General features: G+C 42.2%; 88 protein-coding genes and 1 riboswitch (1 of these 89 only partly in view). Of the genes, 33 read left to right on the top strand and 55 right to left on the bottom strand.

What is annotated here, in order from left to right; all coding sequences use genetic code 11:
• Positions 1 to 67: 67 nt before the first annotated feature.
• On the top strand, positions 68 to 1,009 hold the full coding sequence (locus tag PULV_RS14325; protein WP_193332082.1) for a sodium-dependent bicarbonate transport family permease: 942 nt from the start codon (positions 68 to 70) through the stop codon (positions 1,007 to 1,009).
• Positions 1,010 to 1,083: 74 nt separating this feature from the next.
• Here the strand turns inward: PULV_RS14325 and PULV_RS14320 are convergent, their stop codons facing one another.
• The 4 genes from PULV_RS14320 to PULV_RS14305 form a co-directional block, all read right to left on the bottom strand.
• Positions 1,084 to 2,520: a hypothetical protein gene (locus tag PULV_RS14320; RefSeq protein ID WP_193332081.1), complete on the bottom strand. Its 1,437-nt coding sequence runs from the start codon at positions 2,518 to 2,520 to the stop codon at positions 1,084 to 1,086.
• Positions 2,521 to 2,734: 214 nt separating this feature from the next.
• Complete coding sequence (locus tag PULV_RS14315; protein ID WP_193332080.1) at positions 2,735 to 3,241, bottom strand: Sbal_3080 family lipoprotein; 507 nt, start codon at positions 3,239 to 3,241, stop codon at positions 2,735 to 2,737.
• A 250-nt stretch (positions 3,242 to 3,491) separates the two neighbouring features.
• Positions 3,492 to 5,498 (bottom strand): S9 family peptidase, encoded by a 2,007-nt coding sequence (locus PULV_RS14310; RefSeq protein WP_193332148.1) that lies wholly within the window; start codon positions 5,496 to 5,498, stop codon positions 3,492 to 3,494.
• Between the two features lie 214 nt (positions 5,499 to 5,712).
• Complete coding sequence (locus tag PULV_RS14305) at positions 5,713 to 6,291, bottom strand: hypothetical protein (RefSeq protein ID WP_086745714.1); 579 nt, start codon at positions 6,289 to 6,291, stop codon at positions 5,713 to 5,715.
• 143 nt (positions 6,292 to 6,434) lie between these two features.
• Positions 6,435 to 6,525: riboswitch (cyclic di-GMP riboswitch) on the bottom strand.
• 155 nt (positions 6,526 to 6,680) lie between these two features.
• Here PULV_RS14305 and ygjK point away from each other — a divergent pair.
• Positions 6,681 to 9,095, top strand: a complete 2,415-nt coding sequence (gene ygjK, locus PULV_RS14300) for an alpha-glucosidase (protein WP_086745715.1) — start codon at positions 6,681 to 6,683, stop codon at positions 9,093 to 9,095.
• Positions 9,096 to 9,357: 262 nt separating this feature from the next.
• Complete coding sequence (locus PULV_RS14295) at positions 9,358 to 10,158, top strand: hypothetical protein (protein ID WP_193332079.1); 801 nt, start codon at positions 9,358 to 9,360, stop codon at positions 10,156 to 10,158.
• Positions 10,159 to 10,216: 58 nt separating this feature from the next.
• On the opposite strand, the gene PULV_RS14290 is transcribed toward PULV_RS14295, so the two are convergent.
• The gene (locus PULV_RS14290) at positions 10,217 to 11,119 is read right to left on the bottom strand and encodes an AraC family transcriptional regulator (protein ID WP_086745717.1); all 903 of its coding nucleotides are present in this window, start codon (positions 11,117 to 11,119) and stop codon (positions 10,217 to 10,219) included.
• Positions 11,120 to 11,257: 138 nt separating this feature from the next.
• On the opposite strand from PULV_RS14290, the gene exaC reads away from it, so the two are divergent.
• Positions 11,258 to 12,778, top strand: a complete 1,521-nt coding sequence (gene exaC, locus PULV_RS14285) for an acetaldehyde dehydrogenase ExaC (RefSeq protein WP_086745718.1) — start codon at positions 11,258 to 11,260, stop codon at positions 12,776 to 12,778.
• 295 nt (positions 12,779 to 13,073) lie between these two features.
• Here the strand turns inward: exaC and PULV_RS14280 are convergent, their stop codons facing one another.
• Both PULV_RS14280 and PULV_RS14275 read right to left on the bottom strand, forming a co-directional pair.
• A complete protein-coding gene (locus PULV_RS14280; RefSeq protein ID WP_193332078.1) occupies positions 13,074 to 16,217 on the bottom strand; it encodes an efflux RND transporter permease subunit in 3,144 nt (1,047 codons plus the stop codon).
• A gap of 11 nt (positions 16,218 to 16,228) precedes the next feature.
• Positions 16,229 to 17,389, bottom strand: coding sequence for an efflux RND transporter periplasmic adaptor subunit (locus PULV_RS14275; RefSeq protein WP_193332077.1), 1,161 nt, complete (start codon positions 17,387 to 17,389; stop codon positions 16,229 to 16,231).
• A 355-nt stretch (positions 17,390 to 17,744) separates the two neighbouring features.
• Here PULV_RS14275 and PULV_RS14270 point away from each other — a divergent pair, with 355 nt between their 5' ends.
• On the top strand, positions 17,745 to 18,914 hold the full coding sequence (locus PULV_RS14270) for a tetratricopeptide repeat protein (RefSeq protein ID WP_193332076.1): 1,170 nt from the start codon (positions 17,745 to 17,747) through the stop codon (positions 18,912 to 18,914).
• Between the two features lie 98 nt (positions 18,915 to 19,012).
• On the opposite strand, the gene PULV_RS14265 is transcribed toward PULV_RS14270, so the two are convergent.
• Positions 19,013 to 19,732 (bottom strand): helix-turn-helix domain-containing protein, encoded by a 720-nt coding sequence (locus tag PULV_RS14265; protein ID WP_193332075.1) that lies wholly within the window; start codon positions 19,730 to 19,732, stop codon positions 19,013 to 19,015.
• A 636-nt stretch (positions 19,733 to 20,368) separates the two neighbouring features.
• Between PULV_RS14265 and PULV_RS14260 the strand changes: the two genes are divergently transcribed.
• The 8 genes from PULV_RS14260 to PULV_RS14225 all read left to right on the top strand — a co-directional run bounded on the left by PULV_RS14260 (position 20,369) and on the right by PULV_RS14225 (position 31,588).
• Positions 20,369 to 21,019 carry a hypothetical protein gene (locus PULV_RS14260; RefSeq protein WP_193332074.1) on the top strand — a complete coding sequence of 217 codons (651 nt, stop codon included), beginning with the start codon at positions 20,369 to 20,371 and terminating at the stop codon, positions 21,017 to 21,019.
• 159 nt (positions 21,020 to 21,178) lie between these two features.
• Positions 21,179 to 21,622 (top strand): hypothetical protein, encoded by a 444-nt coding sequence (locus PULV_RS14255; protein ID WP_086745725.1) that lies wholly within the window; start codon positions 21,179 to 21,181, stop codon positions 21,620 to 21,622.
• Between the two features lie 224 nt (positions 21,623 to 21,846).
• On the top strand, positions 21,847 to 23,085 hold the full coding sequence (locus PULV_RS14250; RefSeq protein ID WP_176365245.1) for an efflux RND transporter periplasmic adaptor subunit: 1,239 nt from the start codon (positions 21,847 to 21,849) through the stop codon (positions 23,083 to 23,085).
• Positions 23,086 to 23,114: 29 nt separating this feature from the next.
• Complete coding sequence (locus PULV_RS14245) at positions 23,115 to 23,852, top strand: ABC transporter ATP-binding protein (protein ID WP_086745727.1); 738 nt, start codon at positions 23,115 to 23,117, stop codon at positions 23,850 to 23,852.
• Positions 23,849 to 26,248, top strand: a complete 2,400-nt coding sequence (locus PULV_RS14240) for an ABC transporter permease (protein WP_086745728.1) — start codon at positions 23,849 to 23,851, stop codon at positions 26,246 to 26,248. The genes PULV_RS14245 and PULV_RS14240 overlap by 4 nt, the downstream gene beginning before the upstream one ends.
• Positions 26,249 to 26,278: 30 nt before the next feature.
• Entirely contained in the window at positions 26,279 to 27,676 is a 1,398-nt protein-coding gene (locus PULV_RS14235; protein ID WP_193332073.1) for a sigma-54-dependent transcriptional regulator, read from the top strand.
• On the top strand, positions 27,677 to 28,903 hold the full coding sequence (locus tag PULV_RS14230; protein ID WP_193332072.1) for a sensor histidine kinase: 1,227 nt from the start codon (positions 27,677 to 27,679) through the stop codon (positions 28,901 to 28,903). It begins immediately after the preceding gene.
• A gap of 159 nt (positions 28,904 to 29,062) precedes the next feature.
• Positions 29,063 to 31,588 (top strand): zinc-dependent metalloprotease, encoded by a 2,526-nt coding sequence (locus PULV_RS14225; protein ID WP_086745731.1) that lies wholly within the window; start codon positions 29,063 to 29,065, stop codon positions 31,586 to 31,588.
• Between the two features lie 102 nt (positions 31,589 to 31,690).
• Here the strand turns inward: PULV_RS14225 and PULV_RS14220 are convergent, their stop codons facing one another.
• From PULV_RS14220 to PULV_RS14205, 4 genes are all read right to left on the bottom strand, one after another.
• Complete coding sequence (locus PULV_RS14220; RefSeq protein ID WP_193332071.1) at positions 31,691 to 32,209, bottom strand: DUF6622 family protein; 519 nt, start codon at positions 32,207 to 32,209, stop codon at positions 31,691 to 31,693.
• 156 nt (positions 32,210 to 32,365) lie between these two features.
• A complete protein-coding gene (gene gss / locus PULV_RS14215; RefSeq protein ID WP_193332070.1) occupies positions 32,366 to 34,261 on the bottom strand; it encodes a bifunctional glutathionylspermidine amidase/synthase in 1,896 nt (631 codons plus the stop codon).
• A gap of 240 nt (positions 34,262 to 34,501) precedes the next feature.
• On the bottom strand, positions 34,502 to 35,431 hold the full coding sequence (locus PULV_RS14210; RefSeq protein ID WP_086745734.1) for a hypothetical protein: 930 nt from the start codon (positions 35,429 to 35,431) through the stop codon (positions 34,502 to 34,504).
• 128 nt (positions 35,432 to 35,559) lie between these two features.
• Complete coding sequence (locus PULV_RS14205) at positions 35,560 to 36,378, bottom strand: arylamine N-acetyltransferase family protein (RefSeq protein ID WP_193332069.1); 819 nt, start codon at positions 36,376 to 36,378, stop codon at positions 35,560 to 35,562.
• A 328-nt stretch (positions 36,379 to 36,706) separates the two neighbouring features.
• Between PULV_RS14205 and soxR the strand changes: the two genes are divergently transcribed.
• On the top strand, positions 36,707 to 37,168 hold the full coding sequence (gene soxR / locus PULV_RS14200) for a redox-sensitive transcriptional activator SoxR (protein ID WP_086745736.1): 462 nt from the start codon (positions 36,707 to 36,709) through the stop codon (positions 37,166 to 37,168).
• 19 nt (positions 37,169 to 37,187) lie between these two features.
• Here the strand turns inward: soxR and PULV_RS14195 are convergent, their stop codons facing one another.
• Positions 37,188 to 37,700: a TIGR00645 family protein gene (locus tag PULV_RS14195; protein ID WP_086745737.1), complete on the bottom strand. Its 513-nt coding sequence runs from the start codon at positions 37,698 to 37,700 to the stop codon at positions 37,188 to 37,190.
• Between the two features lie 202 nt (positions 37,701 to 37,902).
• On the opposite strand from PULV_RS14195, the gene PULV_RS14190 reads away from it, so the two are divergent.
• Entirely contained in the window at positions 37,903 to 40,635 is a 2,733-nt protein-coding gene (locus PULV_RS14190; protein WP_193332068.1) for a tetratricopeptide repeat protein, read from the top strand.
• On the opposite strand, the gene PULV_RS14185 is transcribed toward PULV_RS14190, so the two are convergent.
• Positions 40,632 to 41,222: a GNAT family N-acetyltransferase gene (locus tag PULV_RS14185; protein WP_086745739.1), complete on the bottom strand. Its 591-nt coding sequence runs from the start codon at positions 41,220 to 41,222 to the stop codon at positions 40,632 to 40,634. The genes PULV_RS14190 and PULV_RS14185 overlap by 4 nt on opposite strands.
• A 19-nt stretch (positions 41,223 to 41,241) precedes the next feature.
• A complete protein-coding gene (locus PULV_RS14180; protein ID WP_193332067.1) occupies positions 41,242 to 41,964 on the bottom strand; it encodes an SIMPL domain-containing protein in 723 nt (240 codons plus the stop codon).
• Positions 41,965 to 42,123: 159 nt separating this feature from the next.
• On the opposite strand from PULV_RS14180, the gene argA reads away from it, so the two are divergent.
• A complete protein-coding gene (gene argA / locus PULV_RS14175; RefSeq protein ID WP_193332066.1) occupies positions 42,124 to 43,461 on the top strand; it encodes an amino-acid N-acetyltransferase in 1,338 nt (445 codons plus the stop codon).
• A 66-nt stretch (positions 43,462 to 43,527) separates the two neighbouring features.
• On the opposite strand, the gene PULV_RS14170 is transcribed toward argA, so the two are convergent.
• Both PULV_RS14170 and PULV_RS14165 read right to left on the bottom strand, forming a co-directional pair.
• Positions 43,528 to 46,350: a TolB family protein gene (locus PULV_RS14170; protein WP_193332065.1), complete on the bottom strand. Its 2,823-nt coding sequence runs from the start codon at positions 46,348 to 46,350 to the stop codon at positions 43,528 to 43,530.
• A 142-nt stretch (positions 46,351 to 46,492) separates the two neighbouring features.
• On the bottom strand, positions 46,493 to 48,712 hold the full coding sequence (locus PULV_RS14165) for a DUF5916 domain-containing protein (RefSeq protein ID WP_193332064.1): 2,220 nt from the start codon (positions 48,710 to 48,712) through the stop codon (positions 46,493 to 46,495).
• Positions 48,713 to 48,866: 154 nt separating this feature from the next.
• On the opposite strand from PULV_RS14165, the gene PULV_RS14160 reads away from it, so the two are divergent.
• On the top strand, positions 48,867 to 50,897 hold the full coding sequence (locus tag PULV_RS14160; protein ID WP_193332063.1) for a winged helix-turn-helix domain-containing protein: 2,031 nt from the start codon (positions 48,867 to 48,869) through the stop codon (positions 50,895 to 50,897).
• A gap of 52 nt (positions 50,898 to 50,949) precedes the next feature.
• On the opposite strand, the gene PULV_RS14155 is transcribed toward PULV_RS14160, so the two are convergent.
• The 12 genes from PULV_RS14155 to PULV_RS14100 all read right to left on the bottom strand — a co-directional run bounded on the left by PULV_RS14155 (position 50,950) and on the right by PULV_RS14100 (position 64,588).
• A complete protein-coding gene (locus PULV_RS14155) occupies positions 50,950 to 51,801 on the bottom strand; it encodes a D-hexose-6-phosphate mutarotase (protein ID WP_086745745.1) in 852 nt (283 codons plus the stop codon).
• Between the two features lie 120 nt (positions 51,802 to 51,921).
• Positions 51,922 to 52,839 (bottom strand): glutaminase B, encoded by a 918-nt coding sequence (gene glsB, locus PULV_RS14150; RefSeq protein WP_086745746.1) that lies wholly within the window; start codon positions 52,837 to 52,839, stop codon positions 51,922 to 51,924.
• Positions 52,840 to 52,919: 80 nt separating this feature from the next.
• The gene (locus PULV_RS14145; RefSeq protein WP_140372892.1) at positions 52,920 to 56,585 is read right to left on the bottom strand and encodes a sensor histidine kinase; all 3,666 of its coding nucleotides are present in this window, start codon (positions 56,583 to 56,585) and stop codon (positions 52,920 to 52,922) included.
• A gap of 364 nt (positions 56,586 to 56,949) precedes the next feature.
• On the bottom strand, positions 56,950 to 57,153 hold the full coding sequence (locus PULV_RS14140) for a hypothetical protein (RefSeq protein WP_193332062.1): 204 nt from the start codon (positions 57,151 to 57,153) through the stop codon (positions 56,950 to 56,952).
• Positions 57,154 to 57,487: 334 nt separating this feature from the next.
• Positions 57,488 to 58,033, bottom strand: a complete 546-nt coding sequence (locus PULV_RS14135; protein WP_193332061.1) for a carbohydrate binding domain-containing protein — start codon at positions 58,031 to 58,033, stop codon at positions 57,488 to 57,490.
• 131 nt (positions 58,034 to 58,164) lie between these two features.
• A complete protein-coding gene (locus PULV_RS14130) occupies positions 58,165 to 58,482 on the bottom strand; it encodes a DUF3718 domain-containing protein (RefSeq protein ID WP_176365247.1) in 318 nt (105 codons plus the stop codon).
• 211 nt (positions 58,483 to 58,693) lie between these two features.
• Positions 58,694 to 59,452: an SDR family oxidoreductase gene (locus tag PULV_RS14125; RefSeq protein ID WP_193332060.1), complete on the bottom strand. Its 759-nt coding sequence runs from the start codon at positions 59,450 to 59,452 to the stop codon at positions 58,694 to 58,696.
• Positions 59,453 to 59,478: 26 nt separating this feature from the next.
• Positions 59,479 to 61,020, bottom strand: a complete 1,542-nt coding sequence (locus tag PULV_RS14120) for a PH domain-containing protein (RefSeq protein WP_193332059.1) — start codon at positions 61,018 to 61,020, stop codon at positions 59,479 to 59,481.
• Positions 61,013 to 61,531 (bottom strand): PH domain-containing protein, encoded by a 519-nt coding sequence (locus PULV_RS14115; RefSeq protein ID WP_086745753.1) that lies wholly within the window; start codon positions 61,529 to 61,531, stop codon positions 61,013 to 61,015. The genes PULV_RS14120 and PULV_RS14115 overlap by 8 nt, the downstream gene beginning before the upstream one ends.
• A 102-nt stretch (positions 61,532 to 61,633) precedes the next feature.
• Positions 61,634 to 62,560, bottom strand: a complete 927-nt coding sequence (locus tag PULV_RS14110) for a polysaccharide deacetylase family protein (protein ID WP_193332058.1) — start codon at positions 62,558 to 62,560, stop codon at positions 61,634 to 61,636.
• A 207-nt stretch (positions 62,561 to 62,767) separates the two neighbouring features.
• Positions 62,768 to 63,532, bottom strand: a complete 765-nt coding sequence (locus tag PULV_RS14105) for an EAL domain-containing protein (RefSeq protein ID WP_193332057.1) — start codon at positions 63,530 to 63,532, stop codon at positions 62,768 to 62,770.
• Positions 63,533 to 63,619: 87 nt separating this feature from the next.
• A complete protein-coding gene (locus PULV_RS14100) occupies positions 63,620 to 64,588 on the bottom strand; it encodes an extracellular solute-binding protein (RefSeq protein ID WP_193332056.1) in 969 nt (322 codons plus the stop codon).
• A 62-nt stretch (positions 64,589 to 64,650) separates the two neighbouring features.
• Here PULV_RS14100 and PULV_RS14095 point away from each other — a divergent pair, with 62 nt between their 5' ends.
• The 3 genes from PULV_RS14095 to PULV_RS14085 all read left to right on the top strand — a co-directional run bounded on the left by PULV_RS14095 (position 64,651) and on the right by PULV_RS14085 (position 69,367).
• A complete protein-coding gene (locus PULV_RS14095) occupies positions 64,651 to 67,368 on the top strand; it encodes a putative bifunctional diguanylate cyclase/phosphodiesterase (RefSeq protein ID WP_193332055.1) in 2,718 nt (905 codons plus the stop codon).
• Positions 67,369 to 67,596: 228 nt separating this feature from the next.
• Positions 67,597 to 68,913 (top strand): mechanosensitive ion channel family protein, encoded by a 1,317-nt coding sequence (locus tag PULV_RS14090; protein WP_086745758.1) that lies wholly within the window; start codon positions 67,597 to 67,599, stop codon positions 68,911 to 68,913.
• A gap of 208 nt (positions 68,914 to 69,121) precedes the next feature.
• Positions 69,122 to 69,367, top strand: coding sequence for a DUF3297 family protein (locus PULV_RS14085; RefSeq protein ID WP_086745759.1), 246 nt, complete (start codon positions 69,122 to 69,124; stop codon positions 69,365 to 69,367).
• A 144-nt stretch (positions 69,368 to 69,511) separates the two neighbouring features.
• Here PULV_RS14085 and PULV_RS14080 read toward each other — a convergent pair whose 3' ends face one another.
• The 9 genes from PULV_RS14080 to PULV_RS14040 form a co-directional block, all read right to left on the bottom strand.
• Positions 69,512 to 70,459, bottom strand: coding sequence for an endonuclease/exonuclease/phosphatase family protein (locus PULV_RS14080; RefSeq protein WP_193332054.1), 948 nt, complete (start codon positions 70,457 to 70,459; stop codon positions 69,512 to 69,514).
• Positions 70,460 to 70,696: 237 nt separating this feature from the next.
• Positions 70,697 to 71,998, bottom strand: coding sequence for a DEAD/DEAH box helicase (locus PULV_RS14075; protein WP_193332053.1), 1,302 nt, complete (start codon positions 71,996 to 71,998; stop codon positions 70,697 to 70,699).
• Positions 71,999 to 72,150: 152 nt separating this feature from the next.
• Positions 72,151 to 72,459 carry a helix-turn-helix domain-containing protein gene (locus PULV_RS14070; protein WP_227009415.1) on the bottom strand — a complete coding sequence of 103 codons (309 nt, stop codon included), beginning with the start codon at positions 72,457 to 72,459 and terminating at the stop codon, positions 72,151 to 72,153.
• A gap of 240 nt (positions 72,460 to 72,699) precedes the next feature.
• Positions 72,700 to 73,428, bottom strand: a complete 729-nt coding sequence (locus PULV_RS14065) for a substrate-binding periplasmic protein (protein ID WP_193332051.1) — start codon at positions 73,426 to 73,428, stop codon at positions 72,700 to 72,702.
• Between the two features lie 88 nt (positions 73,429 to 73,516).
• Positions 73,517 to 74,707, bottom strand: coding sequence for an alpha/beta hydrolase-fold protein (locus PULV_RS14060; RefSeq protein ID WP_193332050.1), 1,191 nt, complete (start codon positions 74,705 to 74,707; stop codon positions 73,517 to 73,519).
• A gap of 110 nt (positions 74,708 to 74,817) precedes the next feature.
• Positions 74,818 to 76,665, bottom strand: coding sequence for a glutamine--fructose-6-phosphate transaminase (isomerizing) (glmS, locus tag PULV_RS14055; protein ID WP_193332049.1), 1,848 nt, complete (start codon positions 76,663 to 76,665; stop codon positions 74,818 to 74,820).
• Between the two features lie 127 nt (positions 76,666 to 76,792).
• Complete coding sequence (locus tag PULV_RS14050; protein WP_193332048.1) at positions 76,793 to 77,566, bottom strand: DeoR/GlpR family DNA-binding transcription regulator; 774 nt, start codon at positions 77,564 to 77,566, stop codon at positions 76,793 to 76,795.
• Between the two features lie 441 nt (positions 77,567 to 78,007).
• On the bottom strand, positions 78,008 to 78,172 hold the full coding sequence (locus PULV_RS14045; RefSeq protein ID WP_176365248.1) for a hypothetical protein: 165 nt from the start codon (positions 78,170 to 78,172) through the stop codon (positions 78,008 to 78,010).
• Between the two features lie 136 nt (positions 78,173 to 78,308).
• Positions 78,309 to 80,438, bottom strand: coding sequence for a winged helix-turn-helix domain-containing protein (locus tag PULV_RS14040; protein WP_193332047.1), 2,130 nt, complete (start codon positions 80,436 to 80,438; stop codon positions 78,309 to 78,311).
• A 414-nt stretch (positions 80,439 to 80,852) separates the two neighbouring features.
• Between PULV_RS14040 and PULV_RS14035 the strand changes: the two genes are divergently transcribed.
• Positions 80,853 to 81,533: a hypothetical protein gene (locus PULV_RS14035; RefSeq protein ID WP_193332046.1), complete on the top strand. Its 681-nt coding sequence runs from the start codon at positions 80,853 to 80,855 to the stop codon at positions 81,531 to 81,533.
• A gap of 237 nt (positions 81,534 to 81,770) precedes the next feature.
• Positions 81,771 to 82,298, top strand: a complete 528-nt coding sequence (locus PULV_RS14030) for a sugar O-acetyltransferase (protein ID WP_193332147.1) — start codon at positions 81,771 to 81,773, stop codon at positions 82,296 to 82,298.
• Positions 82,299 to 82,409: 111 nt separating this feature from the next.
• On the opposite strand, the gene PULV_RS14025 is transcribed toward PULV_RS14030, so the two are convergent.
• From PULV_RS14025 to PULV_RS14005, 5 genes are all read right to left on the bottom strand, one after another.
• The gene (locus tag PULV_RS14025; protein WP_193332045.1) at positions 82,410 to 84,827 is read right to left on the bottom strand and encodes an ABC transporter permease; all 2,418 of its coding nucleotides are present in this window, start codon (positions 84,825 to 84,827) and stop codon (positions 82,410 to 82,412) included.
• 91 nt (positions 84,828 to 84,918) lie between these two features.
• Positions 84,919 to 87,315, bottom strand: coding sequence for an ABC transporter permease (locus PULV_RS14020; RefSeq protein ID WP_193332044.1), 2,397 nt, complete (start codon positions 87,313 to 87,315; stop codon positions 84,919 to 84,921).
• A gap of 29 nt (positions 87,316 to 87,344) precedes the next feature.
• Positions 87,345 to 87,530, bottom strand: coding sequence for a hypothetical protein (locus PULV_RS14015; RefSeq protein WP_193332043.1), 186 nt, complete (start codon positions 87,528 to 87,530; stop codon positions 87,345 to 87,347).
• Complete coding sequence (locus tag PULV_RS14010) at positions 87,530 to 88,249, bottom strand: ABC transporter ATP-binding protein (RefSeq protein WP_086745771.1); 720 nt, start codon at positions 88,247 to 88,249, stop codon at positions 87,530 to 87,532. The genes PULV_RS14015 and PULV_RS14010 overlap by 1 nt, the downstream gene beginning before the upstream one ends.
• Before the next feature lie 65 nt (positions 88,250 to 88,314).
• On the bottom strand, positions 88,315 to 89,571 hold the full coding sequence (locus tag PULV_RS14005) for an efflux RND transporter periplasmic adaptor subunit (RefSeq protein WP_193332042.1): 1,257 nt from the start codon (positions 89,569 to 89,571) through the stop codon (positions 88,315 to 88,317).
• A gap of 231 nt (positions 89,572 to 89,802) precedes the next feature.
• On the opposite strand from PULV_RS14005, the gene PULV_RS14000 reads away from it, so the two are divergent.
• A complete protein-coding gene (locus PULV_RS14000; RefSeq protein ID WP_193332041.1) occupies positions 89,803 to 91,224 on the top strand; it encodes a sigma-54-dependent transcriptional regulator in 1,422 nt (473 codons plus the stop codon).
• Between the two features lie 3 nt (positions 91,225 to 91,227).
• Positions 91,228 to 92,550, top strand: a complete 1,323-nt coding sequence (locus PULV_RS13995; protein WP_193332040.1) for a sensor histidine kinase — start codon at positions 91,228 to 91,230, stop codon at positions 92,548 to 92,550.
• Between the two features lie 1,232 nt (positions 92,551 to 93,782).
• Here the strand turns inward: PULV_RS13995 and PULV_RS13990 are convergent.
• Both PULV_RS13990 and PULV_RS13985 read right to left on the bottom strand, forming a co-directional pair.
• Positions 93,783 to 94,229: an REP-associated tyrosine transposase gene (locus tag PULV_RS13990; protein ID WP_086745775.1), complete on the bottom strand. Its 447-nt coding sequence runs from the start codon at positions 94,227 to 94,229 to the stop codon at positions 93,783 to 93,785.
• 232 nt (positions 94,230 to 94,461) lie between these two features.
• On the bottom strand, positions 94,462 to 96,198 hold the full coding sequence (locus tag PULV_RS13985) for a tetratricopeptide repeat protein (protein ID WP_193332039.1): 1,737 nt from the start codon (positions 96,196 to 96,198) through the stop codon (positions 94,462 to 94,464).
• A 232-nt stretch (positions 96,199 to 96,430) separates the two neighbouring features.
• Here PULV_RS13985 and PULV_RS13980 point away from each other — a divergent pair, with 232 nt between their 5' ends.
• Positions 96,431 to 96,724 (top strand): hypothetical protein, encoded by a 294-nt coding sequence (locus tag PULV_RS13980; RefSeq protein ID WP_193332038.1) that lies wholly within the window; start codon positions 96,431 to 96,433, stop codon positions 96,722 to 96,724.
• 85 nt (positions 96,725 to 96,809) lie between these two features.
• Here the strand turns inward: PULV_RS13980 and PULV_RS13975 are convergent, their stop codons facing one another.
• Positions 96,810 to 98,087 carry an acyltransferase family protein gene (locus PULV_RS13975; protein ID WP_193332037.1) on the bottom strand — a complete coding sequence of 426 codons (1,278 nt, stop codon included), beginning with the start codon at positions 98,085 to 98,087 and terminating at the stop codon, positions 96,810 to 96,812.
• A gap of 194 nt (positions 98,088 to 98,281) precedes the next feature.
• Here PULV_RS13975 and PULV_RS13970 point away from each other — a divergent pair, with 194 nt between their 5' ends.
• From PULV_RS13970 to PULV_RS13940, 7 genes are all read left to right on the top strand, one after another.
• On the top strand, positions 98,282 to 99,145 hold the full coding sequence (locus PULV_RS13970) for a LytR/AlgR family response regulator transcription factor (protein ID WP_193332036.1): 864 nt from the start codon (positions 98,282 to 98,284) through the stop codon (positions 99,143 to 99,145).
• A gap of 120 nt (positions 99,146 to 99,265) precedes the next feature.
• Positions 99,266 to 101,641: a TonB-dependent receptor gene (locus PULV_RS13965; protein WP_193332035.1), complete on the top strand. Its 2,376-nt coding sequence runs from the start codon at positions 99,266 to 99,268 to the stop codon at positions 101,639 to 101,641.
• Between the two features lie 95 nt (positions 101,642 to 101,736).
• Complete coding sequence (locus tag PULV_RS13960) at positions 101,737 to 102,069, top strand: hypothetical protein (RefSeq protein WP_193332034.1); 333 nt, start codon at positions 101,737 to 101,739, stop codon at positions 102,067 to 102,069.
• Entirely contained in the window at positions 102,069 to 102,338 is a 270-nt protein-coding gene (locus tag PULV_RS13955) for a hypothetical protein (protein WP_193332033.1), read from the top strand. The genes PULV_RS13960 and PULV_RS13955 overlap by 1 nt, the downstream gene beginning before the upstream one ends.
• Positions 102,335 to 103,903, top strand: coding sequence for a PepSY-associated TM helix domain-containing protein (locus tag PULV_RS13950; RefSeq protein ID WP_193332032.1), 1,569 nt, complete (start codon positions 102,335 to 102,337; stop codon positions 103,901 to 103,903). Before PULV_RS13955 ends, PULV_RS13950 begins: the two co-directional genes overlap by 4 nt.
• Positions 103,904 to 104,082: 179 nt before the next feature.
• Complete coding sequence (locus tag PULV_RS13945) at positions 104,083 to 104,808, top strand: hypothetical protein (protein ID WP_193332031.1); 726 nt, start codon at positions 104,083 to 104,085, stop codon at positions 104,806 to 104,808.
• Complete coding sequence (locus PULV_RS13940) at positions 104,805 to 105,041, top strand: TonB-dependent receptor (RefSeq protein ID WP_227009408.1); 237 nt, start codon at positions 104,805 to 104,807, stop codon at positions 105,039 to 105,041. Before PULV_RS13945 ends, PULV_RS13940 begins: the two co-directional genes overlap by 4 nt.
• A 28-nt stretch (positions 105,042 to 105,069) precedes the next feature.
• On the opposite strand, the gene PULV_RS13935 is transcribed toward PULV_RS13940, so the two are convergent.
• Together PULV_RS13935 and PULV_RS13930 are read right to left on the bottom strand one after the other, a co-directional pair.
• On the bottom strand, positions 105,070 to 105,480 hold the full coding sequence (locus tag PULV_RS13935; protein WP_193332030.1) for a DUF3224 domain-containing protein: 411 nt from the start codon (positions 105,478 to 105,480) through the stop codon (positions 105,070 to 105,072).
• Positions 105,481 to 105,496: 16 nt separating this feature from the next.
• Positions 105,497 to 105,937: a hypothetical protein gene (locus PULV_RS13930; RefSeq protein WP_193332029.1), complete on the bottom strand. Its 441-nt coding sequence runs from the start codon at positions 105,935 to 105,937 to the stop codon at positions 105,497 to 105,499.
• Between the two features lie 148 nt (positions 105,938 to 106,085).
• Here PULV_RS13930 and PULV_RS13925 point away from each other — a divergent pair, with 148 nt between their 5' ends.
• The gene (locus tag PULV_RS13925) at positions 106,086 to 106,922 is read left to right on the top strand and encodes a pesticin C-terminus-like muramidase (RefSeq protein WP_086745786.1); all 837 of its coding nucleotides are present in this window, start codon (positions 106,086 to 106,088) and stop codon (positions 106,920 to 106,922) included.
• 157 nt (positions 106,923 to 107,079) lie between these two features.
• Here the strand turns inward: PULV_RS13925 and PULV_RS13920 are convergent, their stop codons facing one another.
• From PULV_RS13920 to atpA, 7 genes are all read right to left on the bottom strand, one after another.
• Positions 107,080 to 107,628, bottom strand: a complete 549-nt coding sequence (locus PULV_RS13920; RefSeq protein WP_405127493.1) for a hypothetical protein — start codon at positions 107,626 to 107,628, stop codon at positions 107,080 to 107,082.
• 93 nt (positions 107,629 to 107,721) lie between these two features.
• On the bottom strand, positions 107,722 to 109,080 hold the full coding sequence (glmU, locus tag PULV_RS13915) for a bifunctional UDP-N-acetylglucosamine diphosphorylase/glucosamine-1-phosphate N-acetyltransferase GlmU (RefSeq protein ID WP_193332027.1): 1,359 nt from the start codon (positions 109,078 to 109,080) through the stop codon (positions 107,722 to 107,724).
• A 308-nt stretch (positions 109,081 to 109,388) separates the two neighbouring features.
• Complete coding sequence (locus PULV_RS13910; RefSeq protein ID WP_193332026.1) at positions 109,389 to 111,695, bottom strand: methyl-accepting chemotaxis protein; 2,307 nt, start codon at positions 111,693 to 111,695, stop codon at positions 109,389 to 109,391.
• 172 nt (positions 111,696 to 111,867) lie between these two features.
• Entirely contained in the window at positions 111,868 to 112,287 is a 420-nt protein-coding gene (locus PULV_RS13905; RefSeq protein WP_086745789.1) for a F0F1 ATP synthase subunit epsilon, read from the bottom strand.
• A 14-nt stretch (positions 112,288 to 112,301) separates the two neighbouring features.
• Positions 112,302 to 113,687 carry a F0F1 ATP synthase subunit beta gene (gene atpD / locus PULV_RS13900; RefSeq protein ID WP_086745790.1) on the bottom strand — a complete coding sequence of 462 codons (1,386 nt, stop codon included), beginning with the start codon at positions 113,685 to 113,687 and terminating at the stop codon, positions 112,302 to 112,304.
• Positions 113,688 to 113,721: 34 nt separating this feature from the next.
• Entirely contained in the window at positions 113,722 to 114,582 is an 861-nt protein-coding gene (gene atpG, locus PULV_RS13895; protein WP_086745791.1) for a F0F1 ATP synthase subunit gamma, read from the bottom strand.
• 50 nt (positions 114,583 to 114,632) lie between these two features.
• Positions 114,633 to 115,343: the 3' end of a F0F1 ATP synthase subunit alpha gene (atpA, locus tag PULV_RS13890; protein ID WP_086745792.1), read on the bottom strand. Its footprint extends 831 nt past the window's final position; only the last 711 of its 1,542 coding nucleotides appear in the window; its start codon lies beyond the right edge, outside the window; the stop codon is at positions 114,633 to 114,635.

The raw sequence follows: 115,343 nt of genomic DNA, 5'->3' as shown, positions 1-115,343 counted from the left end.
TTAATTTTCATCAATTGATAAAAAATCATACACTGCGTCTAATTTCAATCTATTGCCCAGAGGTCGTATGCCAGATATTGTTGTGATGTTTTTTCTGTTAGGGTTGTTTGCCGGGATTGTTCGCTCAGACTTGAGCATTCCCAAAGCAACATATGATACGCTTAGCTTGCTATTAATGCTGACTATAGGCCTCAAAGGTGGCATGGCACTGCATGGCAACTTAAGCTGGGGCTTACTCCCAGAACTCATCACCGTGGTCATCCTCGGCGCCCTTATTCCACTGACTTTATTCCCTTTACTGAGAAAAGTAATAGGCTTAAACCTCGCCAATAGCGCCAGTATTGCAGCCCATTACGGCTCAGTGAGTGCCGGTACATTTGCCGTCGCGTTGGCCTATACGCAAACCAATAACTTAGTCATTAACCCTGAAATCACTCTTTATTTAGTGCTGATGGAGCTACCCGCTATTATTGTTGGCTTACTGTTATATCGCCGCTATAGCTCTGCGTTACCCAATGCCAAAACAGTCTCGATGGCTGAATTATGGCATGAAGCGCTCACCAACAAAGGGGTCATTTTGCTGGTTGGTGGTGTCATTATCGGCTTTATGTACGGTCCTCAACAAGGCGCACAAGTCACTGATCTTTTGATGGGCGGCTTCAAAGCAATACTTGCATTATTCTTACTTGAAATGGGCTTAACTGCCGCGCAAACCTTACGACCACTGCCACTGAAGCATTGGAAACTCATGGTCTTTGCGTTAGTCGCACCACTGTGTTTGGGCGTCATCGGCATTGGTGTTGGCACAGCGCTAGGCCTAGAGCAAGGCTCGATAGTCATTTTGGCAAGTTTAACAGCAAGCGCCTCCTACATTGCAGCACCGGCAGCAATTAAAGCCTCCATCCCTGAAGCGGATATTGGCTTAGCGATGCTGAGCTCCTTAGGTTTGACCTTCCCATTCAATGTGATAATTGGTATTGGTCTCTACCATCAAATCGTTCAGTGGTAAGACACCGCTAAACCAACACTGACCCTACTCACTCAAGCGGGCTGACAGCAAAAATGCTCTCAGCTCGCTTTGCTTTATGAGTCCTTTTTCTTCGCTAGGCCATCAATCATTTTCACTAAATTCAGCATGTGGTCAAACTCTACATCTACAGGCTCAGGAGCCTCCTCACTGCGCGCTTTCATTTCGGCTAAGCTTTGCTGTAAACGCAACATGCTATCGCGAAGGGCTGCGATCATCGGATTTTCGCTGTCATTACCAGATGAAACAAGCACATTAGGGTCGGCTTTAAGTTCAGACAAGCTCAATTCATTGACAGCATCAATCATCTGATTGAGTTGACCTAACGTTTTTTCATCATTCAGCCACTCACTAAAACCCGTGATAGACTCTTTTTCGAGACGTGTTAGCCGACTATTTTCTGGCGAAAATGAGGTCACTTGACCCGATGAAGTTACAGCGGATCGATCAGCTAAATCAACTTGCACCATCGATGCAGCTAGGCCATTATCGCGTAAATAGACACCGCTGCGCTGAATGATACCGAGTTCCTGATTATGTTGATCTTTTAGCGTATATTGGGCCGCTTCGTTACCTAAATACAGCGCACCTACTCCTGCATCTGCTAACTGAGTGAGGACTTTTTGCCCGTGGGGATCTAAATGCCAAACCTGTAACTGCTCAAATACTGCGTCATTTTCATCAATCCAACCGTTTCCGTCGTCATCAAAATGGGCCAACTCTTTAAATGCTTCACCAGTTAATCCCCCAAGCAGCTCTGAACCATTATTAATTTCACCGTCTTGGTTTTTATCCAACACCAAAAAGCCCGAACCAGCTGCAGCAAAAGCCAGTGTTTCGTCTTGCCCATCTAAGTTCATATCAAAATCAAAACTAACGGTACTTAACTGAGGGCCTTGACCTGATAAATCAAGTAACAAAGGGTCATAACGTAACGGCTGAGTATTTTGAGACAAACGCAGATTTTCTTGTTTGAAATAAGCCTGATCCATATGCAAACTCAAATTAAAGTCAATGTTCCGCCCATCCTCTAAGCTTACTTGACCCTGAGCCTGAAACTGCAAACTACTTTGCTCATACTCCACAAAGTAGGATTGCAAAGTAAAATCAGCTTGATGTGCCCCAGATTGCACATTCATATTTGCTGACCTGTTTGAGGCTAAAGCAGGCACACCACCCGCTCCTGCATTGATCCGCCAAACCGATATATTTTGTGAGACCATGTTTGAAAAAAGGCGACTGAGTTCATGCTCTTGGTTCAAACGTTGCTGGCCACTTGGGCCACTCACTCTGCTATCACTGGATAGGTATTGACGCTGAGCTGCTAATTCTCGTGCTGTATAAGTGTATTCGGTGCTGGTTTGGGTGCCTCTCTCTAATCCTTGTTGATTAATCAAGGGTGGCTTGTGGCTCTGAAGCTCGGTGTGAGTCGCTTGGTAAGTATGGGCATCCTTTGCTAACTGTGTAGAGAGCCGATAAGTATCGATTTTCATCTCTGGCATCCTAGTTTGATTGACTACTTAGGATATCGGCCTGAGTGGTTAAATGTTGAACAATATTTGACCGCTTATTTATCTTTTAGCTGGGATCAGAGTAAAACTAACCAGTGATTAACGCTATTGCTATTGAGGCGGGTTTTATGAATAAAAAGCAGCTGAATTGCTGCTTTTATAATTAACTTCAGCTCTGGTTATTTAATCTCAAACACTAAATCGCTTGCTTGGTCTTTTTTTCTAATTGTTGAGCTTCAACCTGTTGGAACATTGAATCAACTAACTCAATAATTTTAGACTTGGCATCAATAAATTTATCTAAACCACCGCCAGTACGGTAACTAGCCTGAGCAATCGTCTTTTCCTGATTGACATCAGTCACCCAAATGTTTGCATAAGACATGTATAATGCTAAATCCCAATGCCAATTCGCCACATAAAAGGCTACTGCATTACAACTCTCTGTATCAATTGGGTTTAAATCGGTTTGATACGCCTGATGCTTTAGTACATAGTTCGCAGTTATCACTTTGGTTTGAACATTGTGTTTAGAGAAAGCCTCTTCAAGAGCTGTAATGACTCCTTCCTTTACGTCTCTATGCTCTGCAATACATACTGTTTTTGGTACTTCCACTTCAAATCTAGATACATCTTGCTTAGCAGCACAACCAGCTAAAGTTACTACAGCCGCTACTGATAATGCTGTTTTAAATGCTTTCATTCATTTCCCTTTTTATTATTGCTTATTTCCTGTCGCTTCAAATTTGAGTTTGAATCGCACTGTATTATTCGTTGAAAATTTTATCTTAATAAATACAAAACGCTATTGTACCTAATAGACACTTTTACATCTAGATAAATACATGCTTATATCAGGAATAAGCTCCTCTGAAAAACACTTATAGTTACAACATTCAAAATGTTTCAGCGCACATAAGTAAGTTGCATTCTATGTTATTTAATCACTACTTTTATTTAAGCAAGCTGATAAAAAAGGCCATTTCGAGTGCTCGTTCACGCAAGCTTTTAAAACGCCCCGAAGCACCACCGTGCCCTGCATCCATATCAGTTTTAAACACTAACAAGTTAGAATCTGTTTTCATCTCGCGCATTTTCGCCACCCATTTCATTGGCTCCCAGTATTGCACTTGTGAGTCATGAAATCCGGTAGTGACCAATATATTTGGGTAGTCTTGTGCACTGATATTATCGTACGGTGAGTAAGCTAAAATCGTGTTATACGCGTCGAGTTCATTGGGGTTTCCCCACTCGTCATATTCATTGGTTGTCAGTGGGATGCTTTCATCGAGCATAGTCGTCAGCACATCTAAAAAGGGCACATGGCAGCCAATCCCTTTATAAAGCTGAGGCGCTTGATTAACAACTGCCCCCATTAATAAACCACCCGCACTGCCACCAGAGGCAAAGACTTGATCAGCATGGCCATAACCTTGTGCGACTAACGCTTGAGTGACATCAATAAAGTCACTGAAGGTATTTTGTTTGTGGGCTTTTTTGCCTTGTTCATACCAATCACGTCCTAGCATTTCAGAGCCGCGAACATGCGCAATGGCATAAACAAAACCTCTATCTAACAAGCTTAATGCATTACTAGAAAAGCTCGCATCAATGGTGATGCCATAAGCACCATATCCATATTGAAACAGTGGATTAGTGCCATCTTTTTTAAAGCTATCTTTACGATAAACCAACGAAACAGGTACCTGCGCACCATCTCTCGCTTCAATAAACAACCGTTCAGATTGGTAACGCCCAGCGTTAAAGTCGCCCAGCACTTGCTGCTGTTTGAGCACAGTTTGCTCGCCGGTCGCAAAATCAAACTCTAACAAAGAGCCTGGAGTGGTTAAGCTGGAATAATATAATCGGGCGCATGTTGTGCTCGGTTCAGGGTTTTCACCTAAGCCGGCAAAATAACACGGATCATTGAATTCCAGTGGGTAGTGTGTGCCATCTTCACGATACACAATAAATTTTAATTGCCCAGCTTCACGCTCAGTAACCACTTTATATTTATCAAATAACTCTACACATTCCAGCATGATGTCATCACGATGACCGATCATCTCCTGCCACTTAGATTGATCACCAATAACCGATTGATGTGCTGTCATTAAACGGAAGTTTTTCGCCTGCCAATTAGTGACAATATAATAAATGTCGCCTAATTTATCAGCGTCATATTCGTGGCCATGCGAGCGCGGGCATAATTGCGTGAACTGCCCTTGGGCATTATTCGCATCCAACACCCAAGTATCACTGGTTTCGGTTGACTCTAAATCAAGCATGATCAGAGATTCATCGCGGCTTTTGCCAAGTCCCATAAAAAAGCTGGCATCATGCTCTTCAAAAACCAAGACATCGTCAGCCTGCGCTGTACCTAGCAAATGACGATACACTTGATAACCTAATAATGTTTTGAGATCTTTTTTAACATAAAACACAGTTTGATTATCATTCGCCCACACCGCTTGCCCTTCGGTGTGTTCGAGCACATCTTCAAGCAAGGTATCAGTGACTAAATCTTTAAAACGAATGGTATAAATACGGCGGCTGTCGGTATCTTCAGAATAGGACATCAGACGGTCATTAGGGCTAATCGAAAATTCACCTAAGTCATAGTATTCATGCTGTTCAGCCAGTGCATTGGTATCGATAAGCAGTTGTTTGTTGAGCCCATGTGCATCCTCTGCACGAAAATATCGCGCAAACTCATCATCGCCACTTATTTCAGAATGATACCAATACGCGCCATCTTTCACAGGAACCGTGCTGTCATCTTTAACAATACGGTCTTTTAATTCCGTAAATATGGCGTCTTCTAGGTCCTGATGTTGCTTAAGCATCGCGTCACAATAGCGATTTTCCGCTTCCAAATGCGCAATAACCTCTGGGTTATTGCGTTCATCATCTCTCATCCAATAATAGTTATCGCAACGCGTATGTTGATGATGAGACATTTCAAACGGTTTTTTTATCGCTTTGGGTGCACAGTTACTCGGGTTAGCCACAAACAATTTCCAAACAGAAGATCAAATTGGCGCGTATTTTAACCCAATCCATAAAAAAAGTCCGAGTTAATCAAAACTCGGACTTTGGTGAAACCACTATCTATATAGCTAAATAAATGGTTACTCAAGGGAAGAAAAACGTCATGACAGATGAACGCATATTTTATTCTAGCCGCTGCCATGCCAGCGACCAATTTTTTCCAAGCCCGGGTTCATATTGCTCGTCCATGTGCTCGCCTAGACGACAAAACTCAGTGTACGGCCATGGCCTACACATATACACCGCATCAGTTTTACTATGATAAACCCGATCGCCAGCCCGGTAGTCGCTGCGATATTGAGGAAACACATAATCATACAGTTGCTGTAAAACAACCTGCCGCCCTCTACAGGTATCAGCATGCACAAAACGAACATCGACACTCACAATCCCACTCGCTTGCAAGGCAAAAATAGAATTTTGACCATAACTGGGCACGATGCCGATTTCGGGATAATGTCGTCCAGCCTGTAAAACTTTAAAATGCTTATTGATATGCTCACAGAGCAACTTAGGCCATACATGAGGCTCACCTTCACAGGCTTGAGCGACTTCATACTCAAACGATAGCTCTGGTAAATCACCTAACTGATCAAATAATGCAAAGTGAATTTTATCGCCTTTATTGAGCCGATAATCCGTCTCTAACGTGTGGATAATATGCCAATCACCAGGCAACAAACCTGCTAATACATTAACCATTTCGACACCTTATGAAGTCATCTTGTTTTATGCGACATGCCGCCAACATACCAATACACCTTCTAATCCTTTATTACGTATGAATTTATTTGGCAACAAAACAAAGCAGTACATGCACTGTAAAGACACAACGAAGATATCGTTGCAGCAACCCCGCTGTCGTAGCCTTTAATAGAAGACCGTAGACCGGAAGCTTTGCGTCCTAACCTTTCGGGTAGTTTGCCAAAATAAGCGCGGATCATAGCCTAAGCGCCATAAATATCAAACTAAAATACTATCAATAAAAATAAAACCATTCTTTATCACTAAAAACAAGTTTCACTCTATGCTACTAAACAAACAACAAATTGCATACAATAGACCAAAAATAATAACTGATTGAGCATCCTATGAGATTTTACCCGTTACTAATTTTGTGTCTGTTTATCGCACATTCTCATGCATCTGGAGCTGACTTAGCACTTGATCGCCAAGGCTCTCCAAACGCAATGCAACAGCTTGATCAGTATGGCAACCAACTGTTTAATCCTTTTTTTGACCTAGGAAGCTGGCACGGTTTTTTACAACCCGCCACAGGGAATGAATATGGTGGATTTACGGGCCCAATGATTATTGCGCAAGAGTACGGGGTATTCATCGCCAAGCAACTCGAACAGATTTCATTGCACCACCGTGATACTGAGCAACGTTTTGATCTGCAAAGCGCACAACATAGCCAGCAAACCTTACCCAGCCAACTTATTCAGCACTATCGATGGCCAACACTGCAGCTCACGCTTTCATTGCAATTTATCAATTCATCCACAGCGTTGATTGAAACAAAACTAACCAACCTCAGCGTGAAGACACTACCATTGGCAATACAATGGCAAGGAAGCCTGCTTGAGGCGTTCTCTTTGACACAAACCTACCAAGAACGTTTCCCTAATTGGCAGATGCGTTTTGACAACACACCCGATAAGCTAATGATCAAGTTTGCCCAACTTAGCGCACCATGGCAGATGATGCTATCTGGCCAAGAGCAGTATCACATTACTCGCTCGATCAGTACTGATACGACGCTCACGTCACACAAAAACAGTTATCTCAGCCATGCTGAATTGGAAATAAAACCTCAGCAAAGCACCACAATTTATACCCAGCAACGCTATGTCCAACGCCCAGAAGAGACATCGGCAGTCGCGTGGCAACACGTTATGAAATTAAGCCAACAGCAACAACAGCGCTGGGCCACTTATCAGCAAAGGCTTAATTCCGATTCCCCACTTCCTCTTGCGGTACAAACCAAAGCGGTGGCAACTTTAATAGGCAACTGGCGCAGCCCCCAAGGCGCGATTATGCACGATATCGTCAGCCCATCCACCACAGCCCGCTGGTTTAACGGCGCATGGGCATGGGATTCATGGAAACATGCATACGCCTTGGCAAACATTGCACCTGAATTGGCCAAACAGACTGTATTGGCGATGTTTGACTATCAAATCAGCGCAAACGATCCCATCAGACCCCACGATGAAGGCATGGTAATTGATGCTATTTTTTACAATAAAGATCCGCAACGTGGCGGCATAGGCGGTAATTGGAATGAGCGCAATACCAAACCACCGCTCGCCAGCTGGGCTGTTTGGCACATTTACCAACAGACGCAAGATCGCGACTTCATCGCGCTGATGTTTCCTAAACTGCTTGCGTATCATCAGTGGTGGTATCGCAATCGCGACCACAATCAAAATGGCTTAGTCGAATACGGTGCGACCTTGCATCCTGCACATACAAATGAACAAGGCGAGTTACTTTTTACTGTCGAGTATCCTACAACGGCACCACCCTTGGACTTATCAAGCTGTAAACGCTCGCCAGCTAACGAGAGTTTTAGCTACCAATGCAGCGGTAACGACTTGTATAAACAAGTGCTGGAGCAGGCGGATTACTTAGCATTAGATATTCCTGTGCAACATGGTGCAGGCTGGGAGTCAGGCATGGACAATGCTGCTCGCTTTGGTTTTATCAACCCCGAACAACTCGCGCGTTATGCAAAAAAACATCATCAAGGCCACTTAAAAAAAGCCCGCCTAGACTGGCAAGTGCAATTTTTGCCGAACCAATTTAATCAGCAGCTTGTCGGTTACTCAATTAATCAAGAATCTGTTGAACTCAATAGCTATCTAGCACAAGAGAAGCGCCTCCTCGCCAGCATGGCGTCCTTACTCGACAAAGACCGCCTAGCGCAACAACTCGATACGGACTCGCGCGCGCTCGCCGATAAAATCAACGCCTGTTTTTTTGATGCCCAAAGCGGCTTTTATTTCGACCGACAAATCAGTGCTTCGCCATCCGATACCCTATGCAATGGTCAGCTCCTAAGTCATCGCGGCAAAGGCCCTGAAGGATGGGCTCCGCTGTTTACTCGTGTCGCCAGCCCGCAACACGCGCAGCGCGTGGTCAAAAATATGCTCGACCCGAAAGAATTTAATACACACGTGCCTTTTCCAACGGCTGCACTCAGCAACCCAGCTTATGACCCGAATATTTATTGGCGCGGCAGAGTGTGGCTAGATCAAGTCTACTTTGGCTTAATCGCACTGCAAAACTATGGCTATTGGCAGCACGCTCAGCAACTTTTCAGCAAACTGATCCAGCACAGTGAAGGTTTACTCGCAGCACAACCCATACGAGAAAACTACCACCCACAGAGCGGCCAAATGCAAGGTGCGACGAATTTTAGCTGGAGTGCAGCTCATCTATTAATGCTGGCACAAGAAATAAAGCACCCGCCACCAGAAAAGGAAGTAAAACATCAGTAAGTACTTACAATTACTTACAGCATTTTCGGCTAGCTTTAGGCTATAATCCTAAGTTAATTATTTTTATAATCGTTCACTGAGTACAGTTTTCACAATGAAATTTTACCTCTCACTTTTTGTTAGTTTTTTATTGGGTGTCGGCACCTGTTATAGCTATTTTTTGATCACATCGACACATCAACACCTTACTGTTACACCCAATAACTCAGTGATGATTAAAGACGCTTCTTTTGACTCTCCGCTCTCAGCGAGGCAGTCAGCGATGACAAGCTCACAACCCAGCAACCTTAAAACCAATAACGCCCTAGATGACAAAAAAAAACTGAGCGAGCAAGCAGATGAAGAATATTCCGAAGCACTCCCAGATCAAAGTGGTCGCGACCAAGCAACCTTAGCTCTGGACGAATTACCCAATTTCAGTGCGCTTGATTCTCACTTCCAAAGTGTCGAGTTTGCCAAAGCAGCAGCAATGATTGAAGTCAATTTTGCTATCAACGAAATTAGCACCGCACTTGGATTAAACGCTCAGCAATTAACGGAACTCCGCACTTTATTACACGAAAAAAATAATGCTGAAATCGAGTTGATGACGCCTTATTATCAACGGATGGCACTCGACAACAACCCGTTTGTATCTCCTGAGCAAGACCAAGCTGAAATAGAAGCCATTAATATAGAAAGGGCCGCTATTCAACAACGATTTGAACAGCACATCGTGCAACATTTAACATCACAACAATTAGAAAGTTATCATCAATTAGAAAAACAAAAAATCTTGCAGCAGCATGAGCTAGACAAATTCTATAGCACGCAAAGTTACTTCGCGATGCTACCTAACCTACAAGATAGCCAAAAGCAGGTTATTTTAGATATCTACCAACAAAGTTATCAGCAGAGTATTAGTAATATTGACGTTAAATTAGGGGCTTTTGGTACTGCGCACCGCCAGTTTTATCAAAATGAGCACCCAATGCAAGCTGTAGAAGCGCAAATTGATCAAATATTGACTCCTGAACAACTGGCTACAAAACAACAATTTGAACGCTTAGAATCAGGCGAGTAACGCGACCAATAACTTAACCTCTGTTTGTATTGATTGCGCGCCGTACGCGTTTTCAAAATTAAGCTTGTTTAAAGGCCTGCTGAAATTGTTTAGGACTTTGCCCAAACATAGCTTTAAAGCGACGGCTAAAATGACTCGGATCGTTAAAACCACTATCAAAACAGGCTTGTGTGATACTCAAGCCTTGTTTTATTTTCTGCGCAGCAAACTGCAACCTTTGCTGCAACAAATAAGCCTGCGGTGTGCAATGTAAATACAGTTTAAACATCGCATACAAACGGCTACGACCCATGCAAGCTACTTTACACAGTTGCTCAATTTCAATCGGGTGCATTAAGTTGTGCTCTATAAACTGCACCACAGCGTGCAATGATGACCCCGTTGGGTCTTGCTTTGCATGACGCAATAGCATTTGTGAACTATTAAAACGTAGCAAGCGTACGATGAGCTCTGTGATCCCTAAATCAATCAGCACGCTTCTATCTGAAGGCTCTTCAATAAAAACTTGGCTTAATCGGTGGTACAACGCTTGTGTTGCAGAGCTATTATCAAGCTGCATGGTCGCGCTCACTTGTTTAAGATCCGGCGCTTGTTCAAAGGCTATTTTATCTACCACCTGTTGAATTTTTTTACTGTCAATTTCGATGGTCAAACACGACGTAGGCTGTTGCCAACTGGCCGTTGGGAAATCAATCGCAACTTGCTCTCCTTGCGCAATAATGAAACTTTGTCCTGGTAAAAAGCGCTGACCAGTTGGCAAGCTATGATGATGCATCACTTTTTCACCTTGTGTCATTGCACACAACATCAGTTGTTCCGCATGAAAAGGAACTGCTTTGGCAGCTTCATAGGTATCGTAAATACACAGTTGCACATCATCAGCATTAAATACCGTACAGTTATCCACTAAGCTTTTGATTTTTTTATTATAAAAATGGCTGTCATCCGTCAAAATATGCATAACGTTTCCTCTAGGTACAGGCGCTAGCATGGATGAGAAATGTACAGACAGTCAAGTTTTTTGCACCAAGCGACAAGTGTTGTCCGCTATTTACTTTTAGTGTGATAGGTCAAACAACACACAATTGGACGAATAATAATGATCTATAACAATCCAGGCCAACCCGGCTCGCTCGTTTCATTCAAATCATATTATGGCAACTTTATTGGCGGTCAATGGCTTGAGCCCGTTGATGGCCAATACTTCGAAAATACCAGCCCAGTAACTGGCGAAGTGATTTGTCATATTCCACGTTCAAACGAAAAAGACATCAATCTTGCCTTGGATGCCGCACATGCCGCCAAAGAATCATGGGGTAAAACATCGGTCACTGAGCGCAGTAATTTATTGTTGAAAATAGCCGATCGCATCGAGCAGAACTTAGAAATGTTGGCGGTGGCAGAAACATGGGATAACGGCAAAGCCGTACGGGAAACTTTAGCAGCCGATTTACCCTTATGCGTTGATCACTTTCGTTATTATGCAGGGTGCATTCGCAGCCAAGAAGGCTCAATCGGCCAAATTGACGACCAAACTGTGGCGTATCATTTCCATGAGCCATTAGGTGTCGTTGGGCAAATCATTCCGTGGAATTTTCCACTCTTAATGGCTGCTTGGAAACTCGCTCCTGCATTAGTAACAGGGAATTGCGTCATCTTAAAACCTGCAGAACAAACACCGGTCTCCATTTTAAAATTGATTGAAGTGATTGAAGATTTATTGCCTGCCGGTATCTTAAATGTCGTCAACGGCTTTGGTAAAGAAGCAGGTGAAGCTTTGGCTACCAGTACCCGAATAGCCAAAATAGCATTTACCGGTTCAACACCTGTCGGAGCACATATTTTAAAATGCGCCGCCGAGAACATCATTCCATCAACTGTCGAGCTAGGCGGTAAATCTCCTAATATTTATTTCAACGATGTGATGAATCAGAACGAAGAATACATCAGTAAATGCGTTGAAGGAGCGGTCTTAGCATTTTTCAATCAAGGTGAAGTCTGTACTTGCCCTTCACGTTTACTAATCCAAGAAGATATTTATGATGCTTTTATCGCCCGAGTCATTGAGCGGATGCAACAAATAAAACGCGGCAACCCTCTAGATAGCAACACTATGGTCGGTGCACAAGCATCGAAACAGCAGTTTGATAAGATTTTAAGCTACTTAGAGATTGGCAAGCAAGAAGGCGCACAAGTGCTCATTGGTGGGGGAGTTGAGGCGATCAGTGATGACTTATCACAAGGTTATTACGTGCAACCCACGTTGTTCAAAGGCGATAATTCGATGCGCGTTTTTCGCGAAGAAATTTTTGGCCCTGTTGTCAGTGTCACCACATTTAAAGATGAGGCCGAAGCTATCGCCATCGCCAATGATACCGAATTTGGTTTAGGCGCCGGACTTTGGACAAAAGATATGAATCTGGCGTACCGCATGGGCCGTGCAATTGAAGCAGGCCGAGTGTGGACAAACTGTTATCATCATTATCCGGCTCATGCTGCTTTTGGTGGTTATAAAAAATCAGGTGTGGGCCGCGAAACACATAAAATGATGCTCGACCATTATCAAAATACCAAAAACTTACTCGTGAGCTACACCGACAGCCCACTTGGTTTTTTCTAACCTTATTTCAAACACTCCCCTAACAGTGAATATCAAAGTCATGTAATCCATGGCTTTTTTCGTTTTTAAGCTCATGCCTCTAACATTTGCGTCAATCGTGCCTTCCTAGGTTGAATAAGCGCAACCGTGCTAACTCACCGCGTGATTAACAAACCTGTATATACAAGGTTTTCGCGCGAATAACGACTTGCCATAAAAAGACAATTAACTCAGCAAACCTGTACGCCTAACCCAAATAAAAAAGCCCGTACAGTGTTGTACAGGCTTTGATTAGTATCGAACGGCTAGTGAAGTGTTATGCTTCGCGCTCTTGCTGATGTGGTACTTTATTTCGAGATAACTTCGTTTTTATCCAACTAAATGGTTTACGTAAATCATACAAAATCAAATACAAACACGGCACTAACACTAAGGTCACGATAGTCGCAAATAACACTGCAAAACCAAGAGCAACCGCCATCGGGATCACAAACTTCGCCTGAAGGCTCGTTTCAAACATAATTGGCAGTACACCAACAAAGGTGGTAATTGATGTTAAAGTAATCGCTCTAAAGCGGGCACATCCAGCTTCTATAACGGCCTTTTTAATCGCATACCCTTCTTGGCGTTTTTGGTTCACGTAATCTGTCATCACCAGGCTATCGTTGATAACCACACCCGCAGCGGCAATTAAGCCAAATGTCGACATCATGCTGATATCAAGCCCGAAGAAGAAATGCCCCCAGATAGCTCCTGTTAAACCAAAAGGGATCACCGACATAATAATCAAGGGTTGCGAATAACTTTTCAGTGGCACAGCCAGTAGAATATAAACAATGATCATACCCGCTAAGAAAAACAGCATTTGCTCATTCGCTTGTGCTTGTTGTTCCTCAATCGCGCCACCGAGTTCGCTTTTCACTGATGGAAACTCGGTTGCTAATTGCGGCAGTAAATCATCTTTTACCTTTTTGACGACTTCGTTTGGTTCAATGACTTCTTCGTCAATCGCGCCGTAGACATACACAGTTCGGTAACCACCTTCACGACGGATGTAACTAATACCCGGTTTTTCAGCTAAACCAACAACATCGCCTAGCATCACTTCTTGCCCACTTGGCGTGGTCACCACAGTGTATTTGAGCGATGAGAATGCTTCACGAGTAAGCTTAGGGTAACGAACCATCACGCGGACTTCTTCACCATCGCGTAACACTCGCTGTGCTTCACCACCATAAAAACTGGCTCCAACCTGATTGGCGATTGAAGACAATGTTAAGCCCAAATCATACGCCACAGGCAGTAGCGTCATTTGTACTTCTTTACTCGCCGGATCTATGGTCGAGCTGATATCATACAAGCCTTCTTGCTGCTGCAGCATATCGATTAAACGACGACCTGCCGCATTTAATGTGTCGATATCTGAGCCGTATAACAAATAGCCAAACTCACCATCTCCACCACTGCCATTAACATCATCTTGAATCGAAAATGATTTCATACCCGGTATTTCAGGTAAGGCTTCACGCCAGCGACGAGACAACTCAAACGTATTAAACGGACGTAGCTCTTCATCGACCAAAGGGGCTAACAAACGCGCTTCAGTACGCCCTTGATTAAAGGCTAAAATGTCACGGATCATGCCTTGGCCGTATTCAGCTTTAGTTTGCTCATCAATGTCTAAAATAATCTTTTCGACTGTTTTAAGCGCATCAATAGTTTGTTGATCAGAGACATTTTCATTCATCTCTATTTCAATGCCCGGAAAATCATGTGGCACTTTCGGCGTTGGCACAGTACGAACATAATTGGCAGAAATTAAAGCAATACTAATCAAAAAGAATCCGATAAAGCTGCTAAATACTAACCAACGCCACTGTGTGCATTTTTCAATAAAGCGTTTATAAGGGCCATTAACAAAACTGAAGAAATTTCGATTAAAGCGAGCACGCCAGCTTGTTTCAGGTATAGGATCAAAACGACTGTGTGCCAAATGCGCAGGTAAAATCAGCTTTGACTCAATCAAACTAAACACTAAACACAACATTACAACCACTGCAATCCCATAAAAGAACGCACTTTCTGGGCCGCTAGACAGCGTAAATGGCGCAAATACCGCAATAGTGGTTAAAACACCGAATGTCGCAGGTGTCGCGACGCGCTTAGTGCCGCGCACAACGTTTTCAACGCCGCCGCCATTTTTTTCTATCTCGGTATAAGCACTCTCACCGATGACTATCGCGTCATCGACCACAATCCCAAGTACCATGATAAATGCAAACAAAGAAACAATATTAATAGTGACACCAAATAAAGGCATCATCATCACTGCACCCAAGAAACACACAGGTAAGCCTACCATTACCCATAATGCGAGTTTAAAGCGCAAAAAGAGGCTCAGCATCAGCATCACCAAAATCGCCCCTTGAAACAGATTTTTTAGCATCATATCAAGGCGCGCATTAAGGTAGTACGTCATATCAACTAAGGTTTTCAGCTCAAGGCCAGGTGGGAGTGTTTTATTACGCTCGACAATATAATCTTTTACCGATTGCGCCACCGGGATCATATTTTGGTCTTTGGTCGCTTTTACCGCGAGATAAATTGAGTTTTGACCACTGTATTTAAAGTAGCGCTCACCCTCAGTGAATTGATCTTTAATAATTGCAATATCTTGCAGTAAAACTTTCGCGCCATTTTCACCAATCTTAATCGGGATTTGGCGGAACTCTTCACCACTATAAAACTGATTCTCAACCCGTACTGAAATAATCCCAGCATCAGTGCGAAGCTGTCCCGCAGAAAAGTTCGCAGAATAACGGCGCACAGCAGCCGAAACATCGTTGAGGGTTAAGTTATATTTGCGCAGTGTTTCAGGCTGAATTTCAATAGCAATTTCATCCAGTGGCACATCTAAGTCAACCAAAGAGACATTGTTGAGCTGCAATAACTCATCTTCGATTTTTTTCGCGATAGGTTTGAGCTCTGTCAGCGGCCAATCACCGACCAAAGACATTTCAATGACTTGCTGGCGAAACTCGGCTTGATAAATGGTTATTGGCTCCATATCCGCAGGAAACGTCGCGATTCCATCTACACGCAGCTTTATTTTGTCGAGCACTTCAGGTAAATCTTCATCTGGATGGATTTCTAACGAAATACGCCCTGAATTACGAAACGCTCGTGATACGCCTTTTTTGATTTCGGTAATATCTTTAATTGATTCTTCAATTTTTATTAAGATACTTTCTTCGATTTCTTGCGGCGAAGCGCCGGGGTAAGAGGCATTAATATTGATGTAATTAATTTCAACATTGGGAAACATCTGACGTTGAATCGTGAAATAACTCACAATCCCCATCACAATAATGAAAAACATCATTAAATTTGCCGCCACTGAATTGTTGGCAAAATACGCGATGATCCCCGTTTGTTTTTCAGGAGCCGTTTGATTGGTCACAATATCGCTCCTTATAAATTATCTGTATTGGTCGTTGCGGTGACCTCAGCATTGGCAACTTTCACTTCCATACCTTTTTGCGGGTATTCAGGCAAGGTCAGTACCAGCTTGTCTTGACTGTCGAGGCCTGCGTTAATTAAGAAGTATTCACCTTCTTCACGTAGCACTTGCACTTGTTTAGGTTGTAGTTTTTGCTCATCGTTGACAATCCATACCGTACTATTGTTGACGAGTTCTTGCGGTAAGCGGAAAATCTGATTCAGAGTTTGGCCTGCAAAGTTAACTTCAACATAACTACCAAATTTAAGTGGCGGTACATCTGAGGTTAAACCGTAAGGGTCTTCAATCCGCACCACTAAATTACTCATACGTGTCGCACTATCAATGATTCCTAAATCTCGCGCAATAAACGCCTCACGGGTGATATTCGCAAGCCCCTTTTGACTCACGTTCGCTTTTAGCCCTTTGATTTGACGCGGTAAAAATGCGCTATCAAATCCTGCTATCGGGATCAGCACTTCAGCTGTTTCAATGTTATTGAGTACCGCAACTTGCGCGCCGGTATTCACAAACTGGCCTAAACCTAATTCTCGACTAATCACTAACGCATCAAATGGCGCACGCACTTGGCAATTTTCTAAGTCTCGCTCAGCACGTTTTAAATTCGCTTCGGCAGATTTAACCGCAGCTTGCGCGCTCAAGATTTGCGGTTTGCGTAAATATAAATCACTGTGGGTCAGATTTGGCGAGCGTTTTGCCTCTTTACGTGCGACTTCTCCTGCCGCTTGCTCTTCAATCAATGCCGCCTGTGCACGGGCTAACTCCGCTTGCGCCGAATAGACCTGCGCTTGGTAGTTATCAGGTTCGATACTAAACAAAATCTCACCGCGCTTAACTAATCCACCAGCCACAAACTCAGGGTGCCAGTTGATGATTTCACCTGAAACTTGCGCAGATAATTGCGTGCGTTCTAGCGGTCTTACTTCACCGTAACTGGTAATCACTACTTGATGATCACTTGCTGCTAGTGCCTCAATTTTAACTGTAGGTCGCTTATCAACGGCTTTACTGTCTTCTTTTTCATTAGCGGTTGCATTTATCCCGCTAAATACACCTATTGCGACGCCTAGTACGACTAAGGGCAATAAACCTTTCATCCATTTATTGTTCATGTGTGACACCCTAAAAATTAACTGCTCAGATAGTAACAAATCTATGATAGTTAAAGATATTGACAATTGTAACTAGGTGTTACATTTGTGAAAGGAAACCACAAGGCGATTGAGCAAGTATTTTAACCCTAACCACTGTGATTAAAGGCTTAATACGTGTCGACCATCACCGCACGATCAATACGTTCATCAAAATCAATAAACAACTCACTTTTTAATCTTGGTCATTTGCCAAAATCATCTAGTGCTAAAAGTAAAGTAATCCGGTACATTATTTATCGAGGTATTGTATTTAGGTTAATTAAACTCATTGCCTTCAACTTGTTTACGATATGCACTCACACAAGGAAACGTCATGCATTATAAGTTTTTTATCTTACTATTGAGCCTAGTTTTAGTGGGCTGTCAAAGCACTCCTTCTTCAGAGAAAACATCATTACAAAACCCACTAACTTTAGTGAACACCTCTCTTTTCGCCCCCGTAGAGCGTTATAATGCTGACGAAATATTCCAATTATCACATGCCCAGAAACAAGAGTTCTTTGAATATTATCAAAAACAAAAAGCCAAAAAGTTTCCAAGCAGTAATGAGCGTATTATTCATAATTTTTTAGACGATAAGCTTACCGGTTTTACTTTTCATGGTGACACCCTCGATGCCTATAGCGCCTTTTCACAAAAACGCGGCAACTGCATCTCACTAGCCGTCTTTACCACCGCTTTGGCGGATTTAATCCAGAGCCCTATCGACTATCAACATATTATCAATGAGCCGGTATACTTCAAAAAAGGCAATCTCATTTTAAGCTCTAGTCACTTGCGCTCTCGAGTGTACGATGCAGATAACAGCACATCGAAAAACAAGGTATTTTTCGTACCTAAAAGTATTATTATCGATTACTTCCCTACTCGCGGCCAAGTTCATGCTAAAAAAGCACAACGACCGCAATTAATCGCTAAATTTTATGCAAATCTCGCCGCAGAAACGCTGCTAAAAAATGACTTCGATGCTACTTTTTCTTACCTGTATAACGCCATGTTGCACGACCCTTTCAACAACGAGCTAATAAACTTACAGGCTGTTCTGCATCGTCGTGCTGGCGACACCACAACCGCCAACCGACTCTACCATTACGCGGTTACGAATGACCTAGCCAACATTAACCTTTACGAAAACTATATGTTGATTGCGCGTAATAACAAAGATGAAGCATTAATTGCTCAACTTAACGCGAAGCTAGCCCATATCAAGGATCCCAACCCTTATTCGTGGTTAGAACTTGGTAAACAAGCCATTGCAGATCACGACCTTCACTATGCACAATTTTATTTTAATAAAGCGGTCAAAGCTGCGCACTATATACCTGAGCCTTATATTGAATTGGCTAAAATCGCTTATCAAAATGGCGATTTAGACCATGCCAATCAATATTTAGAAGCTGCAATTGAGCGTACTTACGATCACAATCAATTGGCCATTTACCAAGCTAAATACCAAGCACTCAAAGCGATAACAAGCGAATAAGACTTTACAACTCATAGCGCTAGCGCTCCACTGCCTGTAAAAAACACAAAAAAGCAGCCCTTAGGCTGCTTTATCAATTGCCAAACACATCATAATATTCAATAAACATGCTTAAACATTTTTCGTTCCAGTACAAACCCCATCAAACCCATACAGAATAGCAATACTCCTACGATTCTAAACCACGGACTGATGGTATCTGCGGTCACAATTTTCTGTTGGTATTCATAATAGCGTCGCCCACCTTCAACCTCTAATGTTACCGCATCGCCTAAATTACTGATCTCAAAGCGGGTATCAATTGCTTCGCGCAATAACATTTCTTGTTGTTTTGCGTCTTTTACTGCTCGGTCAACACCCTGAGGCATTAAGTGAATCCATGTGTTAAAAATGGCTTCAGGTTCCCCCTCAAGCACGACACCCTTTGATTGATATTGGTATAACTGCTGAGCAAAAAGCCTCTCATTTTGGCCAATATAGAATAAAGTCACTGCAATCACGATTAACGCAGAGCTGATGTACCACCAACGCCGTTGCTGACCTATCGTAAACTGCTGGCGCTGGGATAAAAACGCGTCGATATCTGGGATCTGTTTTAACCGTGTTAAGTCACTTTTCAATTTTGGACAATGCAATAAATCACTTAATTCAACGCTCAACGCCGCTAATAATTGCCTAAACACCTCATTTGATGGCAGCGATTTATCGTTTTCTAACTTTGATAAATACGACAGCTCAATCGCGGCTGCTTGTGCCAGCTCCGGCTGACTAAAATTTCGCGCCAAACGCAGCTCTTTTAGTTTTTCACCTAATGTCATTTTTAACTCCTTGTATTCTTAATAACAACATACCTAGGGGTTGTTGAACTTTCGTGATGATTTTTGCAGCGAATTGTTGGGTATTTATACAAGGCAGCGCTTTTGTGGTGTAGCGAGCTACACGAAAAAGCGATAACGCAGTAGAAATACCCAACAAACGCTGCCCGAAGGGTTCGGCTAAAAGCGTATCTCTCTTTGTTGAGCAGTATTTGCTTAGAATGACTAGGCTACACACTACTCGCCGCGATAAATACGCTTTTATCTCGAACAAAATTTAACCACGAAAGATCAACAGCCCCTAATAATATGTTTAAAAGTAAATTCAAAAGCATGCACCAACTGCATAACGGCCATTCTTAGTAAGTCATAGTGAAATATAAAGATGAATATTAAGGAATAATCATGCATGAGTGAGCTTTGCAGGAAACCTGACACTAAAATTGATACAACCAGTTTAATTTTCGTATCGTCACGTCAAAAAGCGCTTATTATCTTGTCAAATGAGATTATGTTAAAATAATGAAAAATCATTACCCTCATTATCTATATTGTTCTAAGAATCTGAGTAGTAAGGTTGAGAATGACACATTTTAAAAAAGTATAACTGCTGTCTTTTTAGGTCTCGTCGCGACTCAAATGTATGGTGCATATGCCAATGAAAACCATGCACAATGGCTCTTTTCTTTAGGTGGACAAAGCAAATACATTACCGAAGGTAGAAACAACCTAACCGCTGGCGGTTTGCAATTTGCGCAACTCGATCTCAATTACATGCAAACAGACTTTCAAGTGTGGCTGGCAAAAGGTACGCAAGAAGATTATCAAGAGTTAAATCTGAGTGCTGTGCGTGGTTTTCAGTTCGGTGATTGGCAAGCATACCTAGGTGCAGCCCGTTTAGTATTCTCACAAACTGATGAATATGATACTGAACTTGCGACGGGGCTCATTTATAGCCATCACCCTATTTTACTCCCTAGTATTGACTATGTATATTCAACGCAGGCCGATGGTTCATTTGTTATGATGGCACTTGCATCTCATCCTTGGGTGATCAGCGAGCAGCTTTCGGTTTTCTCTCATCTGTCGATTGGTTTAGATTTTGGCTATGCCTCAGCGCATTATGATGGTGTCAATCACGGTGAAGCAGGCGTGGGCATTCAAGTCGCGTTAAACCCTGCGTTGCATTTACAAGCAATGCTTGGTTACAGCCACCCTTTGCATGACGTAAAGCTTGAACAAGGTGATAACCATCATTGGCTGAGCATTTCCCTACAACAAGCGTTCTAATTATGTTGCTCTGGCGCAGTACCCGTTGAAAAATCAATCACCCTGCGCCAAACTCTTGTTTCGTTTACACTCTCGCTCGCGCCTAAGCTCAACATTTACGAACGAGCCACAATCAACTATAAAACTAAGACCTTAACACAATAATAAAAAGAGAAATTTATGACCGCAGAACCAAACACACAGACACACTCTCCTAGCGAATCACCCAAGTGGCTTAAGCCATTCGCTTGGCTGATGGTGGTATGGAATTTAATGGGGGTGATGGCGTTTTTCATGCACGTAATGATCACTCCAGAACAACTTGCAGCCATGCCTGAAGCCGAGCAAGCGCTGTATCAAAATGCCGCCAGTTGGGTGGTGATTGTATTTGCGATTGCCGTATTCGCAGGTACTGCGGGCTCACTGGCACTAGCCTTGGGTCAACCCCTTGCGTTTCCCTTATTGACTGCATCGCTGATTGCCGTCTTGCTGCAACAAGTCCATAGCTTTATTTTACAAGACAGCCTTGCTGTCTATGGGAGCGCAGCACTGATAATGCCTGCTATCGTGCTGTTTTTTGCTGTAGTACTGGTGATTGTTGCAAAGCGCTTTACAACCAAGTAGATAGCCCGTTAATTGTAAGTATTACCCACGTATCAACTTAAAACGCACATGTTATAAAAACGCACAGCTCAATGTGCGTTTTCGCACACTGAAACCATCAAGCCCCAATAATAAAAGTTTAGACTATTGATTTATAACAATTAAAATTATGGCACATTCATTTCATACCTTAGTTACTCTTTAATTGCGCTGAAAAACATCAGCGCTCAGTGTGAGGTATGCCTGTGCACATTCAACTTAACTCGCCAAAAAAACACATTTTACGTAATGTCTGTCTTGGCATTGCGGCCTTACTAATCGTAATAGCAGGATCTGTCTTCAGCTTACAACTAAAGCCAACTTTAGCGCTGAGCGATTTAACCATTGTCGAGGTAGAGCAAGGTGATATCGACATCATGGCTCCCGTGTTTGGTCAATATGCGTCAAAATATGAAAAACTAATTAGTGCGCCCAGCTCAGGAAAAATCACCGAAATATTAGTGCGAAGCGGTGAAAGAGTGTTAGCTAACAGCGTTATTGCCAAACTCTCTAACCCAGACTTGATCCAAGAACATAACCAAAGCAAAGCTGAACTCATTCGCTTGCAAGCCGATAGCGCTGCTTTTGCGCTACGTCAAAAAAATGAGCTCTTAACCGAACAAGCAAGACTTGCCGAGCTCAAAGCCACCATTGAATCAGCGCAGCTGGATTTAAATGCGAATCGCCAATTAGCAGATTTCGGTATTGCAGCCCACATTGAGCTTGAACGAGCTGAACTGAAGCTTGCACAACTGCAACAGCAGCTGACATTTTCGCAATTTCGTCTTGATACATTTGAGCAAATGCAAGCGCTTGAACAAGAGCAAAAACACATTAATCTTGAACTGCAACAACAGCAGGTTTCATTGCTGGCTCAAAAAGTAGCCAACCTCACCATCACTGCAGATATTAATGGCACTCTTGAAAAATTAGAAATTGAACTAGGGCAGCACCTAAATACTGGAGACACTATTGCCAAAATAGGTTCTAGTAACGAATTAATTGCAAAAGTGTTTATTCCGCAGCGTCTCGCAGAACAAGTAGAAATAGGGGCCAAGGTTCATATAAAACACGAGCAAACCTTACTCAACGGCCACATTAGTCAGCTCGACTCCGTGGTAAGTGAAGGTTCAGTGCAAGCGCAAGTGCACATTTCCGATCAGCTCCCTGCACATATTCGCCCAGCATTGAACTTAGCTGCCCAAGTCTTTATTGCACACAAACCCAACGCATTGTTTATTACCCAGCAACCAGGAATGCGACCTTTAGCAACTCAAATTGTGTACCAACTCGAACAAAACCAGATCGCGCAACAACAAACTGTGACTTTTTCTGAACGCAGCGGTGAATACCTGCTAATTGCCGCTGGTGCGAAAAAAGGACAAAAACTCATTACATCGGATCTCAGTCAATGGCACAATTTCAGTCAGCTGAGTATTAACTAGCCTTCATAGGCCCACTCCTAAGGATAATTATGACCACGCTCGTGACGCTGCAAAACATTAATAAAACCTTTAATAAAGGTCAGTTGCATACTCAGGCACTAAACGACATTCACTTAACCATAGAGCAAGGCGAATTTGTCGCTATTGTTGGCCCATCAGGTTGCGGAAAATCAACCTTACTGAGTATTTTAGGGCTGCTTGAACAAGCCGACCAAGGCCGCTATTTATTAACCGATATTGATGTCAGCCGACTTAATATCGATCAGAGTGCCAAAATTCGTAATCGCCACATAGGTTTTGTCTTTCAATCGTTTAATTTGATTGATTCACTTACTGTGTTTGAAAATATCGCCTTACCGTTAGAACATCGCAACTGTAAACACAGCGAAATAAAAATACAGGTATTAAAGCAGCTTGATGCCGTCAATTTGCTTGCTCGTGCAGATTACAAACCCAACCAACTATCAGGTGGGCAGCAACAACGCGTTGCGATTGCAAGAGCCTTGGTCGGTCAGCCTGATTTATTACTCGTTGATGAACCAACCGGAAACCTTGATAGCCAAAATGGCGATGCAGTGATGCAATTGCTGTGTGAGCTGAATCAGGCAGGAACCACGATTGTCATGGTGACCCACGATAGTCGCTACAGCCAAATGGCTAGTCGCCAGATCCGTTTGCTCGATGGCGAAATTTTGGCAGAACAACACTTTGCCAAAGCGCCAAACGACCTTGATTTAAACCATGCTAAAATAGCGGAGCCAGTATGAGTTTTTATCTGCGCGCCTTACGCCATGGCCTCGTGCGTATTGTCACTCTGCCACGTTTCAGTTTGCCAATTTTACTCACGTTAAGCTTAACCTTAGCTGCGGTGATCACCGCGCTGGCTATCAGCAGCAATACATTGTTTCAGGCCTTACCTGATATTAAAAATGAGCAAGAACTGTATCAAGTCGAATCGTTTTGGCAATTATCCGAAGAATTCACTATCCCAGCGGCTGGAGAAGAACAATTTACGGCCTTAAAAACGCACTATCAACACCTTGGAGACTGGGGATACTTCTTAGCCAAATCAACCACGTTTAGCCTTAATGATAGTGAGTATGCAGCTATCTCAATCACTGCTAGCCGTCAAAGCGACCGCATTTTAGGTTTAACATTATTATTAGGTGATAACAGTGACACAGCTGATGAACAAGATGGTGTGTGGATTTCGCACAGCCTGTGGCGCAATTACTTCAATAGCAACCTCAATGTGCTGACACAATCAGTACAAATAAACGAAAAATACTATCAAATTCGTGGTGTACTGAGCGACTTCACCTCACATAAATTGGGCGATCAACATGCCAGCCAGCAAATTTGGCACTTTCCCCCTCCTCAGTCTACAGCAAAAAGTAAAACGAATATTCAATCCTCTGATACTGTGGTCTTTATCCGTACAACATTAGCCCCACCGAAAGAAACTGAGCTAAATCAGTTTATGACCGACCTCACTAAAGGTGAGATGTTTGGCAACGTTGGCATGAACACAAAAATAAACTTGTACCGCGATAACCTTACTAGCCAACATAAAAATCTAATCTTAATGCTATTAGCTGTGTTCACGGGTTTGTTAGTCATTGCCTGCTGCAATCTACTCAATGCAATCGTCGCTCATTATCAAATGAGGCAGCATGAATTTATCATGTCACTAAGCCTTGGTGCTTCTCGGTTCAAGCTCTTTTTACACATCACCTTAGAACTGCTGCCGTTGTTTGTTGTGTCATTTGTATTGGGATTACTATGCGCCGCTTGGTTGATCCAAGCGTTGCCGATTATTTTTGGTGCTGACTTTGCGCTACTGCATCAAGTTCATTTAGATACATATACTGTGTTAATGAGTGGCTTATTTATTGTCTTAATTGCCGCTTTATTTGCCAGTATCTGTATGAAAAAACTGAATTTGAAACATATCGGCAGTGCGCTAAATAGCAGTGGCAAGGGATTCAATCATCAATCCGGACATGGTTTACAAAAAAGCCTGTTTGTTATCCAACTGTGCTTAAGTAGTGTGATCTTAACCGCGATCAGTATGGTCGGATTTAACAGTTACCAGCTCCTTTACCCGACTCTCGGCTTTAACTTTGACAATACGTTACTGATCAAAGCGCAGTACCCACAATTTGATTCACAAGCCTCTGCTGAGCAAAAATTTGCACAGGCACAACAAATACGTGCTGATTTAATCTTTGCTATTGAAGCTCATGATCCAAGTCTCAAGGTATTGCAAGGCTCTGCTGTACCACTTAATAGCACTGTCAGAATGTACATGACAAAAGATGAACTAACTAACCGCGATTTCACTTATTACAGCAGAGATTTAGCGCCTGATTTTTTCCAATCCTTTGACATGAAATTGGTAGCAGGGCGTACGATCACAGAACAAGAGTGGCAAGATAAAGCCAAAGTAACTGTGATTAATGAAAGCCTAGCACGGCTCCTCGCACCGAATAAGACAGCTCTTGATATCATTGATACTGAACTGAATGGCAGCAGAATCATTGGTATCGCAGCCGATGTGTATGAAATTATCAATACTAAAATTGGATTTCCTACCTCTTATCAATCGTATCGCTCTTTTGTATCTCAAGATTTTGAATTGGTTATCCAGCAAGCCAAAGGAAAGTTCGATATTGACGCCTTAAACACTGTATTACTAGCCCAAAATCCGCTCATAACTCAGCTTCATTTTGAGACACAAAACCAGACTTGGTTACAAAGCACAGCCAAAAGACGGACACTGTTTTATTTCACACTTGCATTGGCATTGTTAACGCTCGGACTCACCGCGGTTGGTATGGCTGGGCTTGCCACTAGCATCACTGAACAGCGCCGTTACGAGCTTGCAATCCGCATGGCCACTGGGGCAACCCGCCAACGTTTGTTGGGTCTCATTGTAAACAACGCCCTAGGGCTGTTAGCCACGGGATTAACTTTCGGTGCAGTGGCCGCGGTATTGGTATATCAGCAGATGCATATTCGCATCAGTAGCCTGCCAGAATTTGCATGGCTGCCAATGCTCGCTATTGATTTACTGTTAATTAGTATTGTATTAATTGCTATGATACTGCCGGCTCAGCGGATTATCAGCCAAGCACCCATGCAAGCATTAAGGCAGCTGTAAGCCAATATAATAATATTAAAAAGGAACAACATGAGTCAGCCTCAAGGATTAATTTTAATTGCCGATGATGACTGTGATATTCGCTTTGCACTCAGCCTCTTACTGAACCAAGCCGGATATCGCACTCTTGAGGCGGACTCAATCAAAACTTGCGAAATCCAAATTCAGCGCCATCAACCCGATTTGCTATTGCTGGATATGAATTTTAGCCGTGATACCACCTCAGGCCAAGAAGGGCTCTCTTTACTGCAAAGGCTCGATACATCGACACTACCAATTATTTTAATGACCGCGTGGGGCAGCATAGATCTTGCTGTTAAAGGCATAAAACTCGGCGCAAAAGACTTTATTGAAAAACCTTGGCACAAAAGTAAATTATTAACACTGATTGAACACACCATAAAACCAACCGCAGCAAGCAGTAACTCAGCTTCCATTGCAGCGACCGCTTCAAACTGGATTGCTCAATCACCAGCCATGCAACACCTCGAAACCCTGATCCGACAAATTGCCCCTAGCCGAGCCAATGTATTGATACTCGGTGAAAATGGTACCGGAAAATCGCAACTTGCAGCACGGATCCATCACATGTCGAGCTATCAACAAGGTCCATTCATTGCCACAAATATGGCAGCCATTCCTGAATCTTTATTTGAAAGTGAGCTGTTCGGTCATCAAAAAGGTGCGTTTACTGATGCCAAATCACAACGCCAAGGTGCATTTAGTAGCGCCAATGGAGGGAGCCTTTTTTTAGATGAAATTGGTGCTTTACCCCTTAATTTACAAGCTAAATTACTGCAAGTACTGGAAAGCCATACCTTTACTCCTCTCGGAGCTGATACTCCTCAACAAGTAGATGTCCGCTTAATTGTAGCCACTAACCAAGTCCTCGAAGCGGCGATACAAAACGGGCAATTTAGACAAGACCTGTATTACCGCCTCAACACTTTTATCATTGAGTTACCTCCACTGCGCCAGCGCCAAGCCGATATTTTGCCACTAGCCAAGCATTACCTCAGTCAGTTTGCCTTGCAATATCAGTTGATTTGTCCAACTTTAACCCCCCCTGCCCGCCAGAGTCTGCTGCACTATACTTGGCCCGGAAATATCCGTGAGTTACGTCATGTAATGGAGCGCTGCGTACTACTTAAAGGACATAAAACTAATCAAGTTATTATAGATTTCAATGATTTGATGCTGCCAAAAAGCCCTACTTCGCAGCCCCCGTTAAGCCTTCAAACTGCAGCCTTGCCTGAGCCTTCCCTTGAAGAGCGCGAATGCCAGCAAATTAGAGTGGCATTGCAGCAATATCAAGGGAATATGAACAAGGCAGCGCAAAGCCTTGGGATTTCGCGCCACGCTCTGTATCGTCGCCTTGAAAAATATCAGCTTGATGCCAATCAATTTAAATCCACGGCTCATAGCTAAATGCAGCAAACACATCGCGTAATGTTCACCTTAACCTTAGTGAGCACACAGATCTTTACCTTGTCGCTTACCACACTGTTTTTATTAAACTTTAGTCCACTTTTCTTGGTCAGTTTTGGCTTGGTTTTAGCGTATGTGTTATGTTTTTTCTCCTTCAAAGCCTACCAATTTTGGTCTCAACCTTGGCAAGATTTGATTGCTTTTAGTCAAACTAAGCTTGAAGGTGAAAAAAATATCACTCTTAAATTCAAAGATATCAACAGCTCAGCTCAACAGCTGGCTTTGGCCATCACAGAGCTAAGTGAAAGCCAAACGCACACCCAGCGGCATGCACATATAATCTGGTATGACATTTTTGAACATTGGCAAGAGCCGATTGCGGTTTTCCAGCAACAGCAATTGATGTTTGCCAATCACGCCTTCAAACGTCACTTCCCACACACTGCTTTAATTGGCGATACACTAAAAAAATTAGGCTTTAATGAACAACAAGGTCAACTCAGCCATTCGGCCTTTAGTCAAAAATGGCACAGTAGTAGTGTCGCATTTAAACAAAACCACACTGCTTGGTGGTTTTATAGCGCCAGTAATATTGAGCATTCATTGCAACAGCAGCACAAACAAAGTCAACGCGATATTGTGCGCATTATGAGCCATGAAATTCGCAATTCCCTCACTCCGATTGCATCGTTGTCAGACACATTATTAACCAATGGCCCCTTTAACCCAGAACAAGTATCGAAAGCACTGGAGCGCATTAAACAACGCAGCGAATCTTTACTTAGTTTTATCGCCGCTTATGCGAATTTGAGCACTTTACCACCGGCTCAGCAACGCTGGACGAACATAGCGCAGCTATGCCACGAACAAGCAACGACCTTAGGCATGTCATTACAGTTTCAAGGCGAACAACATGCTGCACTGGACCCTATGTTGTTTGAGCAATTACTGCTCAACATCTTTAAAAATAGCCAACAAGCACATCCAAGTACCCAACTTAAAGCACATTGCTATCATGATAATCATGTTCAAGTGCTTGTCATTAAAGACACTGGCCCTGGTTTTGCCAACTTAGACAATGCCCTTAATCCGCTTTTTACCACCAAAGCTGAAGGTCAAGGATTAGGGCTCTCTTTATGCCAAGATATCATCCAATTGCACGGTGGCGATATTCACTTAAGTAATGATGACATTGGCGCGGTTGTCACACTTAGCTGGCCACTTTAGCGCTACTAGCGAGCAACATGCTGTAACACTTTTCTACCCAATGGGCGTTCATCACAGCTATTGGTGCACTTAACGCAGCCGGTTTTTGTCCGTATATTGGTTCAGGTACACTTTTAAAGATACGAACAACACATCACACATAAGAACAAGGAACTGCGCGTGAAAATTTCAAACATCGCGTTAGCGCTTACTTTGGCGTTAAGCATCTCAAATCCAGCTTTGGCTGCAGATAAAAAAGCCGATAAAAAAGACAAAAAAGAAACCACCATCGCGTCACTCATCAAAGATAGAACTGAGTACTCTGGTTTATTTAACTTGTATCAAGATGCCAAAACGGGCGAAAACTTGATGGTGATTAACGAATCACAACTTAATACGCCGTTTGTTTATTTTGCTCATACCGTCGATGGTGTCACTGATGCAGGTCATTTTCGTGGCTCATATCGTGAAACCAAGCTAATTGAGTTTCGCCGCCACTTCGATCGCATTGATATTATCAGCAAAACACCTCGCTTCTTGTTTGATGAAAACAGTGCCATCGCCAAAGCCAGTGACGCCAATATTTCGGAAGCGGTGCTTGCCAGTATAAAAATCGAAAAAGCCGAAAAAGGCCAAATTGCATTTAATGTCGATAAACTATTTTTAAGCGAAGCGCTACACAAAGTCTCTCCATGGAAAAACCCGAACGACAAAAATGCGAAAAAACGCTTTAACCCCGGTAAATTAGACGATAAAAAGTCACGTATTTTATCTAACCGTACCTATGCCAATAATCTCGATGTCGTTGTTGATTATGTGATGACCAACGCCAATCCAACTGTGCGCGGCTCCACTGCGGTTTCGGACCCTCGTACGATATCGGTCAAGGTGCAACATTCATTTGTTGCCCTACCAGAAAACAGCTACCAGCCACGTTATGATGATGCTCGTGTGGGCTACTTTACCAACCAATTCGACCAAATGACTTCAAGTGATTGGACGCCGTACCAAGATGTAATCAAGCGTTGGGATCTGCAGAAAAAAGATCCAAGCGCAGCCGTTTCTGAACCGGTTAAGCCGATTACTTGGTGGATAGAAAACACCACGCCAATCGAGTGGCGCGACACCATTGAACAAGCAGTGCTGGCATGGAATACCTCGTTTGAAAAAGCAGGGTTTAAAAATGCCATCGAGGTCAAAGTGCAACCAGATGATGCGGATTGGGATGCCGGTGATATCAACTATAACGTGCTACGTTGGACTTCTTCGCCACGCCCACCCTTTGGCGGCTATGGCCCTGCGCTAGCTAATCCATTGACGGGTGAAATTTTAGGCTCTGATATCATGTTAGAGTTTGTCTTTATGAAAAACCGCTGGATTTATGATTCGCTATTTTCACAAGGTGCCACCAGCTTAACTGAACACACCGATGATCAAGCCAACCAATTACATTGCTCATTAGGTCATGAACTACAACAAAATATGATGATGGCCAATACGTTGGCATCGGGCGCTGACATTGAAAAGAAAGCCATCTTAGCCGAAGGTTTGCGTCAACTCGTGCTTCATGAAGTTGGCCATACGTTAGGTCTGAACCACAATATGAAAGCTTCAATTTTGTGGAACGAAAAAGACATTCACGACAAATCAAAAACACAAGGTGTGCTGACAGGTTCAGTGATGGACTACAGCCCTGTAAATGTTGCACCGCTTGGTCAAACTCAGGGTGACTACTTCCAAACAGAGCCAGGCCCATACGATGATTGGGCGATTGAGTACGGTTACTCTGCCGCGTTGACTGATGAAACCGCTGAACAAGCACGTTTAAACACCATCTTGTCGCGTTCAAATGAACATGGCTTAGCTTTTGGTAACGATGCAGATGATATGCGCGCGCCTGGCCGCCATATTGACCCGCGTGTGATGATTGGCGATATGTCATCGAACGCTGTGGCGTATGCCAGTGATCGCATGGATTTAATTAATCACATGCTAGATAAACTCATTGACACTGCGCGTGTTGAAGGGCAATCACATCAGCAACTATTAACGTCTGCCAATATGTTATTTGGTCAATACCGCACCCAAGCTGGCGTGATTTCACGCTATATTGGCGGTGTTTATGTTGAGCGTAATGTGGTGGGTACGGATGATTCCGTCAAACCTTACACGCCTGTGCCTGCTGAGATTCAAAAAGCGGCCATGAATACTTTAGCGAAAAAAGTATTTGCACCCGATACCTTAACCAACATGAAGCCGCTGTATAACTACATGCAACAGCAACGCCGTGGTTTTAATCATTATGGTAAAAATGAAGATCCTAAAGCACACAAAATGCTGCTGAGCCTGCAAACAAACGCATTGAATCAATTACTTCATGCTAACGTTTTACAGCGTATTTCGGATACAGCCCTGTACGGCAATACCTACAGCTTAAACGAGTTTATGCAGGATTTAACCAATAGCATTTTTGTAGAAGGCAACAGCAACTCAGTCAGCCAAAATTTACAAGTTGAATATGTAAACCGCTTAATCGCGATTGCAGGTTCAGGTCGAGCATCTAAATATGACTACCTTGCTCGCGCTGCTGCTTTAGGTCAACTGCAAGACATTGCTGATGCCAGCACACCTTGGGGTGCAGATAAAGCAACCAAAGCCCATAAAGCTTACATCGATTTACTGATCGAAAAAGCACTCAAAGCTTAATTTAACTTAACTAGCGTGTAATCATCAAAAACCCGAGGGACATACACTGTACCTCGGGTTTTTATCTAACTCGCTTAGCCTAATAACAGGGGCTTAAATAATTTAAGCTGCCTTTGCTACTTTTTCGGCTTTGATTGCATGGCGCTTAGCTTGCCAAATCCCCATTGCTCGCACCAAAAATGAGCCACTTAACAGCCCGTACCATGCACAAGCCACCAACATAAATATCGGGTCGACCGTCAATGCATGTTCAGTTGCAAGTAAAAAAGCCACGGCATATTTAGTAAAAAAGATCGCCATCATTAATACTAAAGGGATCCAACTACCTTGAATCAAAAACGTCTGATTTTGCAAATCATATTCTGCATAACTGGTGAGTTTAAACACTCGATTGAATAACTGCGATAAGACCAACCCCACCAGCCAAAATACAATGCTTAGTAGTGCAATCCCAAACCCTGATAACACGCCCGCCAGTGACAATATCAACATTGCAACAGGCAACGCGACCACCATCCATGATGATACCTGACGAGGTTTACTTTGCTTAAAACCAAAAAAAACTAACACTGCAAACAGCACAAATACCCAAACTGGGGTATGAGATAAAATATCACCCATGCTTACTTCCTCTTATTATTATAATCATCGCCGTACTGCTAGCTAATGCATAAGTTTTCAGCGATGACCTTTGTTTATAACCTAAGTAGCAAGTAAAAAACAGTGAATTTTATCACTTCAATAGGTATCTCAACCTAACAATTGCATCATCAGATTTTATTGGCTAGTGATAAACAACTCATCATCTACAATGCGCAATGCCATACAGTCACTCTGACCATTGATAATCATATTATTATCAACACGTACGCCGGCTCCTGAATACTTACCTGCTGCAGTGAAGCTACAAATTTGCACGTAATAGTCCGTTACTTTCGGTAATGCGAACAGTTGTTGATATATTTGATCTTGCCCAACAAAGTGGCCTTCTGTTTTCTCTAACAAATTTTTATGCTCATCAATTAATTGGATATTTGAGCCACAGCGTCCCACTATCGGTTTGACCACATAACCGGTTTGCAACAACTCATCGCTGAGCTCAAACGATGTATTAAGTAAATAAGGGTGATTTGGAAACAAACTCCAAAGCACAGGTAAAATCGCTTTATTGCTCGGTATCAATGTCCACAAAGGTTCGAAAACCATAATATGCTTACGCAACAATACATCGACTAAACGAGGCACTTCACCTGCTTGCCAAAGTGGTTCGAAAGTGTCACTGGTTGTTTGCTCAGACTCACATTCTTGCCTGATTTGATCCAAAGCGGTTTCCCATGACCATGTTTTCCATACGAAATTTAACTTATCACCGTGGCCATCAATAATGCTGCCATCGGCTTCCCAGCGCAGTTCATTTAGGCCGATAATGATGCGGCACTCATATCCAGCGGCTTCAATGACTTCTTTCATAAACAAAGCATGATAATGCTCCTCAGCTTCATCATCTTGTAAAATATGAACCATGCCTTTGACATCACTTTTGCGCCACGCTTTGACTAAGTCTTTAAACAAATCTTGCCCGGCATCTTCACCCAGTTTAACGCCAAAGTGTTTGCCCCACTTGCCCTGAACTTTGCCACTTTCCATATAACACGATGCAGAATCACAATTATATTCATACACTTTGAGGCCTTTGGAGGTTAAAGCAAAATCAAACCGACTGGTGATTAATTGGTTTAAACGATTATCCCAAGATTGGCGAATTTTAGAGAGAACGACTTCCGGAAGGTTAAATTTTTTCAGTAGCTCAGGGTGCTGTAAAACATAATCGGTCGCGTGCATAAACAGGCCATGCAATTCATTCGTTGCATGCTCAATGGTTTGCGCCCCAGTCTCTGAAATAGTAAAAAAGCGATGTTGATCAGCCAAGACCGAAGTCAACTTATGACCTTGCATCATATCAACATAAGCTGCTTCATCATCATTAGCAATATTGAGCCATGACTTAGCCGTTTGCCCATTATCGCAAACTTGATGAGGCTGAATGCTGAAAAGTTGACTATCGACTTCAGGAGTCGGTTCTGCAAAATCTGCTTGGTCCGTTTGTATCATCCAACCCAAGATAGTGGCATCGCTGTACGAGCACTCAATCCAATATTCCCCTTGCTGAGTCACTTTAGCCTTAAGTTCTCTGCACCAGTTTTGTCCTTCAGGCCACATTTGATGCCCTACATTTTGTTCAGCAAGTCGAATTTTATCAGCGTGAACCTCAACCACCACGGCAACATGACCGGTTTCTTCAAACTCGCCCCCTTCCTCCCAAATCAACAAACTACCCACTGTGGGATGTTGCTTGCAACCGTTTCGAAATGCATGTAACGGCAGGCGCTGCTGGCTATTGACATCGCGAACAGTGCGTAACTCGAAGATATCGTATGCCATGGCGATATCATCAAAAATATAACCATAGTTTATGTACATCCAACGCCTTGCAAACTCTACGCATTGCCATTTATAACCCATATAAATGCCATCTAAATAACTGCGATACGCACTCCTATTAGGATATAACGTGTCATCTGCAGTCTCATAATCAGAAGAATAAACAGGTACATTTCCGGGTGCATAACCCAACAATTCACCAAATACACTTGCGGGAGTTGAAGATTTCATTAAAGTCGTTTCTATTATTGGAGGAGTTATCAGCGAATATAGAAGTGAAGCATGTTGATAGCAAGCCAAAACATTACAGTTACAGTAGGGTGTGTTGCGCTTTTAAGGTTGTTTTTACAGCGAATGGTTGCTCATCTAAGTAAGGAAGAGGCTGTGCGGTGCCGTTATGCTATATAAAAAGCCGCTAACGAAACAAAAACCAACACAGCTAAGAATAGGCTGGTAAATAGCTTAGTTGTATTAATGCATGTTAGTGTCAAACGATGCATCACTGTCTGTCTCGGTTGTTGCAAACTGAATTAATTCAACTAATAAACGTCCATGCATGGGCGTAAAACCGGTTTTAGCGAGCTTTTTTTCTAAATACAACGCGAAATTTTTACGTCGTTGATGCTGCTCACGTAAGCGTAATAACAGTTCATGCTGTTTTTGACTAATTAGCTCTGATTGGTAAATCGGATCTTCGTCAGGCCAATCCTGAACAGGCACACCTTTATGCTGAAAAACAAAATTCGACAACGTGCGGTCGATGCGGCTGTAGTCTGTTTCACCCAATAATAATTCTATTTCTTTGAGCAAACTGCCGTATAACACTCGAGGGAAAAGCTTATAAAAATCATGGTTCTTAAATCGCTCACCCATAGGGGTTTGCTGCCAATCATGAAAGCTTGAACGTAAGGCATGAACAAAAATACGCCCCACGTAATGACTTTTTTGAAAAGACACTCCTTCTTTTTCTAAACGAGTTAACACATGGTTTAATCGTTCTCGGTAGCTGCGTAACTCAGATTTTAACTCGCTGTTTTCTTTTTCGAGTAATTGAATTTGCTCGTGGTTGGCACCCAATTGTTGCTCTAACGTACTAATTTTGCGCTGCGCACTATGAAACAAATCGCGGGTATCTTTAAGTTCAGCCAGCATATTGGCCTGTTTCAGCTTGATGCTGGTATCTGTAGATGCGGGTAACGGTTTGACGGCTTCAAGAGTTTGATGGGCTTGCATTAGCGCATGCTGGATTTTACGTTCGATGACTTTACCTGATTGACTCCCTTTGAGTAGCACATTGAGCTCTGAAGAAATATGCTTTTGATACCACAGTTGAATCTGCTCACATTGTGCCTGAGTTAAATTAGCAAATGGATTTTCAGCACTGATAGGCTTATCAGACATACACGCTCCTTGTTCAACATTGGTTAGTCATACGTTTTATTGCAACCCTGATTATACGGTAGCTAGAGCAAAATACGAGGTATCTTATTCGAGCTACCTAAAACAGCAAATCTGATGCCTGTTTTCCACTACGAAATTTTCATCTTTAAATATTCAAATAAGTGTTCAGCGGCTTTTTGATCAATATTCAGCATCAGCTGCGAAGTACACACAGATAATAATTGTGCCACGCTTTCAATGGGTAACTCATGTCTTTCTCCAGTTTGATGGTTGATCTGACTGTAGTGCAAATTACGGATCAAATGGCGCTGATGGACCTCAATTCGTGCTATCACTAAATGATTAACAAAAGTCTCATCCGGGTGTTGATGACTATAAAAGTGCGCAATATCACAATCCGCTTCCGTCACCTCTCTTAAATCAAAACGATATAAAGTCTTCTCTGCTGCCGTGTTTAGTTGCAGTAATCTAAATCCATCCGAATTATCTGGCTCTTTTTTTAACTGATATGCAAATCCCTGCTCTGAAATAAAGTGGTTATCCGTTAACTCAATTAAGCTTCTTGGGCAATCAACGCCAAACCCCACGTCAATCGCATATTGCTGACCCACTAAAGTCAATAACGTCAAACGGTGGGAGAGGCCATTTAAGGGATCACCATTGAGCATAACTCGAGCCAAAATCGGTCTGACTTGATAACCTAGCGCCTTTAACGTTAAATAAAAAATTTTATTATGCTCAAAGCAATATCCACCTGTCCGCTCTGTTATGACACGCTCAAATAGCGCTTCGGGTTCCAAACTAAGTGGCTTTTTTAGCAAGACATTCGCACTAGAAAAACAAAAATGCATAAGATGCGCCTGCTGTAATTGGCTAATATAGTCGAGATCTGACGCTGTCTTTTTGACATTGAGCAGCGCCAAATAGTGTTTGATATACGGGGGCATTATTGACTCCTCTTTACTATTTTTTTGCCATCACAAGATTGAACTCTTTAACGACTCTAGGTTGAGCATACACATTTTGAATAAATTGATAGAACACCTTCATTGTAAGTCCTTCATTGTCTGAGTTGATTTATCGACAAGGCTAAAACCACAACCTAACTTGAGGTAAAGTGTTTTTTTCGTTAAATTAAGGGCAGTTGAACTTTCGTAGTTAAATTTTGTTCGAGATAAAAGCGTTTTTATCGCGACGAGCAGTGTGTCGCCTAGTCATTCTAAGCAAATACTGCTCAACAAAGATCAACAGCCCCTAAATTTTTAGGAGAAACAAATGAACAATGAAGCAAACTTAAGTGTAGGTCAGGTGGCCAAACGCACGGGTGTCGCAGTTTCAGCTTTGCACTTTTACGAGCAAAAAGGTCTCATCCACAGCTTAAGAAATCATGGTAATCAAAGACGTTACAAACGAGATGTGATGCGCCGCATCGCCATCATCAAAGCCGCGCAAAAATTTGGCGTTACCCTTGAAGAAATAAAGCAAGCGTTTGATGCATTGCCGCAAAAGCGCGATCCAACCAAAGATGATTGGTCGCAACTTGCCACACAATGGCAAGCGATGTTAACCGAAAAAATAACCGCCATGACTCAATTGAAAAACAACATTACCGGCTGTATTGGTTGTGGCTGTTTATCCCTTCATCACTGCCCCATCTACAATCAAGATGACAAACTCGCCAAGCAAGGGGACGGCGCACATTTACTGTTTACTGAACATGGCTCCAGCAAGGAGTAAACGATGAGACCAACTCGTTTTAATGATTATGAGTTTTACTATTGATAAAGTCAGTAATCGAAAACAGCACGCCAGACCCAACGAAGGCCATGTGGATAACCACCTTCCAAAAAAGCTGCTCTTCAGTGTAATGCTGCCAATCTATAAACACTTTTAGTAACTCCACCGCTGAAATTGCAACAATGGCACTGATCAACTTAATTTTTAAGCCTGAGAATCCCACTTTACCCATCCACGCAGGGCGATCTTCATGTTGATCAATATTGAGCTTAGAAACAAAATTCTCATACCCACTAAAGATAATAATCAGCAATAAACCGGCAAGAAGCGCCGTATCAACTAAGGTCAAAATATTAATCAGCATTTGCTCATTTGTTGCATGAAACGTATTCATCACCATGGTGCCTAACAGCTTCATAAACTTAACCAATAAAAGCAAAATGGCGACGAATAAACCAAAAAAGAACGGCGCGAGCAACCAACGACCTGAAAAGATAAGCGCTTCAAAATTAGTTTCGAGTTGTTTACGCATCGGGATTCCTGAAAACTATTTATTTTGCTGCACAATAACTTGTAATGACAATAAATCAATCAAATTTTTAGATCTCGAAAACCGATGATATTTCTTAACTATACTGATCATTAAACTTTAGTAACGTGACCTTTTATTGATGACACCTATAACTTTGTTGCGATCCTCGTTTTTCATTCTGACGCTATTGTGCTGTATCTGCGTGTCAGCTAAATCGATCGAAGTCTATGAAAAACAAATAGACCAAGCACAAGGAGCCGAAAAACTAGAACTCATTATCAACTTTCTTGCTGATTACTCTCGTTACTCGGCAAAAAAAGCTATTTCCTACAGCGAATACGCCCTTATCGCACTGGAACAAACACCCAACGCAGTCCAAGAAGCTAAAGTTTATGCCTATCTGGCTTTGGCGTATAACTACCTCGAAAATCAAGCCGAAGCACTTCCGCTCGCAGAACAATCTTTATCAATTGCGCAGCGCATTAACCATCAAGAATTACAAATTCTGGCTTATGAAACAAAAAGTACGATTCAGCTAGATTTACGGCTCCACGAAAATGCATTGGAAAGCCTCACTTCGGCAATGGACATTGCAGAGCAAGCCAATAACACCCTGAAATTAGCTCATTTAATTGCACAAAGAGGCACTGTTTATCGTTACATGGGCGATCATGAATTATCATTAAAAGATTATTTAACAGCGCTCGAAATTTATCGATTTAAGGAGAATAAAGAAAAAACAGCACAAGCGTTGGGTAACGTAGGTTCGCTATATCGCCGTTCTGGCGATTTTGAAACTGCCTTAAAATACCAACTTGAGTCTTTAATGCTAAAACAAGATTTAGGCGACATTCGCGCACTATCCATTCAATACAACAACACTGCGATTATTTATAAAGACATTGGTGATTATGACAACGCCATCGAACTGCACTTAAAATCTCTCGAGCTAAAAAAACAACTAAATTATCAACGCGGTATGGTTTTTTCTTACAACAACCTCGGCGAAACGTCGCGCTTAGCAGGCAAAATTGATGATGCGTTAATCTATCTAAACAAAGCAAAATCATTAGCTGACTCCTTAGGAAATCAAGAACTGCAAGGGTCATCTAACTTGTATTTAGGCCGCCTTTATCTCGATGAAAATCAATTGACCTCATCTGAGCGATATCTCAGCCAAGCCTTGATGATTTTCAATACCACTCAAGAAATCTCTCGCTTGGCTGAAACACACTTAGCTATTGGCAAATTGCGTTTTGCACAAAATAACTACCAAGCGGCTGTCGAACAGGTTGAAAGAAGCATTGTCTATGCTGAAAAATCAGAAAAAAGCATCGTTATTTTAGCCGCTTATCAAGCTTTATCTGAATTTAATGAATCCATGAAGAACTACCAACAAGCGCTCTTCTACTTCAAAAAATACACCGCCAAACATGACAAAATCTTCAGTAAACAAGCACAATTACGAACCGGTGCACTGAGAGTTGAGTTCGAAGTCGATCAAAAGCAACGCGAAATAGAAACTTTAACCAATAAAAACACCATTTCAAATTTAAAATTAGCTCAGGAAGAATCTGAAAAAAATACAGTGTTATTGGTCAGTTTATTAATCTTTTTAGCCATGTTATTTGGCGCTTTTTTACTTATCAAACATAAACAAGATCAAGCTCAAGCGAAAGTGCTAAGTGCAATCAAAGCAGGGAAAGAGCGACTCAAACTGGCTCTGTGGGGCAGCGGTGATGAATTATGGGATTGGAATTTGGTTACAGGCACCATTTCACGGGAAAACACTTTTAATAACACCACATTACCGCAAGACCGAATTGGCAGCTCAATGAATGCGATGCAAAGTAACATTCATCCTGAAGATTTTGAACGAGTTAAAACCTTGTTTGAGCAGCACTTAGCTGGCGATAACAGTACTTTTTTTGAGGCAAGTTACCGCATTAAAAACACATTCGGAGAATGGGTATGGGTACTCGACCGAGGTAAAGCGGTCGAACGAGACGACACAGGCCGAGCCACCCGAATTTCTGGCACACTACGAGATATTTCCGCATTAAAACAACAAGAAATCGCACTTATAGAATTCAACAATGAACTTGAGTTACGAGTTGAAAAACGTACAGCTGACTTACAGGCAACCAATTCAGAGTTATCACTTACCTTAGCCGCACTGACTGATACGCAAGAAAAACTCGTTGAAGTTGAAAAAATGGCTTCTTTAGGGAGCTTAATTACAGGGATCGCGCACGAAATGAACACCCCGATAGGCACTTGCGTCACCGCCTCATCGGTATTAAACGAAGTCATTGACGATATTGCAGCGCGTGTCGATAGCAATCAGCTCTCGAAGGAAAAATTAAAAAATAGCCTAGTCCAACTCAAAAATAGTGAAACACTGATCACCAAAAACATTCATAAAAGCGCAGACTTAATCCTTCAATTTAAGCAAATAGCCAATACAGATCCCACCGTTTCAGAATTTTGCTTATCATCGATGTTCGCGCAAAAAATACAGCTTTTTGAAAAACAGCATGCGCCCAATGTCGCCCTCCAATTTGATTGCAACTGCACCATCACCGTGACTAGTTTTGCCATGAGCTTTGATATGATTTTGGATATTTTACTGCTCAACAGCCTGCAACATGGCCACAATCAAGATAAACAGCTCAATATTTCGGTGTCGTTAATAAAAGACGATACCCATTTGAGGATAATCTATCAAGATGATGGTGAAGGAATCGCAGATCAAGTGGCCGGTAAAATTTTTGAGCCGTTTTTCACTACAAAACGAAACCAAGGTAATATTGGCCTCGGGTTACATATTGTCTATAACCAAGTAACCCAGCAGCTAAAAGGGCATATCCAATTTGAACAAAAATCTCCCCAGGGAGTTATTTTTCGGATTGCCATTCCACACACGCTTTCTTAACTTGGGTAGGCCGCCAGTCGATGCTGTAAATTATTTTTAACCGCGGGCCACTCTCTATCGAGGATTGAATACACGACAGTATCGCGAAGGGAGCCATCAGCCATAACTTGATGTTGGCGCAAAATACCATCTTGTTTAGCACCTAATCGCTCAATTGCCGCCCTCGATACCCGATTAAAAAAGTGGGTCCGAAATTCAACTGCAATGGCCTTATGCTCATCAAAAGCAAACTGCAACATCAAGAATTTAGTTTCAGTATTGATACCCGTTCGACATGCGTGTTTGCTATACCAAGTAAATCCCAGTTTAACGCGACGATGTGTGCTTTCTACATCATAAAATCGCGTTGTACCCACCACTTTATTGGTGGCTCTGCAATACACTGCATAGGCAATATTCCCCAAACGCATCTCGGCGATGGCCTGTTCAACATAGCTTTGCATATCATTCGGATGGGGCACAGTGGCATACCACACTTGCCAAAGTTCACCATCTTTAACCGCTTCAATTAATGGCTCAACATGGATGATATCCAAGGGAATTAATTCAACCAGCTCGCCAGATAAGATCCGTTTACTCAGTTTCATTCATTTTTCCTATTACCTGTTACAACGGCACATTTAAGTCAAACACCGCGTAAACAGTCGCGCTAAAAGTGAGTGTTTCCGGTAAATAACGCCCTTCGACTTGTTTTGATGCCGTTCTATATAAACCGTCTTCAAGCATGGCTCGGTTTTGGCCATATTGAAACTGTGGAGCTTGGATTTCACTATTAATGCTGTAAATTTTGCCCAGTGAAGCACTAAATGCCTTCGCGAGTGCTTGTCCTTTTTCGGTGGCATCTTGCACAGCCAGTGCACTGGCTTGTTGCTGATATAACTTCGCTTTGGACGATTTAAACTCGATATGATTGACCTGATCAATCTCAATACTTAACGCAAAATTAATTAGCTCACTGACTTGGTCGATATTGTTGAGTGTTATCTTCAAATTTCGATCCGCACGATATCCCGCCACTCGTTGCTCGCCATTATCTAAATATTGAATAACAGGTGCAGTACTCAATTGCGATGCGGAAACATCTTCACTGGTTAATTTAAAACGCTCGAGTCCAGCTAAAAACTGATTCACTTTTTTATCGATTTCTTGTTTGGCAGCTAAGCTGGTTTTTTGCTGACTTTTCACTTCTAAATTAATCATCGCCAAATCAGGCTTAGCTTTCACTTGGGCTGAGCCACTCACTGATACATGGCGATTATTTGGCAGTGCTGTGTTAGCTAAACTATTGAAGCTAAGTAGCATTAGGCAAATAGCAGTAATTTTTTTCATGTCTGACGTTCCTAAAAAATTTATATGAGTATAAGGATTTGTAGCATAGATGACATCAAATTAGCGCAAGCTGAACAATAATTAATAAATTCTCTTTACTATGAATATAAATTCACTATTATTGCATTTTATTTCATTTGTTATTTAGGTTTTGTGTACATGGTTATCAATGCAGGTCGCACCACAGAGTTAGTTGAGGGATTTCGTCAATCAGCCCCTTATGTGAATGCGCATCGTGGAAAAACATTTGTCTTAATGCTTGGCGGCGAAGCCGTAAACCATGCAGGATACCGTCGAATAATTAATGATATCGCGCTACTCAACAGTTTAGGCATTAAAACCGTACTCGTTTATGGTGCGCGTCCGCAAATTGATAAAACCTTACAGCAAGCCAATATTCAAAGTGAGTTCCACCAAGGGATCCGCATTACCGACGATGAATCTTTCACGTTAATAAAACAAGTAGCTGGGGCCTTACAGCTCGACTTAACCGCACGCCTCTCAACAAGTTTAAGCAATACACCTATGTCTGGTGCGCAGCTCAATGTGGTCAGCGGTAATTTTGTTATAGCGCAACCTTTAGGTGTCGCCGATGGTGTTGATTATTGCCACTCAGGCCGCGTGCGCCGAATTGATGTTGAAGGTATTCGTCGCCAATTAAATAACAGTGGGATCGTGCTACTTGGTCCGATTGCCGCATCGGTCACTGGTGAAAGCTTTAACCTCACAGCTGAGGAAGTCGCCACACAAGTGGCGATTAAATTAAAAGCCGATAAGATGATTGGCTTTTGTGCTGAGAACGGCATTTTAGATAGCGATGGTGACGTTATTCCTGAATTAATGCCCGATGATGCCGAAGCAAAATTAGCTCAGTACCAAGACAAACAAGACGCCTGCACCAGCACAAAAACATTTTTATCTGCCAGTATTGAGGCCTGTCGCCATGGTATTCCTCGTTGTCATTTAGTCAGTTATCATCAAGATGGCGCATTGCTGCAAGAGCTTTTTTCTCGTGAAGGGATTGGTACACAAATCGTGACGCAAAGTGCCGAAGTGCTACGCCGCGCCACAATCAGTGACATTGGCGGAATTTTAGATTTAATTCGCCCTCTGGAAGAACAAGGTTATTTAGTGCGTCGCTCTCGTGAGCAGCTCGAAATAGAAATTGAGCAATTTACCATTATCGAAAAAGAAGGATTAATCATTGGCTGTGCGGCATTAAACACCTTTGATGAAGAGCAAGCTGGTGAATTTGCTTGTTTGGTTGTTCATCCGCAATACCGAGATGCCGATAGAGGCTCTGTGCTACTGTGTAACATCATCGCGCAAGCAAAATCCTTGGGCTACCAAACATTATATGCGTTAACAACTCGCAGTATTCATTGGTTTTTAGAGCACGGTTTTGATTTTGCGTGTGTGGATGATTTACCCGAAAAGAAAAAGTCACTATACAACTATCAGCGCAAGTCTAAAATTTTGGCGCTGCAATTAAGATAAATCGTTATTGATCTTATTTAACACAAAATAGCCGCTGTTCGCGGCTATTTTGTTTTTTCAGCTAAGTTATAGGCTATACCACAACCCTAACCAACCTCTTATTTCATCTTCAATAGTGTCACCGGCTACTTTGACCACACCAAAATTAATCTTCAAATCATTAATTGCGGCAGGGCCTAAATTAAAGCTCACGCGCTCTTGCCATTTCACCCCGTAACTATCAGCAAACTCTTGGCCATTCACTTTATATTGTTGATAGTAAAACCACGGTTCACCCACCTCATAGCTTACCCCTGCAGAGAGGGATTCAAACTCATCACCTGCAACAGAGAAAAATGGCAATTCAGGCGCAATCACATATTCAGCATGCACATCGGCTTTAATTAAGCTCGACTCAAAACCACCTAAACTCAATTGGCTATCCGTGCGCGAACGCTTTTGGTATTCACTGTACATAGGGAAATGCCACGCTTTACCAAATAGCTGCGCTTGGAGGTCATAACCGTGCCAACTTTCTCCATCAATGTCACCTTCGTACACCTTGGCACTCACCGATTGACCAATCGCAAAAGCTTGCCAATCACGCTGCCAACGCTGATCAATCCCAGCTCGTAACCACATGGCATGCCCTTGCTGATAATCACTGTAATTGTATGCAAGGTGACTATTGAGTGTGAATTGGTCATTGCGATATGGGTAACTCATTTGTGTGAATAAACCCGTCGCCTTAACGTGTGCATTGAATGCATCTTGATTTTGATATTGCTTGCTCGAATCCAGATCATAACTAAATAGATGCGCACTTAAATCTACAGGCAATGCGGTGTATTTAATTTCTGCAAACCCGCCAGATAAAGCACTTTTTGTATCAAAAGCGCCCCCAACTTGCCATGTTAATTGGTTGAGAAAATCCCCTCCTTTGAGGCCGATCTGAATTAAAGTCGTTGCAGCACTTGCGTAGTGCTCACCAATACTCAGTGTGATGTTTTGCTCTGTTGGGTCGTAAGGCTTGGTCTCACCTATTTCTTGTTGATAAACCTTGGCAGCAGGCAGAATGTGCGCTTGCGCTTGGCTGGTATCGGCTATAAGTGCTTCAGCTCGCTCAGTTACCTCAACAAATGGCGCATCCTCAGGCAACTTATACAAGTCTGGGCCTTGGGAATTAATCGCCTGATATAAAATGCCTCCCTCTTGCATTGGCATTGGATATGCGGTGACTTGCTGACCTTGAGTCAATTGCACTAAGCGATCGCTCGCAAAATCATAGCGGTAGATATTTGTTTCGCCCGCAACACCTGCAACGTAATAAATACTTTGCCCATCCAGTGACCAAGCTGGGTAGGATAAAAACTGGTAATCTTTTGGCATCGGCACTTGGCTAATACTTTGATTATCTAGATTTTTAACCCACAAAGCCCAGTTTTCGTTTAAGCTTGTTTTTAAATAAGCTAATTTATTTTGATGTACGACAGGAAAGTCATAAACTGTGGCTAAATCTTTGGAGGTTATTTCACTCACTTGCCCTGAAGCTAAGTCAACCTTCACCAACTCTGAATAACCAAACTGTGCCCGCTCTGCATACGCGGTGGTTTTATCTTCTGAAATTGAAAAACGACGCACATTGGCAAATTCAGTGAGCTGCTTGATTTGCCCTGACTGCAAGTCAAAACGAAACAAATCCTGATGGCGCGATGCCAGCTCATTATTGGCTACGCTAAATGCGCCAAACACTAATGTCTCGTTATCAAGCCATTGTGGGGTGACGATGCCTTGTTGGTTAATTTGCTGCAAGGTTTGCTTTTGTTCACGCGCAAACGTGATCGGCGCAACATCGATAATATCGCCTGGGTCATCGGCTAAAATTGCTTGTTGTTTTTTGTTAAATTCTTCAGCTGCTTTTTCGTTATCGGCGGTTGCATAAATAGTTAGTTGGGTATGGCCGTCCGTATCAACGCTGACCATGGCTAGCTTATCCTGCTCAGGAGATAAAGCCGGACTTTGCTGAATATGATCTAAATCGAACCATAAATTGCTGTTTAATTCAGGCTGCAGGTGTTCTTTAGAGAGCGCTTTATGAGTATATTCGGCAACAAAACGACGATACAATTTGTCTGGTGACTGGCCAAACACCCCAGTAAATGCTTGATTAAAATCTCGGCTTTCTACTGCCCGAGTACGTGTCCACACTGCATCAAGTGTCGCTTTATCAAAGTTATCTTCTAACCACTGCAAATAGCGCACTCCCATCAAGTACGCCATTGAACCTGCCATGTATCCGCCATCTACGGCATTTAACTGGCCGTACGAAGGTAACATGCCTTCTTTGGCAAATTGGGTGAGCAGTGCTTCAACATAGTTATCGTGTAAACGGCCGCGGCCGGTCATTTGCGACTCAAGTAACGTTGCGTACCCTTCAGCCGCCCAACGTGGTACTTGCATGCCTTGTGCAACATCATACAAACCCGATACATCTCTTAAGGCTTGCTTCCATTCGCTGCGACTCGGCTGCGCTAAATGGACTAAGTGGATATACTCGTGTAAAGCAAGCAGTTGCTGCCAACCAGAACTATTAGAAATGACTGTATCGGATTGAGGCGGTGATGCATACAGGGCCATGAGAGGGTGATTACTGGCCGGAATAGCAAAACCATTGGCGCGATTGAGCGGATCAAATACAAGTACATCCACTTTTTTATCTAATGCCCTATTTTGCTGCTCAAGCACTTTGCTTCTCACGCTTTCGAGTTCATTTGCCGCTGAGCGCGCCCAAGCTTGATACTCTTGATTAAAGTGGACTTTAAAATTATCTGTTTCTATTGTTTGCCATTGAGTCTGTGCCTGAGCAGTAAAGCTCAGCGCTAAGCTTAGGGCGATAAGGTTTTTTTTCATTATTATCTCGTGATAAAAAGCAATTGAGCTTATGCTAACCAACTAAAAAATCGAGGTAAAAACAAAATGATAAGCGGTAATATAGATTGATAAGCGGTGAGAACTGCTTCATCCTCACCGCGGGTTGGGGCTGTGTTATAAATTAAAATAAGTAACGGACTTTAAGGGTCAGCTGATCTTGATCTCGTTGTTGCCACATGGAGTTGAGTTCACTGAGCCATTCTTTTGAACCGACCTCTTGGTCAAACTGCATCGCGCCTCGGTTATACACCAGATAAATATCTGAATAAGCACCTAAGCGATAACGCAATTTTATTTGGCTAGTAAAACGCTGATCAGTAAAACTATTGTCAATCCCGCTGAGCGGATTAAGGTGGTTTTGGCTAATATCGTAAACCGTTTTGGTATCCGCATCTAAAATCGCCCATTGTACGATCATGCTCAGCTCTAATTTATCGCTCAATAAGCCTGATACATTGATGTAATTATGGAATAAACGACGATCATACTCGGTCACTTGACTTGGCCCTGAGGCAATGACCATTCCATCGCCTTGACGGTAAAAATTATTAAACTTCACACTCCAATTTTCATGAGGCATCCACGTCATATCAACCGCATATTGTTGCGCCAAGCCATCAATCCCTTCTTGATCTAAGCGAAAGCTTGCAGCCCAGCTAAACGAGCCCGTGTACGGACTGCCATAAAAAAACCAACTCCTCAATAAATCTCGGTTTTCATAGCGGCCTTGCCCTGCCCCGATTAAGTCATCCCAACCGGAGGTTTGATAATCAAAAGCGGTATCAAAAGATGAGCCGTTATCTAAAATAAACGATGCCCAATACGATTGTGTGGCAGGCAACTTCAAGCCCTTGTCATTACTTTCATAGTTAAGCTGAAAGTTATGTTGAATACGGTTTATAAAACCACTGTCATAGTTGACCGATTGGCTGTAATACAACTCATTAAAGCGCCAATTATTGCGCTGACGATACCCTAAATCGTTATTATCAAACTGGTCGTCCAAACGTAAAAATCGCCCTTTTAAACTCGTATTCGCATCAAATTGATAGTTGATATTGGCACTAAAACCATAACCCTGCGTTTGCTGATTGCGCTCAGATACATCCGATCCTAAAAGAGCTGTTTGCCATGACCACGTCTCACTTTGATATTGGCTATCCCACGCTGCGGTTTTGGCTTGGCGGTCTAACCAAGGGCGATCTGTCTGAGTGAGTAATAAACCGCTTTGCCAATTATTTTCACGATAACGGGCGCGCCCAACATAAAAGTCTTTGCCAGCATCGGAGTCAAGGCTATCTTCAAGGGCTGCAAACCCAGCAAACTGCCAACTTTCGCCTTGATGGACAAAGCGCATGGCCGCATCAATCGGTGTGATCACCTTTTGACCATCATCACTCCCAGCTCCTATGCGCCGAGTATGGATGAGTTTAGTGTTTTGCTCTGCATTGACATTCATCACCCCAATATCCTGAGTAAAGAAAGGACGTTTATCGGTGACTAGGGTTTCAACCGTGGAATAATTTAAATCCAGTTCATCGCTATCAACTTGACCAAAGTCCGGATTGACCGCCACGCTGAGTTTTTGATGATGATCGGGCTTGTAAACTAAATCAAAGCCTAGGTCTGTTTGATTATTATCTCCCACAAAATCATGCTGATGTGTGATGTACGGCACGATTCCCCATTGTTGTTTTTTAGGAATGTTCGCAGCAATTTTCGGCATATTTAAGTAAAAATCGCTGTTGCCGGTTGTTTGCGGTTGTGAACCATAAATATGATTGGAAGCCAGTTCATAAAGCTGTAACGACACGCCCACTTCGGCCAAACCACGTTCATTTAAGTTGGGCTTAAATGAGACTGAGTGCCAAGGAATAAACACTTCTGAGCTCCAGTAATCTGCATGTTCGAAAAAGGCCGATTGCCAAATACCATCCCAATCATAATCACTGCTCAATTGAGGGGTCAGCACTGCATCTTGTATCCCTCCTCCCAATGTCACAGCAAAAATATATGCACCACTCCCATCACCAGAAAAATCGATCACAAAACGATTAAAATCAGCCTGCATGAAAGCATCTTGTAAGTTGTATTGTTTCTTACGCTTACCGTGTTTTTGCCAATTTTTAAATCCGATATACAGCCCTTCTTCTGTTGCAAGCGCACGCCCCTCAACTTTACTCTGAGTTTGCGTAAGCGTTGCAGGCACAACCTGATAGAAATCTTGATAAATTGTCGCCGTTTGCCACTGTGGTTCATCGAGTTTACCGTCGATAATTATCTCATTAGCCAACGCCGACTGCCCGCTGACTAAAGCAAGCACAACTAAGCCTGTTCGCATAATTTTTCACCCCTTAAAAACTTTCCTGTATCAGAGCAAATAACAACGCAAAAAAAGCTGATGGTTTCCTGAATAATACTGAGTAAAGACTTATAAACATTGACTTTAAGATGAATCACGGTATTTTTGGCGAACAATGGAGAACAGGTGTGATATGACGACAAACAATAATTTAGAACACACTCAGTCACTCGCCAAAGCGGGGCTGCCACAGTTTCAATTTGGTGACTTTACCTTCGATTTGGGCCAAGATGAGCTTAAGCAAAACCAAAGCCTCACCATCACTAAATTAGAACCGCAAGTGTCGCAACTCTTGCACCTGTTTGTTACTCACCCAGGCGAGGTGTTAAGTAAAACGTATTTACAAGAAACCCTCTGGCCAAATACAATCGTAGAACAAAATAGTCTGTATCAACTTCTGACTAAAATTCGCCGCTTATTAAACGACTCAAGTCGCTCGCCGAAATACATTAAAACGCTGCCTAAAAAAGGATATTGCTTTATTGCAACTGTCAGTTTGGTAGTCGAAGAAACCAAACCCCAAGCACACACAGAAGACCGTGCTCTATTGCCTTCAACAGCGCCAAATTATCTCTGGTTATGGTTAGTGCCAGCGCTTATCGTCTGCTTTAGTGCCTATGCTTTTTTCAGTCGCTATGATGGCGAGCCACCAGTTCCCCACTATGAGCTACAAGATGTAAGTTATGATTTAGGCCTCGAATCTGATGTCGATGTGCACATCACTGAAGATCTCATCGCGTATGTAAAAGACATATACAGCCTGCAAATAGCAAACAAACAAGGCGAGGTATTACATCAGCTTGATTCACCTTATCGAGTTGCATTTCCAACCTGGCAACGTTCGGGCAGTCTGTTAGCGTATTGGCGCTATAAAGAAGATCAGTGCGAGTTGTTTATAATGACTCCTCAAGGCGCGCAAAATCATCAAGCGCCTTCTATCGCGTGTGAATCTGCGATTCGCCCTGTGTGGAAAAATACCGATGAGTTAGTATTAAGTGTGTGGCAAAAAGGCCAACTCATCCCTTATCTTTATCGAATAAGCCAACAAGATTTCGTCAAGCTGCCACTCGCAATTCCGCGCCAGTCACTTTACAAAGGAGCGGTAAAAGCCTGGAATAGTGATGTATTTTACTTACTCAATCACGCCAACCATACCAGCAGCTTAATCAAGCTAAACGGTGAGCGCGTAATGAATTGGGGCTTTCCTGTCTGGCTTGCGGCCTATAATCCGCACACTCAAGCGATTATTAGCAATGACAGTAGCCAGCGCCATGCATTAGTCGCCACTCATGTCGATGGTCGTCAATATGAAGTATTTCAAACAGCGCAAGGTCTCTTTACCAATGTCTCGATTGACCAAGATGGCGATATTTATACGGCCATTGAAAGCTGGCAGGTGAATATTCGAGACAAAGATCAGCTGCCTATTTTCTCGACATCGAGTATCGACTATCTGCCAGTGAGCAATCGTCTTGGGGAAACCGCTTTTATGTCACGGCGCAGTGGAGTGTGCGAAGTCTATTTACATGCCGATGATCAAGTAGTACGACTGTCGCATCATAAAGGTTATGAATATGTGCAATTTCTTGAATGGCGACCTGATTTATCCATGCTGTTATCTAACCGCGACTTAGATTTAGCCCTCTACGATAGACAAGGGCAAGTGCTGCAATTTACCACCGAACTAAACGAAAAAATTCGCAATATTGGTTGGTTTAATAACGACACTGTCTTTGCATTTGATGGCCACCAGCTGCACTTTTATAACTTACAAGGTCACCTGACTCACTCACAAACCCTAGATGCACAATTGGTGTATTTTGATGTTGCTGCAAAGCGTTGGTTAGTATTGAAAAATCGCATCTTGTATAGCCATGATGCATTAGAAAATTCAGGTATTAAACTGGCTGAATTATCCAACCAACAAAGTAACTTGTTGCATAATATACGGCTTAAAAACAACACTTTGTATTGGCAATCATCGTGGTCAAAACAAGATTACATTTGGCGTTTACCACTCATCGAGCAAAGCCAAGTCGAAATGGTGAAACAAGGTAATCTGATTTGGCATTTTGATATCAGCCCATACGAAGAGCTCACCATTGCAAAAATGGAAGCACTCGAAGGCGATATCAAACGCTTAGCGGTTGTCACCGCCCCTTAAGACATAAAAAAACCTTCATCAGTATGAAGGTTTTTTTCTATCTAACAGAGGATCAAAGCCAGTAAATAATCGTGCTCAGACTGTGACTTTGTCCGGGTTCGAGTACGACTTTATCTTCCATCACATTGCCAGCTTCTAAACACAGCATGGTTTTATATTCTTCATCTTGGAAGTTAGAGAGGCGCTTTGCTTTATCAATCCAAGGGTTCCATAACACACACGACGTAGAGTGTTCTCGGCCCACTGCAATCGTGCCTTCAGGCGTGCGAATATGCTGCATTGGCGCGGCTTGGGTATAAACCATGTCTGTTTCACGGGCGAAACTGACAACCTCATTTTGCTCAAAAGGCCCTTCGGCGAATTCAATAAATTGTGAGCCTTGTAAGCCATCAACTTGCGTTGCTGTAATGTCTGATGTTGGGAAATAAGTGTGCAATGCTTGGGTTAATTCAATGGTCGAGTCACCGACGTTAGTGTTCGTTAGCGTGACCTTAAGTGTGGTTGATAAATGAAACACCACTTTCAACTCAGTGCTATGTGGCCAATAGGTTTTATCAACTGAGCGCATAGGTAAAGACAAGCTAACTTCGATATGATCATCATGCTCGTTCACTTCTTCAGCTCGCCACAAGCTCGTACGAGCCACACCATGAATTGGCCAACCTTCATGCTGGCTAACACCAAACCAAGGCCAACAAATTGGGATCCCGCCACGGAGCCCTTTGCCTTGCTGATAATCTTCATCTTCAGACATCCAGATTAATGGAGCCTGATCTTTTGGGGTAAACGATGCTAACTGCGCACCTTGTAAAAAAATTGTCGCGCTACAGAGCGCACTTTCTATCGCTAAATATTCAAGACCAGTGTCGGTTTGTTGGATTGTAACAGAGGGAGATAATTGCATAAGGCATCCTATAAATAATGAGTCGACTTAATACCAATACTTAATTTTGATTGTGCCGTTTAGCACCCTTTACGACAAGCTTTAGATCACACAGTGATTTTTATTCATGTTCATTGGACGTTACAGCATCGAAATATTCATTTTTTCTGCCAGCATTTCGAGCGCTTGTAGCCCAGCGACTGAATTCCCATATTCATTAAGTGCCGGAGACCACACACATACCGTAAATTGACCCGGCACGATGCCAATAATCCCCCCTCCCACTCCAGACTTACCCGGGATCCCGACCCGAAAAGCAAAATCACCTGCGGCATCATATAAACCACTGGTAAAAAGCAACGAGTTCATTTGCTGAGTTTGCTTGGCACTGAGCATCCGGCGGCCACTTTGCACACATACCCCTTGATGGGCCAAATAGCTAAATGTTTTTGCCAATTCCATACCGGTCATTTCAATGGCGCAATAACTAAAATACGCTTTTAATACTTGATCAACATCACAGTTAAAATTATTAAAAGACTTCATTAAGTGCGCCATAGCGGCATTGCGGTGACGATGTAAATATTCAGAATCAGCGACTTTTTTATTAATCAGTATTTTTTCGTTTCCCGCTAATAAACGAGCCGTTTCAAGCATTTGATACACAGGGGCAGACACTCGACCCACTAGCGCATCACACACCACCAAAGCACCTGCATTGATAAAGGGGTTTCGCGGAATGCCTTTTTCAAACTCCAATTGCGCCAATGAGTTAAACGCCGTGCCTGAAGGCTCTTTACCTACACGTTGCCACAAATCATCACCGTGATGACGCAATGCCAAAGTTAACGTTAAAACCTTTGAGACTGATTGAATTGAGAAGCGCGCTTGGTCATCGCCCGAACTGTAAGTTTGTCCATCGACGGTGTGCACGGCTATCGAAAATTGATCGGCGGCCACTTCAGCTAATGCAGGAATATAGTTTGCCACTTTGCCTTGACCAAAGAACTGGCGAGCTTGCACATTAATGGAGTCGAGAATGTGTTGAATATCTTGCATTATTTAGGCCGATCCACAGAATAAAAGAGGGGTTAGAGTAGCAAGTTTGCAGGCCAAGTGGGAGTAGATAGTATTTAAAATTAACTCTCAGAGTCTGCATGGTTGTCCGGCAAATGCAAAGGCATACGCATTTTTACCTCAATGCCAGTTCCTTGGGAAGAATAACAACGAATGTCACCTTTAAATAACTGCGTTATTAAGTTAAATACAATATGCATTCCTAACCCGCTGCCACCTTGGCTACGCTTCGAAGTGACAAAAGGCGTAAACACTTGGTCAACCATCGAAGCCGACATACCGTGACCATTATCAAAGTAATCAAAACAGATCATCTCATCTAGTACACTCACCTCTATGCGAATACTGCCTTGATCTAGGCCTTCAAACCCATGAATAATCGAGTTATTAATCAAATTTGTACATATTTGATGTAAAGCACCAGGGTAAGTGGTAAACAATAAATTGTCAGGGCCATTAATTTGAATGTGTATATCTTTCTTATTCCATAACGGCTTAAGAGAATACACAACATCATGCAGATATTCTGTCAGATTAATTTCACGCACACTTTCCGAGCTTTGATCAACGGCAACTTGCTTAAAACTAGAGATCAATTGATTGGCCCGCTCAAGATTTTTCATTATCAGTTCATAGCCATTCCCTTGCATGTCAATCGACTGCTCTAAATCGGACTGCTTTAAGGCTTTGCTTTCTAATTTTGTTTTTAAACTCGCCAAGCAATCTTGATTGTAAGAAATTGCCGTAATGGCGATACCCAAAGGGGTATTGATTTCATGAGCCACGCCAGCTACTAACCCACCTAATGAGGCCATTTTCTCACTTTGAATCAGTTCTTCTTGAGTATCCTTAAGCTGCAGCATTGCTTGTTCAAGTTTTAAGTTTTTACGCGAAATCTCCTCTGTACGAGCGGCTACTTTGGCTTCAAGTTTATCGTTTAATTCTTGCAGATTGCTCTCATGAATTTTCAATTGATTGATATCTTTGAGGGCTCCAACAACTCGCAGTGGTTTATTCTGCGAATCGCGTTCAATGACACGCCCTTTATCCATCACCCAAATCCAATTACCAAAAAAGTCTTTAACTCTTATCGCCACCTCATAATCATCGCTTTGATTGTCTATACAACGTTGTACATCTTCAATTAGCTGAGCTCTATCATTTGGGTGCGCAAACTCACTAAAAGTCGATATTTCAAAGGTATCGGTTTGATCTCCGTAATCAATTCGTGATGTCACACAATAACGATGAATTTGATTTGTGGTCACATCCCAATCCCATAGCTCATCCCCACTGGCCCACAGCGATAACTCTAAACGCTGCTTCAACTCAGCCATCACCCTGTTGTCTGCCACCACCTTGCGATATGCTTTTTGCCGACTGACGAAAAATACACTCACAGCCATTAGTACTGAGACAAAATAAAAAAACTTACTAATGTTGTTCCACCACCAAGGAGCCTGTAAGTGGATAGAGAGTGTATGAATATCTGATTGGTTGCCAAACTGATCAATCGCATAAGCTTCAACTTGGTAATTACCCGGAGATAATTTCAATAGGTTAACTTGACGACTCCCTTGCTCCATCTGCAACCATGTATCGGATAGACCATTCACCCGATAAAAATAAGCTAACTGCCGCGTCGCAGAAAATGTCAAAGATGCATACTTAAATGACATAATATCCTCAAAGTAATCAAGTTTAATTGATGTCACTTGGTCAGCTGGATGATTGATAATTACATGCTCATCAGATGGTGAAACGCTTTGACCCAGAATTGAAATATCAGTCAACACCAGATTTGCAGGCGAGAGATCCGGCGAAATATCTTGAGGATAAAACTGGTTAAAACCTTTTGAACCGCCAATAAATACTCGACCATTTTCAGATAACCATGCTGCCCCAAAGTTAAATTCCAAACCTTGCGCACCATCGCTGGGTACATAATTTTCATAACTAAAATCACCGGTATTAATGCGAATTAACCCACCACTTGTTCCTAACCAAACACTCTTATTATTGTCATAAACTAGCGACCAAACTGCATCGTTCTTCAATCCATCCTTACGATTAAACACTCGGCTCACTTTAAAATCTTGACTAATCAAGTTTACTCCGACTTCACTTGATGCCCAAATGCGCTGTTGATCATCCATCGTCAGCATTAAAATTAGGTTTGAGACAAGTCCATCTTCTGACGTAAGCCGCTTTAGCTGCTGATCTTTAAATTGATAAATACCTTCGCCTAACGTCCCAAGCCACAGCACCTTATCGCGTACTAGCATATCGGTTACTTGATCAGGTGATGCCTGCTCAGACGAAAAAAAAGGGATCAAGGTTTGTGATTGTGGGTCAAATTGCAATACGCTATGGCTATGAGAACTAAGTAAAACTCGCCCATCAAATAACGCAACACGGTTAAAATCGAGACTTGGGGCGTTTCCTAATCGAGAGGAATACAAGGAGACTTCTTGAGTATTTAAGTTAAACGATACAACACCATCACCTCGAGTGGTAAACCACATGGTTTGTTTATCTAAAATCAGTGAGGAGACAAATGAATGGCTAAACGCTGCTAATTGTGGAAATAACGCTTCAGCCTTGGTAAAGCCATTTCCATCGTATACATAAATCCCACGAGTAGTCGCGACCCATAGGCGATTAAAGGAGTCATCAGCAAAGCCTCTCACATCAGGAATAGTCAGCGGGCTATGCTGGTATTGAAATTGGCTAATATAACCTAATTTATTAACTCGAGAAGTCAGCAGGTTTATCCCTCCCGACTCTGTGCCTATCCAGAAGTTGTCGCGTTCATCAAATGCCAGCGACAGCACCATATTATCTGCCAAACTATCAAGAACCAAGGCGTTATGCTGATACTGCATTTTGCGCTGACCCTGAGTATCGATCGCCAGCACACCTTCATTCGATCCAACCCAAATCCAATTGTTGTGAAAGACCATAGTGTGAATTGTATTACTTTCGCGCTCTGTATGATCTCTCAACCACACTCTGTTAAATGGCGCTGTATTTTCGTACATTTCGAGCACACCATCTTGGCGACCTAATACAAGATCATCTTTAAGCAATAAAATTTCCGTCGTTGCAGCCTCAGTAACTTTAGTGACTGTGTGCTTGGTTAAATCAACCACCTCCACACCATCGAAACTGGCAACATACAATTGCTGCCCCTTGAATGCTAAACCATTCACTTTACCTTTTCGCGTCAAAGGTAAAGGCATAACTTGATTTTTATCGGGGTGTAAATGATAAACGCCGTCACTTTGTGTGCCGACAAAAACTTGCTCTGTGTCGCACGCCAAACTCGTTACTTGGTCAGAAGGGATATCGGCATTAAATTGTTGAAGGTAAGAGCTAAAAATACCGCGATTGAAATCATAAAAACTTAAGCCGGTGCTCGTTCCAATCCAAAGTCCGACATTTTTGATTAAACAAAAATCATTTATAAAGTTTCCCGCTAATGCATTTTCTTTTTGAGGCGTAGCAAAAAACTGTTTGAATTCATAACCATCAAATCGATTCAGCCCAGCTTGAGTGCCTAGCCAAATAAATCCCTTTTGATCTTGGATCACTGCCGTCACCGAGGCTTGAGACAAACCTTGCTCCTGACCAAAATTCACCATAGTTTGATGAACCTCAGAAAATTCAGGCAACGCAGCCATCACTTGAATGCTAAAAAATAAAGCGATAATGAATTGTAATTTCAATGTATTATTTGCAGCAAATGGAGTAATTCACTAACTATAGTCGAGATTTTAAACCGTAACCAAAATACACATTGTGGCAATATACACGCAGTCAACCAATCAAAAAACCAACCGTGGTGAAGCTCTGCCATATCAATTCAGAGCATAAAAATAAGTTTTTTCTACGAGTGCATACCATAATTTGAACAAATCAAAGGTGGCTTAGCTGAAAAGTTGGGGGTGGCGGTTGATGTAAAACAAACCAAAACCAAACTTGATATCCATATCGCTGACTATAATATTTTTTATAGCTTTAATGGCCCAGCACTTGCCCTAAGTTATCGCTTTTAGGTACTTCAAAAATATAAAGCGACTTGATGCCGCTTTATATTTTCTCGAATAATTGCATGACTTTGTTATGGCAATATTGACTGAGACAACTTTCATTAAAAAATGATAAGCCCGCCACCGCAATACTTAAAACCCCATAAAAAGATCCTAAAGCCAGTTGATGCTGAACAAAACTATCCAGAGCTAAAAAAGCAATTAACAATACTAATAGATAATAACAATTCAAAGGTTTTTGCATTTCGCCTCCTCTTCATCACTGTGACTTAGAAACTAAGCCATCATTGCTTTAATCACATAATACAAGCGCGTAACCCAGAGGGCGGGATTTAATGACTAAAGGCTATATAACCTGAGTTCTGGATAAAAAATCTATCTCAAGTGGTCATTTTCAACGATTACGACGCCAATAACCTCTTAGCCTCAGCTGCTGTGATATAAAAAAGGGGCGAACATTGAAGGGCAATCAACCTAAACCCAAAACGCTTGGGAACCGGAACTCATGAAGGGAAGTAACAATCACCTCTAAAAGCTGAGTCACTTTTTAAAAGAAACCCAGCACTCTTTTTAGCTCACTATAAAGAAATTGATTTAACTGCAAGTTTCGCCTTTCCACCTTGCTCATCAGTTAAAGAAGGCACTAAATAAACAGCAGAAATATTCGCCAAATTGAGGCCTTTATCTTGTGAAGTATCAGGAGTCCATGTTGGGCGTTTAAATTGCTCAAATGTTAACGTGTGGCTTTGCCATTCAAGTGCTTTTGGCAATAAAGCTTGATAATGGGCATAGCTTTTGTCCCCATCTTTACCATAATCAGACTGCGACAACTTAACAATTAACGGTTGGTCACTTTGATAGTGGATTTCGATTGATTTGGATGTGCTGAGATCGCCTTTAGGTAGCGTATAAATGAGCTCAACCCATGAGTTATTTTGCTTATCAACACGCGGAACACGCTCAAAATCAATTGCTATGGCTTCATTTTGTAGACTATGAAAATGTGCTTTGCTGCCATGAGGATCTGTCGCATAGCTCCAATCATTAATATTCAACGCGGCATGCCCATAACTTGCTGCACTGCATAATGTAAGCCCTGCCAAGAAAAGTGTTTTTAATGCCATTACTCAGTCCTTTTTATTGGTTTTCCACACCTTAACACGATTTATAGGGCACTAGAATCTACTTTTCTTCTCTGGCAATAACAAAAAAACCCGCTAAATCGCGGGTTTGAATACTTCAGAAATTTTTACAATTAACGCTTTGCTGTCGCTGTCAAAAAATCGGTTTTATCTTGATAGCGCGCCAACTTAGCAGAGATAACATCAGCGCCATGCATCGCAGCAAAATCTTTAATATTGATACCATTACAAGCTACACTCTTGCCGATAAAACGAATGCTTTGCTGGCTTTGACGAACAGCACGATGAAACTTAGCATTGTTTCCTGATGCTGCAGCAACACATAGTTGCGTTTCAATGCTGTCATTTGTTCCCGTGATATTTGCGGCATGTGCCCCCATTGAAAAGCTGGCAGCTGCGATAGCTAATACGGCGATAGTTACTTTTTTCATATTCATTCCCTCGGTTTAAAAAATACTTATGTTTTAAAGTGTTGAAGCATTGTGCTTCGTTGTTGAGGTAAGAATAGGCCAGCTTTTTTGTTTGGTTTTAACTTAAATGAGTAACGGTTTATTTTGGTGATTGAGGGTCATATCGAGTGATAAAGCAGCGTTGTAATCTGTAATTTTCGATTCAATTCAATGCCAGCTCTATTTATGGTGGCTATAACCCACCCGCTAAATCTAAAAAGCTACCGGTAGAAAAAGACGCTTTGTCACTGGCCAACCAAAAAATCGCTTGTGCTACTTCTTCAGGTTGTCCACCACGCTGCATAGGAATGGCCGTTTTTAACCTATCTACTCGATGCTCTTCACCACCATCGGCATGCATTTGCGTATAAATCAGTCCGGGTCTGACACAATTGACGCGGATCCCTTCATTGGCGACTTCCAATGACAATCCCTTAGTTAAAGTATCAATCGCTCCTTTAGAAGCAGCATAATCAATATACTCATTCGCAGAGCCTGTGCGCGCCGCTCCGGATGACACATTCACTATCGCGCCACCTTGACCGCCCAACTGCGTCGACATGCGTTTCACCGCTTCGCGACAACATAAAAAATAACTGGTCACATTGGTGCTCAACAGCTCATTGATGCGATCAGCATTCATATCAATTAAACGTGATTGCGGCTTTAAAATACCAGCATTATTCACCAACACAGACAAACGGCCATCGAGCTGATCGATTTGAGCAAATAAGCGCTCAACTTGCTGCTCTTGCGCGACATCCGCTTGCATCAGCACACATTTCCCTCCTTGTGCATGGATCTGCGTTGCTGTTGCTTCTGCTGCAAGGTGATAACTTTTATAGTTAATTACAACCAAAAAACCTTGTGACGCAAACAACTGAGCGGTTGCCGCCCCAATACCACGACCTGCTCCGGTAATGAGGGCTATATTTTGTTTTTCGTTAGACATAATAAGGACCTAATGACTGCGCGGCATTACAACCAGCTACGCTGAGTGGATTCGGTATGATAGAGCGCCAAATTAATAAAATTAGTCACTAAACAATTAGGTAAATAGGGGATGCGTAAACGACCACTGGCCAGCTGAATAGTTAAAGTACTCAGCCCAGCTTTGCGCATCATGGGAGTTTGTGTTTTTTGTATTTGCTGTACTTTATAGATAGAAAAAATCGTCACGGTGTGGCCAATGAACCCCGTTCTGACACATACCTTCTCACCATCGCTATAAAAACCATATCGCTTATATCGCATAATACAAAGCGCAAAACCTAGCAATAACACCACTGCACTTTGCCACCACAGCATCTGATTAAACAATAAATACACCAAGGCATTCGCGCCCAGTAGAGGTAAAACACAAAATAACACAAAATTCTTGCGCCAAAAATTGCTATGAATGGCCGCAAAAGGGATAGCGCTTGGCAAACACTCTTGCCCAAAGAACGATAACACTTGTTTAATTTGCCCTTTTCTAAGCGCCGGAATAATCAGGCTCTGCCCTTTTTTTGCTGCTGGGTTTTGGCTATTTTCGACTTGTTTACACGTGACTACAAAGCGGCGTAATATTAATCCAATCCAATTTTGCTTTATTTCTATCGCCTGAATTTTTGAGGTACTCACCGACATCTGATGGCGCTCTAACAAGCCCGAAACTCGTTTGATTTTGGCGCCCTGAACAAATAATTGGTAATTATAAAAACGAAGCACTGCACCTAATACCGATGCACTGATAAACAACACAATCATGCATACCAGTACAGTCACCACCGCGACAACAGAGGCGCCCTGTTCGGAGCCAATAATCGGCATTAAGAGCGCCATTAATGGCTCTACAAACCTTGCTTTACTGAACGAGACAATATGCTCAATAAAAGGCGCAAAACCCGCTAACACCAGCAGCATCATTGAAGACATCAAACCAAATTTAGCAACCTCAACATTGCTTAAGCTAAATGTAGGCTGAGCCTCAGCCTGATGATTGCTTAGTTCACTTTCTTCTGGTGTTAAGTCACTCTCACTGACTTGATGTTGCTGTTTATAATTGAAAATTGTCTCTCGCATGGTTTGCCCAGCATCACTCACTATCCCTGGTAAACCCACTTCTTGCCCAGCCGAGCCTGCCGCATCAAAGGTACAATTGACTAAATTAAATGGCCCAAAATAAAAAGGGACAGCAATATTCACATTCTGAATTTTGGCAAAGTTCAAGGTGATCCGCTCTTTCTTGACCACCCCTTTACGTAAAATGACTTCATGATCGGTCACTTTAAATCGAAAATTAAGATAATACAGGACAGAATAACTAACGAGCCCAACCGCAAACACTCCGAGCGCAACACTACCCCAAAACAACTTGTTATCGACTTGAGTGACAAAAATAACCACGACTGGCGCTAAATTCAGCAAGCCGTCTTTGACAAAGCGCACCACAAAGTGCAACACAAAATACAGCAATGATAAAGGCGAAAGCTTTTGCCAAGTTTGCGCTTGAGCCTTAACGTTTAAGCACTCATTCATCGCTGGCACCTTGCTCTTTTTTCAAAATAAACTGCCTAATTTTGCTTGCTCGCTCCACATTCAGGCCATTTATTTCTAAATCAGCTCCCATACCTCCAGCGGTAAACAGCTTTAAACTCGCCAGTGTGAGTTTACGCTCAAAAGGATTACGGTGGGTTTCGATATGTTGAACACGATTAAAGGGCACGATAATAGTTTTTTGCCAAAACACACCTTTTCTGAGCAAAAAGTCATGCTCACGCAATGCGATTCCTGTTTTTTTCACCGCTGCAACAATGAAGAAAAATACACTCACATTCACAATCACGGTAATAACTGTTACAAGCAGTGCGATATCCTTAGGAACATCAGATAGAAGCCATAACAATAGGCATACTCCAATTGAAAAAGGCAATAGAAAAACAAATGTACTGAGCAAGTGTTCACGAGTGGCGTTATCATCTAATGGACTAAATTGCACATCTTCAAGGTGTGGTAAAGTCTCTAATGCGACTGAAGAGTTTGAAAACATTTGAGCCCCTTTTTTATTTTTAGTTTACTTAATTGAATTTTTACACTTAAGCGCTCACGCGTCCATACAACTGGTCACAAAGACCACTTACAATTAAGTCGATTAGTTGCTTGGACTTTGGGCGTGTAATACTCGAAGTTGAAATTGTTGCTCTAAATAACTTTCTTGTAATGCTTGTGGCCACAACCCTTTTGTCACGCCTTGAGTGCGCGCAATCTCGCCAATACGCCCTGGATTAAATGGCAGTATTTCATCGCTCACAAAGGTTGCGATCTCATTTTGGTAAGCATCAAGCGGCGAGATAATCTGCCACCCTTTTTGTTTAAGTGCAGTGATTAAATCACCGATAAACAGCGCAGTGATATCCATTTCATGCAGTAACAAAGTATGTTTTGGAGAATGACCCAATACGTTAACAGCAAGCGCATCATAGGCTTCGATACTCTGCATCATCATATCAACATAAAATCGGCTCATTCGTGTTAAATCAACGATATGGCCTGCTTTGATTGCGTTTTGAAATTGATTTTCAATGTACCAATCGTACGTATTCACCGTGACATAACCATTACGATAGCCATGATCAGCTAGTACTTTACGCATTACATCACGCTTTTCTAAGCTATTACCTTCACGTAAATACGGGAAACGAAATAACTTTATCATAGTGCTAAACGACGCTAAAGCACGGTCTGCTTGCTCAAAACTTTCAATATACTGTGCTAACGTAACTGTATTAAAGTCTGGATGGTCGTGGGTATGATTGGCGATAAGGTGGCCTGCGTCACCATATGCCTTTAAACGTGCCAATCCTTCGCCATGCAAATGTTCGCTAACACTAAAAAAAACCACCTGATGAACATGATGTTCTTTTAAAGCTGATAGCAGCATTTTAGCTCGGGTAGGCCCATCCAAATAACCACCCGCAGCACGGGGCGAATCATCAAGCGTCAACGCAATCTGCTTATGAGGTATGCAGTGCACCGAAAAGCACATTAAAATGAATAAGGCACAAAGCAGTAATTTCATGGTAGTCAGCCAAATATTGAGGAGTTAAACAAGGTTATCAAAACAGGAAAAAAGAATGAGGCTGAAGTCTCAGTATAAAGCGCATTTAAACCGACATTTCTGTAGTTATATCAGCAACATTCAGACAATAACCCAGACCTTAAACTTTTTAAACTGTCGCAAGCATGATGTCACAAAGTAAAAGGTGTGCCGATAAAAAACAAGTACTTAATCTATCCAGGTGACAGGTGGCAAACATTCAAAACCCGGCTTAGCAAAAAAATATCCTTGTAATAATGCCACGCCAGCCTCTTTAAGCCAGCGCATTTCAGCTTCAGTTTCAATGCCTTCAGCTAAGGGGATAATATTTAAATCGCGAAAGATATTTAAGCAGTTTCTTACAATTGACTGGCGGATTCGATCACTATCGATGTTTCTAATCAACTCCATATCCAGTTTAATAATATTGGTTTGAAAATTAGCCAGTAAATCAAGTCCTGAATAACCGGCACCAAAATCATCAATCGCAGTTTGAAAGCCGAGATCACGGTAATATTGCACTATCCTTTTGACGTGATCACTGTCGACAATTTTTTCGAGTTCGGTAAATTCAAACATGATTTTATCTGTGGGAAACTGGTATTTTTTTGCCGCCATTAATGTCGTTTTAATGCAGCGCTCTGGTTGATAAACTGCATTAGGTAAAAAGTTAATACTCAACATCGAATCGAGCTTTAACTCTGCAGCAAGCGCAATAGCCTTAATTCGGCATTGCTGATCAAAGCGATAACGGTTGCTATCATTAACCTGCTCAATGACCGAAAACGCCGATTCATTATTCAAGCCCCTTACTAATGCCTCATAACCAAAAATGGTCTGTGTTTGGCAATTAACTATCGGTTGAAATGCCATCGTAAAATCAAACCCCAGTGCTTCAGCGTTGACACACTGACTGCACCCACCATCACTTAATATGGGTAACTCACCTTGCATTTTGTTATTCCTATTAGCAAACCTGCTTTAAATCTAGTTCAAAGCAGCTATTACACAAGACAAAGGTCATCCCACGATACATCGAGGTTACTTAAAGAGAAGTGCAGGCTTTATTAAATCCAAGGCTGGGATGAAAGGTGAATACTGCTGAGTAAATTGTCCTTGTTTAGAGTGAATGACCGGAAATTCAAACAAACTTTCCGCATATGTCTGTTGCGTTGTTTCAGTTAAAAGGAACTGCACAAATCGATTTGCGCTTTCTACATTCGGTGAATGGCGCGTAATGGCAACCGTGGTGGTCGAAACCGGCGTACTGCCCTGTGATGTCTTTAACCAATGAAGCGTTAATTGCGATGTAACTTTTTGGTCCTTTTTGTTATCAGATGCTTTTAACATTTCAAAATAATAATGATTGGCGAATGCAAACTGGCATTTTCCTTGTGCCAAGGCTTTTAATTGATCGCGATCGCCTCCTGATGGGCGTTTTGCCAATAAAGAATCTTTGCTTTGCAGCCAAGCGATATCGTCTGCATTTTGTGTTGCTTTTAATGTGCGGATCAACGTGGTGTTATAACTATGTTGCCAATCTCTAATACAAAGTTGCCCTTGATACATTGGCTTACTTAATTGCGAAAAAGACTGCGGAATAGGCAAACGCGTATCTGCGCTAGAAAACAGCGCTCGACCACGAATCGACACACTCACCCAATAGCGCTGCTGATCGTATAAATCAGGATTAAGCTCAGTGAGTTGTTCAAAATATTCAAAAGGCTGCAACAAATCATGAGCATGATTCAACTGTGCTAAATCAGAAGTCAACAACACATCAGCATGACTACGCACGCCATCTTCGGCTAAACGGGACAATAAATAATGCGACTTTCCATGAACAACATTCACTCGAATACCTGTTTGTTGTTCGAATGCCGACACGACCGGAGCAATAATTTCCTGCTGTCGGAATGAATAAATGTTTAATTCTTGTTCCTGTTTGCTCAATGCTTCAGCAGTTGGTAGCAAAAAGAGGAATATAAAAGATAAATGGCTTTTCTTCATTGCAAATAATAATTATTATCAATTGCAACTAGCATACTGATGAAATTGAATAAGTCTAGATCATGAGCGTATTTTATTTAAAAATGAAAAAGTTTGGCTTAGCAATTGGATGCTACTTTAGTTTTTGTGTCATTGTCATTTACAGTGCACATCGCCTTAACAGTTACTATCAACAAGTTGAGCAACACACGTTAAACAACCAATTGGCCGCCCATGCGCAAGTGTTTCAAAGCACATTAGAACATGCAGCGAATCAGCTCTATGCCTTTGACAGTTATCTGATTGGAAAAGAAGTGCAATCCAAGACCAGTCGGGAATTTAATCAATTAGCCGAACCCTACTTGCATGGGCTGAATTTTGACGCCAGCTTCGAAAAATTATTCGTATTTACTCATACGCAGATCCCCCAAGTCACCGAACTTGCCCAGCAAGGTGGGCATTTTGACTTTCGATTATCATTGCCTAAGCACCTCAATAGCCCGTTGTTAGCGATTATTCACGCGGCACCGATGACTGAGTACGGCCACAACATCGGGCAAACTATGCCTATTAATGCGCAGTTATGGATGCAATTATCCAACAAACAAAAAGTACGCTCAATTCGCTGGCCCACTCCTCAGGCTCAATGGAGCTTGCTGCTAAACCACACCAGTTCAGATAACTTAGCGGTGATTTTAGGGATTCGACTCGAATTAGCCAAATTGTTTGAGGGCTTGTATCAACAAGTCTTTGCTGAGCATCGTCACCATATTCGTGTGCTCGGTAGCAACCAAGAAATTTTTAATTCTGATTGGAGCAACACCTTTGATTTAACGAATTTGCCGCCCGCAACACAGCTTACACTGAACTTTTTTGGTCAAGAACTCGAATTACAACTCTACACTCAGGCGAGTTTAAGTCCTCCACTTGTCAGCGAACGTATGCTGGCTATTTTGATTGGCACTGCAATTGCGTTATTTACTGGCTTTATGATGCTGATCTATCTGATGTCGCTGCATGGACGAAACGACAAAATCAATCAACAAGTCATTGAACGTACAGCCTCTTTAGAAAAAGCCAACCAGCAACTGACTCAATCTTCCAACCAACGCGTCCATGCCTTAGAACTCAAACTCACCGCCGAACAAAAATACAAAAAGCTCTTTTTAAATATTCAAGAAGGTTTGTTTTTACTGAACCAAAAAGGAGAGATTATTGAACATAACCCAGCATTTAGTGCACTTTTGTTAACACAATGCTCTGCTCGTAATCATACCTTAATTGATTTTATCTTTTGCAGTGAGCAAAAAGCTCGTTGGCAGCAAATTATGCATCAAAAACAGCCCCATCCCGAAATCGAGTGGTTAGCGAAAAAACACAACGCAGAGACTATTTGGTTAAGACAAAATGGCAGTTGGATCCAACAAGGCGAGCAGTGGTTTTATGAAGGCCGTTTAACCGATATCACGCAAATCAAGTTGTTTAACGAACAATTAAAATACAAAGCAGAGCATGACAATTTAACTAATTTATTAAATCGACACCGCTTTTTAGATGAAATAACCCGAACGCTGAGCCTTTCAAGCGCGACTTTTTATCTGATTTATATTGATTTAGATCGCTTCAAATTAATCAACGACACCTTAGGCCATTTGGTTGGCGATAAACTCTTAATTGAATTTGCTCGGCGCATGACGTTACTTATGGGGCATTATTCAGAAATCGCCCGCTTAGGTGGTGACGAATTCGCCGTATTAGTCAATGCCCAAAAAATCCCAAGTCCAATCGAAATATTATGTGAAGATATTTTAATACAAGTTAGAAAACCCTTTCACTACCAACAGCATACCTTAACAGTGAGTGGTAGCCTTGGAGTCAGATGTTTCTCGGTTCCTGGGCAAATTGATGCTGAAAAGCTATTACACGATGCTGATATTGCCATGTACGAAGCAAAAAAAGCAGGAAAAGATGGCTTCAGTATTTTTTCGAGCAGCATCGCCCGCACCGTCACGCGTAAACTGACTATCGAACGAGCGCTGCAACACCTCGACTTCAATAGCGAGTTATCATTACGCTTTCAGCCTTTATTCTGCACGCATGCCATAGATCATGTCGTCGGATATGAAGCATTACTGCGCTGGCACCATCCGACATTAGGGGCGATCAGCCCTGGCGAATTTATACCCATTGCAGAAGAATCGGGAAAAATAATTCAGCTGGGTCATTGGATTTGTGAACAAGCACTCGACTTTTATCAATACGCCAAACAACAAAGTCAGCGCAATGATTTGTTTATTAATATCAATGTCTCACCCAAACAACTTGAGCACGAAGGCTTTGTTGACCATATCATCAAACAAACACATGCACACGGCTTAACACCTCAAAAAATCAATATCGAAATCACCGAGTCAGCGATGATGTGTGAAGAGGATAGACTCATCACGCCACTGAGTTATTTGTATGAGTTAGGCTTTGGCATCCACATTGATGATTTTGGCACAGGCTATAGCTCATTAGCACGTTTAAAAGCCTTACCATTAAGTGGCATAAAAATAGATCGCAGCTTTATTCAAGACATCACTCATTGCAAAGAATCATTACAATTGGTGCAAGCTATTTGTGCTATTGCAGATACGTTTAATTTAAAAGTGACCGCTGAGGGTATTGAAAGCAAAGAACAAATCCATATTTTGCAAACCTTGCACTGCCAACAGCTACAAGGCTTTTATCTCGCAAAACCACTTGAGGCGCTCGATGCTCAACTTTTGTTAAAGCAAACACTGCAAGTAGCGGTATAAAAGGGTCATCTAAAAAACTCATGCCAAACAGAGCTGGCAAAATCGGGCTTATTTACTCATTTTTCATAAAATGGTACCAATCAAATAACCGATTGCATGATAAGTTGCTTATAATAAAACCATATTTCAATATGTCAGTAAAACGTTATTTAATGGACAATAATTAACTTTATGGATCTGTACCCATCAATACGAAACTGATTGAATTTAAGAAGGTTTAAATACCCAATGAATACCGACGATCTATCTGCACTGTTGTCTAATTTCTGGTTGAATGCGCAATCACTGCTAGGTCAACAAGCGACCTACATTCAACTACTCGTCATTATCACAAGTTATGCTTCTGCATATTGGATTTACCGTCAAACGGTAAAAAAGCGAATTGATAACAGCCACAATCTGAACGCTGACAGTCACCCTATTCATTTACTCATAGTCAAACTGAGTTATGTTGTTTATCCACTTGTTGCCATTATTTTATTACGAATATTTACATCAATTGGCATCACTGCAGATTTCCCGACCTGGTTAATCAATACCGCCTTAAATATCGCAGTTTTGGTATTTGTGTACTCACTCATCAAAGAGTTTGTCAGTAGCTCGTTAATGTCTGGTATTTTTAAAATCATTGGCTTACCCATTCTTCTCCTGCACCTGTTGGGTTTCCTACCGACATTTATTAAAACTCTTGAAGCTGTTTCCATCAATATCGGGAATATCCAAGTGAGTCTTTACGGCCTATCGAGAGTACTGTTTTTTGGTACTATTTTATTTTGGTTAGGACGCTCTTCAAACAATGTGGGCAAAAACATAATTCGAAACCAGCAAAAGCTTGATATTAGTACCCGCGAAGTATTTACCAAGCTGTTTGAAGTGGGATTGTTCTGCGTTATTTTCTTGTTATTACTCAATATTATGGGCGTCAATCTGACGGCTCTCGCTGTGTTTGGTGGGGCTTTAGGTGTTGGCCTTGGGTTAGGTTTACAATCAATCGCATCCAATTTCATTTCAGGGATTATCATATTACTAGATAAGTCGTTAACAATTGGTGACTTTGTTGAGCTCGAAAATGGTAAAAGTGGGTTTGTCCGAGAGTTCAAAATGCGCCACGCTATTTTAGAAACTTACGATGGCAAAGACATTTTAGTTCCCAATGAAACTTTCATTTCTTCACTGCTGACGAACTGGACTCACAAAGATCCAAAACAGCGCTACCGCGTCGACTTTAGTGTCGCCTACTCAACCGATGTGAGGGCTATGGTCGAAATCATTAAAGAAGCTGTAGGTTCTCATCCTCAAGTCATAAGTGGACCAGAGATCCCCTTTGAAGAACGCCCAGATTGTGAAATTGATAGCTTTGGCGATAATGGCATTAATATGTTTGTTGAATTTTGGATGTTAGGAATTGATGACGGTAAAAACCGAGTCGGCGGTGATTTACTCTTAATTATTCTAGAGACTCTAAAAGCACATAATATCTCCATTCCATTTCCACAACGAGAAGTCCGAGTACTCAACGAAGACTTACTCAAAAAAGAATCATAAGCCCTATTTAGCGCTTCACTCGACAGCATCGACAAAAAGTCGATGCTGTCATTATTCGATATAAAAAGCCGCTAACGCTGTAATAATAAACATCAAACGCAGCCCGAAAGGGGGCAGCTAAAAATGGGGGTTTTAGCTGCATGATGCTTGAGCAAAGCAGCGCGATTACCTACAATGTCACACGATTTAAACACTACAGATAAAGACAATGAACGATACAACAAAACCAGCATTACCAGATCGCCTTTCAATTAACCCTCGTAGCCCATTTTATAATGCGGACGTGATCGAACACGATATCGGTATTCGCCTCAACGGCAAAGAGCGTAATGATGTAGAAGAATACTGCATTAGCGAAGGTTGGGTAAAAGTGGCCGCTCCGAAGGCGCTTGATCGTCGTGGCCAACCACTTTTAATGACAGCTAAAGGTACTGTAGAAGCTTTTTATCGTTAATATTACGCTTTTTAGTCTCTTTATCGGCGATTTTACAGTTCATGTTCTATCGCCGTACTCTAGTGTCTCTCCCTGTACTTCACATCACAAATAATCATCAATGCCGGTCTCCACTGGCGAGAGTTTAATTACCCAAAGTACCGCTTATTTATTCTCAAGCGTAAACGTCACCGCACAGTGATCGCTCAGCATGGCACTTTCTTTGTTATCGGCAAAATAACGCATTTGTACATTAACGGGCTTGGCTTGGTTAAAACCTCCTGCAAAAAGGTGATCTATTGGCGCAGGATAACGCGGGTGACAGCTCACCACATCGTGTGTGATATGTTCAAGTGTCGAGGTACTTCCGTTGCTATTATTAGCCAGTTCTTGCATTAAGCGATTGTTTTTAGTGGCTAAGCGATGATTAAAGTCACCCATTACGATATACGGTTGTTTGCTGGCTTCTTTGCTTTCAAACCACTTATCGAGCCATACAGCTTGTTTGGAAAATGTTGGACAGGCTTTGCGATCACTTTTTTCATAATCATCAACAAAACAGCCACTTTTAAGGTGGACGTTCATTACTTCGGTTGCGCCATCGGCGGTATCCACTGTCACCGATAAGCCATAACGCAAACCATTTAAACCAAGCGCCAGTTCATCATAGTGATGCTGTTTTAATACCTGTATCCCTTTACGGATTGCAAAAGCAACTTTTTGTTGTGTTGATGTATTGCCCGTTTCGCGACAGCTATACACTTCGCTATCAGCTCTTTTTGAAACAATAATTTGCCACTGTTCTTGCGGGAAAATCTGTGCAATCGCTTGAGCTGAGGCCACTTCTTGCAGCGCAATAATGTCTGCATTTAAGTTTGCTGCATACGCTTGCATCGCTGCTAGATCGGCTTTGCTACGTGGTTTACAGCCTTTATTGGCAGGATAAGCCAAGTGCTCAACATTCCATGTTGCAAAGGTCAACGCCTCTGAGCTCATAGGAGCTGATAATTCACTTTGTTGGTTTGACTCCTGCGGCCCAAAACACGCAGTGGTTTGTGATAATACCACTGCGCCCAATACCGCTTTGAAGCAGTTAGCCTGAGTAATTTTCATGATGATGATTTCCGTTAATCTAAGTTGCTAATTGCGAACAATGGCTACAATGTACAAAAGTTTCCTACTGATCACCTACTTTTGCGACCAAGTTACTTTTGTGTCAGCACCTTTTTAAGCGAAACAACTCTCGTCTGAGTTATTGGCGATAACTGTCTATTTTTACTGGGTAAGTTACTGCTAGTAATGCATCAAAAAAGGAGCGCTTGCTCCTTCTTGTGGTTTTGCCTTATCAGCTTAGTTGCTGCGCCAACCTGCCCATACATCATCTTCTGGGTTTATTTTCTGCTTATTTTTCTTCTTGCCTGTGCCTTCAGGCTTGGCCATTGGTTTTTCAACAGTTTGAAGCGCTGCGTCATTAGATTCATCAAGCTCAAAACCCGCCACTTGCTCACGCTCTAAGCGAAACTTATTCTTTTTCTCGATAATTTTAAAGTGATGGCTATCTTCATGATCAATTAGTGATAACGCCAAACCAACCTCACCAGCACGACCACTTCGGCCAATACGATGCATATAATCAGCAGGACTGCGAGGCAAGTTATAATTAATCACCACAGGCAACTTTTCAATATCTAAACCACGCGCCGCTATGTCAGTTGCAATCAAGATATCAATTTGACCCGCTTTGAACTCTTCAAGTACTCGTGTACGCGCTGACTGGCCTTTATCGCCATGAAAGACTTTGGCACTAATGCCGCGTTTTTCGAGTTTTTGTGCCAAATGTTCACAGTGGTTTTTAGCATTAACAAAAATCAGTGCTTGTCGCCATTGATGCTGTTCAATTAAGTGCGCTAACACTTCGGTTTTTTGCCCTTTATTGACAGTGAAAACCCGCTGTACCACAGTGCTGGCATCGCTGCTTTGTACTTGGATTTCGACTGGGTCAGTGAGCAAGGTTTGCGTTAAACTTTGTACTTGCAGAGGAAACGTGGCCGAAAACAAAAGGGTTTGTTTTTTTGCAGGCATTAATGCCAATAACTGCGCTAACTCTTCGGTAAAACCTAGGCCTAACATGCGATCAGCCTCATCAAGTACTAAGGTGCTGACCTTATCAAGCTTAATGGCATTACTTGAAATCAAATCAAGCAAACGCCCAGGTGTCGCGACCACAATATCGCAGCCCCCGCGTAACGCTAACATCTGCTTATTAACCGACACACCACCAAACACAGCTACAGTTTTAATGGCACCATTCAAATGAGCCGCATAAGAGCGAATGCTATCCGCCACTTGCACAGCCAGCTCACGGGTTGGAACCAACACTAAGCCCGTCACAAAGTTGCCTTTTTGAGTGCTCTTTTCTGATTGCCCTAGCTGATATTGCATTAACTTTTGCAACATCGGTAGCGCAAACGTAGCCGTTTTACCCGAACCAGTATTCGCCCCAGCAATCAGGTCTCGCCCCGCCAATACACTTGGGATCGCCTGCGCTTGAATCGGCGTCGGCTGCTGATATTCCATTTCGCTCAATCGCGCTAATAAAGGAGGGATAAGACCAAGATCGGTGAAATTGTTAGGCGTTGTCGCTGAAGTCATGAAGAGTGAGTGCTCATTGCTAATAAATAGCCGCTAATTTTAGCGTATTTCAGGCCAATTTGGTTAGTTTTATTGAATAAAACACCGTTTTCTATGAGTAGATAATATCTGCTCTTCAGTGGCATTTTACCGCTAATAAATAGCTGATATGATTAACGTGTCTTGCCCGCTTTGCGATACGCACTGGGTGTCATACCTGTTACTTTTTTAAACGCGGTATAAAATGAGAATTTGGCATTAAATCCTGTATTCATGACGATGTCGATGACTGTTTCATCGCTGTTAAGTAAGCGATCTTTTGCTGCATTGACCCGATAATGATTCACATAATCAAAAAAATTCATCCTCATCACTTCGTTTAATGTTTGCGAGATATAATTTGCTGAGCTTGATATATGGGCTGCAAGCTTAGGTAACGAGAGCGACGCATCTAAAAAAAATCTGATCGTGCTCCATTGCATGGTTAACATTCGCTAACATTGAGACGCTGAAGCCACTTATTGCGCAGTTCCTGCATGACTACGAAAGACTGATTGCTTTGGGTATGAATCTGTTTATTGCAGAGTGGTTATTATGCAAAAAAAATACAAAGAAAGTCGCACAGTAAAAACTGTCTAAGCCTTTATTTAAGCATGATTTATTACCCATTTTGCTAATGCTGTCTGTTTTTTATCAGGTAATTCATAAGTTGGAATAGGTATTTATTGACCGTCTAAAGCTTGCAAGAGATTTATTTGCAGGGTCATAATTTCTGGTTGCTTTAATGCGCGTTGTAATGCATGTAGCGTTTCGGGATCTGTACCTGGAGTAAGCGCTAAATACAAACCTTGGCTGGCATATTCACCTTCATAAAAGATTTCTAGTTGCTCTAACATATCTAGGCTGTATCCGAGAGAGTTGAGCTTTCCAGAGACGGCAAATTTCGTCCCGACAAACCGGTGCACTCGCCCTTTGATCAACGCATTTAAAGCCTGAGTTGAATTTAAGACTTTGAGCACATTCTCCGGTTTAAAATAAGCATCAATGCTTTTCATTTTATGGGAATCGCGCTCAATGGCGACCTGTACAGGCTTACCTTCAGGGTCAATACCACCTCGCAACTTCCAAACATATTGCTGACCCGTATAAACTGAGGTTAACCAAATAAAGTGCGAGCTGCGCTGAGGTGTTTTTGAAATAGATAAAATTAAGATGTTAGGCTGCTGCGCATCTTTTTCGATAATGCGCGCCCAAGGTTTAGGGGTAAATTGCGCACTGAGACCCGCTTGTTTAACGAGCGCCTGTGCAAAGTCATATACCGGGCCATAGCCAAAGCCACTGTCGTTGATCATCTGAAAAGGTGGGTTATGTTCAAAGACCACACTTAAAGGCTTAGCTTGTATTGATATTGATACCACTATCAAGCATAAGGCCAAAAGATATTTTTTCATGCGCCACCTTAAATAAGCCCTCGGGTAAAAAGATCAAACACCGCTTTTATAGTTTCGGATTTTTACTCCATTTCAATAGAGTTCCCTATCATACCTGCTCTTTTAGTATTGTTTGTAGTCGAGTTTTTGTCTCATTTAAATAATCAACATAAGGATATGAATCATCGACGATGTCTAAAGCGGCTTCTATCTGAATGAGAGCTTGACGAGTATCGCCTTGCATTTCATAACCATAAGATAAAGCTGAAAGCGCATCGACTGATTGCGGATGGTTTTTTATATTATATTTAAACACCTCTATTGCACGGGTAAACTGCTTGTTATCCGTTAGGTTATAACCAAGTAATCTCACAGCGCGATCTGGTGGAGATATCTGCTCGCCCCATTGCTGAGAGAGTGTTTTATAATATTGATCAATAGACGCTACATCCTCAGTTAAAGCGCTCATTGGCATTTGTTTAGGCAAAAACAGGTTGTAATAGGCATTAAATGCGCCAGCAGCAGTGGTTAAATTATGCGAGATGCCAGCAAACGCATCATTAAAAAAGCGCAATCCCCGCACTTTATGCGATTCCATAGCTTGCTGTAGTTCATCGTACCTTTCGCGCATGATGCCAGCTTCTTCGCCGATATTTATATAAACGTAAGAATTCAGGTTTTTCGCTTTTTCGATAAATTCTTTGCTGCTCTTTACTGATGCACCATAGTTCCACCAAACGGCAGGGCTATACGCAATATGCGCTTGAAATAGTTTGGGATTTGCCTGCAACGCGTATAGCGAAAATACACCACCAGCAGATGCGCCAGAAATCACTTTATAATTATGCGTACGATAGTTCTTATTTACTAAAGGGATGAGCTCTTCTTCAAAGAACGTTAAAAACGTTGCTGCACCGCCCCCTTCACCAACTGGGCCTTGCGGCTCTTTGTTCACTGTAGGATACAAATCTCTAAGTCGATTAGTGTTTTCAATAGCGACAATAATAACCTCAGGCGCACGATTATCATTTTGTAGGCGCTCAATAACAGCACTGGCAAGCGGTATATTACCCGCTCCATCTAAGCGATATATCACAGGGTAAATTTTATTGGGCTCAGCTTGATAACTTTTAGGTAACTGTACTACGACCGTACGCTCTTCATTTAAAACGACCGATTTAAATGTATGTGTGTGCTGAAAAGAATCGGTACTTTGCTGTTTAACATCAGATTGTGCGAAGGCAATGTGAGAACAAACAATAAAAAAGCTAACAAGGCAAAAAGAGGTAAGCAAGCGCATGGCTATTCCTTTAGATAATAAGACGCCATTCAAACTAACAGAGTTTTAGACACAAAAAAAGCGCATTCAGCGCTTTTTTATATTAACAAAACCATTACAACCCATTGATTTTACTCAACTGTCACAGACTTTGCTAAGTTGCGTGGTTGGTCAACATCAGTGCCTTTAATGACCGCTACGTAGTATGAAAGCAGTTGCAACGGAATTGTATAGACAACGGGTGCGATGATGTCATCAACGTGATTCACATTAACAGCACGCATGGTCTCATCTGATTTAAACTCTGAGTCACTGTCAGCAAATACATAAATGATGCCGCCACGGGCGCGGACTTCTTCAACGTTTGATTTCAGTTTTTCAAGCAATTCGTTATTAGGTGCAACCACGATAATTGGCATGTCGGCGTCGATGAGTGCAAGTGGGCCGTGTTTAAGCTCACCTGCCGCGTAGGCTTCGGCGTGAATGTAGGAAATTTCTTTAAGCTTTAACGCCCCTTCCATCGCAATAGGGTATTGCGAACCACGGCCTAAAAAGAGTGCGTGATGTTTATCGGCAAATTCTTCAGCTAAATTTTCAATTGAATCAGCAAGACTCAGTGCCTCTTCTAATTTATTCGGCAGCGTTTTGATCGCATGCACAATATGACTTTGTTCAAGGCCTTTTTCTTGCGCGATCGCAGCCGTTAGCATCAACAAACCAACAAGTTGCGTTGTAAAGGCTTTAGTGGATGCAACGCCGATTTCGGCGCCAGCTTTGGTCATAAACGCCAAATCTGATTCTCGTACCAACGACGAACCCGCCACATTACAAATCGTCATCGATGCCATGTAACCTTGCTCTTTAGCTAAACGCAATGCCGCTAAGGTATCAGCTGTTTCGCCCGATTGTGAAATCGTCACAAGCAAGCTATTTGGGTGCACATACGATGAGCGATAACGAAACTCAGAGGCAATTTCCACATTACAGCTCACACCTGCATATTGCTCAAGCCAATAACGCGCCACCATACCTGAGTGGTATGAAGTTCCGCAGGCAATAATTTGTACGTGTTTTACATCTTTAAAAATATCGTTGGCGTTTTTGTTTTGGTTGCTACCATCCGAAAACGAACCAAAGGCATCCAGTGCCACACCGTTGTCAGTTAAACGGCCTTCAAGAGTATTGCGTACCGCGACTGGTTGCTCATAGATTTCTTTGAGCATGTAATGGCGATAATCACCTTTGCCTGAGTTATCTTGGGTGATATTGGATTCGTGCACTTCGCGCTCAACTGCGACTCCGTTAGCATCGAAAATCTCGACAGTTTCACGAGTCACTCGCGCTACGTCACCTTCTTCTAAGAAGATAAACGAACGCGTGACCGCTAACAAAGCTAACTGATCCGAGGCGATAAAGTTTTCACCTAACCCTAAACCAATCACTAATGGGCTACCTGAACGAGCAACGATGATTTCATCTTGATTGGCTTTATCAAAAATAACCGTACCGTACGCGCCTTCAAATAACTTAACCGCTTGCTGAACGGCCGCAAGCAGCGAATCGCTGTTTTGACGCAACTGATGAATGGTATGTACCATCACTTCAGTATCGGTGTCAGATAAAAACTCATAACCCGCAGCTTTTAATTGCGTACGTAACTTATCATGGTTTTCAATAATGCCGTTATGTACCAACGCCAACTGATTGTTTGATAAATGTGGGTGAGCATTCGCTTCTGTTACACCACCATGTGTTGCCCAACGTGTATGAGCAATACCGGTTGTGCCGTTTACATCTGATTCGTTAAGCGCTTGTTCAAGATTTACAACTTTACCAACCGCTTTGACGCTACTAAGTTCGCCTGCGTTGCAAAGCGCAACACCCGCAGAGTCGTAGCCACGGTATTCAAGGCGCTTTAAGCCTTCTACTAAAATTTTATTAACTGGACGTTCTGCAACGGCCCCAACGATTCCACACATAGTTTGTTCTCCTGCACGGTATGTGTTTGATTTTTAGTGGCAGTGTTGTCGGCTGCTTATTACTAAAAAACGATTTAATTAAAATATTCAATAAAACAATGCATGCACATGCATCACTTTATTTGGGTTATTCGTTTATTTCTGCGCAAATTAATTGCACACCGCAGTTGCTTATCGCAGTGCGCATCTCTTGTGCTAAGTGGCTGTCGGTAATAAGCGTGGTCACTTTGCTCCAAGGCAGTTCTAAATTAGGAATTTTTCGACCAATCTTGTCCGACTCGACTAACACAATTACCTCTCGTGCGGCATCAGCCATCACTTGGCTTAAGCCTATTAATTCGTTAAAGGTAGTAGTGCCTCTTTCAACATCAATGCCATCAGCACCGATAAAGAGCTGATCAAAGTCGTATGAGCGCAAGACGTTTTCGGCAACTTGCCCTTGAAATGACTCAGAATGCGGATCCCACGTGCCACCGGTCATCAATAATGTCGGCTCGTTTTCGATTGATAATAAACGGTTAGCAACATTAATTGCATTGGTCATCACCACTAAACCACGCTTTGAAGCCAGTTCGGGGATCAGTGCTGCTGTGGTACGGCCGCTATCAATAATGATGCGGTTATGATCTTTAATCAGTGCTGCTGCCGCTTTAGCGATGGCCATTTTGCGAAGGGAGTCGCGTTTATCGTTGCTTTTTGCAACGATTTCTTGCGGCAAGGCCATCGCACCGCCATAGCGACGCAATAATAAGCCGCTTTTTTCAAGTGCGGTTAAATCCTTTCGAATCGTAACTTCTGATGTTTCAAATTCGACAGCTAACTCATCCACACTCACTTCACCATGCTGATTTACACGGCTTAAAATAGTATGACGACGCTGCTGGGTATTTCGTTTAGTCATAAAATAATAACCATCACCAATAGAGAAAATAACCAAAAAGAACAACAAAGCTTAAAACGAAAGCCTTAAGTTTCGGTTCGAAAGAAAAGAGAGTTTAAATGAAACGAATGAAATGGCAAGCAAACGATCAAAAAAAGCGCAATAAATGCGCTTTGAATTTGAAACATCGTTGTAGGATGGATGTATACAATGACTAATACTGAATTTTAGGTACTTCGTACTCATTTAAACACATCACACTCAGTTGCTTCTTGCTATGGGCATTGACAAAAAGCGAGGCGATGCAGCCCAAATCAGTAAATTAAAAATTACATTAGTCGTTTTAGTTAAAGCGATACCACATCAAGGAGCGATTGGAGGTAGCTCCACTTAGCGGCCACCGCTTTAACAAGGCAACGCACATTACTACGCAGCCGATTTCAAAAATAAAGGTAGAGCAAATTAGCCGTTGTTAGCTTCGCTCTTTGCACGCCATTCACACAAACCAGGTGAAAGATAACATACATCTTGAACTTGCGAGTCTTCAACCACGACAGGCTCATTTGATACAGGAGTCATAGATGTTACTAAAGGCAGTAACACAGAAATGATAAGTTGATGTAGCATAATTATTAACCTTCTTAATTTAAGTTATTTCCGAAAGTAGTTCTAAGTCAAACTTAAGGCTATCCAACAATTTTCACAATAACTTATGCGTAACTAACATCAAACTTATTGGTTATTTTATAAATATAACTAGAAGTTACTTAATTAACACCTCAAGGACTTCTGAGGTCATATTTTTAGTTTGCGACATTAAAAAACTTTCATTGTTGGCATCAATCGAAAAATCTGGACTAACTTGCGTATATTTAAATTGTTGCTTACTCAAAATTGGATTTTCAATGTCCTTAATATCCAATTGGTAAAAATTCGTATGAACTAAATCGTGTGAACTCCAATATATAAAGTTATCTCTGACAAGCCACTGCGTATTTGGCTCCTTTGATAACTTTTGATTAAGGGCTACTTTTCGTCGACTCTCAGTCTCGTAATAGAACATCTCACCTTCAGCATTACCGATAATGTAATTTTTACCAAACGGTCGCACATACCGAGCATCTAAAATTAATGGTGTAACTATTTTACTCTCGATATCAAAGGTGCTCACATGCCATTGCTCATAATTCTTCGTCGTAAATAAAACTTTGTGACCATCGTCCGAAAATGCAGCATCGCTAACAATATCATCTCCAGTAGTAATATATTCTAAGCCTATATTAATAGGATCAAACAAAGCAAAGCGCCGATTTATTTTTACTAAAATTTGATTTTTCGAAATAGCAACATCAAGCACTCGCAGTTTATATTCCGTCGCTAAAATAGAATCAAACTGATCAGTATCAACGCCAATAAAGCCAAGTTGAGTGACCCCCTTCTCCTTCAAAAGTGCAAGCGTTCTATCACCAAAATACCTCATTTGATAAATATCTTTTGTGAGGACACGCTTAGTTTCCAACTCTGAAAAAGGCAGCGATTTCTCTAAAAATAATTTTTGTTTTAAACCTAAGTTAATTGAGATAACTCTTTGACTATTCGAGTCTATATTCAGCAACTCTTGTTCTAACTTAAATTTCGTCGCTTCACCACCAGTAAACACATTGAATTTATTCAAAAATTTTCTTCTCAAAACCAATATATTAGAGGCATTTTCCCACGCAATATCAAAAACACCTCCTGACACTTGCTTTCGAGTTATCACTTCTTTGCTTTTTAAATCTATTACTCGAATTTCATCACTATGACTGAGCCGATTTGTTCTAAGTACAGCTAGTTTTGTGCCATCAAAAGAGATATCACCTTTTATATCAAGACTTTCGGCTTGAGAAGAAGAAGTTATTGTAGAAACTCTTTGGTTAGTTGCATCATATTGATAAATCAAAAAAGGACTTGTCGCGCTTTCTCGTGCCGCGAAAAAAACACCACCTTTAGTTCTTGCAGAAAATAGATCTGAGATGAAGTAGTAGTTTTCAGCGATAACCTCAGCTTCATTTTCACCGTTCTGAATATTAATTCGATATAACAAAGAAGCATTCTGCGTCGAATCTGAAAAGTACAAAAACTGGTTATCCGCTGAAAATGCCAGCGCGCCGGGTAAGTGCGCTTGTTGAGTTATCGGTTTAAAATCAAAATCAGATTGATGTTTTACATAAATTTGAAAACCTGATTCTTCACTCATTTGGCCAGAAAACGCAAGGTATTGTCCATCTGCAGATTGAGTGACCGCAATTTTATCACCCGGCAATGTATTTACGACTTGTGTCGTGATTGAGGCGGGTAACAGCCATGTTTTAGCTGCATATGCCACCACAGCCATAAAAATAACACCGAATAAAATCCAAAAAGGCTTGAATCTGGTTTTTTTGACATTGTCTGTGCTTGTTGGGTTATGTGCCGCAAGCTCCTGATTTGTTTCGCCATTTAGATCATTGGTTTCTGCAGCTGAAACATGTTCACTCACTGTCACTTCATCAGATAACTGTGCTTCAACGTTTGGTTCGTCAGCAAGGTTTTCAGTCAGTGATACATCATATTCAATTGCGCAAATTAATTTATAACCGCGCTTAGGTAAGGATTGGATATAAGTGGGGTTTTTGTGGTCGTCATTCACAAGAAGACGAATTTTACTAATAATGCGCCTTACCGCTGCATCAGATACACACCGACCTTGCCAGATGGTCTCGTGTAATTCAGTCATCGAAATATAGCGATTATGATTTTGGCAAAAGTATGTCAATACCTCGAAGACTTTTGGCTCCAATAGCACGCGCTGGCCATCACCAATGAGAACCATTTCTTCTTCATCTAATTGGTAGCGACCTATCTGAATCACTGACTACCCTTTTATTATTGTTTTTATTAATAAATTTAACCAACGACAATAGTAACTTAAACGTCCCACATTTACTAACATCATCAGCACAAATAAAAATTGAGTTAACCTATTGAAAATTAAATAAGTTACACGTTCATTACAGACAAATCACATCGCGATTATTGTTCCTATAGTGATATAGGTTAATTTTAGGTAACTTCCTGTATAGACTTTTTTTAGGCAATTTTTACACGCTTTTTTGTGATTGAAAATGCATTGATTAAAAAATAGCACTAACGGATGAAGAAAGGTTTCCCTAAGTTTGGCGTACATTTAATCTACTTTAGATTACGCCTTTTTTATTTTACAAGGGCTGCTGTGTTATAGCCCTTTCATGGATTAGTTAATACTTTAAACAGGAAGGTTCACATCATGTCTGTTAGTAACGTTACCAATAAAGAGTCCCTTGAGTCGCATTACGCCACACAAACAATGAACCTCAATGCTAATCACGTCGCTAAAATAAAAAAAGCGTTGTTCACCTTACCTATTTTACTGTTCATGGCTTTAATTGCCTCAATTTTGGTCGCGTTTGTATTTCAAAACAATAATCAAATTAAAATTTCTGCCGATAATTACCACCCCTTGGTTATAGCCCAACCTGTTATGGTCAAAAAACAACTGCTGCAAGCAGGTCAAAAGGCGGTCAAGAATCAACCATTATTATCATTAGAAGTGATGGGCGACCCTGCAAATTTACAATCGATTGATTTTCACTCTCCCGATAGCGGCTATTTTTTCCATTCGCGCAGCCAAAGTGGCATTATTAAACCCAACGAGCCGATTGGCTACTTACTCAAACACTCAAGCGCCAATGAGTTCTCATTTTTAGTGCCAAACAAACCAGATAACATGGGCTCTATTGGTGATCTGGTGAAAATAAATGTCGATGGACACGATATTTTTGGCAAAGTCTCCATGGTGATTGGTTCTTTTTCTCAGCAAAAGTGGCAAAAAATCTTTATTAAATTTAATAGCGAACAGTATTTATCGTTATTATCTCCTCATGCTGCCATGACACTGGAGTTGGTTAAAGAGCCTCTTAACAACTAGGGGTTGTTGAACTTTCGCGGTTAAATTTTGTTCGAGATAAACGCATTTTTATCGCCCCGAGCAGTGTGTAGCCTAGCATTATAAGTAAATACTGCTCAACAAAGAGAAATACGCTTTTAGCCGAACCCTTCAGGCAGCGTTTATTGTCCCTCTGATGATGGTTAACTAGTTGGTGACCATCAGGGATTGCTTTATCATAAAGCCAACCAATGCTTGTACGATAACCCCATGCCTAAACTGACTCCCTTTAACAGCTTAACCCCAGAACTTATCAACGCCCGTAAGCTTAGCCATGAAACATGTCGAATGTTTGCCAAAAGCCCGAGCAAAGGTAATTTAAAGCGAATCAAAACCTTGTTTGCTGATTGCGGTGAGCATGTGATGATCGAGCCGCAATTTCATTGCGATTACGGCAGTCACATCAGCATTGGTGATCGTACCTTCATTAATATTAACTGCACTGTGCTTGATGCCCCTACCGCTGAAGGCGCAATTACCATCGGTGCTGATTGTTTAATTGGCCCAAATGTTCAGCTTTTAGCGGTTTCTCATGCAGTGAATCCTGCAGAACGACTCAAAAAAGAAAACTTTGCCGCACCGATAGCTATTGGCAATAACGTGTGGATTGGTGCGGGAGTGATCGTGCTCGCAGGGGTGTCGATTGGTGATAACGCTGTCGTGGGCGCAGGGTCGATAGTGACTAAAGATGTTGCAGCTAATACCCTCGTGGCTGGGAACCCAGCAATAAAGATCAGAAATATTTAACACCAAAGTACGACCTACATCACCTCAATACACATCTCGTAGGTCGGCATTTATGGCGACAACAGGCCTTTTATTGAACAAAAGGCCTTCGTTGCGACGTTGTTTACTTATCTACTCATTGCGTAAAACAAGCGATGGCCTTGTGCTGGCGGCTTTAAATGCAAGACTTGCAACGGTCAGCCAAGTAATCGCAGCTACAACCAATGCTGATAAACCATAAACCCAAATAGGTTGCCCTATGCGGTCGTTAAAACTGCTTAACCAGTTATTCGTTAACCAGTAAGCGAGCGGTATGCTTACTACTAAACTCAATGACACAAGTTTTAAATAAGACACACTCACTGCTGTTACCAACTGAGCGGCTGTTGCCCCCAAAACCTTTTTAATCGCCAACTCTTTTTGTTGTGAAAGTACTGTCTGAGATACCAATACGGCAAGGCTAATAATGGTTAGCGATGTGCTCAAAATTAATAACCATTTTGATAAGGTTGTTATCCTGTGCTCATTTTTATAATTTTTTGCATAATCATCGTCAAATCGGTTCACTTCAGTATCAAAAATTGCAAAGCGCGACTTTAATAAAGCAGGGATCTGTGTTTTTAAATCATTGAATGAAGCGTCATCACTTAATTTTATAACAATATTGCCATAACCATTTGGCAAATAGTTTCGCCCTAGGTTGAAAGAAAGCGGTGTCATTTTATGTTTAGCCGAGCCAACTTTTACATCAGCAACAACACCAACAATCGTGGCACTTAAGTTAGCTTCAGCATTACTGAGCGTCATACCGATCACTTGCTGCACTGACTCATATCCCGCTAAACTTACCATAGACTCAGTGACAATTAACGCAACGTGCTCAGAGCCATCCGCCTGCTTTTCAAACCAGTCACTTTGAAAGTCGCGACTAAAACCTCTACCTGCTAACAATTTAAGCCCTAATGCTGTTACCACATCAAAGCTGGTTACAACAGAGGGGGCAACCCCATCAACTACCTGGCCATTTGGCCAAGTTAGTTGCACGCCTCCGCGAACTTGCTCAGTCAGATTTATGTCGGTAGCCGTAGCTGAAATAACGCCAGGTAACTTACTAATTGCTGATATTACGCGTGTGTTATTTTCATCAAAAAGTTGTGTGGTTGGAATGTTTTTAACGATGAGTCTATTTTTGGTTTGATAACCCACATCCATGTTAGCAACAAACTCAAGCTGCAACTGAGCAATAACAAATACAATAAATATAAAAGTGGCTAAACCCGCTTGAAAGCTCAGTATGCCTTTGACGAATAACCCCAAATGATACTGATAATGTGTTCTTACCAATAGTTTTACATCAACATTTGCAACCACTAAGCCTGCATATACACCATTAAATAAACCTATTACACAGGTTATCAAAATAGCCATCCATACCATTGATTTATCAAGCACAAAAGAGATATGCGATTCAACAAGCTGGTTAAAATAAACATGACTCAGCTCTACAAATGCCAAAGACAACATTACGGCAAAACCTGTGAGCACAATTGACTCAACTATAAATAGGCGAAACAATTGACCTCGACTGGCACCAATCGCCTTTTTAATCGCTATTTGCTTAGCAGCCTTGCCAACACTGACTAAATTAAAGTTGATAAAATTACAGGTTATTTGCAAAAAAATAATGAAAATAAGTCCGCTCGCAATGGCAACCGCAGTGATTGACCCAGGCGCTTTCATTTCATAAGTGGAGCGACCTTTTAAATAAATATCAGTGATATTTATTAATTTATATTGCACCGTTTTGTGCTCTGCTGACTTTGTTTTTAAATATTGCTCGAATAATTTCGCCTCAAGTTCCTCAATATTTGTATCTACTGCTGTTTTTATATAAACGTAACCATGGGGTTGTTTCTCAAGTGTGGTTGGAAAAGCGATGAGTACGTCAAACGCAAAGTGAGTTTGCGCAGGTAAGTCTTTAAATACAGCGCCAATTGTGTAGTTTTGCTCTTCTGCGGTTAGCCTCTCACCTATTACATCAATATCAGAAAACAGCCTGATCGCTTCAGACTCACTAATCGCGAGTTGATTAGGTGTATTCAACACCTCGTTTATATCTCCACGTATAACATCTAAGTTAATAAACCGCGATAAGTTACTTGATGCAAAATATACGTTTTTTAGCTTCACCTTAGTGTCGCCATTGTTTGCGCCTACATGACTTACTTCTGTATTAAAGTGGTGACCTACATACCCCATAAATTCAGCAGGTATTAAACCAAACACATCTTCAACATCAGTATCGTTTAGCAATGCTTTCGCCACCGCTAAATCTCGCATCGGCATTAATGTATCGAAACCAAAACTTGTAAAATCGACGTGCGCCCTATAAACCTGCTGTTTATCCGGCTGCTTACTATCATAAGAAAGCTCATACTTTACAAATAAAGCCAACAAGATAACTGCTGCTAATCCAGCACTATAACTAACAAAGTGGAGCCAAAATAATCGAGTCGCTTTTGTTCTTATTGAAATAATTAATTGTTCCAAAATGCTCATCCTTTTCAGTTTGTTAATCGCTGCCAAAATTTAACTACGTACTTTGGCAGCGTTAACATTTTTATCTAAACATCACTTTTTATTACTCATAACGCAAAATCAGAGACGGACGAGTACTCGCCGCTTTAAATGCGAGGCTTGCCACGGTTAACCAGGTAATTCCAGCAACAACTATTGCTGCTGCGCCATATACCCAAAACACTTGCTCAATGCGGTCGTTAAAGTTAGCCAGCCAATCACCCACTAAGAGATAAGTGAGTGGAAAAGCAATTGCGACACTTAGCCCAACTAACACTAAGAACTCTTTGGCTAAAATATTCACAATACTGAGACGCGATGCACCAAGCACTTTACGGATCCCCACTTCTTTTTGACGACGAACTGTCGCAAAAGAGGCTAAACCAAACGTTCCTAAACAGGTTAAGAACACCGCAAGGCCAGTAAAAATAAGCACCACTTGTGAGATACGCTCATCGCCTTTTAATAGCGCTTTATAGTTGTCAGCTAACAAGTTGATTTTAGGTTGATAAATATTCGATACCTCTGCCAATGCAGTAATCACTTGTTGCTTGATATAAGGTAATTGTTGCTGATTAACCGTTAAGATGACTTCTGATACAGGTGCCAAATAGTTAAAGCCACATAAAAACATAATGTTAGAGTTTGCATCTTGCACATTGCCGACTTTCACATCTTCCACAACACCTACTACTCGCATGTCGACATTGCGCCCTGTGTCTTTAATTGTTTTCCCTACAATATCAGCGACATTGCTGTAGCCAGCCTGCTTGGCGACTGTTTCGGTTATAATCGTGCCAACAGTGGTAACCCCATCAATACGCGCCGCCCAGTCACCCGCAAATTCTTGGCTAAAATCTCGACCCGCTAACAGTTTTAGTCCTAACCCTTTGACCACATCAAAACCCGAACCAATGACTGGTGTAATGCCCCCAGAAAACTCTCCATTAGGCCAAGTCGGTTGTAGGGTGTTGTTAATTGAAACCGTTAAACGGGTGTCAATAATGGTTGCTTGCTCAACGCCATCTATTGCAGTCAGACGATTAATCAGTGCGCTGGGCTGTTTGGTAAAGACTTCTTGAACTGGGAGTTCAGAAATAACTAAACGCTGCTGCGTTTGATACCCTAAGGGCAAGCTTTGTAAGTACGCTAATTGATTAAATAATGTCACTGACGCAATGATCAAACCGATTGCAAGCGAAGCCTGTAGAGTCAACAAACTTTTACGCACCCAAATAGCGGTATTTCCACGCTGTAAATCGCCACTTAAAACACGCTTTGCGCTAAATGATGAAATAAATAACGCAGGATACAAGCCTGCCAAAACACCAACCGTCAACGCAACAACCACAATAGCCAAACCAAATTCAGAGGCATAATTGACAACTAAATCACGACCCACCAACAGGTTGAACTGTGGTAATAAAAACTCGACCAAAACACATGCAATAGTCATCGCCAACAATGCAACCAACACTGACTCGGCTAAAAACTGAGTGACCAACTGGGCTTTACTTGCGCCAAGGGCTTTGCGTACTCCGACTTCTTTGGCACGTTTTGCCGATTGCGCCACAGTCATATTGATAAAGTTAAATCCAGCAATCAAAATAAGCAGCACACTCAAACCAGCACAAATCATCACAACTTGTTTGGCTCCGCCTGCTTTCATTTCAAATGGCGACTTCGCGGTAAAATGTAAGTCTAATAATGGATGAAGTTCTATGGAGATTTTTCCTGACATTTCTTCATAAAAATACTGCTTAGAAAGTGCATCAGCCAGAGCGATTGGATCGGCCTGTGGCGCTAAGCGCAAATACACATAACTACTGTTGGTCATCAAATTAGTCGGATCGTGCTTAACATCAACCAGATTTTTAAACGAAAAGTGAGTATTGCTTGGCAAATCAGCAAACACCGCACGCACTGTGTATTGGCCCTGTTCGTGCTGTAACGTTTTACCAAGCACATTCACTGTACCAAAAATACGCAAGGCTTCAGATTCACTCAGTGCAAGGCTTCCAGGAGTGCTCATCGCATCACTCAGATTGCCCGCTAACGTCTTAATATCTATAAAATTCTCGATGTTGGGTGTTGCACCGTATAACTCATTAAGCTTGTAACCCTGATCGCGATACTGCACATCAACCATCGCCTCCCGAGTCAGCGACACCATAGTTAAGCCAAACACCTCTTCGACTTGGCTATAATCTATCGCTTGCGTACCTAGCGTATAATTGAAAATCGGAATAACAGACAATCCCAACTTAGAAAAGTCTTGCCCGATACGATAAACACGCTCGGCATGAGGTTGCTGTGCATCATACGACAGCTCATTTTGTGCAAATAACGCCACTAAAATTGCAGCGGCTAAACCAACACTTAACCCAATCAAATTTAATATAAAATGCTGTTTTTGCTGCTTAAAGGCGCGCAGCGCAGTAATGATATAATTTTTTAACATAATCAATTCCTTCTTCCCTAATCTCGGGTTCAGAATAAAAGTTGCTGATAAGCAACAAATTCACCAACCAGCTCACTTAACTCACCATAAGAGAGGTCGTTTTTGAGCATCACCACACCCAATGTGAGCAACATAAACACAGCGCTCAACCCAACGATATCCGAGCCAATTTGGGTGCCATGTTGCCATTGAGTGCACTGAAAAAAAGCGAGCATTAAGCCACCTCAACTTTTGGTTGGCTAAGCACGCCTTGCTGTTGTGAATTGGCTTTATCCACCATCACTTGGCCGTCGAGCAAACGCACCAACCGATCGGCATACGCGCCTTCTTTTTCTGAGTGAGTCACCATGATCACTGTGGTGCCTTCGCGATTGAGTTCGCGCAGCATCGCCATCACTTCGTCGCCATTTTTTGAGTCCAAATTACCAGTGGGCTCATCGGCTAAAATCAATTTCGGGTTAATCACCAAAGCACGCGCGACGGCAACACGCTGCTGCTGACCACCGGAAAGTTGCTGTGGTAAATGCTCTGCACGGTGATCAATGCCCACACGTTTTAAAATCGCTTCTACGCGTTGTTTACGCTCACTTTTGGAAACTTTTTGGTATTGCAGTGGCAACTCAACGTTTTGATAAACCGTTAATTCATCTATTAAGTTAAAGCTCTGAAAGACAAAACCAATGCTGGCTTTTCTTAGTTCTGCCAGTTGCTTTTCGCTGTAACCCGCAATGTCGGTGCCTGCAAAGTTGAAGTTGCCACTGGTGGGCGAATCGAGCATTCCTAAAATAGACAACAGAGTTGATTTACCGCAGCCAGATGGCCCCATAATGGCTAAAAACTCACCTTGATTTACGCTAAGATTAATATTATTAAGCGCTGTTGTTTCAATGTCTTGTGTGCGAAATACGCGGCTTAAATTGGTCAATGAAATCATAATTATTCTTCCTTAATTCGGTTTAATTATTCGAAATAAATTCGTTTTAAATGCTGTTAGTAACGTTAATCAATATAAAGCTGCTGTGCTTTATCAAAATTGCTGTAGGTTGAGGTGATCACTTTATCCCCGGCATTCAATCCTGAGAGGACTTGAAAGTAATCTTGATTCTTTTTACCTAGGCGAATATCACGGCGCACCGCTTTGTCGCCATCTTGTTCAAGGACATACACCCAATGGCCACCAGAACTGGTAAAAAATGCGCCGCGGTTGAGTAACAAGGCGTTATTTTTGTCATCACCCAACATCAACTCCACATCGATACTTTGGCCACGTTTCACCCCAAGAGTATTAGTCGGTAAATCAACCTCAATTTGAAATTGCGATTGCTGAACACGACTATCGATTTTACTCACCTTCGCTGCGATCGTTTCATTTTCAAGTGCCACCATTACTATCATTTCTCGTTGCACTTGATTGAGGTAAAACTCATCTAAACGTAAAACAAGTTTGTATTCATTTGGAATGTCGATTTGCCCCAAACGGGCTCCGCGATTTTTTGATTCACCAATTTCAACATCTAACTCACTGAGATAACCAGAAACGGGTGCTTTAACCAATAAGTTATCGAGGTTATCACGGGCAAACTGTAAGTTTTTTTCTAACATCGCGGCACTGTCGGCCAATTGAGCTACTTGCACTTCGCGAATGGCACTTTCTTGCTTTTGGCGCTCAAGGGTCAACTCTTTACGGGCTTTGTAATACGCAAGGTCTTCTTTTAATTCAGATAAGCGCTCTTGTGCTAACACGCCTTTTTCGACTAAAGGCTCGGTTTGTTTTAATCGGCGCGCCAAATGGGTGATCTGTAAATCAATTTCGAGTAAATCGCGGCGCAAATTCAGGCGACTGGTTTCCATAGTCATTTGTGTATTGCGTAAAAAATTCAACTGCTCGGTCACCTGCGCTTCACGGCTCATCACATCCAGCTGCAAATTAGTATTACTCAAACGCACCAGCGGTTGCCCTTTCTCTACAAACTCACCTTGCTCAACCAAACGTGCTTCAACTTGGCCACCGGCAATGCTATCAAGATAGATACTGGTTTTTGGCACCACTTGGCCTCGTAAGCTAAGGGCATCTTTAAACGCACCTTGCTTTACGGTACTAATAGTTACACTATTCAAACTTATATTTTGGCTTCGACCCTGCTCGGCATTTTGGCTAAAACCATAGGCTGCAGCTGCAACGCTCAGCGCAATCAATGAGACAGCCACTTTTTTAATATATTTTTGTGCTGTTGAACGTTCGATTTTTTTATCCATAATGCCACCTATTAAATGCAATTCACTGTGCTATTGACCGATAGGTATTACAAATGACGTGCCAGAATAAAATTACGAGTAATTACAGTTGCTTATGGTTTATTTCGACTTTTTCTTAGTTTAAAGTGTCCAATAATAGAACACTTTGAAATGAGGGTTCGTCCATTAATGGACACTTGGTACGATTTTGAGGTAGGCTAAATAGATAACAACACAGGTACAGATCATTCCATGAAACAAGCTGGTTCAATTCTCATTGTCGATGACAATCCCGATATTCTTATTGCTGCACGCTTGCTACTCAAACAGCACTATCAAAGCGTGAAAACCACCGATAACCCGTTTGATATTGAAGGATTGATCACCCAGCAAAAAAACACCGATTTTCCAATTGATGTGATTTTGCTCGATATGAACTTCAGTCAAGATGCTATCAGCGGCAAAGAAGGATTTTATTGGCTGAAAAAAATCATCGAGCAAGACCCAAGCATCGTAGTATTGTTGATGACCGCCTATAGCGATATTCAGCTCGCCGTTGATGCCATAAAAGCGGGTGCATCGGATTTTATTGCTAAGCCTTGGCTAAATGATCAACTACTCGGTGCAGTCGCCGCCGCTTTTTCTCACGCAAAAGATAAACAACAAGTCGGCCTACTCACTCGCCAAACTCAAGGGCTCAGCCAAGCACTGAATCAATCAGTGGGTGGTCAGCAATTTTCGTTTTTAGGGCAAAGTGCCGCAATGGCAGAGGTTTTTCAAACCATTGAAAAAGCTGCACAAACCGATGCCAATATTCTGATTACCGGCGAAAGCGGCACAGGTAAAGAACTCACCGCCCACGCCATTCATCAAGCCAGCCAACGGCGCGATTGCACCTTTATTGGCCTCGATATGGGTGCGGTGGCGCACAGCTTGTTTGAAAGCGAGTTATTTGGTCATAAAAAAGGCGCCTTTACCGACGCCAAAACCGATCGTATCGGAAAATTTGAACTAGCTCACTGTGGCAGCTTATTTTTAGATGAACTTGGCAACTTGCCCATGGAGCAACAAGCTAAGCTCTTGGCTGCGTTACAAAACCGCCAAATTACGCCCGTCGGTGGCAGCAAAGCCATTAACGTTGATATTCGTTTAATTTGTGCCACCAACGACAACTTACAGCAAGCAGTGAGCGAAGGGCGCTTTCGCCAAGATTTACTCTACCGTATTAACACGGTTGAAATTCGTCTGCCGCCTCTTCGCGAGCGAGTTGAAGACATCCCACTTCTGGCTGAGTATTACCTCACACATTTTGCACAAAAGTACAAACGCGAGCTCAGTATCAATTCTGACGATATGAGCGCCTTATGCCACTATTCTTGGCCTGGCAATGTGCGAGAGCTCGCCCACGCCATTGAACGCGCAGTCATTTTAACAGAAGGGAATATTCTGGATATTCGCTCTGTGGTTGGTAATCAAACGCTTCAAACGGCAAGCTATACCTCAGCGCTGACCGCTGAATCAATCACTTACGACACCTTTGATTTAGAAGTGCTTGAACAGCGTGCAGTACGCGCTGCGCTCAAGCATCACCAAGGTAATGTCAGCCATGCCGCTAAAGCACTTGGCTTAACCCGCGGCGCGATGTATCGCCGCCTTGAAAAATACGGGCTATAACCAATGCAATCACACTGGGTTTTGGCGGGCAACTTAGGCGCACTGATAGGCTTGAATTTACTCGCCTGTTATTTACTGCTTCAGCACGGATTGTCGGCGAGCTTATTTTTACTTGGCCTAATAAATATTGGGCTAATCGGGCATATTTTTAGCTTATTTAAACGCCAACAACGCCAAGCCGAAATGGTGATCCGCGCACTGGCCAACGGCGACAGTACCTTAGGTCTTGGCCACCAGCACCCCATGCGCCAACAATTCGAACAAGTTAAAGACCAAATGCAAACCGCACGCTTTAATGCCGAGCAACAAGCGCAGTTTTTACACGCTTTGTTAATTCATATTGATTTAGCCGTGCTCGTGTGTGATGACGATGGCGAAGTGATTGAATCTAACCCTGCGGTGTTTAAACTATTGGGTCAGTCCATTAATCACCTTAATAAATTAGGCGCTATAGGCGAGCTGTTACTCGCCAGTGATACAAACCTTCGGACCACCAGCCAATGGCAAAGCGGTGAACAACTCGACACGCTCTCGATCCAACTTAGTATTGCCACTATTCAAGGTAAAAACCGCCGGGTGATCAGCATTCAATCTATCCATGATCAGCTCCAGCATAAAGAGCAGCAAGCGTATAAACGCCTCACCAAAGTGCTGACCCACGAAGTCGCCAACTCCATCACACCACTGGCCTCACTCGCGCATACCTGCACCACCTTGCTGCCCGAGTCGCTACAATTTAATGATCAAGAAGACAAACAAGACTTACAACTAGCACTCAACACAATCGCATCACGAACCCAACATTTAGGCGAATTTATCGCTAGATTTCGCCAAATTAGTCGCCTACCCGCGCCAAATCTACACCCTACCGATTTAGCGCCTATGCTTGAGCGCGTAATCGCTTTGCATCAACAACAAGCAAGCAAACATGGCATTACCTTAACTCAGCAAACAGAAACACAACAATTAGTCATGCTCGATGCTTCGCAAGTCGAACAGGTCCTGATTAACTTGGTCAAAAACGCATTAGAAGTATTGATACAACAGCAACAAACAAAGCAACCAAGCGAACTCGCCCCTGAGGCCGCCATCCGCTTAACACTTGGCCAAAATACAGCGCAGCAATATTACCTCGAAGTGGCCGATACAGGCCCCGGCATTGCTGAGCACGTAGTTGAAATGATTTTTGTGCCATTTTTTACCACCAAACAACACGGCTCTGGCATAGGCCTGAGCCTCAGTCGGCAAATCATGCTCAACCACGGCGGCGATTTAATCTATTTAGCCAAAGAACAAGGCGCTTGTTTTCGGTGTGTGTTTGGATGAGGGGTTACCCTTGTAGGTCGTCGTTTACGGCGACAATCACCGTGAATGGCAGTCAATAGGTCTGGCGCAGGCATTGATGTCAATTTGTCGAGCTAAACCTCGGCCTACAGCCGATCTAGCCTTGTAGGTCGTCGTTTACGGCGACAATCACCGTGAATGGCAGTCAATAGGTCTGGCGCAGGCATTGATGTCAATTTGTCGAGCTAAACCTCGGCCTACAGCCGATCTAGCCTTGTAGGTCGTCGTTTACGGCGACAATCACCGTGAATGGCAGTCAATAGGTCTGGCGCAGGCATTGATGTCAATTTGTCGAGCTAAACCTCGGCCTACAGCCGATCTAGCCTTGTAGGTCGTCGTTTACGGCGACAATCACCGTGAATGGCAGTCAATAGGTCTGGCGCAGGCATTGATGTCAATTTGTCGAGCTAAACCTCGGCCTACAGCCGATCTAGCCTTGTAGGTCGTCGTTTACGGCGACAATCACCGTGAATGGCAGTCAATAGGTCTGGCGCAGGCATTGATGTCAATTTGTCGAGCTAAACCTCGGCCTACAGCCGATCTAGCCTTGTAGGTCGTCGTTTACGGCGACAATCACCGTGAATGGCAGTCAATAGGTCTGGCGCAGGCATTGATGTCAATTTGTCGAGCTAAACCTCGGCCTACAGCCGATCTAGCCTTGTAGGTCGTCGTTTACGGCGACAATCACCGTGAATGGCAGTCAATAGGTCTGGCGCAGGCATTGATGTCAATTTGTCGAGCTAAACCTCGGCCTACAGCCGATCTAGCCTTGTAGGTCGTCGTTTACGGCGACAATCACCGTGAATGGCAGTCAATAGGTCTGGCGCAGGCATTGATGTCAATTTGTCGAGCTAAACCTCGGCCTACAGCCGATCTAGCCTTGTAGGTCGTCGTTTACGGCGACAATCACCGTGAATGGCAGTCAATAGGTCTGGCGCAGGCATTGATGCCAATTTGTCGAGCTAAACCTCGGCCTACAGCCGATCTAGCCTTGTAGGTCGTCGTTTACGGCGACAATCACCGTGAATGGCAGTCAATAGGTCTGGCGCAGGCATTGATGCCAATTTGTCGAGCTAAACCTCGACCTACAACAGATCTAGCCTTGTAGGTCGTCGTTTACGGCGACAATCACCATGAATGGCAGTCAATAGGTCTGGCACAGGCATTGATGCCAATCTTCCGAGCTAAACCTCGACCTACAGCCGACCTGCGTTTTACAAATAAACGCTATTCCAATATGGATAATCGCCAATGTTTTTGACTAAACCACGTCGTAGTGGATTAGCAACTATATAACGCGAAACGCCAATTCTATCTTCTTCATGGCGTAAAGCATGATCAAAATAGGCATGTTGCCAAATAGTACCTGAAGTATTCAGTGATTGATTAATCAACCTTGCTGAAGCCCCTTTCAACTGCCCAACCACAGCACCTAAAGTCGTTTCGCCCAAAGACAATAAACCATGAAAATGATCCGGCATTAACACCCAGCTTAGCCATTGGCACTGATACTTAACTTCATTGTGGGTGATACATTGGCAAAATAATTGCGCTAAAGCTGGATTACTGAAATAAGGAAAGCGTTGCTGGCAAACAAAAGTAATAAAGTACTCACCATTCTTGGTCGATACACGACCTTTTCTGAGGTTATTCCAGCTCATAGCACAATCCTTTGCGTTAAATCATTATGCAAAGTTTAGTGAGTGAACTCTTTGATTACCAACGTAGATACTCTGTTCGCATTGTAGATCGGCATTCATGCCAACAAAAAAGCAAACGAAACCTGCTTTTTCACCTTTAAACCTGTCGCGCTAAAGCACGACCTACGGCAAAACATCGCATTGTAGGTCGGCATTTATGCCGACAAAATAAAGCAATTAACAATGAATAAAACTAACGTTGAATGCCTAACGCATTGCGCAGTGTTTCAATATCTTTATGCTGCTCAAAAAAGGCAACTACCGCTTGAATTTGTTGTTGTTTTTCACCAGTGAAATTAGCAGCTAAATAATCTTTTATTTCATCAAACTGCCATGTTAATTCCATTTCTTTTGGAATAGCGGCTATGGCCGTTAAAACATCATCAATGGTGTTATCCCCAAGTAAAAAGCGGATAAATTGCATCACAGCGAAAACTTGGCTGTCCTCAGACATATTTTCCACTTCAGCGATACGAACAAGCACCTGTTCAGGCGTTTCAAATAATAAAGCCAGTTCAGCCATGTAGACTAGTGTATTGTTTACACACGCTTCAATCTCAACATTACTAACGCCTTTAAATCGCACTAACAACTCCGTATGCGTATTCAAAGCAGCGCTGAAGTCTTTTTGTCTTCCATGAACAACACTTTGATTATACATCGCCTTGGCAACTGCAATTTGGATTTCTTCATTCGACGAGTCTTTAAACTGCTCAATCAAGATTGAGTAGCTGTTGAGTTCAGCGTCAGGCTTACCTAGCAAGCCATAAGCAACTCCTTGGTTAACCATCGCTTTAGCAACCTGCTGTTGAATTGCTGCATTCGGCGATCTTTTGAATTGCTTAATTAGTTCTGCGTAGGTGTTAAGTGCGCTCTTAATGTTACCTTGCTTACTATTTCTAAAGCCCTGATTAAAAATTGCATTTGCTACATATATTTGAATTGCTTCATTCTGCGATGTTTTAAACTGTGCAATCAACATGTCATAGCTGTTCAATTCAGCCACTTCATCCATCAATTTCATGTATGCCATTGCCTTACTCCATAATAGCTGTGCATTTAATAGAGTTTGCAGTTCATTTTCACGCAAGGCGCCAATCGCTAAATCTAACCATTTAAGAGCTGTTTGATAATCTTTTTTCCCATAACTCACATTGGCTAAAGATAAATATTCACGCGCTGTTGCATGTTCTTTATCTATTCTTTTTGTACTATTTTCCAGTACTCTTAAGTCGTCAGGATCAATCTCTTGCTTTGCTGCAATGGCTTTTAGTACGTTGTCGGCAGCGGCTTCAACTTCCTTTTTCTTATCTTCAATAATTTCCCTTGCTTCAGATAGATATTTTTGTAAGCCATTGACCACTAAGTTTAATTCATCTACTTTCGATTCTAATGAAGACTTTGCTTTTTCTAATATTTGATCAGCATTTTCGGCTATGAAAGTTTCCATTTGTTTTCCAGCCACATCACCAGCTTCTTTTTTACTTTTTCGGTAAACAATATAACCACCCAATGCGAGGAAAATAGTTAAGGCAGAAAACCACCAATTCATCATATCTTTCAGATCACCAATCCGACCATCAAACCCATTCAACTGATTAGTTTGTACTCTCTCTTGTGCTTCAAGTTTGGTTTGTAAGTTAGCAAGTTGCACTTTGAGCGTTTGCTGCGTGGTTTCGAGTGCTTTTACGTCATTGCCAAGGGCGGTTTGCTGTTTTAACTTTTCGTCTAAACGAGCAAGTTGATTTTGCATGGCAAATAATTGTTGATACTGCCAGTCGGGATGAGTTTGGGTGCTATTGACTGTGGATGTAGTGTGGGTGGCTGATACATTCGGCGCGGTTGTTGGCGAACTTGCTCCCGCTATAGTTATGTTTGGCAATGCCAATAACGATACCAATAAACATACTAATAATGAGTAATAACGCATCTATCATCCCTAAAAAATAAGCTCGCTTGGCCAATACTGAATCAGTAACCACACTTAAAACCCTGTTAATTTAACTGAGTTTTAACGTGCAAGCCACCTAAAAATCAAAAGGTTAGCCACTAAGGAGCAAGGTAATATTCATCACTATCAAATTTTATGTAAGTAACTCCTTTACGTAAGTAGCTCCACCACCAGCGGGCTAATAAGTAGTAATCCAAATTACGATTTGTCGTTGCTTTGCACCGTATTGCTGGATTGGGTTGACACCAAAGTCGCGGGCTTTGATTCATTGATGAATCATTACCGCACTCTCGAGCAAGAATTCGGCTTTCCAGTACTTCCAGAACAAGATGATCTCATCAGACTCATTGCTCACTTTGCAATTGAAAATAATCAAACAGAGATAGAAAAAATCATCCCTTTTTTATTGCAACATTACTCTGAAGGGCAAGCATCCTTAAAAGAAATCAAACAATATTTATTTCAAGAAGGCCTCTCAACAGCAGCTAAAAGAATCAAAATTTAATACTTGCTGGCCTACTAAGCCTTCGCGATATAAAGCTGCCAAGGCTTAGGCTAAAAGCCTGTAATCTCAACTAACAAGAAAAAAACTAAGTCAGCAACTCCAGTACCAGCGGGCTAATAAGTAGTAATCCAATCCAACTTACGACTCGTCGCTGTTTGGCACTGTACTGTTGGCTTGGTTTGATGCCAAACAGTGGGCAAATAATATCGATGCGACGCACTATTTCAAAAAACAGCCAACAACCAAAGAAGGTAACGCAGATAATAACGACAGGCTCCCATACTGGGCCAAGTTGTAAGGGAGTAAGCCAAAACGCCAAGCCGATAATCATGCTTTGATGCAAGATATAAAATGGGAAAACGGCGCTATTTAGCTTAGTTAATATTGGGTGATCGTGATTCAAAAAACGTTGTGCCAAAGCCAACATAAGCATGACACCAAGCAAGCGCTGTGCGGTGTAGAGCATATCCATACTGGTGATTTTCCATTGCTGAGCTATAGGGTTTTGCCAAATAACATGATAACCAATGATGACGAGCAGATAGCCCACAACAAACAGTATAAGGAACGTGCGCCAGTGGCGCTTTAATTGACTGTAAAACCCAGATTGCCAAGCCAACAAGTAGCCATAAAGTAAAAATAATGCGCCCATTGGGTAGCGAAAGGTCTCGCTTGGCCAGCTCAGTTTCAGCGCACACAGCGGCAACAGTAATACCATGAAAATAATAAGCGGCGACTGCTCACACAAGTGAGTTATTAAAGCCTGCACTTTAGATAAATGTAGTAATGGTAAAATCAACACCAGCAATAATGTGAATTGCCACAATGAGCGCAAATACCAAAGATGATTCACATCAACATGCGGCCAAATGCCGGCTTGATAATGTGAAAATATAGGATGCGATAAGTCAAAAAAAGCGCGATAAAACTGCCAAAAACCGAGGTTTAAGCCACTTTTTTGCGACATTTCAGCATAAAGCTGCACAGGAACGATCAACCAAACACCAGCCAGCAGCGGCAATAAAATCAGTATGCTACGGCTAGTTATAAAATGAGTAAAACTAGAGCGTGCCACAATAAAACGCAGCGCCGCACCTGAGATAAACCAAATCAACGCCATTCGCCATGGCGATAGTAATAACATGGCATTTTCAACATTTAGGCTTAAGTATTGGCTTTTAAAATGGAAGCCCCAGTTTTGGCTATACAACATGCCGGTGTGATAAAAAATCAACATACCAAAGGCCAGCACCCGTAGCCAGTCGAGTTCATAGCGCCTCGGCGGACTTATTTCTGTTTTGCTAAACACTTGCCGCCAAGGCGAAACGAATTTTTGAAGCCCAATAACGCAGTTTACTAGCATGCCCAACGTCCATTCTCTCTTTAAAATATGAGACTTAAGACTGATGCGATTCAGTACAAAGCCAAGCATAAAAGGCTGATAAAACAACCAGTAGGGATAAACGGTGGCTCAGAGGGATAGGGAGCTTGGCCTAATTAGCTTCGCTTGTTATGCTGCTATTAATTACCTTTAGTTAAAATGGCACCCTGCCAGTTATGCGAACATTAAACAGTACTCAATTACAGCATTTCCAGCAGTTTCAAGTTTGGTATGTTGCCTTATTGCTTAGTATGTATGTGCTGATTAATAACAGCATTAACGCCACCTCACAAATCATGGAAGCGCAGCGTGATGGCGCTTTGCCATTTATGTTGTGGGAACCGTTTGTTTGGGAATATTCAAGTGCGGTAGGTACCTTGTTGCTCTTTCCTGCTTTACTGTTTTTATTAAAACACCACCCTTTTAATTGGCAGGCTGTTGGGCGTTCCTTGACGACCTATTTTGCCGCCTCTGTATTTTACTGCTTGTTGCACGTTGCCATTATGGCGGGGCTGCGTAAGCTAATTTATGGGCTACAAGGGCGCGGTTATGACTTTGGCTTAAGTTGGTTTGAACTGGTGTATGAATACCGTAAAGATCTTTGGGCATTTTTGTTTTTTATCGTGATGATCAAGGTTTTTAGCTACCTCTTTGCCCAAATTATTGGTGAAGCTTCTACTTTAGCTAACAATGAAGACGAGCCTATTCCAACTCAATTCGACCGCTTTTTAGTTAAAAAGCTCGGTAAAGAATTTATTGTTAAAGTAAGCGACATTGATTGGCTTGAATCATCAGGCAACTATGTTAATTTGCACAGTGGTGAGCGCATTTACCCACTGCGCGCGACCCTTACTCAACTGAGTAACCAATTAGAAGCCCAAGGGTTTTGCCGCATTCATCGCAGCCACGCTGTCAAACTCGATGCGATAAAATCCATTACTCCGCTTGCAAGCGGCGACAGTGAAATAGCCTTGTACAATGGTAAAAAACTAAATTTATCAAGGCGCTATAAAGAGCAATTTAAGTCACAATTATTGTAGTCAGCGCCAGTCTGCTTTAGAAACAACACAAAAAAGAAACTGTAATGATAATGATTTTCAATAGCACCTCTGTTACGATAACGCCTTTCTAATCACCTTTCATATAGCCTTACAGATAAAATGAAATTAAATAACCTTACGCTTGCACTTCGCGTCGCCTTTTTTATTCCCTTGGGCTTAGTTAGCCACATATCTGCAGCCAATCAACAAGATGCAGCCACACAAGAGCCTGCCAAACAAGACATTGAAAAAATCATGGTCACGGGGCAAAAAATAACCCGCAGCCTACAAGAAACCACCAGCAGTGTTGCTGTACTGACCAGCGAAGTCATAGAGCAACAACAAATTGATACGTTTACTGATGTGCTGGTACGCACCGCAAATACCCACGCTGACGATTATGGCTTTAGTATCCGCGGGATTGATGGCTTTAATGTTTCGGGTGGGGGCAATAGCTATTTAGCCAGTGTCTATATTGATGGCGCCCCATTACCGGCGAGTTTGATTCGTAATGGTGGATTTTCGACTTGGGATGCCAAGCAAATCGAAATTTTGCGTGGCCCTCAATCAACCTTGCAAGGGCGTAATGCGTTGGCCGGTGCGGTGATCCTCAATACACAAGATGCCAGTTTTTATAATGAAGGAAAATACCGACTCACACTTGGCAGTAATGGCCAACAAGAAGCTGCGCTGGCAATTGGCGGTGGATTAATCGACGAGACTTTAGCATTTCGTTTTAGTGGCGAAGAAAAACGTTACGATGGCACCATCACCAATACCTTCAATAATAGTGATTCAGACACCGATGACTCGCATACTTATCGCTTAAAGCTACTTTATACCCCCGAAAACATCGATGGGTTTTCGGCGCAATTAAGCTTGATGAATGCCAAACGCGTGTATGGCGATGCGAACCTCACCATTGATGGTGGCACAGATCCTTTTGCAAACAGAGTGACGCAATACAACGATACACGTAGTCGCCAAGTCAGTACGGATTTAATTTCGTTAGGACTGAATTATGACCTCAATGAAGCCGTGTCATTTTCGTCTTATACCACTTACTCTGATGTTGTCGAAGCGTTTGATTGGGATTCGGATTATCCACAAGGTTTTGGTAGCACGCCAATCACAGATACCGGCAGTGCCACGCTTTACAACAATCAAGAAGATACCTTAACCCAAGAGTTTCGTTTTAACTTCGAATATGAGCAATTTAGTGCGGTAGCCGGTGCGTATTACTTCAAGGGTGACTCCACTGCGCTCAGTACGGGGTTAAATAACTATGTACTTGCTCGCTTAGGTTTATCGAGCTCAGCCTTACAGGCGCAATATCAATTAAGCCCACACATTGCAGATTTAGTGATCAGCCAATACGATGCATTTAACCCTGCCAAAACTGAAATTTTTTCGCTCAGTACCAGCGAAGTGACTAGCTACGCATTATTCGCTGATGGGGTGTGGCATATCAATGATCAGTGGGATATTTTAGCTGGGATCCGTTTTGACCGCGAAAAACAACAAAACGCAGCTGACGCAAAATATACCATTTTAAATCAAGACAAAATGCCACAAGCGAGTCATTACATCGGCACGCCTTATGCGGCCATCGCGCCACTTATTTCGGGAATAAACTCTCTTTTACTTGGCATGGCAGACAAAGCGTCACAAACCGCACCATTGAGTGATGCTTCGTTCAACACTGTACTCCCTAAAATTGGCGCAACGTATCACTTTAACGATGATTTAATTACCACATTCACCTATCAAAAAGGCTATCGCTCTGGTGGTGTTGGGGTGAATCAAGCTCGCTCTGAAGTGTTTGAATATGATCCGGAATACACCGATAACTACGAGCTTTCTATCCGCTCAACATGGCTCGATGGCAAATTAACTGCCAATGCCAATGTGTTCTATCTTGACTGGAAAGATCAGCAAGTATCGGTGCAGTTATCACCTAATAACTTCGATTTACAAACCTTTAATGCAGGTCAATCAACCGTCAAAGGAATGGAGTTAGAGCTCAACTATGTGATCAATCATAATCTGAAAACGTACTTAGCATTAGGCCATTCAGGAACTGAATTTACCGATTTTAAAGTTGTGACACCCACGTCCAATAACGGGCAAACAGAATTTGATTTATCAGGACGTCAATTTCCTGCACCAGAAAATACCCATAGCTTAGGTTTAACCTATCAAAGTGATGAAGGCTTTTTTACAGACATCAATGTGAATTATGCCAGCGCCGCACCGGATAGAACCAACCCATACAGAGATGGGTTAGAGCCGACTCACCCATATTTTGATTTGCATAATAACTCCCGCACCTTAGTAAACGCGCAATTAGGCTATGAATGGGAGTCATTTGGCGTTTATTTAGTCGGTAGCAACTTACTTGACGAAGAATATTTTGTTTCTAATCGGGTCAGAAACCCGCGATTAGGTAAACCCAGAGAGTTCGCACTGACGGTACGTGGCGTATTCGATTGGTAAACACATTCACTTAACCCTAATACAAAGGTGTCAATATTCTTGGTATCTTTGTTGTCGTCTTAGGGTCGATTTAACTCTGTAGCAAGGACATAATCATGAGTTTTTTCTTTCTCATCCCAGCCTATTGGCTTGCTGGTATTTGGTTATACGGGGCAAGTCCAAGACAACAATTCATTAAAAATCAGCGTTTTTATCCGCCACGTTGGTTCGCTTTGTGTGCTATTGCACTGTTAAGTTTACTGACGGTCGTATTATTTATCTACGCTCAGTACACCCTGCCTCTGGCGCTTGTTTTTACTTTACTGGTATGGATGTTTTTTATTCCAGCCCCTGTTTTTATGCTCAATCATAAGCCTGATTGGGCGCTCGCTAGCCTGTTTGCCATCGGTTTGATTAGCGCAATTTTCTATTTTATCGGGGGTTTATAATGTGGCATAAAACGTTTGCGGGGTTTCTCAGTGGCATCATAGTGATGATCTTAATCCCGAGCATTATAAGTTTATGGTTCCCAGCGCATATCAATTTGTTTCTTGCTATTTCTTTGGTGGTGTCGCTCACCGCTTGGCCGGGCGTTATGACCTGGTGTTATGGCGCAGAAACAAACAAACAAGCATGGCTAAGGGCCGCAAAACTCGCCTTGCCTACCTTGTTGATTTTTGTCGTCACTTTCTTTATTGCTGCGGGGCCTTCGGTATGAAAAAAACAACCTTAAAAAACCTCACTCATGCCCATGCTTGGCTCGGTTTGATCATCTCTGGAGTATTGATGATCGTCTTTGTTTGTGGCTCTTTGTCATTCTTTCGTGAAAATATCGTGCTATGGGACATGCAATACGATGCCCCGCATACACAAGTAACCGAAGACAGTGAGTTGATCCCTGTTTCCAATATTGCCAAACAGATTACCGCACAAGGACATACCTTTCCTGACGACCATGGGGTTTTTATTGAGCTACCCACAAAAGAGCAGCCCTATTATGTCAGTTATTTCGAAATCGAAACACCTGAAGGAAAACATGTCGATATCGAGCAAAGCTTTGACCCTTATACTGGTGAGATATTATCCCTAGATCAAAGTAACTATTATTTAGGGCATATGCTCTACCGAATGCATCTAAACCTCATGTTCCCAACAGGCGGAACCGAGCTTGTAGGCATTGTCTCTTTATTATTTTTTGTCATGGTACTGACGGGTTGTTTGATAGTGCTCAAAAAAATAATTAGCCACTATTACCAGTACAGAACCAACCGCAATAAAGACCTCTACCTCGATGGCCACACCATGATAGGAGTCAGCGCCCTGCCTTTTACCTTTATTTATGCACTGACCGGTGTGATGTTTAATTTAAGTATTATTCTTCAAGCTGGATTTGGCTTTGCGGTATTTAAAGGCAACATTCCAGCGTTAATGGAAACCGCAGACTTTTACAGCCCACCTCGTATTACCGAGCTTGCAAATGCACCTTCAGATTTAGCCCGAATAGATGAAATTATGGCTGATGCAAAACAGCGCCATCCAGATAAAAAGGTATATTTTGTTAATCTATTTGTACCAAATGATGCTAATGCGCAACTCGAAGTCGCGCTAACACAACCTCTGAGCTTTGAACGTGTCACTCGCCTTACTTATCAAGTCAATACCGCGACGTTATTACAAGAATATGTACCCAGCCAGTCGGCAACTGCAGGGACTTACGATGTATTAAGCACGTTACATACCGCAGAATTTGGCAGCAACATAATGAAGTTTGTCTATTTCATTTTAGGGCTGGGCTGCTGCTATTTAATTTTAACTGGTAACTTAATTTGGATAACCAAGCGAGAACAACAGCGCCAGCAAAGCCAACGCGGCCTTCAGTTTGTAAAAGCGATGACTTTGGCGCTGTCCAGCGGCACCCTCATCGCGGTAGCGAGTTGCTTTATAGCAGCTCGCTTTGCTCCTCAATCATGGTCGCAAGTCAGCTTACAACCATCGTTGTTTGGCATTATGATTGCGCTGTGTTTAATCCATGGTTGGTTTAGCAAACCTGCTCGTAACGCCATGATGCAACAACTCAGCCTGGCTGGCTTACTCTTTATTATCAATCCAATTTATGACTTGGTGCAGTGGCTAAGTGGTCATGTGACCCCTCACTATTTAACTGCCGATGTCTTGCTGGTGAACAGTGCCCTGCTAGTGATCTGTGGGTTTTGCTGGCTCTTAGTGCAGCATCACCGCGCCCCTGTTCAAGCCTTTGAAGGCACCCCTGCAACCCAGTCTTAAGCGATTAGGCGCAGCTCAAACTGAGCTGCGCCTAAACTTCTATGATCGCACATATTTACCCGCCTAAGTTCATTCATTAACCTGAACGCTGAATAATTACTGGTACACATTTATAGCGACATTGCATATAGTAAGTAGCGAAAAAATACTTTAATCCATTCATAATAAAAAGAATCACTATGGATAATCAGCACTTGCCCATTGATGCGGTATCACCGAACAACGACATAGTTCGCAATACCAATAAACAACCTTGGTTCACCAATGAACGACTTAATTTATTACTCGCTATTTGCGCGATTGTCATATCAGCCGCATCATTTTATGCCACTTTTATTCAAGCCAGTGCCGCGGAGCGGCAAGTAAAAGCCGCCACTTGGCCATGGCTTGAAGTCAGCACAGGTAACTTTAATGATGAAGAAAAACGTGAAGAAATCTCGTTTGAGCTCAAAAACTCAGGAGCTGGGCCGGCACTGATAAAATATGTGCACTTTAAATATCAAGATCAGAGCTATTCCGATATTAATCAATTACTCGATGCCTGCTGCTTTGATACCCATACTTATTACCAACGACTCAAAGAGTTACAAAACAAATCACCTAATATTGATTTTTTCAAAGAGTTTGGCTGGATCATGACCTCCAGCACTCACAATCGTTTGTTAGCCAGTGGTGAGAACATCCCCATGCTGACATTCTCCAAAACAGCCCACAACAAAACACTCTGGGATAAACTTAATACCGCCCGTTTTAATACCAGCACAGAACTATGCTACTGCTCAGTGCTAGAGCAATGCTACCTCAGCGATGGCCGAGGTGAAGTGAAAGAAGTTGCGCAGTGCCCAGTTATCCAGAAAAACCCACAAATCCTATCGAAAAACAGAGCGCTGCCAAATAAGAAGTGACTACAAAACCAGTTGAGCGCTCGGGTGATAGCATCACTCATGGTATATATGTCATTGCGCCCTATACCTTAATTGATTTTGCTGCCTCTTACGATTTTAGCGATCAATATCAGCTGGGTTTAGCCGTTAGTAACCTCACTGACAAACGCTATGTTGGCAGCTGTGTTGATATCAGGCGTTGTTGGGTGGGGGCTGAACGCAGCATTGAATTAACCCTCAACGCTTCGTTCTAATACGAAATACGCGAAAGCCTTGGGCTTATCAACCCCCAAGGCTTTCATTTAAAGTAAAACTGTATTGCGCTTGACCTTGCTCTTTTGATGTAAAGCTTCCGAGCCCAGCCAATTGTGCCAAAGCATCGCAACCAGATCCTGCTACAACGGTAAAATTGGAACTGGCAACCCCTGCAATAAATTGGCCTTGATGCTGGAAAACAACACTCCCTGCTTGTCCGACAATGCTTCCTGTGAAAGTTTCAAAGCCAACAAATTGTGCAGTGCCATCCGGTTGATAGCTCATCAAATACCGCAACTCGCTAGTCCCTTCAATATCGCCACTATAATGCTGGCTAATAACCGCAAGGCTTTGCTTTGCGCCATTATCACTTTCGCTATACGGGGTTTCTTGCCAATTTGTCACCTGAAAAGTGCCTGTCAGTTGTGCTTGAGTCATATTGTTGCCTTTGTTGTTATTGTGAAGATGAAGGAGAGGCCAATTGTGGCCAAGTTTGAATCAGTGCAAAGCTATGAATGAGGCCAATCACCAAACAAATACCCGAACTCCATAACCAAAATTCAGGGCTGCGTCCCATTGGAGTCGAGATTAAGAAAAAACCTCCCAGTCCTCGCACTACATAAACAGCCGTAATTAAAAGCAATGCTGTGCGACGTAAAGGTAAACGCCTAATTAACCCCGCAGCAGAAAACGCATATGCCGCCCACACACTTAAAACGCTAAATATAAATAAAGTAATCAATGTTGGTTTTATTAGCCCTTGTTCGGCCCATTGAGCCATTTGCTCACCCGCACCAAAAAAACGATACCAAGATGCACCAAAATAGATACAAGCTAAATGCAGTAACGCAGCCATCGAACTTAAACTGCCAGCCACTATAAATAATCGATTCATGTAGATTTCTCACATCCTTTTGAAATTTGAAACGCCTTGCGCTGTGATTAATACATACTCTGGTTGCAACTCAACAAACTGAGTATGCAAACTGCCATGAATAGAAAAGGAACACAAGTTTGTTCATTCCATAATCACTTGATTTTTAGTGACAAACAACCTGAGTATTTCACCGCTACGGACAGCTATCTCAGCGCAAATCGCGTTTTTACTAACGCACGCTGATTTAAAATATGCTTTTATATTTTTTATCGCGTTTGATATGCCACTTAACTCCGCTGTTCGCCAATGTGTTGCCGAAAATCTTTCCCTGTTTGAAGGCAAAACAGACCATCTTTATTTAGACAACCAAGGTTACCCAACCATCGGGATTGGCCATTGTATCGCTAACCTTGATGTCTTTTTACAGTTACCTATGGTGCGTATAGCCGATGGACAAACAGCCACAAAACAACAAAAAATAGCCGAGTACCAAAACATCAAGCAAAAGCCTCAGGGTTATAAAGCTGATTGGTACGCCGCTTTTTGCCAACTGCGCTTACCTGAAGCGGCCATCAATCAAATCCACCAGCAACAGCTCAATAAATTTCATCAAGAATTACGCCATGTATTTCAGCGAAGTCGTGGTTATAGCTGTGACTTTGAACAGCTACCTAGCCCAGTACAAATTGCGTTATTTGATTTGGTTTATAATGTTGGCAGTACTAATCTACAGCACAAGTGGCCCAAACTGCATCAGGCAATCAAACAACAAGATTGGCATGAAGCCGCTAAGCAAAGTAGTCGAAAAGGTATTCAAGCAGCAAGAAATGAGCATATACAAAGTTTGTTTTTAAGTGCTGGCGGACACACAAGTCCAAAGCTATTCGCCAAGCAAACAAAGAAAGCATCACGCCACAGACGCCATCATTCTTTACTCAAAAAAACATTGTCTTACATTGTGAATAAAGGGCTATTGGTATTGTTGAGAAAAGTATTTAGATGATTGCTTATCGACATTGCGAATATCGATAAGCAAATAAGCAAGCTATCTACGATAACCTTGTTAAGCACGAGACTCACCAATAGATAACTGCCAATGGATAACTCAGGTTACGTATTTAACTTCAATCTATTGGCAAGCCTGTTACCTGTACTAAAGGTTATTTAAAGACGACTGGCAAAGTACTTCTTTGATAGATGCGCAGCTCAGGCTCTGCCCACTGGCCATTCTTTAGGTATTGTGTGGCTACGTGCATCTGAGTGTGATCTAAACGGCTGGTGGATTTCACTTGTGTTATCCCTTCTTGCGAGCCTGTCACCTCTTCATAAGCAACAAACTCACCAGATTCAAGAATATCGATTCGCCCTTGAGTGTAAAATCCTGCGGTAGTGAAATAATAAAATACCACGCTATTTTGGCTTTTATCCCAAAAAATTAACGACTCTCCCCCATACATGCCGTTATTGATGGAATGCAAAGTACGGATTGCAGTGCCATTTAACGCCCGCTCCCAACGACTAACATCTTGCATAGGAGCCTGCCCCTCGGCGACGGGAAAATCAGCCTGCCAAGTACCCAAATATGGTTCAAATACCGCCAATTCTGATGCTAACCCTTTTACTTCTGCCTGAACAGAAACAGAAAACACGTTAATACCGAGTACTAAGAGCATTATTTTAAGTGAGTATTTGAGCATAAAATATTCCATTCGATTTTGAATAAGGAGTTCACTGTATCATAGCCATAAAAAACGCCATCTAAAAGATGGCGTCTAAACATAAGCATGTTATACAACGACTGGTTACTTCTTAATTGGTCGTTGCCAGCCATCGAGGTTACGTTGTTTGCCACGAGCAACCGCAAGTTGTTCGTCGTTTACTGATGTGGTAATCACTGAACCTGCGCCAACGGTTGCCGTGGCACCGATGCTAACAGGGGCAACCAAGGATGAATTAGAACCGATAAAGGCGTTGTCACCTATGATGGTTTTTGATTTATTAACACCATCGTAGTTACAGGTAATAGTACCTGCGCCAATGTTAACCTTTTCACCGATTTCCGCATCACCCAAATAAGTCAAATGGTTGGCTTTTGAACCTTTGCCTAAACGCGTTTTTTTCATTTCAACAAAATTACCAACGTGTGAATCTTCTTCCATCACTGAGCCTGGACGTAAGCGTGCATACGGGCCTAAAGTACATTTAGCTGCAACGGTCGCATCTTCAATCATAGTATTAGCTTTTATCACTGCGCCATCACCAATGCTACAGTTTTTAAGCACACAGTTAGGGCCTATCACCACGTTGTTACCTAGAGTGACATTCCCTTCAAAAATCACATTGATATCAATCAGTACATCTTCACCTGTCGTGACGGTACCACGGACATCAATTCGAGCAGGATCAGCCAGTGTTGCGCCATTGAGCATTAAAGTTTCGGCTTGCCATTGCTGAAGTGCTCGCTCAAGGCCTGCTAGTTGTACACGGTTGTTTGCGCCTTCTACTTCCATTGGGTGATCTGGATGCGCCGAGCTAATTTCCACGCCATCAGTGTGTGCCATGGCAACGATATCCGTTAAATAATATTCACCTTGTGCATTATTGTTGGATAAACGACTTAACCAGCCTTTTAATAAGCCACCATTCACCGCCATAATACCGGTGTTAACTTCGGTAATGGCTAATTGTTCAGGGCTAGCATCTTTTTGCTCAACAATTCCCACCAGCTTGCCGTTATCACGCAACATGCGACCATAGCCATTCGGGTTCTCTAAATGCACAGTCAGTACCGCTAAGCCCGCTTTAGGCGTAACAGACAACAAACGCTCTAGCGTTGATTGGCGCGTCAGTGGTACATCACCATACAAAACCAATACAGTATCCGTATCATTGATATGTGGGACAGCTTGAGCCACAGCGTGACCCGTTCCAAGCTGTTCAGCTTGCTGCACCCAATTAGCCTCGTTATGAGCCAATTGCTCTAATAATAATTCACCACCATGACCATAAACTAGATTTGTCGTTGTGGCCCCTAAAGCTTTGGCATTATCGATGACATGTTGCACCATGGCTTTGCCAGCTACTTGATGCAGTACTTTTGGTAGGGCTGAGCGCATGCGTGTTCCCTTGCCAGCGGCAAGGATGACTGTAGTTAAAGACATTAAAACAATTTCCTTTTTTCTTTGTTTTAAGCAGTCGTTTCTATTTTTACTTTTTTATCAAAGTGATTGCCACGCCCTGTGCGCAAATCCTTTATTTTTTAAGCAGAATAAAGTGATAAATTAGCTTAAATAAGAATCAAACTGCAAAGATGGCAGCTATTGTAACGAGGATTACTGACAGATATAAGTCTATTTTTGTTATCGCCGTAATATTCATCACTTCAAAAAGGCGTTTGTTTTTAAATGGGGAAATAAAAAGGATCGACCACACGGTCGACCCTTTGTTCACGGTTATTGTAGCTCTAAATTTAACTCGTTTTAAAACGGCCAACTAAGCTGGATAAATTATTCGCCTGACAATTTAATTCTTGTGAAGACGTTTTAACCTGGATTGAGAGTGCCGCATTGGACTGTGCATATTCATCAATCGAACAGATACTTTCAGATACAGAGTCAGCGGCAAATTTTTGCTGATTCGCAGCTTGTGCAATCGATGCATTCATGAGGGATAAACTGGCGATAACATTCGAGACTTCCACCAATCGATTACGCACTTGTGAGACTAAATCAATCCCTGACTCTGCCATTGAAGCGGCGTGATCCATCGAAGTCACTGCAGTTCCCGCTGCGTTTTTTAACGAATTTATGCGGTTTTGAATTTCGACGGTACTGACTTGGGTTCTTGCTGCTAAGCTTCTGACCTCATCGGCAACGACAGAAAAACCTCGACCATGCTCACCTGCACGAGCCGCTTCAATTGCTGCATTTAAAGCCAGTAAGTTGGTTTGTTCTGCAATTTCGTCAATCACCACTAAAATAGAATTAATCTCATCAACTTCATTATTCAAATCTGATATAGCGATAGATGCCTCTTTCACCCCAGTGACCAGCTTGTCTATCTGCTGACGAGCTTGCTCTGCAAACTCGGCACTTTGCTTAGAAATCGAGTCGGCATTTTCTGATGAATCCGATGACTGCTCGGTATTCATGGCAACTTCACGAATAGAGGCATGGAACTGCTCAACAGCTGCGGCAACCATTTCAGTTTGTGCCTTTTGTTTAGCAGCAGAATCCATTGCTATTTCAGTGCTGCCACTTAACTGACAAGACGACGCGGCTAGATTTTCACTGGTACTTTTGATGTCTATGACCAAATCTCGGATAAACATATTGAATAAATTAAACGCTTTACCTAAATCGCCAATTTCATCTTTACGCTTTGCTTCTTCAAGCTGACGAGTTAAATCAGCTCCACCTGTGGCAATGTCTTTTAGGTTATTTATTAAGTGTTGTAATGGTTTTGTAATTGAGCGCGCGAAGAACCAACTCAATGAAAGTGCTATCAATGCGATCGTGAGAGTAACGGTTGATGTAATAATGACGATGTTATCAAGCAATACGGTCGCACTTGAAAGGGCCTCTTTTTTATCAATCTCACTCATAATAGCCCACGTCATGCCCCCAACTTGCAAGGGAGCAAACGCTGAAAAAACAGGCTCTCCTCGATAATCAATATATTCTTGGAATCCTGATAATCCCTGTAATGCTTGCTCTACTCCGGGGCTAGTAACAGGCAGAATACCTATTGCACTTTGCTTAGTTATTATCTTTTGAGCTGTCACGGCATCTGATTGCGATAAACCTGAAACAAACCCTTTAAAATCTTCAATTAAAAACCGACTTTCTGTGCGCAAAAGTTTATTTGGCCCTACTAGATATGTTTCGCCAGACTCTCCCATACCCACATTCGGCCAGTTACTGTTATTTGTCATGACCGCATTGATTCTATCAAGCGGCATTTGCAACGCTAATACGGCGATTACTTGGTTACCTCGATAGATAGGTGATGTTATAAAAGCAGCGTTGTCTAAATAAGAAGGCAAATACGGTGAAAAATCACTTAAATGCGTTTGATTTTTACTTAAAGTAAGTCCACTTTGAAATGCTTTTGCTAAACCACTATTTGCCAAAACACCTTGATTGAGTGGCATGGCAAAGTCGACCTCTTTATGAACGGAATAAACGACATTACTTGATGTTGCATCAATGATAAATAAGTCATAAAAGCCAAAGCGATCGATATAATCGCGAAATACAGGGTGATACACCTCATGCCAAGTTGAGTAAGCAGTATTGCTTGCATCCTTATTTAGCAGGTGTTTTTGTCCTAAAGGGTTGCTGTTACTCGCGATGTATTGCGTTTGCCAATACTGAGTGACTTGATCGACTCCCTGATAAAAAGCACGGCTATCAAATTGCGCATTGTTATTACGCTTTTCAAACTCTTTTTGAAAGGTATTGGTATAAAACTGAGGCAATGACGATTGTGATATTTGTGGGTCAATATCAAAAAAAGCTTGACTAAGGTGTTCTGCGGCATCGATTACCATAAGGTTGTTTGTGAGACTGCTTGCTTGGTTTTCGATATCTTTAAAATAGCTTTCGATCTGCTGTTTTTTCTGCTCGCGCAAAGCGGTCAGGGAGTTTTTACTGTCTTGAGTAGCTGAGGTTAAAACATTACTAATGGTGGTCTGCCCTAGCAATGCTGACAAGGTAATTAATGGCAATATCGCTAAAGCCATCATCATTAGGATGAGCTTAGTTCCGACTTTCATCTTTATTTCCTTTTCCATGACGAAAAAATACAACCGTGTATTAGTGAAAAAGTATGGATTAAATCTGTTCGTAAGCAAAAAAAGCAAGTTGTTATTTTTTCATGTTCCTTAAATATGGATTTTCAGGCATAAAAAAAGCCACCTGCTGGTGGCTTTTTATTCGGTATGCTTGTTACTTACGAAGTGTTTGAAGTACTTTTAACTGCGCAATTGCACGAGACAATTCAATCGCAGCTTCTGCGTAATCAAAATCAGCAGCATCCGCTTTAGACATGTGCTCTTCAGCACGACGCTTAGCTTCTAATGCAACCTGTTCGTCAAGATCTTCAGCACGTACAGCAATATCAGATAGTACAGTTACAACGTTTGGTTGAACTTCTAATGTACCACCAGCGATGTAGATCATCTCTTCATCACCATTTTGCTTAACAACACGTACCATACCTGGTTTAAGGGCTGTCAGTAATGGAGCGTGACCAGGGTAAATACCCAGCTCACCTTCACTACCTGAAACTTGGAGTGTTTCTACGCGACCAGAAAAAATAGTATTTTCTGCGCTAACTACATCCAAATGAACAGTCATAGCTGCCATATTAGCCTCCTAAATTACATGTTTTTAGCTTTTTCGATCGCTTCATCGATAGAGCCAACCATGTAGAATGCTTGCTCAGGAAGCGTATCATAGTCACCGTTTAAGATGCCTTTAAAGCCAGCAATAGTGTCTTTAAGTGAAACGTATTTACCTGACGCACCTGTAAATACCTCAGCAACGAAGAACGGCTGAGATAGGAAACGTTGGATTTTACGAGCACGAGATACTAATTGCTTATCTTCATCTGATAATTCGTCCATACCTAGAATCGCGATGATGTCTTTTAGTTCTTTATAACGCTGAAGAACTGTTTGAACACCACGAGCAGCATCATAATGTTCTTGACCAATTACTAATGGGTCAAGTTGACGAGATGATGAATCTAGTGGATCTACCGCTGGGTAAATACCCAGTGATGCGATATCACGAGAAAGTACAACTGTTGCATCTAAGTGAGCAAAGGTTGTTGCTGGAGATGGATCCGTTAAATCATCCGCTGGTACGTATACCGCTTGGATTGAAGTAATTGAACCAGTCTTAGTAGAAGCGATACGCTCCTGTAAAACACCCATCTCTTCAGCTAGTGTAGGCTGGTAACCTACCGCTGAAGGCATACGACCTAGAAGTGCTGATACTTCAGTACCCGCTAGCGTATAACGGTAGATGTTATCTACGAAGAAAAGTACGTCGCGACCTTCGTCACGGAACTTCTCAGCCATAGTTAGACCTGTTAAAGCAACACGTAAACGGTTACCTGGAGGCTCATTCATCTGACCGTAAACTAGCGATACTTTATCAAGTACGTTAGATTCGTTCATTTCGTGATAGAAATCGTTACCTTCACGTGTACGCTCACCAACACCAGCGAATACTGAGTAACCGCTGTGCTCGATTGCGATGTTACGGATAAGTTCCATCATGTTTACTGTTTTACCAACACCAGCACCACCGAATAGACCAACTTTACCACCTTTAGCGAATGGACATACAAGGTCGATAACCTTGATACCAGTCTCTAAAAGTTCGATAGAGCTTGATTGATCTTCGTAGCTTGGTGCTGCACGGTGAATAGACATACGCTCTTCTTCACCGATTGGGCCCGCTTCATCAATTGGGTCACCAAGTACGTTCATGATACGACCTAGTGTCGCTTTGCCTACAGGAACCTGAATCGCTGCACCTGTGTTTTCTACTGCTGCACCACGACGTAAACCGTCAGTAGTACCAAGTGCGATACCACGTACCACACCGCCACCTAGCTGTTGTTGAACTTCTAGAGTTAAACCAGCTAAATCGCCATCTGTAATTTTGACTGCGTCGTATACGGCAGGCACGCTATTTTGTGGAAATTCGATATCCACAACGGCGCCGATAATTTGGACGACCTTACCTAAACTCATGTCTATTCCTCTCGTTAAACTTTGCCAAAGCAGCTTAAACTGCCGCTGAACCTGCTACGATTTCACTGATTTCTTGTGTGATCGCAGCTTGTCGCGCTTTGTTGTAAATAAGCTGAAGCTCATCCATCAGGTCGCCTGCATTGTCTGTTGCAGCTTTCATTGCAACCATACGAGCAGCCTGTTCTGAGGCAGCATTTTCAACCACACCTTGGTATACTTGAGACTCAATGAAACGCACCAATAAAGCTTCTAAAATAGCTTCAGGGTTTGGTTCATATAAGTAATCCCATGTGTGAGCAGATACTTCTTTTTCAGCTTTTGGCAAAGGGAGTAACTGATCGATCGTTGGCTCTTGCTTCATTGTGTTAACAAATTTATTGTAAACAACAAATAAGCGATCTATTTTACCTTCACTGTATGCATCTAGCATAACTTTAACTGGACCAATAACATCCGATAATGAAGGCACATCACCTAAACCAGAAGTTTGTGCGAGTACATTTCCACCAAAACGATTAAAAAAGCCTGATGCTTTGTTGCCGATAGCAGCAAAATCAGCATCTACGCCTTTTTCTTTCCACGCTTTGATTTGTAGTGCAACTTGCTTGAACTCATTTGTGTTCAAACCACCGCACAGACCACGGTCTGTAGAAATGACGATATAACCAACTCGCTTCACTTCACGCTCTTCTAAGAAAGGGTGAGTAAAATCAAGATTAGCTTGAGCAATACGACCAATCACTTTACGTATACTGTCAGCGTATGGACGGCTTGAAGCCACACGGTCTTGTGCTTTCTTCATTTTTGAAGCAGCAACCATTTCCATTGCGCTGGTGATCTTTTGAGTATTTTTAATACTCCCGATCTTGCTTTTAATCTCTTTTCCGCTGGCCATGACCTAATCTCCGAATCAATCTAGGTGACCGAAGTCACCTAATTAATAACTTACCAAGTTTGCGTTGCTTTAAACTTCTCTAGAAGTTCTTTAAGCTGCGCTTCGATCTCGGCGTTGTAGTTACCAGTTTCGTTGATTAGAGCCATTAGCTCTGCGTATGTGCTATTTGCATAAGAAAGTAATGACGCTTCGAAATCCATGATTTTAGCGATTTCGATATCTTTAAGATAACCTTTCTCAGCAGCAAATAGAGACAGAGACATTTCAGCAACAGACATTGGTGAATATTGTTTCTGTTTCATTAGCTCAGTTACGCGCTCACCGTGCTCTAATTGTGCACGAGTTGCATCATCAAGATCTGAAGCGAACTGAGAGAACGCTGCTAGTTCACGATACTGTGCTAGCGCTAGACGGATACCACCACCTAGTTTCTTAACGATTTTAGTTTGAGCTGCACCACCAACACGCGATACCGAGATACCAGCATTTACAGCTGGGCGGATACCTGAGTTGAATAAGTCAGTTTCTAAGAAGATCTGACCATCGGTGATAGAGATAACGTTAGTCGGTACGAACGCAGAAACGTCACCACCTTGAGTTTCAATGATTGGCAATGCCGTCAATGAACCTGTTTTACCTTTCACTTCACCATTAGTGAACTTCTCAACGTAATCAGCGTTTACACGTGATGCACGCTCTAGAAGACGAGAATGAAGATAGAATACGTCACCTGGGTATGCTTCACGGCCTGGTGGACGCTT

The organism is Pseudoalteromonas ulvae UL12 (assembly GCF_014925405.1).
In the GTDB taxonomy this organism is placed as follows: domain Bacteria; phylum Pseudomonadota; class Gammaproteobacteria; order Enterobacterales; family Alteromonadaceae; genus Pseudoalteromonas; species Pseudoalteromonas ulvae.
The sequence above is the reverse complement of the archived record's forward strand: the minus strand, read 5'-3'. Positions and strand labels throughout refer to the sequence as shown.

Excerpts from the sequence above, each read along its gene's own strand:
- gss (WP_193332070.1), bottom strand. The coding sequence starts at position 34,261 with ATGAAATCTTCAACTCCCGCAAGTGTATTTGGTGAATTGTTGGGTTAT.
- PULV_RS13965 (WP_193332035.1), top strand. The coding sequence starts at position 99,266 with ATGAAATTAAATAACCTTACGCTTGCACTTCGCGTCGCCTTTTTTATT.
- PULV_RS14210 (WP_086745734.1), bottom strand. The coding sequence starts at position 35,431 with ATGTCTGATAAGCCTATCAGTGCTGAAAATCCATTTGCTAATTTAACT.
- glmU (WP_193332027.1), bottom strand. The coding sequence starts at position 109,080 with ATGTCTTTAACTACAGTCATCCTTGCCGCTGGCAAGGGAACACGCATG.
- PULV_RS14235 (WP_193332073.1), top strand. The coding sequence starts at position 26,279 with ATGAGTCAGCCTCAAGGATTAATTTTAATTGCCGATGATGACTGTGAT.
- PULV_RS14325 (WP_193332082.1), top strand. The coding sequence starts at position 68 with ATGCCAGATATTGTTGTGATGTTTTTTCTGTTAGGGTTGTTTGCCGGG.
- PULV_RS14230 (WP_193332072.1), top strand. The coding sequence starts at position 27,677 with ATGCAGCAAACACATCGCGTAATGTTCACCTTAACCTTAGTGAGCACA.
- PULV_RS14295 (WP_193332079.1), top strand. The coding sequence starts at position 9,358 with ATGACAAGCTCACAACCCAGCAACCTTAAAACCAATAACGCCCTAGAT.
- glmS (WP_193332049.1), bottom strand. The coding sequence starts at position 76,665 with ATGTGTGGAATCGTTGGGGCCGTTGCAGAACGTCCAGTTAATAAAATT.
- PULV_RS14050 (WP_193332048.1), bottom strand. The coding sequence starts at position 77,566 with ATGACTAAACGAAATACCCAGCAGCGTCGTCATACTATTTTAAGCCGT.
- PULV_RS14265 (WP_193332075.1), bottom strand. The coding sequence starts at position 19,732 with ATGACATTAGGTGAAAAACTAAAAGAGCTGCGTTTGGCGCGAAATTTT.
- PULV_RS13990 (WP_086745775.1), bottom strand. The coding sequence starts at position 94,229 with ATGAGCTGGAATAACCTCAGAAAAGGTCGTGTATCGACCAAGAATGGT.
- PULV_RS14180 (WP_193332067.1), bottom strand. The coding sequence starts at position 41,964 with ATGAAAAAAATTACTGCTATTTGCCTAATGCTACTTAGCTTCAATAGT.
- PULV_RS13920 (WP_405127493.1), bottom strand. The coding sequence starts at position 107,628 with ATGGAATATTTTATGCTCAAATACTCACTTAAAATAATGCTCTTAGTA.
- PULV_RS13955 (WP_193332033.1), top strand. The coding sequence starts at position 102,069 with ATGTGGCATAAAACGTTTGCGGGGTTTCTCAGTGGCATCATAGTGATG.
- PULV_RS13910 (WP_193332026.1), bottom strand. The coding sequence starts at position 111,695 with ATGAAAGTCGGAACTAAGCTCATCCTAATGATGATGGCTTTAGCGATA.
- PULV_RS14005 (WP_193332042.1), bottom strand. The coding sequence starts at position 89,571 with ATGGATAAAAAAATCGAACGTTCAACAGCACAAAAATATATTAAAAAA.
- PULV_RS14320 (WP_193332081.1), bottom strand. The coding sequence starts at position 2,520 with ATGAAAATCGATACTTATCGGCTCTCTACACAGTTAGCAAAGGATGCC.
- PULV_RS13975 (WP_193332037.1), bottom strand. The coding sequence starts at position 98,087 with ATGCTAGTAAACTGCGTTATTGGGCTTCAAAAATTCGTTTCGCCTTGG.
- PULV_RS14185 (WP_086745739.1), bottom strand. The coding sequence starts at position 41,222 with ATGAAACTGAGTAAACGGATCTTATCTGGCGAGCTGGTTGAATTAATT.
- PULV_RS14045 (WP_176365248.1), bottom strand. The coding sequence starts at position 78,172 with ATGCTACATCAACTTATCATTTCTGTGTTACTGCCTTTAGTAACATCT.
- PULV_RS14165 (WP_193332064.1), bottom strand. The coding sequence starts at position 48,712 with ATGCGAACAGGCTTAGTTGTGCTTGCTTTAGTCAGCGGGCAGTCGGCG.
- PULV_RS14305 (WP_086745714.1), bottom strand. The coding sequence starts at position 6,291 with ATGGTTAATGTATTAGCAGGTTTGTTGCCTGGTGATTGGCATATTATC.
- PULV_RS14255 (WP_086745725.1), top strand. The coding sequence starts at position 21,179 with ATGACCGCAGAACCAAACACACAGACACACTCTCCTAGCGAATCACCC.
- PULV_RS13970 (WP_193332036.1), top strand. The coding sequence starts at position 98,282 with ATGCGAACATTAAACAGTACTCAATTACAGCATTTCCAGCAGTTTCAA.
- PULV_RS13985 (WP_193332039.1), bottom strand. The coding sequence starts at position 96,198 with ATGCGTTATTACTCATTATTAGTATGTTTATTGGTATCGTTATTGGCA.
- exaC (WP_086745718.1), top strand. The coding sequence starts at position 11,258 with ATGATCTATAACAATCCAGGCCAACCCGGCTCGCTCGTTTCATTCAAA.
- PULV_RS13930 (WP_193332029.1), bottom strand. The coding sequence starts at position 105,937 with ATGAATCGATTATTTATAGTGGCTGGCAGTTTAAGTTCGATGGCTGCG.
- PULV_RS14290 (WP_086745717.1), bottom strand. The coding sequence starts at position 11,119 with ATGCATATTTTGACGGATGACAGCCATTTTTATAATAAAAAAATCAAA.
- PULV_RS13945 (WP_193332031.1), top strand. The coding sequence starts at position 104,083 with ATGGATAATCAGCACTTGCCCATTGATGCGGTATCACCGAACAACGAC.
- PULV_RS14240 (WP_086745728.1), top strand. The coding sequence starts at position 23,849 with ATGAGTTTTTATCTGCGCGCCTTACGCCATGGCCTCGTGCGTATTGTC.
- PULV_RS14015 (WP_193332043.1), bottom strand. The coding sequence starts at position 87,530 with ATGCTCGCTTTTTTTCAGTGCACTCAATGGCAACATGGCACCCAAATT.
- PULV_RS14060 (WP_193332050.1), bottom strand. The coding sequence starts at position 74,707 with ATGCGCTTGCTTACCTCTTTTTGCCTTGTTAGCTTTTTTATTGTTTGT.
- atpG (WP_086745791.1), bottom strand. The coding sequence starts at position 114,582 with ATGGCCAGCGGAAAAGAGATTAAAAGCAAGATCGGGAGTATTAAAAAT.
- PULV_RS14195 (WP_086745737.1), bottom strand. The coding sequence starts at position 37,700 with ATGCGTAAACAACTCGAAACTAATTTTGAAGCGCTTATCTTTTCAGGT.
- PULV_RS14270 (WP_193332076.1), top strand. The coding sequence starts at position 17,745 with ATGCATTATAAGTTTTTTATCTTACTATTGAGCCTAGTTTTAGTGGGC.
- PULV_RS14035 (WP_193332046.1), top strand. The coding sequence starts at position 80,853 with ATGTCTGTTAGTAACGTTACCAATAAAGAGTCCCTTGAGTCGCATTAC.
- PULV_RS14125 (WP_193332060.1), bottom strand. The coding sequence starts at position 59,452 with ATGTCTAACGAAAAACAAAATATAGCCCTCATTACCGGAGCAGGTCGT.
- PULV_RS14120 (WP_193332059.1), bottom strand. The coding sequence starts at position 61,020 with ATGAATGAGTGCTTAAACGTTAAGGCTCAAGCGCAAACTTGGCAAAAG.
- PULV_RS14065 (WP_193332051.1), bottom strand. The coding sequence starts at position 73,428 with ATGAAAAAATATCTTTTGGCCTTATGCTTGATAGTGGTATCAATATCA.
- PULV_RS14090 (WP_086745758.1), top strand. The coding sequence starts at position 67,597 with ATGAATACCGACGATCTATCTGCACTGTTGTCTAATTTCTGGTTGAAT.
- argA (WP_193332066.1), top strand. The coding sequence starts at position 42,124 with ATGGTTATCAATGCAGGTCGCACCACAGAGTTAGTTGAGGGATTTCGT.
- PULV_RS13960 (WP_193332034.1), top strand. The coding sequence starts at position 101,737 with ATGAGTTTTTTCTTTCTCATCCCAGCCTATTGGCTTGCTGGTATTTGG.
- PULV_RS13935 (WP_193332030.1), bottom strand. The coding sequence starts at position 105,480 with ATGACTCAAGCACAACTGACAGGCACTTTTCAGGTGACAAATTGGCAA.
- PULV_RS14105 (WP_193332057.1), bottom strand. The coding sequence starts at position 63,532 with ATGCAAGGTGAGTTACCCATATTAAGTGATGGTGGGTGCAGTCAGTGT.
- PULV_RS14100 (WP_193332056.1), bottom strand. The coding sequence starts at position 64,588 with ATGAAGAAAAGCCATTTATCTTTTATATTCCTCTTTTTGCTACCAACT.
- PULV_RS14070 (WP_227009415.1), bottom strand. The coding sequence starts at position 72,459 with ATGCAATGGAGCACGATCAGATTTTTTTTAGATGCGTCGCTCTCGTTA.
- PULV_RS14245 (WP_086745727.1), top strand. The coding sequence starts at position 23,115 with ATGACCACGCTCGTGACGCTGCAAAACATTAATAAAACCTTTAATAAA.
- PULV_RS14115 (WP_086745753.1), bottom strand. The coding sequence starts at position 61,531 with ATGTTTTCAAACTCTTCAGTCGCATTAGAGACTTTACCACACCTTGAA.
- ygjK (WP_086745715.1), top strand. The coding sequence starts at position 6,681 with ATGAGATTTTACCCGTTACTAATTTTGTGTCTGTTTATCGCACATTCT.
- PULV_RS14140 (WP_193332062.1), bottom strand. The coding sequence starts at position 57,153 with ATGCAAAAACCTTTGAATTGTTATTATCTATTAGTATTGTTAATTGCT.
- PULV_RS14020 (WP_193332044.1), bottom strand. The coding sequence starts at position 87,315 with ATGTTAAAAAATTATATCATTACTGCGCTGCGCGCCTTTAAGCAGCAA.
- PULV_RS14080 (WP_193332054.1), bottom strand. The coding sequence starts at position 70,459 with ATGAAAATTACTCAGGCTAACTGCTTCAAAGCGGTATTGGGCGCAGTG.
- PULV_RS14220 (WP_193332071.1), bottom strand. The coding sequence starts at position 32,209 with ATGGGTGATATTTTATCTCATACCCCAGTTTGGGTATTTGTGCTGTTT.
- PULV_RS14110 (WP_193332058.1), bottom strand. The coding sequence starts at position 62,560 with ATGAAATTACTGCTTTGTGCCTTATTCATTTTAATGTGCTTTTCGGTG.
- PULV_RS13995 (WP_193332040.1), top strand. The coding sequence starts at position 91,228 with ATGCAATCACACTGGGTTTTGGCGGGCAACTTAGGCGCACTGATAGGC.
- atpD (WP_086745790.1), bottom strand. The coding sequence starts at position 113,687 with ATGAGTTTAGGTAAGGTCGTCCAAATTATCGGCGCCGTTGTGGATATC.
- PULV_RS14170 (WP_193332065.1), bottom strand. The coding sequence starts at position 46,350 with ATGAAAAAAAACCTTATCGCCCTAAGCTTAGCGCTGAGCTTTACTGCT.
- PULV_RS13950 (WP_193332032.1), top strand. The coding sequence starts at position 102,335 with ATGAAAAAAACAACCTTAAAAAACCTCACTCATGCCCATGCTTGGCTC.
- PULV_RS13905 (WP_086745789.1), bottom strand. The coding sequence starts at position 112,287 with ATGGCAGCTATGACTGTTCATTTGGATGTAGTTAGCGCAGAAAATACT.
- PULV_RS14010 (WP_086745771.1), bottom strand. The coding sequence starts at position 88,249 with ATGATTTCATTGACCAATTTAAGCCGCGTATTTCGCACACAAGACATT.
- PULV_RS14315 (WP_193332080.1), bottom strand. The coding sequence starts at position 3,241 with ATGAAAGCATTTAAAACAGCATTATCAGTAGCGGCTGTAGTAACTTTA.
- PULV_RS14075 (WP_193332053.1), bottom strand. The coding sequence starts at position 71,998 with ATGACTTCAGCGACAACGCCTAACAATTTCACCGATCTTGGTCTTATC.
- PULV_RS14085 (WP_086745759.1), top strand. The coding sequence starts at position 69,122 with ATGAACGATACAACAAAACCAGCATTACCAGATCGCCTTTCAATTAAC.
- PULV_RS14310 (WP_193332148.1), bottom strand. The coding sequence starts at position 5,498 with ATGTCTCATCATCAACATACGCGTTGCGATAACTATTATTGGATGAGA.
- PULV_RS14275 (WP_193332077.1), bottom strand. The coding sequence starts at position 17,389 with ATGAACAATAAATGGATGAAAGGTTTATTGCCCTTAGTCGTACTAGGC.
- soxR (WP_086745736.1), top strand. The coding sequence starts at position 36,707 with ATGAACAATGAAGCAAACTTAAGTGTAGGTCAGGTGGCCAAACGCACG.
- PULV_RS14130 (WP_176365247.1), bottom strand. The coding sequence starts at position 58,482 with ATGAAAAAAGTAACTATCGCCGTATTAGCTATCGCAGCTGCCAGCTTT.
- PULV_RS14095 (WP_193332055.1), top strand. The coding sequence starts at position 64,651 with ATGAGCGTATTTTATTTAAAAATGAAAAAGTTTGGCTTAGCAATTGGA.
- PULV_RS14155 (WP_086745745.1), bottom strand. The coding sequence starts at position 51,801 with ATGCAATTATCTCCCTCTGTTACAATCCAACAAACCGACACTGGTCTT.
- PULV_RS14260 (WP_193332074.1), top strand. The coding sequence starts at position 20,369 with ATGTATGGTGCATATGCCAATGAAAACCATGCACAATGGCTCTTTTCT.
- PULV_RS14000 (WP_193332041.1), top strand. The coding sequence starts at position 89,803 with ATGAAACAAGCTGGTTCAATTCTCATTGTCGATGACAATCCCGATATT.
- PULV_RS14205 (WP_193332069.1), bottom strand. The coding sequence starts at position 36,378 with ATGCCCCCGTATATCAAACACTATTTGGCGCTGCTCAATGTCAAAAAG.
- glsB (WP_086745746.1), bottom strand. The coding sequence starts at position 52,839 with ATGCAAGATATTCAACACATTCTCGACTCCATTAATGTGCAAGCTCGC.
- PULV_RS14160 (WP_193332063.1), top strand. The coding sequence starts at position 48,867 with ATGACGACAAACAATAATTTAGAACACACTCAGTCACTCGCCAAAGCG.
- PULV_RS14135 (WP_193332061.1), bottom strand. The coding sequence starts at position 58,033 with ATGGCATTAAAAACACTTTTCTTGGCAGGGCTTACATTATGCAGTGCA.